The sequence below is a fragment of the Streptomyces anulatus genome, from assembly GCF_000721175.1.
GTDB classification, from domain to species: Bacteria; Actinomycetota; Actinomycetes; order Streptomycetales; family Streptomycetaceae; genus Streptomyces; species Streptomyces anulatus_C.
The window spans coordinates 1-96865 of sequence record NZ_JOEZ01000025.1; the positions used below are offsets into that span (position 1 = coordinate 1).

Annotated in this window: 79 protein-coding genes and 2 pseudogenes; 49 read left to right on the forward strand and 32 right to left on the reverse strand. The window is 71.3% G+C overall.

The window, feature by feature from the left end; all coding sequences use genetic code 11:
- Window positions 1-611 precede the first annotated feature (611 nt).
- Window positions 612-1067 carry an SRPBCC family protein gene (locus IG90_RS0126800; RefSeq protein ID WP_030589718.1) on the forward strand — a complete coding sequence of 152 codons (456 nt, stop codon included), beginning with the start codon at window positions 612-614 and terminating at the stop codon, window positions 1065-1067.
- 25 nt (window positions 1068-1092) lie between these two features.
- On the opposite strand, the gene IG90_RS0126805 is transcribed toward IG90_RS0126800, so the two are convergent.
- The 4 genes from IG90_RS0126805 to IG90_RS0126820 all read right to left on the reverse strand — a co-directional run bounded on the left by IG90_RS0126805 (window position 1093) and on the right by IG90_RS0126820 (window position 5043).
- Window positions 1093-2253, reverse strand: a complete 1161-nt coding sequence (locus IG90_RS0126805; protein WP_030589721.1) for a hypothetical protein — start codon at window positions 2251-2253, stop codon at window positions 1093-1095.
- Window positions 2235-2972 carry an ABC transporter ATP-binding protein gene (locus IG90_RS0126810; protein WP_030589724.1) on the reverse strand — a complete coding sequence of 246 codons (738 nt, stop codon included), beginning with the start codon at window positions 2970-2972 and terminating at the stop codon, window positions 2235-2237. The genes IG90_RS0126805 and IG90_RS0126810 overlap by 19 nt, the downstream gene beginning before the upstream one ends.
- Window positions 2973-3187: 215 nt before the next feature.
- The gene (locus IG90_RS0126815; RefSeq protein WP_033894678.1) at window positions 3188-4567 is read right to left on the reverse strand and encodes an aspartate aminotransferase family protein; all 1380 of its coding nucleotides are present in this window, start codon (window positions 4565-4567) and stop codon (window positions 3188-3190) included.
- A complete protein-coding gene (locus IG90_RS0126820; protein ID WP_030589729.1) occupies window positions 4552-5043 on the reverse strand; it encodes an Lrp/AsnC family transcriptional regulator in 492 nt (163 codons plus the stop codon). The genes IG90_RS0126815 and IG90_RS0126820 overlap by 16 nt, the downstream gene beginning before the upstream one ends.
- 177 nt (window positions 5044-5220) lie before the next feature.
- Here IG90_RS0126820 and IG90_RS0126825 point away from each other — a divergent pair, with 177 nt between their 5' ends.
- The 3 genes and pseudogenes from IG90_RS0126825 to IG90_RS46150 form a co-directional block, all read left to right on the forward strand.
- The gene (locus tag IG90_RS0126825) at window positions 5221-6660 is read left to right on the forward strand and encodes a gamma-aminobutyraldehyde dehydrogenase (protein ID WP_030589731.1); all 1440 of its coding nucleotides are present in this window, start codon (window positions 5221-5223) and stop codon (window positions 6658-6660) included.
- 173 nt (window positions 6661-6833) lie between these two features.
- Window positions 6834-7997 carry a polyamine ABC transporter substrate-binding protein gene (locus tag IG90_RS0126830; protein ID WP_030589733.1) on the forward strand — a complete coding sequence of 388 codons (1164 nt, stop codon included), beginning with the start codon at window positions 6834-6836 and terminating at the stop codon, window positions 7995-7997.
- 54 nt (window positions 7998-8051) lie between these two features.
- Window positions 8052-8572, forward strand: a pseudogene (locus IG90_RS46150) (hypothetical protein); the annotation flags it as partial.
- Between the two features lie 29 nt (window positions 8573-8601).
- Here the strand turns inward: IG90_RS46150 and IG90_RS0126845 are convergent.
- The 3 genes from IG90_RS0126845 to IG90_RS0126855 all read right to left on the reverse strand — a co-directional run bounded on the left by IG90_RS0126845 (window position 8602) and on the right by IG90_RS0126855 (window position 11243).
- A complete protein-coding gene (locus IG90_RS0126845) occupies window positions 8602-9399 on the reverse strand; it encodes an SAM-dependent methyltransferase (RefSeq protein ID WP_030589737.1) in 798 nt (265 codons plus the stop codon).
- Window positions 9400-9481: 82 nt separating this feature from the next.
- On the reverse strand, window positions 9482-10186 hold the full coding sequence (locus IG90_RS0126850; protein WP_030589739.1) for a glycerophosphodiester phosphodiesterase: 705 nt from the start codon (window positions 10184-10186) through the stop codon (window positions 9482-9484).
- A gap of 22 nt (window positions 10187-10208) precedes the next feature.
- Window positions 10209-11243, reverse strand: a complete 1035-nt coding sequence (locus tag IG90_RS0126855) for an adenosine deaminase (protein WP_030589741.1) — start codon at window positions 11241-11243, stop codon at window positions 10209-10211.
- A gap of 121 nt (window positions 11244-11364) precedes the next feature.
- Here IG90_RS0126855 and IG90_RS0126860 point away from each other — a divergent pair, with 121 nt between their 5' ends.
- Complete coding sequence (locus IG90_RS0126860; RefSeq protein ID WP_078585414.1) at window positions 11365-12084, forward strand: DUF4190 domain-containing protein; 720 nt, start codon at window positions 11365-11367, stop codon at window positions 12082-12084.
- 123 nt (window positions 12085-12207) lie between these two features.
- Here IG90_RS0126860 and IG90_RS0126865 read toward each other — a convergent pair whose 3' ends face one another.
- A complete protein-coding gene (locus IG90_RS0126865; RefSeq protein WP_030589745.1) occupies window positions 12208-12765 on the reverse strand; it encodes a riboflavin biosynthesis intermediates N-glycosidase in 558 nt (185 codons plus the stop codon).
- Window positions 12766-12972: 207 nt separating this feature from the next.
- Here IG90_RS0126865 and IG90_RS0126870 point away from each other — a divergent pair, with 207 nt between their 5' ends.
- From IG90_RS0126870 to IG90_RS0126905, 8 genes are all read left to right on the forward strand, one after another.
- On the forward strand, window positions 12973-14487 hold the full coding sequence (locus IG90_RS0126870; protein WP_030589747.1) for a gamma-aminobutyraldehyde dehydrogenase: 1515 nt from the start codon (window positions 12973-12975) through the stop codon (window positions 14485-14487).
- A 73-nt stretch (window positions 14488-14560) separates the two neighbouring features.
- A complete protein-coding gene (locus IG90_RS0126875) occupies window positions 14561-15808 on the forward strand; it encodes an ABC transporter substrate-binding protein (protein WP_030589749.1) in 1248 nt (415 codons plus the stop codon).
- A 97-nt stretch (window positions 15809-15905) separates the two neighbouring features.
- On the forward strand, window positions 15906-17060 hold the full coding sequence (locus tag IG90_RS0126880) for an ABC transporter ATP-binding protein (RefSeq protein WP_030589751.1): 1155 nt from the start codon (window positions 15906-15908) through the stop codon (window positions 17058-17060).
- Window positions 17057-17989: an ABC transporter permease gene (locus IG90_RS0126885; RefSeq protein ID WP_030589753.1), complete on the forward strand. Its 933-nt coding sequence runs from the start codon at window positions 17057-17059 to the stop codon at window positions 17987-17989. The genes IG90_RS0126880 and IG90_RS0126885 overlap by 4 nt, the downstream gene beginning before the upstream one ends.
- Entirely contained in the window at window positions 17989-18792 is an 804-nt protein-coding gene (locus IG90_RS0126890; RefSeq protein WP_030589755.1) for an ABC transporter permease, read from the forward strand. Before IG90_RS0126885 ends, IG90_RS0126890 begins: the two co-directional genes overlap by 1 nt.
- A 23-nt stretch (window positions 18793-18815) precedes the next feature.
- A complete protein-coding gene (locus IG90_RS0126895; protein ID WP_030589757.1) occupies window positions 18816-20231 on the forward strand; it encodes an NAD(P)/FAD-dependent oxidoreductase in 1416 nt (471 codons plus the stop codon).
- Between the two features lie 146 nt (window positions 20232-20377).
- The gene (locus IG90_RS0126900; RefSeq protein WP_030589760.1) at window positions 20378-20851 is read left to right on the forward strand and encodes a bifunctional DNA primase/polymerase; all 474 of its coding nucleotides are present in this window, start codon (window positions 20378-20380) and stop codon (window positions 20849-20851) included.
- A gap of 89 nt (window positions 20852-20940) precedes the next feature.
- The gene (locus IG90_RS0126905) at window positions 20941-22764 is read left to right on the forward strand and encodes a chitinase (RefSeq protein ID WP_030589763.1); all 1824 of its coding nucleotides are present in this window, start codon (window positions 20941-20943) and stop codon (window positions 22762-22764) included.
- Here the strand turns inward: IG90_RS0126905 and IG90_RS0126910 are convergent.
- Both IG90_RS0126910 and gabT read right to left on the reverse strand, forming a co-directional pair.
- Window positions 22715-23563: a phosphatase PAP2 family protein gene (locus tag IG90_RS0126910; RefSeq protein WP_030589766.1), complete on the reverse strand. Its 849-nt coding sequence runs from the start codon at window positions 23561-23563 to the stop codon at window positions 22715-22717. The genes IG90_RS0126905 and IG90_RS0126910 overlap by 50 nt on opposite strands.
- A 170-nt stretch (window positions 23564-23733) precedes the next feature.
- Window positions 23734-25074, reverse strand: coding sequence for a 4-aminobutyrate--2-oxoglutarate transaminase (gabT, locus tag IG90_RS0126915; RefSeq protein ID WP_030589769.1), 1341 nt, complete (start codon window positions 25072-25074; stop codon window positions 23734-23736).
- Between the two features lie 243 nt (window positions 25075-25317).
- On the opposite strand from gabT, the gene IG90_RS0126920 reads away from it, so the two are divergent.
- From IG90_RS0126920 to IG90_RS0126940, 5 genes are all read left to right on the forward strand, one after another.
- Entirely contained in the window at window positions 25318-27717 is a 2400-nt protein-coding gene (locus IG90_RS0126920) for a hypothetical protein (protein WP_030589773.1), read from the forward strand.
- Between the two features lie 185 nt (window positions 27718-27902).
- Entirely contained in the window at window positions 27903-29477 is a 1575-nt protein-coding gene (locus IG90_RS0126925; RefSeq protein ID WP_030589776.1) for a PucR family transcriptional regulator, read from the forward strand.
- A 58-nt stretch (window positions 29478-29535) separates the two neighbouring features.
- Window positions 29536-30132, forward strand: a complete 597-nt coding sequence (locus IG90_RS0126930) for a TetR/AcrR family transcriptional regulator (protein ID WP_030589778.1) — start codon at window positions 29536-29538, stop codon at window positions 30130-30132.
- 99 nt (window positions 30133-30231) lie between these two features.
- Window positions 30232-31467 carry an MFS transporter gene (locus IG90_RS0126935; protein ID WP_033894680.1) on the forward strand — a complete coding sequence of 412 codons (1236 nt, stop codon included), beginning with the start codon at window positions 30232-30234 and terminating at the stop codon, window positions 31465-31467.
- Between the two features lie 109 nt (window positions 31468-31576).
- Entirely contained in the window at window positions 31577-33022 is a 1446-nt protein-coding gene (locus IG90_RS0126940; RefSeq protein ID WP_030589784.1) for an aldehyde dehydrogenase family protein, read from the forward strand.
- A gap of 169 nt (window positions 33023-33191) precedes the next feature.
- On the opposite strand, the gene IG90_RS0126945 is transcribed toward IG90_RS0126940, so the two are convergent.
- Complete coding sequence (locus IG90_RS0126945; protein WP_063739502.1) at window positions 33192-33518, reverse strand: hypothetical protein; 327 nt, start codon at window positions 33516-33518, stop codon at window positions 33192-33194.
- A gap of 315 nt (window positions 33519-33833) precedes the next feature.
- On the opposite strand from IG90_RS0126945, the gene IG90_RS0126950 reads away from it, so the two are divergent.
- From IG90_RS0126950 to IG90_RS0126980, 7 genes are all read left to right on the forward strand, one after another.
- Complete coding sequence (locus IG90_RS0126950) at window positions 33834-35789, forward strand: acyl-CoA dehydrogenase family protein (protein ID WP_030589791.1); 1956 nt, start codon at window positions 33834-33836, stop codon at window positions 35787-35789.
- A gap of 157 nt (window positions 35790-35946) precedes the next feature.
- The gene (gene dxr / locus IG90_RS0126955) at window positions 35947-37200 is read left to right on the forward strand and encodes a 1-deoxy-D-xylulose-5-phosphate reductoisomerase (protein ID WP_030589794.1); all 1254 of its coding nucleotides are present in this window, start codon (window positions 35947-35949) and stop codon (window positions 37198-37200) included.
- Window positions 37197-38507, forward strand: a complete 1311-nt coding sequence (locus IG90_RS0126960; protein ID WP_030589796.1) for a M50 family metallopeptidase — start codon at window positions 37197-37199, stop codon at window positions 38505-38507. The genes dxr and IG90_RS0126960 overlap by 4 nt, the downstream gene beginning before the upstream one ends.
- Before the next feature lie 172 nt (window positions 38508-38679).
- Window positions 38680-39837, forward strand: a complete 1158-nt coding sequence (gene ispG, locus IG90_RS0126965; RefSeq protein ID WP_030589798.1) for a flavodoxin-dependent (E)-4-hydroxy-3-methylbut-2-enyl-diphosphate synthase — start codon at window positions 38680-38682, stop codon at window positions 39835-39837.
- A gap of 153 nt (window positions 39838-39990) precedes the next feature.
- Complete coding sequence (locus tag IG90_RS0126970) at window positions 39991-40836, forward strand: GNAT family N-acetyltransferase (RefSeq protein WP_030589801.1); 846 nt, start codon at window positions 39991-39993, stop codon at window positions 40834-40836.
- A gap of 68 nt (window positions 40837-40904) precedes the next feature.
- A complete protein-coding gene (locus IG90_RS0126975) occupies window positions 40905-41471 on the forward strand; it encodes a GNAT family N-acetyltransferase (RefSeq protein ID WP_030589815.1) in 567 nt (188 codons plus the stop codon).
- A gap of 74 nt (window positions 41472-41545) precedes the next feature.
- Window positions 41546-43249: a proline--tRNA ligase gene (locus tag IG90_RS0126980; RefSeq protein ID WP_030589818.1), complete on the forward strand. Its 1704-nt coding sequence runs from the start codon at window positions 41546-41548 to the stop codon at window positions 43247-43249.
- Between the two features lie 82 nt (window positions 43250-43331).
- Here the strand turns inward: IG90_RS0126980 and IG90_RS0126985 are convergent, their stop codons facing one another.
- The 3 genes from IG90_RS0126985 to IG90_RS0126995 are packed head-to-tail and all read right to left on the reverse strand — an operon-like array spanning window position 43332 to window position 45332.
- Entirely contained in the window at window positions 43332-44246 is a 915-nt protein-coding gene (locus IG90_RS0126985) for an aminoglycoside phosphotransferase family protein (protein ID WP_030589821.1), read from the reverse strand.
- A gap of 31 nt (window positions 44247-44277) precedes the next feature.
- A complete protein-coding gene (locus tag IG90_RS0126990) occupies window positions 44278-44796 on the reverse strand; it encodes a ferritin-like domain-containing protein (RefSeq protein WP_030589824.1) in 519 nt (172 codons plus the stop codon).
- A complete protein-coding gene (locus IG90_RS0126995; protein WP_030589828.1) occupies window positions 44793-45332 on the reverse strand; it encodes a hypothetical protein in 540 nt (179 codons plus the stop codon). The genes IG90_RS0126990 and IG90_RS0126995 overlap by 4 nt, the downstream gene beginning before the upstream one ends.
- Window positions 45333-45508: 176 nt before the next feature.
- Here IG90_RS0126995 and rimP point away from each other — a divergent pair, with 176 nt between their 5' ends.
- The 10 genes from rimP to IG90_RS0127045 all read left to right on the forward strand — a co-directional run bounded on the left by rimP (window position 45509) and on the right by IG90_RS0127045 (window position 58589).
- Window positions 45509-46012, forward strand: coding sequence for a ribosome maturation factor RimP (gene rimP / locus IG90_RS0127000; RefSeq protein ID WP_030589831.1), 504 nt, complete (start codon window positions 45509-45511; stop codon window positions 46010-46012).
- 2 nt (window positions 46013-46014) lie between these two features.
- Window positions 46015-47055, forward strand: a complete 1041-nt coding sequence (nusA, locus tag IG90_RS0127005) for a transcription termination factor NusA (RefSeq protein WP_030589834.1) — start codon at window positions 46015-46017, stop codon at window positions 47053-47055.
- A 113-nt stretch (window positions 47056-47168) separates the two neighbouring features.
- Complete coding sequence (locus tag IG90_RS0127010; RefSeq protein ID WP_167345010.1) at window positions 47169-47447, forward strand: YlxR family protein; 279 nt, start codon at window positions 47169-47171, stop codon at window positions 47445-47447.
- A gap of 149 nt (window positions 47448-47596) precedes the next feature.
- Window positions 47597-50731 carry a translation initiation factor IF-2 gene (infB, locus tag IG90_RS42480; RefSeq protein WP_078585415.1) on the forward strand — a complete coding sequence of 1045 codons (3135 nt, stop codon included), beginning with the start codon at window positions 47597-47599 and terminating at the stop codon, window positions 50729-50731.
- Between the two features lie 165 nt (window positions 50732-50896).
- Window positions 50897-51190, forward strand: a complete 294-nt coding sequence (locus IG90_RS0127020; RefSeq protein WP_018960670.1) for a DUF503 domain-containing protein — start codon at window positions 50897-50899, stop codon at window positions 51188-51190.
- 36 nt (window positions 51191-51226) lie between these two features.
- Window positions 51227-51709 carry a 30S ribosome-binding factor RbfA gene (gene rbfA / locus IG90_RS0127025; RefSeq protein ID WP_030589842.1) on the forward strand — a complete coding sequence of 161 codons (483 nt, stop codon included), beginning with the start codon at window positions 51227-51229 and terminating at the stop codon, window positions 51707-51709.
- On the forward strand, window positions 51706-52605 hold the full coding sequence (gene truB / locus IG90_RS0127030; RefSeq protein ID WP_030589845.1) for a tRNA pseudouridine(55) synthase TruB: 900 nt from the start codon (window positions 51706-51708) through the stop codon (window positions 52603-52605). The genes rbfA and truB overlap by 4 nt, the downstream gene beginning before the upstream one ends.
- Before the next feature lie 249 nt (window positions 52606-52854).
- Window positions 52855-56412, forward strand: coding sequence for a trypsin-like peptidase domain-containing protein (locus tag IG90_RS0127035; RefSeq protein WP_030589846.1), 3558 nt, complete (start codon window positions 52855-52857; stop codon window positions 56410-56412).
- Between the two features lie 43 nt (window positions 56413-56455).
- The gene (locus IG90_RS0127040) at window positions 56456-57412 is read left to right on the forward strand and encodes a bifunctional riboflavin kinase/FAD synthetase (protein WP_030589849.1); all 957 of its coding nucleotides are present in this window, start codon (window positions 56456-56458) and stop codon (window positions 57410-57412) included.
- Between the two features lie 49 nt (window positions 57413-57461).
- On the forward strand, window positions 57462-58589 hold the full coding sequence (locus tag IG90_RS0127045) for an XdhC family protein (RefSeq protein ID WP_030589851.1): 1128 nt from the start codon (window positions 57462-57464) through the stop codon (window positions 58587-58589).
- Window positions 58590-58940: 351 nt separating this feature from the next.
- On the opposite strand, the gene IG90_RS46155 is transcribed toward IG90_RS0127045, so the two are convergent.
- Window positions 58941-59270: a hypothetical protein gene (locus tag IG90_RS46155; protein ID WP_233436089.1), complete on the reverse strand. Its 330-nt coding sequence runs from the start codon at window positions 59268-59270 to the stop codon at window positions 58941-58943.
- Here IG90_RS46155 and IG90_RS44400 point away from each other — a divergent pair.
- A pseudogene (locus IG90_RS44400) lies at window positions 59154-59436 on the forward strand (VOC family protein). The gene IG90_RS46155 and the pseudogene IG90_RS44400 overlap by 117 nt on opposite strands.
- 58 nt (window positions 59437-59494) lie before the next feature.
- On the opposite strand, the gene IG90_RS0127055 reads toward IG90_RS44400, so the two are convergent.
- The 8 genes from IG90_RS0127055 to eccE form a co-directional block, all read right to left on the reverse strand.
- Window positions 59495-60505 carry an oligopeptide/dipeptide ABC transporter ATP-binding protein gene (locus IG90_RS0127055; protein ID WP_030589857.1) on the reverse strand — a complete coding sequence of 337 codons (1011 nt, stop codon included), beginning with the start codon at window positions 60503-60505 and terminating at the stop codon, window positions 59495-59497.
- Complete coding sequence (locus IG90_RS0127060) at window positions 60502-61581, reverse strand: ABC transporter ATP-binding protein (protein ID WP_030589860.1); 1080 nt, start codon at window positions 61579-61581, stop codon at window positions 60502-60504. Before IG90_RS0127060 ends, IG90_RS0127055 begins: the two co-directional genes overlap by 4 nt.
- Complete coding sequence (locus tag IG90_RS0127065; protein ID WP_030589864.1) at window positions 61578-62519, reverse strand: ABC transporter permease; 942 nt, start codon at window positions 62517-62519, stop codon at window positions 61578-61580. Before IG90_RS0127065 ends, IG90_RS0127060 begins: the two co-directional genes overlap by 4 nt.
- On the reverse strand, window positions 62516-63607 hold the full coding sequence (locus IG90_RS0127070; RefSeq protein WP_030589866.1) for an ABC transporter permease: 1092 nt from the start codon (window positions 63605-63607) through the stop codon (window positions 62516-62518). The genes IG90_RS0127065 and IG90_RS0127070 overlap by 4 nt, the downstream gene beginning before the upstream one ends.
- Before the next feature lie 3 nt (window positions 63608-63610).
- Entirely contained in the window at window positions 63611-65488 is a 1878-nt protein-coding gene (locus IG90_RS0127075; protein WP_030589869.1) for an ABC transporter substrate-binding protein, read from the reverse strand.
- 218 nt (window positions 65489-65706) lie between these two features.
- A complete protein-coding gene (locus IG90_RS0127080; RefSeq protein WP_030589872.1) occupies window positions 65707-68787 on the reverse strand; it encodes an SCO5717 family growth-regulating ATPase in 3081 nt (1026 codons plus the stop codon).
- Between the two features lie 341 nt (window positions 68788-69128).
- Complete coding sequence (locus IG90_RS0127085; RefSeq protein WP_030589874.1) at window positions 69129-69866, reverse strand: hypothetical protein; 738 nt, start codon at window positions 69864-69866, stop codon at window positions 69129-69131.
- Between the two features lie 67 nt (window positions 69867-69933).
- Entirely contained in the window at window positions 69934-71295 is a 1362-nt protein-coding gene (eccE, locus tag IG90_RS0127090; RefSeq protein ID WP_078585417.1) for a type VII secretion protein EccE, read from the reverse strand.
- A gap of 227 nt (window positions 71296-71522) precedes the next feature.
- Here eccE and eccB point away from each other — a divergent pair, with 227 nt between their 5' ends.
- The 4 genes from eccB (at window position 71523) to IG90_RS0127110 (ending at window position 75302) form a co-directional block, all read left to right on the forward strand.
- Window positions 71523-73070, forward strand: coding sequence for a type VII secretion protein EccB (eccB, locus tag IG90_RS0127095; protein ID WP_030589878.1), 1548 nt, complete (start codon window positions 71523-71525; stop codon window positions 73068-73070).
- A 52-nt stretch (window positions 73071-73122) separates the two neighbouring features.
- Window positions 73123-74352, forward strand: a complete 1230-nt coding sequence (gene mycP, locus IG90_RS0127100; protein ID WP_030589880.1) for a type VII secretion-associated serine protease mycosin — start codon at window positions 73123-73125, stop codon at window positions 74350-74352.
- Between the two features lie 257 nt (window positions 74353-74609).
- Window positions 74610-74948, forward strand: a complete 339-nt coding sequence (locus tag IG90_RS0127105; protein ID WP_030589882.1) for a hypothetical protein — start codon at window positions 74610-74612, stop codon at window positions 74946-74948.
- A 45-nt stretch (window positions 74949-74993) separates the two neighbouring features.
- A complete protein-coding gene (locus tag IG90_RS0127110; protein ID WP_030589884.1) occupies window positions 74994-75302 on the forward strand; it encodes a WXG100 family type VII secretion target in 309 nt (102 codons plus the stop codon).
- Between the two features lie 82 nt (window positions 75303-75384).
- On the opposite strand, the gene IG90_RS0127115 is transcribed toward IG90_RS0127110, so the two are convergent.
- The 7 genes from IG90_RS0127115 to IG90_RS0127140 form a co-directional block, all read right to left on the reverse strand.
- Window positions 75385-75618, reverse strand: a complete 234-nt coding sequence (locus IG90_RS0127115) for a DUF397 domain-containing protein (RefSeq protein WP_030085280.1) — start codon at window positions 75616-75618, stop codon at window positions 75385-75387.
- Between the two features lie 120 nt (window positions 75619-75738).
- A complete protein-coding gene (locus tag IG90_RS40830) occupies window positions 75739-76674 on the reverse strand; it encodes a hypothetical protein (RefSeq protein WP_157846350.1) in 936 nt (311 codons plus the stop codon).
- Between the two features lie 110 nt (window positions 76675-76784).
- The gene (locus IG90_RS46160) at window positions 76785-77582 is read right to left on the reverse strand and encodes a hypothetical protein (protein ID WP_233436087.1); all 798 of its coding nucleotides are present in this window, start codon (window positions 77580-77582) and stop codon (window positions 76785-76787) included.
- On the reverse strand, window positions 77579-79078 hold the full coding sequence (locus IG90_RS39795; protein WP_233436088.1) for a DUF6571 family protein: 1500 nt from the start codon (window positions 79076-79078) through the stop codon (window positions 77579-77581). The genes IG90_RS46160 and IG90_RS39795 overlap by 4 nt, the downstream gene beginning before the upstream one ends.
- 73 nt (window positions 79079-79151) lie before the next feature.
- On the reverse strand, window positions 79152-79823 hold the full coding sequence (locus tag IG90_RS0127130) for a hypothetical protein (protein ID WP_051860262.1): 672 nt from the start codon (window positions 79821-79823) through the stop codon (window positions 79152-79154).
- A gap of 74 nt (window positions 79824-79897) precedes the next feature.
- A complete protein-coding gene (locus IG90_RS0127135) occupies window positions 79898-80353 on the reverse strand; it encodes a hypothetical protein (protein WP_051860263.1) in 456 nt (151 codons plus the stop codon).
- 115 nt (window positions 80354-80468) lie between these two features.
- The gene (locus tag IG90_RS0127140; protein WP_030589893.1) at window positions 80469-84434 is read right to left on the reverse strand and encodes a type VII secretion protein EccC; all 3966 of its coding nucleotides are present in this window, start codon (window positions 84432-84434) and stop codon (window positions 80469-80471) included.
- A gap of 187 nt (window positions 84435-84621) precedes the next feature.
- Between IG90_RS0127140 and eccD the strand changes: the two genes are divergently transcribed.
- The 6 genes from eccD (at window position 84622) to IG90_RS0127170 (ending at window position 91777) form a co-directional block, all read left to right on the forward strand.
- Window positions 84622-86094, forward strand: a complete 1473-nt coding sequence (gene eccD, locus IG90_RS0127145) for a type VII secretion integral membrane protein EccD (RefSeq protein ID WP_030589895.1) — start codon at window positions 84622-84624, stop codon at window positions 86092-86094.
- 200 nt (window positions 86095-86294) lie between these two features.
- Window positions 86295-86585, forward strand: coding sequence for a 30S ribosomal protein S15 (gene rpsO / locus IG90_RS0127150; RefSeq protein WP_003965855.1), 291 nt, complete (start codon window positions 86295-86297; stop codon window positions 86583-86585).
- Between the two features lie 300 nt (window positions 86586-86885).
- Window positions 86886-89123 (forward strand): polyribonucleotide nucleotidyltransferase, encoded by a 2238-nt coding sequence (locus tag IG90_RS0127155; protein ID WP_030589898.1) that lies wholly within the window; start codon window positions 86886-86888, stop codon window positions 89121-89123.
- A complete protein-coding gene (locus IG90_RS0127160) occupies window positions 89120-90499 on the forward strand; it encodes a M16 family metallopeptidase (protein WP_030589901.1) in 1380 nt (459 codons plus the stop codon). The genes IG90_RS0127155 and IG90_RS0127160 overlap by 4 nt, the downstream gene beginning before the upstream one ends.
- A gap of 25 nt (window positions 90500-90524) precedes the next feature.
- Window positions 90525-91277, forward strand: a complete 753-nt coding sequence (gene dapB, locus IG90_RS0127165) for a 4-hydroxy-tetrahydrodipicolinate reductase (protein WP_030589903.1) — start codon at window positions 90525-90527, stop codon at window positions 91275-91277.
- Window positions 91278-91288: 11 nt separating this feature from the next.
- Window positions 91289-91777: a tetratricopeptide repeat protein gene (locus IG90_RS0127170; RefSeq protein WP_030589906.1), complete on the forward strand. Its 489-nt coding sequence runs from the start codon at window positions 91289-91291 to the stop codon at window positions 91775-91777.
- Between the two features lie 76 nt (window positions 91778-91853).
- Here the strand turns inward: IG90_RS0127170 and IG90_RS0127175 are convergent, their stop codons facing one another.
- Complete coding sequence (locus tag IG90_RS0127175; protein WP_030589907.1) at window positions 91854-92405, reverse strand: hypothetical protein; 552 nt, start codon at window positions 92403-92405, stop codon at window positions 91854-91856.
- Window positions 92406-92499: 94 nt separating this feature from the next.
- Window positions 92500-92739 (reverse strand): hypothetical protein, encoded by a 240-nt coding sequence (locus IG90_RS0127180; RefSeq protein WP_030589911.1) that lies wholly within the window; start codon window positions 92737-92739, stop codon window positions 92500-92502.
- A gap of 196 nt (window positions 92740-92935) precedes the next feature.
- On the opposite strand from IG90_RS0127180, the gene thyX reads away from it, so the two are divergent.
- The 3 genes from thyX to IG90_RS0127195 all read left to right on the forward strand — a co-directional run bounded on the left by thyX (window position 92936) and on the right by IG90_RS0127195 (window position 96556).
- The gene (gene thyX / locus IG90_RS0127185; protein ID WP_030589912.1) at window positions 92936-93673 is read left to right on the forward strand and encodes an FAD-dependent thymidylate synthase; all 738 of its coding nucleotides are present in this window, start codon (window positions 92936-92938) and stop codon (window positions 93671-93673) included.
- A gap of 151 nt (window positions 93674-93824) precedes the next feature.
- Complete coding sequence (gene dapA, locus IG90_RS0127190) at window positions 93825-94724, forward strand: 4-hydroxy-tetrahydrodipicolinate synthase (RefSeq protein WP_030589914.1); 900 nt, start codon at window positions 93825-93827, stop codon at window positions 94722-94724.
- Between the two features lie 146 nt (window positions 94725-94870).
- The gene (locus tag IG90_RS0127195) at window positions 94871-96556 is read left to right on the forward strand and encodes a ribonuclease J (RefSeq protein ID WP_030589916.1); all 1686 of its coding nucleotides are present in this window, start codon (window positions 94871-94873) and stop codon (window positions 96554-96556) included.
- Window positions 96557-96865 lie beyond the last annotated feature (309 nt).

Genomic DNA, 96865 nt, shown 5'->3' on the forward strand with positions numbered 1-96865 from the left:
TGGCTCCACACCTACAATCACCACCGCGGACACACCGCGCTCAAGGGCCAACCACCCGCCAGCCGCGTCCCCAACCTCACAGGGCAATACAGCTAGGGCCTGTCTGACAGTTCCCGTCTGCCTCACGGCGCCATGCACGCACTCTCGCCGCACCGGCCCCGGACCCGAGTACGTCCGGTACGAGGGCCTGGGGCCGGCACGTCGAGAGCACGCACCTGACGCCGCGCGGTCGCCCTGCGGGCGAGCGACGACGGGAATCGTCAGACAGGCCCTGGCGGGTTCCGGGCCGCCTTCAGGCGCCTGAGTTCCCCGCAGGCACGGTGGGGGCCGCCGCACCACTCGGGTACCTGGCGGGCCGGCTGCGCCGAGAGGCCGGGAGGCCTGGATACGACGGGCGGTCGCCGCGACCGCACGGGCACGAGGTGCGGTGACCCTCTGCGCACGGGGTCCGGGCCCTGTACCGCTCGCCGGCCTGACCGTCGCGAACGACCGGCCCGCCGACCCCCGACCGGCGTGGCACGGGGGCGGTGGGCCGGGCAAGCTGGAAGCGGACCATCCCGCGGTCGGCCGGCCGGCTCCGCGGGACGCCGGATCGGACAAGGACCGTGATCATGACCGGTGGCACCCGCGAGGGCATCGACCTCACCCGCGTCCTGCACGCCCCGCAGCAGCGGGTCTTCGCCGCCTGGACCTCACCGGAGGACTTCGCCGCCTGGTACGGGGGCGAGGCGGACGTCCCCCTGGACCGGGTGTCGATGGACGTGCGGCCGGGCGGCGCGTGGAGTCTGGTCATGGTGGTGCCGGGCGTGGAGATGCCCTTCCGCGGGGTCTACCGCGAGGTGAGCGAGCCCGACGGTCTCGTCTTCACACTGCTGGACGCCTCCGCACCCGAGGACGCCGAGGGCGAGACCATCACCGTGACCTTCAGCGACCTCGGTGACGGCACCACCGAGCTGGCCTTCCAGCAGCGCGGCGGCCATCTCACCGCCGAGCAGTACGCGGCGGCGGAGGACGGCTGGGAGGCCTTCTTCGACGCCCTGGCCGCCCGCCTCGCCACTCATCCGTGAGCCCGCCGCCGAGGATTCCGGCGGCTCAGTCCGCCAGCGGAAGCGCCGCCAGCTGCGCGATCACCCAGGTCAGCGGGGCGAACAGCGCCAGCAGCGCGCCCGCCCGCAGCGCCGTCGCCTTGCGCAGCGTGGCGGCCGGAGCGCCCATCCTGAGCAGCGCCTCGACCGTGTGGGCGCGGGCGTGCTTGGCCTCCAGCGACGAGGTCAGCAGCGTCGCCGTCGTACAGCCGAGGACCAGCACCGCGCCGAGTGCGGTGAGCGGGCCGTACGGGCGCTCGTCGCCCCCGTACAGCGCCGACGCGGCGATCACCGCGGACAGCACCGCGCAGACGACCCCGAGCGGGCGGCCGATCCGGTGCGCCTCGTTCATCAGGACCCGCCCGGCCAGCAGCCGTACGGCCCCGGGGCGCACGGCCTGCAGCGCCCGCCCGCACAGGTGGGTCAGGCTCGGGCCGGCCATCGCCAGGCCGACCGCGGTGAGCGTCCACCCGATCAGCACCGCCACCGGCGTGGCGTCGAACCGGCCGGGCAGCGGGAACGCGTTCCCCGCCGGCCCCCGTGACGCGTACGCCTCCACGGCGAGACCGGCGGCGGTCAGCGCCACGCCCCAGGGGAGCCCGGCCGGAGCCGGTGCGGGCTCCGGCAGCTCCTCGGAGCCGAACGTGTCCCGTGCCGGGTCGGGCCGCGACCGCAGCGCCAGCGCGCTCGCCGTCGACGCGGCCACCGGGACGAGCGCCAGCAGCATCAGCGCGGCGGCCGGCGGCAGCGGGGTGCCCGCGCCGAGGAACTCCGCCGCGCCCCCGTCGAACGGCATCCCGGTCAGATCACCACGCAGGTGCAGGAAGAACAGCAGGGCCACCATGGAGCCCAGCGTGGTGGAGACGGCCGTGGAGACCGCGGCCAGCGCGGAGAGCCGGACCGGGCCGAGGCCCATGGAGGAGAGGCCCGGCCGGGGCCGGGTGCTCGGGTCGGTCCGGGCCACCGCCACGGCGAACTGCACGGTGGCGGCCAGCGGGACGAAGCACCACAGCAGCCGCAGTACCGAACCGGCGGACGCGGGGTGCGCGGCGGCGTACCCGAGGGCGCACAGGAGGAGGAAGCCGACGCCGGCCGACGCGGCGGCCACCAGCAGCCGCCGGACCAGGACGAGGGGATGCGAACCGCGGGCTAGACGGAGAGCGAGCACGCCGCGCGGCCCTCCGCTTCCGGTTCCGCGGGCGGGGTGACCGTGGCGACGCGACGGCCGTCCAGCAGCGCCACCGCCCGGTCGGCGAGCGCGGCGACCTCGGCGTCGTGCGTGGCCAGCACCACGGTGATGCCGTGGGAGCGGGCCGCCGTGGTCAGGGTGCGCAGTACCTGGGTGCGGTCCGCGCGGTGCAGGGTCGCGGTCGGCTCGTCCGCGAAGATCACGGTCGGTTGTGCGGCCAGGGCCCGCGCCACGGAGATCCGCTGGCGCTGTGCCTGGAGCAGGGCGTGCGGCCGCTTCTTGGCGAAGGCGGCGATGTCCAGGCGCTCCAGCCACTCGGTGGCGGCCTTCCTGGCGGCCCGGTGCGAGACGCCGCGCAGCAGCAGGGGCAGCGCGGCGTTCTCCCAGACGGTCAGCTCCGGGACCAGCTCCGGATCCGATGCGATCCAGCCGAAGCGCTCCCGGCGCAGCTGTTCGCGGACCCGGGGGGCCATGGTGTGGACGGGGACGCTGTTGAACCAGACCTCGCCCTGCTGGGGCACCAGGCGGCCCGAGAGGCAGTGCAGCAGAGTGGTCTTCCCGCTGCCGCGCGGGCCGGTCACAGCGAGGATCTCGGCGTCCTGGACACCGATGGAGACACCGCCGAGACCGGGCGATCCGTTGTGGGAGTGGTGCAGGGAACGCGCCCAGATCACGTCGTTGTCCGGCGGGGCCACCATGGCGTACACCTCGGTTCAGGTCAGATTTCCCGTCCCCCGTACGGGGGAACGAAGACGCGGCCGATCGGTCACTCGGCACCGTAGATAGTCGGACCGGTGTGAGCGCACAGCACGCGGCCCGGATACCCCCCTTGTCACTCGAAGGGGCGTATCCGGGCCGGTGAACCGTATGAAATGACCGCTGGACGGCGATCAGCCGGGGGACCTGGTGACGGTCAGAGCTTCGTCCAGGCCTCCGTGAGCACGGCCCGCAGGATGCCCTCGATCTCGTCGAAGGTCGACTGGTCGGAGATCAGCGGCGGGGCGAGCTGGATGACCGGGTCGCCGCGGTCGTCGGCCCGGCAGTACAGGCCGTTGTCGTACAGCGCCTTGGAGAGGAAGCCGTACAGGACGCGCTCGGTCTCCTCGTCGGTGAACGTCTCCTTGGTGGCCTTGTCCTTCACGAGCTCGATGCCGTAGAAGAACCCGTTGCCCCGGACGTCGCCGACGATCGGCAGGTCGTGGAGCTTCTGCAGCGTCGTCAGGAAGGCGTTCTCGTTGTCGAGGACGTGCTGGGGGAGGTTCTCGCGCTCGAAGAGGTCGAGGTTGGCGATGCCCACCGCGGCGGAGACCGGGTGGCCACCGAAGGTGTAGCCGTGCAGGAAGGTGTTGCCGCCCTCGTAGAACGGCTCCGCGATCCGGTCCGAGACGATGCAGGCGCCGATCGGGGAGTAGCCCGAGGTCATGCCCTTCGCGCAGGTGATCATGTCCGGCACGTAGCCGAACTTGTCGCAGGCGAAGATCGTGCCGAGCCGGCCGAAGGCGCAGATGACCTCGTCGGAGACGAGCAGCACGTCGTACTTGTCGCAGATCTCGCGGACCCGCTGGAAGTAGCCGGGCGGCGGCGGGAAGCAGCCGCCCGCGTTCTGCACGGGCTCCAGGAAGACGGCCGCGACGGTCTCGGGGCCCTCGAAGAGGATCTCCTGCTCGATCTGGTCGGCGGCCCAGCGGCCGAAGGCCACCGGGTCGTCGCCGAACAGCGGGGCGCGGTAGATGTTGGTGTTCGGCACCTTGTGCGCGCCGGGGACCAGCGGCTCGAAGGGGGCCTTGAGGGCCGGGAGGCCGGTGATGGACAGCGCGCCCTGCGGGGTGCCGTGGTAGGCGACGGCACGCGAGATGACCTTGTACTTGGTCGGCTTGCCCTGGAGCTTGAAGTACTGCTTGGCCAGCTTCCAGGCGGTCTCGACGGCCTCGCCGCCACCGGTGGTGAAGAAGACCTTGTTCAGGTCGCCCGGGGCGTAGTCGGCGAGACGCTCGGCCAGCTCGACTGCCTTCGGGTGGGCGTAGGACCACACCGGGAAGAAGGCGAGCTCCTGGGCCTGCTTGTACGCCGTCTCGGCGAGCTCGTGACGACCGTGACCGGCGTTGACCACGAACAGGCCGGAGAGACCGTCCAGGTAGCGCTTGCCCTTGTCGTCGAAGATGTACGTTCCCTCGCCACGCACGATGGTGGGAACGGGCGCGTTCTCGTAGTCCGACATGCGGGTGAAGTGCATCCACAGGTGGTCGTACGCGGTTCGGCTGAGGTCCTTGCTCACGGCTATCGGGTTCCCCACATATAGGTCTGCTTCTTGAGCTTGAGGTAGACGAAGCTCTCGGTGGAGCGCACGCCGGGAAGGGTCCGGATGCGTTTGTTGATCATCTCCAGCAGGTGGTCGTCGTCCTCGCAGACGATCTCCACCATCAGGTCGAAGGAGCCCGCGGTCATGACCACGTACTCGCACTCGGCCATGGCCGACAGGGCTTCGGCCACCGGGTCGAGGTCACCCTCGACGTTGATGCCGACCATCGCCTGGCGCCGGAATCCCACGGTGAGCGGGTCCGTGACGGCGACGATCTGCATCACGCCCTGGTCGAGCAGCTTCTGGACGCGCTGGCGCACAGCCGCTTCGGAGAGGCCGACGGCCTTGCCGATCGCGGCGTACGGACGCCGTCCGTCCTCCTGGAGCTGCTCGATGATTGCGAGGGAGACGGCATCGACCGCCGACGGTGATCCGTTTCCGGTCCTGGAATCTGCGCTGCGACTGGCCACGGATCCACCATGCACCGCTCCTCGTCTGTCTCGCAACCCCAGATCGATGAAATTCGTTGTCTGGGTGCTTCGATCTGACTGAATCCGAAGTTGGGGACGGGTGGGTATGTCGAAAGCGTCACCGGAACGATTAGGGTGGACATCTCACCCATCGGACAGCCGACAGGAGGGGTGGTTGTGACCACCGAGGTGCGCCGTCTGCGCAACTACATCAACGGAGAGTTCCGGGACGCCGCGGACGGGCGGACCATCGATGTGGTCAGCCCGGTGACGGAAGAGGTCTACGCGACCTCGCCGCTCTCCGGCCAGGCCGACGTCGATGCCGCCATGGAGGCCGCGGCGGCGGCCTTCCCCGCCTGGCGCGACACCACGCCCGCCGAGCGCCAGAAGGCCCTGCTGAGGATCGCGGACGCCTTCGAGGAACGGGCCGAGGACCTGATCGCCGCCGAGTCGGAGAACACCGGCAAGCCGCTCGGCCTGACCCGCAGCGAAGAGATCCCGCCGATGGTGGACCAGATCCGCTTCTTCGCGGGGGCCGCCCGACTGCTGGAGGGCCGCTCGGCCGGCGAGTACATGGAGGGCCTGACCTCCATCGTCCGCCGCGAGCCGGTCGGCGTCTGCGCCCAGGTCGCGCCGTGGAACTACCCGATGATGATGGCCGTGTGGAAGTTCGCCCCGGCGCTCGCCGCGGGCAACACCGTCGTCATCAAGCCGTCCGACACCACCCCGGCGTCGACCGTGCTGATGGCCGAGATCATCGGCCAGATCCTGCCCAAGGGCGTCTTCAACGTCCTGTGCGGCGACCGGGACACCGGCCGCGCCATGGTCGAGCATCCGACCCCGGCGATGGCCTCGATCACCGGTTCGGTACGGGCCGGCATGCAGGTCGCCGAGTCCGCCGCCAAGGACGTCAAGCGCGTCCACCTGGAGCTGGGCGGCAAGGCGCCCGTCGTGGTCTTCGAGGACGCCGACATCGCCAAGACGGTCTCGGGCGTCTCCGAGGCCGGCTTCTTCAACGCGGGCCAGGACTGTACGGCCGCCACCCGCGTACTGGTCCACGAGTCGATCCACGACGAGTTCGTCTCGGCGCTCGCCAAGGCCGCCGCCGACACGAAGACCGGGCAGCCGGACGACGAGGACGTGGCGTACGGCCCGCTCAACAACGCCAACCAGCTGAAGCAGGTCACCGGCTTCATCGAGCGCCTCCCCGCGCACGCCAAGGTCGAGGCGGGCGGCCACCGGGTCGGCGACAAGGGCTACTTCTACGCCCCGACCGTCGTCTCCGGTCTGAAGCAGGACGACGAGATCATCCAGAACGAGGTCTTCGGACCCGTCATCACCGTCCAGTCCTTCACCGACGAGAAGCAGGCCGTCGCCTACGCCAACGGCGTCGAGTACGCGCTCGCCTCCTCGGTGTGGACGCAGAACCACTCCCGCGCCATGCGCATGTCCAAGAACCTCGACTTCGGCTGCGTGTGGATCAACACCCACATCCCGCTGGTCGCCGAGATGCCGCACGGCGGATTCAAGAAGTCCGGCTACGGCAAGGACCTCTCCGCGTACGGCTTCGAGGACTACACCCGCATCAAGCACGTCATGACGTCCATCGAGGACTGATCCACGCGTCGTCGCGGTTGTACGGCCCCGGGCTCCGGCCCGGGGCCGTTCGCGTTCACTCCTCGGCTGTACAAGGTGTGCGGGGCGGCCCCGTCCGGCTGGACGCTTGGTCCATTGTCCGCGCGCCCGCCGACCGGCATTCTGCGCGGGTGCGAGCGATCAGGAAGAACCCCATGTCCCGCCGTTCCCTGCTGCGCGCCCTCGGGGCGGGAGCGGCCGGCGCCACCCTGGCCGGCTGCGGAGTGCCCGCGGCCTTCGTCGAGCCGGGGGAGCGGGCCGGACACGACAGGTCCGCCACCGACCACACCCTGCACTTCGCCAACTGGCCGCTCTACATCGACACCGATGACGACGACGAGTCGAAGCGGCCCACCCTGGACGCCTTCTCGAAGCGGACCGGGATCTCCGTCACGTACACCGAGGAGATCAACGACAACGACGAGTTCTTCGGGAAGATCAGCCCCGCGCTGATGAACCACCAGCAGACCGGCCGGGACCTGATCGTCATCAGCGACTGGATGGCGGCCCGCTTCGTCCGGCTCGGCTGGGTCCAGGAGATGGACCGCGCGAAGCAGCCCAACGTGGCCAAGTACCTGGATCCGCAGTTGCGTTCGCCCGCCTTCGACGAGGGACGGCTCCACAGCGTCCCCTGGCAGTCCGGGATCACCGGCATCGCGTACAACCGCGCGAAGCTCGGCCGCGAGATCCGGTCCACCAACGACCTGTGGGCGGACGACCTGCGCGGCCGCGTGACCCTGCTCTCCGGGCTCGACGAGTCGTTCGCGCTGCTGATGCAGGGCAACGGCGTCGACATCACCCGCTGGAAGTCCGACGACTTCCACGAGATCTGCGAGCAGACACAGAAGCGGGTCCGCTCCAAGCACATCCGCCGGTTCACCGGCAACGACTACATCAAGGACCTCGCCACCGGCGACGTGCTCGCCTGCCAGGCCTACTCCGGCGACGTCATCCAGCTCCAGGCCGACAACCCCGACATCGAGTTCGTCGTCCCCGAGGAGGGCGCCGAACTGTGGGCGGAGTCCCTGATGATCCCCAACCTCGCCCGCCACAAGCGCAACGCCGAGCGGCTGATCGACCACTACTACGACCCCGAGGTCGCCGCCGAACTCGCCACCTGGGTCAACTACGTCTGCCCGGTCCCCGCCGCCCGTGACGTCCTGGCCTCCTCGAAGGACGAGGAGACGGCCGCGCTCGCCGAGGATCCGCTGATCTTCCCCGACGACGCGATGCGCGAACGGCTCGCCATCGCCCGCGACATCACCTCCGAGGAGCGGATGGACTTCGCCAAGAAGTGGAACTCCATCGTCGGCTTGTGAACCCGTGACAGGGGTGGCGTGAGGAGGGCGTAAAGGCGGGCGTACGCTGCGGATATGAGCGAGCGATACGCCCTCACGCGGCGGGTATACGCGGGTGGTTGGTCTTCTTCATCGTCTGTCTGGTGCTGAGCGGGCTCACGGCCTTCCCGCTCGTCACCGAACTCCGCTGGGCCGAGGACCTGCTGAGCGCCTCGGCCTCCCCGGTCCCCGAGCACCTTCCCGGTCTGATGGGGTGGATCACCCGGGTCCGCGAAGGGCTCGACACCGTCGACCGCGAGCAGCCCTTCATGCTGTACGGCACCGACTGGCTGGCCTTCGCCCACCTGGTCATCGCGGTCGCCTTCTACGGCCCCTACCGCGACCCGGTCCGCAACATCTGGGTCATCGAGTTCGGCATGATCGCCTGCGCCGGGATCATCCCGCTCGCCCTGATCTGCGGCCCGATCCGCGACATCCCGTTCTGGTGGAGCCTGATCGACATGTCCTTCGGGGTCTTCGGCGTCATTCCGCTGCTGATCGTCCGCCGCATGATCAAGCGCCTGGAGGTGCTGGAACAGGCGGCCACCGCGAGCCCTGAGCGCCTGAACCACGAGCGCGCGGGGTCTCAGCCCTTCCGGGCCACCACCCCGAACTGGGCGACCTCCGGCTCCCGCGGGTTCGTACGCCAGCGGGAGCAGGAGACGATCCCCGGCTCCAGGATCTCCAGACCGTCCAGGAACGAGGCGAACTCCTCGCGGCTGCGGGCGGTGATCGGCGGTGTGGCGTTCTCGTTCCAGAAGCGCATCGCCGCCTCGTTGCCCTCGCCGCCCAGCTCCAGCGTCGGGTGGGTCAGCACCAGGTGGCTGCCCGACGGCACGGCCGCCATCAGCGTCCGCACGACGGCCCGCGCCTCGTCCGTGTCCAGCACGAAGTTCAGGATGCCCAGCATCATCACCGCGACCGGCCGCCCCAGGTCCAGCGTGGGCTCGGCGGCCCGCAGGATCTGCTCCGGGCGGCGCGCGTCCGCGTCGACGTACTCGGTCGCGCCCTCCAGCGAACTGGTCAGCAGGGCGCGGGCGTGGGCCAGCACGATCGGATCGTTGTCCACGTACACGATGCGCGCGTGCGGCGCGGTGTGCTGGGCGATCTCGTGGGTGTTGTTCCCGGTCGGCAGCCCGGTGCCGATGTCGAGGAACTGTCCGATGCCCACGTCGCCCGCCAGATGACGCACCACCCGGCCGAGGAACGCCCGGTCCGCGCGCGCCACCTCACCGATGCTCGGGTACATCCCGGTGACCTGGTCGCCCACCGCCCGGTCCACCGGGTAGTTGTCCTTGCCGCCCAGCCAGTAGTTCCACACACGGGCGTTGTGCGCCACGTCGGAACGTATCCGGGCGGTGGCCGCCTGCGGTCGGGGGTCCATCACATCTGCTCCTCGATGCCCAAGGGCCCGTCGCCCCGGGGAGGCGGCGGGCGGTGCGGGGTTCCCCATCATGCCGGACCGATCAAGGACCTTCGCGACCGGGCGAGTTGGCCAGCAGCCGGTGAAGCGTGTCGATCCGGTTGGTGGTGATCGAGTCGACGCCCCGCTCGATCAGTCGGCGCATCGTGCGCTTCGTGTCGGCCGTCCACGCGGAGACGAGCAGCCCGTCCCGGTGCGCCCGGTCCGTCAGCTCCCGGCTCACCAGGCCGAAGCGGTAGTTCAGCCAGCGTGGCTTCACCGCCGCCAGCAGCTCCGGACGCGGCGGGGCCAGCGTGGTCCAGGTCAGGGCGATCTCGGCGGACGGGTCGGCGGCCCGCACCCGCAGCATCGCGTCCGCGCTCGCGCAGTAGTACGCCCGCTCGCCCGCCCCGCACTCCCGGACCGTGCCGACGATTCTCTTCACCGAGGCGTCCGTCGAGCCGGGCAGGTCCACCATCACCCGGTGCGCCCCGAGGGCGAGCAGCGCCTCGCGGAGCGTGGGCACCCCGCCGCCCGTCAACTCCTTCAGCTCCGCGTGGTCCAGCCGGTCCAGCCGCCGGTCGTGGCCCCACAGCCGCTCCAGCGTCGCGTCGTGCAGCAGGACGGGCACCCCGTCGCGGGTCACCCGCACATCGATCTCGACCGCGTCCGCCCCCCGTTCGAGGGCGGAGCGGATCGAGGGCAGGGTGTTCTCGCGCGCGAGATACGGATCGCCGCGATGCCCCACGGCGGTGACGGTGTTGGCCATGGGGCCATTGTCGACGACCGGGTCAGCGACCGGGAGCCCGGAGCCAGTTCGTCGTGTACGTGTCGATCTCCTCGGCCAGCCTCCGCTTGCCCGCCGGGTCGAGGAACGAGGCCTCCACGGCGTTCTTCGCGAGCTCCGCGATGCCGCGCTCGTCGAGTTCCAGCAGCCGGGCGGCCACCCCGTACTCGCTGTTGAGGTCGGTGCCGAACATCGGCGGGTCGTCGCTGTTGACGGTCACCAGCACGCCCGCCGCCACCATCTCCCGGATCGGGTGCAGCTCGATGTCCGTGACGGCACGGGTGGCGATGTTCGACGTCGGGCAGACCTCCAGCGCGATGCGGTGCTCGGCGAGGTGCTCCAGCAGCCTGGGGTCCTGGACGGAGCTGGTGCCGTGGCCGATGCGCTCGGCGCGCAGCGCGGTCAGCGCGTCCCAGATCGTCTGCGGTCCGGTGGTCTCCCCGGCGTGCGGCACCGAGTGCAGGCCCTCGGCGATGGCCCGGTCGAAGTAGGGCTTGAACTGGGGGCGGTCCACCCCGATCTCCGGTCCGCCGAGGCCGAAGGAGACGAGCCCCTCGGGCCGGTGCTCCACCGCGAGCCGGACGGTCTCCTCGGCCGACCGGAGCCCGGCCTCGCCCGGAATGTCGAAGCACCAGCGCAGGACGACGCCCAGCTCGGCCTCGGCCGCCTTGCGGGCGTCCTCTATGGCCTCCATGAACCCGACCTCGGGAATGCCCCGGCGGGTCGAGCTGTACGGGGTCACGGTCAGCTCCGCGTACCGGATGTTCTGCCGGGCCATGTCCCGCGCCACCTCGAAGGTGAGCAGCCGGACGTCCTCGGGGGTGCGGACCAGGTCCACCACCGAGAGGTAGACCTCGATGAAGTGCGCGAAGTCGGTGAAGGTGAAGTAGTCGGCCAGCGCCTCCGGGTCCGTGGGGACCTTGGAGTCCGGGTGGCGGGCGGCCAGCTCCGCGACGATCCGGGGCGAGGCCGACCCGACATGGTGGACGTGGAGCTCGGCCTTGGGCAGCCCCGCGATGAAGGGATGCGGATCAGTCATCGGAAATCTCCCGGTTCGGCGTGACATCGGCCGGGCGTACCGGCCGCACCGATCATCGCAGGCGGGGTCCGGGGCCGTCGGGCCTGGCCGTAGCATGACGTGACCACGATGGGGGAGGCCCATGTCAGACAACACAGAGCAGCCCGGGGGCCGGGCCGCGCCGCGCGATCCGTGGGCGCCGCCGGACAGCGGCAGGGTGGAACTGGGCAAGCCGGGTGCGCACACGCCGCCGCCCGCCGCGCACACCCCGCCCGCGGTCCACGACCAGCCGACCGTGACGTCGATGCCGAGCGCCGGACCGGCCGCGGGGGGCGGCACCGGGCCGATACCCCAGCCCGGCGGCTTCGGCCCCGCACCCTCGGACGTACCGCCGCCGCCGATCGGCCCGCACGGCCCCGGCCACGCGGCCCCACCGCCCGCCGCGCACTACGGCTACCCTGCCCCGCCCGCGCAGCCGTACGGCGGCTACCCGGGTTACGGCGCCTACGGCACGGGTCCGGCCGCCTGGGGTCCGGCGCCCAACAACGGTCTGGGCACGGCCGCGATGGTGATCGGCATCATCTCGGTGGTCGGCTTTTGCATGTACGGCGTCAACATCATCCTCGGCATCCTCGCGCTGATCTTCGGCATCATCGGCCTCGGCCGTGCCAAGCGCGGCGAGGCCACCAACCGGGGCATGGCGCTCGCCGGGGTCATCCTCGGCTCCGTCGGCATCGTCGTCGGCGCCGCGATCCTCGGCCTGATCATCTTTGCCGCCACGAGCTCCGACCGCGACAACGACTACGACGACCCCTACGACGACCCGTTCGCCACGTCGCTGGTCGTCGAGGACCGCCGCTAGCGGCGGACACGCCAGGGGCGTCTCGTTCGATCCCGGCCGGGCAGGGACCGCTCCCTGCCCGGCCGGGCGTCGAAGCGGCGGAGCCGCTCGGTCCACCGGGCCCTGCCCGTACCGGAAGACGCCTCAGCCCGCCGCGCCCGCCCGCAACCGCTCCCGTGCCTCCATCAGCGCGAAGCCCAGCAGATTCAGCCCCCGCCACTCCTGAGGCCGCTCCACCCGCTCGTCGTCCGCCGCGAGCCCGATGCCCCAGATCCGGTCCAGTGGCGAGGCCTCCACCAGCACCCGGTCCCCGGTGCCCAGGAGATAGCCGCCCAGCTCAGGGTCCTGCCCGAACTTGTGCACGCTGCCCGCCACGACGAGGGCGAACCGCTCCCGTATCCACACGTCCTCGTCGAAGCCGCGCACGAGGCGTCCCGCCTTCTTCGCCGCGGCCGGGCTCTTCGCCGACACCGCCGTCCGCTCCGCCTCCGGGTCACCGAAGAGCCGCGCCTTGCCCGCCATCATCCAGTGCTCCGCGCTCGCGTACGTGACCCCGTCCACCGTGAACGGCGAAGGCCACCACTGGCTCAGGCAACTGCCCCCCAGCCGCCCGTCCGGGCGCGGGCGGTGTCCCCAGAACGGCAGATACTTCACTCGCTTGCCCCGCGCCACGTCCGCCAGAAGCTCATCGACCGGTCCCATGGCATGTGAGTGTGGCATCCGCCACTGACACTCCGTACGGGGATTTCCGCACCGACACGACACATGGTCGACAGATTCCGTCGCGTAACCAAAAGGAAACAACGGAATCACTTGTTGGGCGTGAACCCCTCTGTCAGGATCGGCACTCAATTCACGAGGAAGCTACGCCGACCCCGCCCAGCGGGTACAGCGGCGGAGGAGAGCGTCATGAGCAACGGCTTCAAGGTTCAGGACCGCTTCGCGGAAGGTGCGCAGTACATCGGCGGCAAGCTGCTCCCCGGCACATCCGGCAACCACCACGAGGTGGTGAACCCCGCGACCGGCGAGACCGTGCTCCGCTACGAGCTGGCGGGCGCCGACGACGTGGACGCGGCTGTCGCCGCCGCCCGCGCCGCCTTCCCCGGCTGGTCCGGCGCCACCCCCGGCGAACGCTCCGAGGCGATGCACCGCTTCGCCGCCGTCCTCGCCGGACAGGCGGACGACTTCGCGTACGCCGAGTCCCTCCAGTGCGGCAAGCCGATCAAGCTCTCCACCGAGTTCGACGTCCCCGGCACCGTCGACAACGCCGCCTTCTTCGCGGGCGCGGCACGCCACCTGGAGGGCAAGGCCGCCGCCGAGTACGACGGTGACCACACCTCCTACGTACGCCGCGAGGCGATCGGCGTCGTCGGCTCCGTCGCCCCCTGGAACTACCCGCTCCAGATGGCCGCCTGGAAGGTCCTCCCGGCCGTCGCCGCGGGCAACACCATCGTCCTCAAGCCCGCCGAGCTGACCCCGCTCACCTCGCTGATGTTCGCGCAGGCCGCCACCGAGGCCGGCATCCCCGACGGCGTCATCAACATCGTCACCGGTGCGGGCAAGGACGCCGGCGAGCACCTCGTCGGCCACCCCGACGTCGTGATGACCTCCTTCACCGGCTCCACCGCCGTCGGCAAGCGCGTGGCCGAGATCGCCACCGCCACCGTCAAGCGCCTCCACCTGGAGCTCGGCGGCAAGGCCCCCTTCGTCGTCTTCGACGACGCCGACCTGGAGGCCGCCGTCCACGGCGCGGTCGCCGGCTCCCTCATCAACACCGGCCAGGACTGCACCGCCGCCACCCGCGCCTACGTCCAGCGCCCGCTCTACGACGCCTTCGTCCGGGACGTCGCCGCGCTCATGGAGACCGTCCGGCTCGGCGACCCCTTCGACGCCTCGACCGACCTCGGCCCGCTGATCAGCCACGCCCAGCGCGACCGTGTCGCCGCCTTCGTCGAGCGGGCCCGCGGCTACGCCCAGGTCGTCACCGGCGGCGAGGCCCCCGGCGGCGACCTCGCCGACGGCGCGTACTACCGGCCGACCCTCGTCGCGGGCGCCGCCCAGGACAGCGAGATCGTCCAGTCGGAGATCTTCGGCCCCGTCCTCGTGGTGCTGCCCTTCGACACCGACGACGAGGGCATCGCGCTCGCCAACGACACCCCGTACGGACTGGCCGCCTCCGCCTGGACCCGCGACCTGTACCGCGCGAACCGCGCCACCCGCGAGATCCAGGCGGGCTGTGTGTGGGTGAACGACCACATCCCGATCCTCTCCGAGATGCCGCACGGCGGATACAAGGCCAGCGGCTTCGGCAAGGACATGTCGGCGTACTCCTTCGAGGAGTACACGCAGGTCAAGCACGTCATGTACGACAACACCGCGGTCGCCCGCAAGGACTGGCACCGCACGATCTTCGGGGACCGATAGCAGCTGCCGCACGATCGGGGCCCGTCCACGAGGACAGGCCCCGGCGGCCTCCCACCCGAAAGGGCAAACGCGTATGGAGAGTTACGAGTCCGAGCGCCTCTCGTCCGCCCAACTGGCGGCCATGAGGCGATCCTTGAACAGCGGCAGGGGCGCCCTCACCCGCCGTTCCCTGCTGCGCGCCTCCGGCATGGGCGCGCTCGCACTGGGCGGAATGACCACCCTCGGCGCCTGCGGCATCCCGCCCGCCAAGCGCGCCGACGCCGGTGGCGCCTCCGACGACCACTCGGCCGAGGAGAAGGAAGTCACCTTCTCCAACTGGACCGAGTACATGGACGTCAGCGAGGACGAGAAGAGCCGGCCCACCCTCCAGGCGTTCACGAAGCGCACCGGGATCAGGGTCAAGTACACCGAGGACATCAACGACAACGTCGAGTTCTTCGGGAAGATCAAACCGCAGCTCGCGGCCGGCCAGAACACCGGACGCGACCTCATATGCGTCACCGACTGGCTCGCCGCCCGCATCATCCGGCTCGGCTGGGCGCAGAAGCTCGACCCCTCGAACCTCCCGCACGCCTTCGCGAACGTCTCCGCCCAGTTCCGCACCCCCGACTGGGACCCGGGCCGCGCCTACTCCTATCCCTGGACCGGCATCCCGACCGTCATCGCGTACAACGTGAAGGCGACCGGCGGCCGCAAGGTCGACTCCGTGACCCAGCTCCTCGACGACCCGAAGCTCAAGGGCCGCGTCTCCTTCCTCTCCGAGATGCGCGACTCCGTCGGCATGACCCTGCTCGACCAGGGCAAGGACCCGGGGAAGTTCACCGACGCCGACTTCGACGGCGCGATCGGCCGCCTCCAGAAGGCCGTCGACAAGAAACAGATCCGCCGCTTCACCGGCAACGACTACACCGCCGACCTCAGCAAGGGCGACATCGCCGCCTGCGTCGGCTGGGCCGGGGACATCATCCAGCTCCAGGCCGACAACCCGGACATCAAGTTCGCGATCCCGGCCGCCGGATACATCACCTCCAGCGACAACCTCCTGGTCCCCGCCCAGGCCCGGCACAAGACCAACGCCGAGAAGCTCATCGACCACTACTACGAGCCGCCGGTCGCCGCCCAGCTCGCCGCGTACATCAACTACGTCTGCCCGGTCGACGGGGTACGCGACGAACTCGCCAAGATCGACGAGTCGATGGCCTCCAACACGCTGATCCTCCCCGACAGGGAGATGGCGGCGAAGTCCCGCTCCTTCCGCTCCCTGAGCACCGAGGAAGAAACCGCCTACGAAGAGAAGTTCGCGAAACTCATCGGCGCCTGACCAGGCACGGTCCTCGGCCCCCTCCGGGGCGGCCCTCTCCCCGCCAGGTCACCCCTCCCCTTCCCCGAACCCCCCGAACACACTGGGACTGCGACCCATGACACAGCAGCAGCAGACCGCGGGCGGCGATGTCCGCCTCGCCGGGATCAGCAAGACCTACGGCTCCTTCACCGCCGTACAGCCGCTCGACCTGACCGTGCCCCAGGGCTCCTTCTTCGCCCTGCTCGGCGCGTCCGGCTGCGGCAAGACCACCACCCTGCGCATGATCGCGGGCCTGGAGGAGGCCACCACCGGCACGGTATCCCTCGGGGACGAGGACATCACCGACCTGCCCCCGTACAAGCGGCCCGTCAACACCGTCTTCCAGAGCTATGCGCTCTTCCCGCACCTGGACGTCGCCGAGAACGTCGCCTTCGGGCTCCGGCGGCGCGGCATCAAGTCGGTGAAGAAGCAGGTCGCGGACATGCTGGAGCTCGTCCAGCTCGGCGACTTCGCCCGGCGCAAACCCCACCAGCTCTCCGGCGGCCAGCAGCAGCGCGTCGCCGTCGCCCGCGCGCTCATCAACCACCCGCAGGTCCTGCTGCTCGACGAACCGCTCGGCGCCCTCGACCTCAAGCTCCGCCGCCAGATGCAGCTGGAGCTCAAGCGGATCCAGACCGAGGTCGGCATCACCTTCGTGCACGTCACCCACGACCAGGAGGAGGCCATGACCATGGCCGACACCGTCGCGGTGATGAACGGGGGCCGGGTCGAGCAACTCGGCGCGCCCGCCGACCTCTACGAGAACCCGCGCACCACGTTCGTCGCCAACTTCCTCGGCACCTCCAACCTCATCGAGGGCGAGGTCGTGTCCACGGGCGGTGATCTGGTGGTGGCCGCGGGCGGCGGAAAGCTCACGCTGCCCCGGGAGCGATGCTCGGCCCCCACCACCAGCGGCGGCCGGCTGCTCCTCGGCATCCGGCCCGAGAAGATATCCCTGGCCCACGTGGACGACGCGGACTGCATAGCCGCGGGCCGCAACCGCGTCACCGGCCGCATCACCGACTCCAGCTTCATCGGCGTCTCCACCCAGTACGTGGTCGAGAGCCCGGCCGGAGGGGCCCTCCAGGTCTACGAGCAGAACATCGAGAGGGACACGCGTCTGGTCCCCGGCGCCGAGGTCGTCCTGCACTGGAACGCGGCGCACACCTTCGGCCTCGACGCCGCCCAGGACATCGACGCGGGCGCTTCGAGCGTGGAGGACGCGGAGTGAGCCTCACCGAAGCGCCGCCCGCGCCCCCCTCGCAGCCCGAGGAGCTGAGGCTCCGCAAGCCCTCCACCCGCAAACGGCTCGTCCCCTACTGGCTGCTGCTCCCCGGCATCCTCTGGCTGCTCGTCTTCTTCGCCCTGCCGCTCGTCTACCAGGCCTCCACCTCCGTACAGACCGGCTCGCTGGAGCAGGGCTTCGAGGTCACCTGGCACTTCCAGACGTACGTGGACGCGCTGCGCGAGTACTACCCACAGTTCATCCGGTCCCTGCTGTACGCGGGCACCGCCACGGTCCTGTGCCTGGTGCTGGGCTACCCGCTCGCCTACCTCATCGCCTTCAAGGCGGGCCGCTGGCGCAACCTGGTCCTCGTGCTGGTCATCGCACCGTTCTTCACCAGCTTCCTCATCCGTACACTGGCGTGGAAGACGATCCTCGCCGACGGCGGCGCGGTCGTGGACGTGCTCAACACCCTCCACGTCCTGGACGTCACCAGCTGGCTCGGCTGGACCGAGTCCAACCGGGTCCTGGCCACGCCGATGGCCGTCGTCTGCGGCCTCACGTACAACTTCCTGCCGTTCATGATCCTGCCGCTCTACACCTCGCTGGAGCGGATCGACGGCCGGCTGCACGAGGCGGCGGGAGACCTCTACGCCACCCCCGCCACCACGTTCCGCAAGGTGACCTTCCCGCTCTCCATGCCCGGCGTCGTCTCCGGCACGCTGCTGACCTTCATCCCGGCCAGCGGCGACTACGTCAACGCGGAACTCCTCGGCTCCACCGACACCAAGATGGTCGGCAGCGTCATCCAGAGCCAGTTCCTGCGGGTCCTGGACTATCCGACGGCCGCCGCGCTCTCGTTCATCCTCATGGCGATCGTCCTGCTGGCGGTCACCTTCTACATCCGCCGCTCCGGGACGGAGGACCTGGTCTGATGCCCGTACTGCGCTGGATACGCCGGAACCTGATCGTCATCGCGGGTCTGCTGACCCTCGCGTACATGATCCTTCCGAACCTCGTCGTGATGGTGTTCTCGTTCAACAAGCCGAACGGGCGCTTCAACTACGCCTGGCAGCGGTTCTCGCTGGACGCCTGGAAGGACCCGTGCGGCGTCGCCGACCTCTGCGGCTCGCTCTCCCTCTCGCTCCAGATCGCCTTCTGGGCGACGCTCGGGGCGACCGCGCTCGGCACGATGGTCGCCTTCGCGCTGGTCCGCTACCGCTTCCGGGCGCGCGGCGCGATCAGCTCGCTGATCTTCCTGCCGATGGCGATGCCCGAGGTCGTCATGGCCGCGTCGCTGCTCACGCTGTTCCTGAACATGGGCGCCCAGCTCGGCTTCTGGACCGTGCTGATCGCGCACATCATGTTCTGCCTCAGCTTCGTGGTGACGGCCGTCAAGGCGCGCGTCATGTCGATGGACCCACGCCTGGAGGAAGCCGCCCGCGACCTGTACGCCGGTCCCGTGCAGACCTTCGTACGGGTGACCCTCCCGATCGCCGCACCGGGAATCGCGGCAGGAGCGCTACTGGCCTTCGCGCTCTCGTTCGACGATTTCATCATCACGAATTTCAACGCGGGCTCCACCGTCACGTTCCCCATGTTCGTCTGGGGTTCGGCACAGCGCGGCACGCCCGTGCAGATCAACGTCATCGGCACCGCCATGTTCGTCATTGCGGTAACGGTGGTTCTCGCCGGCCAGGTCATAGCGAGCCGGCGCAAGAACAACGCTCGACCCTGAAATTCCCGAAGGAGTTGGAAACCATGGCCCCAGCCGCCATGCGTACCGCTGCACAATCGATCGCCGGCGCCAAGCCGGTCTCCTACTGGCTCGACGACCCGGCCAGACCCGATGCGCTCCCCGCCCTCACCGGCGACGAGCACACCGACCTGCTGGTCATCGGCGGCGGCTACAGCGGACTGTGGACCGCGCTCATCGCCAAGGAGCGCGACCCCGACCGCGACGTCGTCCTCATCGAGGGGCACGAGGTGGGCTGGGCCGCCTCGGGCCGCAACGGCGGCTTCTGCGCCGCCTCCCTCACCCACGGCCTGGCCAACGGCATGGAGCGCTGGCCCGACGAGATCGCGAAACTGGAGGAACTGGGAGAGCGGAACCTCGACGCCATCGAGGCCGCCGTCGCCCGCTACAAGATCGACTGCGAGTTCGAGCGGACCGGCGAGATCGATGTCGCCACCGAGCCCCACCAGCTCGAAGAGCTGCGGGAATGGCACGAGGAGATCCAGCGGCTCGGCATCACCGGCGTGGACTTCCTGGACCGCGACGCCCTGCGCGCCGAGGTCGACTCGCCCACCTTCCTCGGCGGGCTCTGGGACCGGCGCGGCGTCGCGATGCTGCACCCGGCGAAGCTCGCCTGGGGCCTGAAGCGGGCCTGCCTGGAGCTCGGCGTCCGGATCCACGAGCACACGCGCGGGCTCGACCTGGTCCGCTCCGGCACCGGGATGGCGGTCCGCACCCCGTACGGCCGGGTCTTCGCCCGCCGCGTCGCGCTCGGCACCAACATCTTCCCGTCGCTCGTCAAGCGGGTCAGGCCGTACACCGTGCCGGTCTACGACTACGCGCTGATGACCGAACCGCTCACCCCCGAGCAGCTCGATTCCATCGGCTGGCAGGGGCGCCAGGGACTCGGCGACAGCGCCAATCAGTTCCACTACTTCCGGCTTTCCGCGGACAACCGGATCCTGTGGGGCGGATACGACGCGATCTATCCGTACGGGGGCCGGCTCAGCGCCGATCTCGATCAGCGCCCGGAGACGTTCCTGAAACTCGCGGAGCAGTTCTTCACGTGTTTTCCGCAGCTTTCCGGGCTGGGTTTCTCGCACGCCTGGGGCGGCGCGATCGACACCTGTTCCCGGTTCACGGCCTTTTTCGGCACGGCCCACCAGGGGCGGGTCGCGTACGCCGCCGGATTCACCGGACTCGGCGTCGGATCCACCCGCTTCGGGGCCGATGTGATGCTCGACCTGCTCCCCGGGGAGGAGACCGAACGGACCCGGCTGGAGATGGTCCGCTCCAGGCCGATGCCCTTCCCGCCGGAACCCTTCGCCTGGGCCGGGATCGAGATCACCAAGCGGTCCCTGGCCCGCGCCGACAGCAACGGCGGGCACCGCAATCTGTGGCTGAAGACCATGGACAAGCTGGGTCTCGGCTTCGACAGCTGAGCTGCGCCCGCAGCGGAGCGGATGCTGTGATCCACTTCACTACCCACTGGTAGCCCCAATCCGCGTCATGGTCGGGGCCGAACCTCCTCTCGTACGTGTACGCCCCGGCGGAACTCCGCCGGGGTCATGCCAACGGGAGGCTGGTCATGACCGGTTCGGGAACGAAAGCCGCGGTCGAATGGCTCACATCGGTGGCGCCGGACCCGGCGGCCTGCCGGTGGGAGTGGGAGCGCAACCCCCAGGGGATCGCGCTTCTTCCCGCCGGCAAGCGCTGGGACGTCCTGATCCTCCCGGGCGAGCTGGGCCGTCCGACGCTCGACGTCCTCACCCGCCTGATCGACCGCCCGGGCCCCGTACTCGCCGACTCCGGCCAGTCCCGCACGGGCTTCTTCGTCCCGCCGGGCACCGTCTCCCGCTGGATCGGCACCGGGATCAGGGGCTGTGGTCAGGGCACCTGGATCGTCGTCCCGTATCCGGGACGGGCCGCCGGGGGAGTGCGCTGGCTGGTCCGGCCGGACGGATGGGGGACCCTCACCGACGCCGGAATCCTCGAACTCGCCATGCACGAGGCGGCGGGCGCCGCGGCCTGGGACGCCCGCGAGAAGCGCCCGGAGGGCTGAGCCGGCGCCAGAGGTCTTGACAACCTGATTGGTCTGGACCATGTTGTGCGCACGCCACACCACCAATTTCCCCCCGCGCGGAGGCTGTTGTGGAACGCACCGGACCAACCGTCAGATCTTCCAGACTTCTGGCCGTCTGCTCGGCCACCCTGATCGCCGTCGGAGCCCTGGTCGTCTCGGCCCCGGCGGTGGGCGCCGCCGACGCGGACCTGGTGCGCAACGGGGGCTTCGAGGCCGGCCTGGACGGCTGGAGGTGCGCGAACTCCAGCGGGGCGGCCGTCACCGCGCCCAAGCGCAGCGGCACCTCCGCGCTCAAGGCGACCCCGGCCGGCAGCGACCACGCCAAGTGCTCCCAGACCATCACCGTCAGGCCCAACTCCTCGTACACACTGAGCGCCTGGGTGCAGGGCAGCTACGTCTACCTCGGCGCGTCCGGCACCGGGACCACCGACGTGTCCACCTGGACCCAGTCCCCCGGTACGTGGAAGCAGCTCACCACCACCTTCACGACCGGCCCCTCCACCACCTCCGTGAGCGTCCACACCCACGGCTGGTACGGCACCCCGGCCTACTACGCCGACGACCTCACCCTCGTCGGCCCCGGCGGCGAGCCCGTGGTGATCCCGGCCGCCCCCGCCGGCCTGAGGACCACCGCGCTCACCGACTCCTCCGTCGCGCTCTCCTGGAACGCCGTCTCCGGCGCGAGCGGCTACCACGTCTACCGCGGCGGTACGAAGGTCGCCACGGCCACCGGGCCGTCCGCCACCGTGACGGGCCTGACGCCCTCCACCGCGTACAGCTTCCAGGTCACCGCCACCAACGCGGCCGGCGAATCCGCGAAGTCGGCCGCCGTCACCGCGACCACCACGGAGGGCGGCGGAGGCGGCGGCCCGAAGCTCCCGGCCCGCGCGCTCGTCGGCTATCTGCACTCCAGCTTCGCCAACGGCTCCGGCTACACCCGGATGGCCGACGTGCCCGACTCCTGGGACGTCATCAACCTCGCCTTCGGCGAACCGACCTCCGTCACCTCCGGCGACATCCGCTTCGCGCTCTGCCCGGTCGCCGAGTGCCCGAACGTCGAGTCCGAGGCGGAGTTCACGGCCGCGATCAAGGCCAAGCAGGCGGCGGGCAAGAAGGTGCTGATCTCGATCGGCGGCCAGAACGGACAGGTGCAGCTCGGTTCCACCGCCGCCCGGGACGCCTTCGTCACCTCGGTCTCGAAGATCATCGACACCTACGGTCTCGACGGCCTCGACATCGACTTCGAGGGCCACTCGCTCTCCCTGAACACCGGCGACACCGACTTCCGCAGCCCCACCACACCGGTGATCGTCAACCTGATCTCCGCGGTGAAGACGCTCAAGGCGAAGTACGGCCCAAACTTCGTCCTCACGATGGCGCCCGAGACCTTCTTCGTGCAGCTCGGCTACCAGTTCTACGGCTCCGGCCCCTGGGGCGGCCAGGACCCGCGCGCCGGTTCCTATCTGCCGGTCATCCACGCCCTGCGCGACGACCTGACCCTGCTGCACGTCCAGGACTACAACTCGGGCCCGATCATGGGCCTGGACAACCAGTACCACTCGATGGGCGGCGCGGACTTCCACATCGCCATGACCGACATGCTGCTCGCGGGCTTCCCGGTGGCGGGCGACACGAGCAAGGTCTTCCCGGGACTGCGCCCCGACCAGGTCGCCATCGGCCTGCCGGCCTCCACCCAGGCGGGCAACGGCCACACCTCACCGGCCGAGGTCGACAAGGCGCTCGACTGTCTGATCAAGAAGACCGGCTGCGGCTCCTACCAGACCCACGGGACCTGGTCCGACCTGCGCGGCCTGATGACCTGGTCCATCAACTGGGACCGCTTCAACAACTGGGAGTTCTCGAGGAACTTCGACGCCTACTTCGGCAACTGACCCACCACAGGGGCGCCAGCACCATCGGCCCCAGGCACCAACTGGCCAGCACGTCCAGTGGCCAGTGGTAGCCGTGCAGCACCAGACCGATGCCCGTCGCCGTGGTCAGCAGGATCGCGGCGACGGGCATCATCCACGCCCCGGACCAGGACGCCTCCCGCAGCCACGCCGGCCGGGGAAGGGCCAGCAGCACCAGGGCCGAGGCCCCGTACGCCACGGCGGCCGTCGCCGTATGACCGGACGGGTAGTAGTTGACCGCCTCGGTCAGCGGGCCCTGCCGGGCGGTCGCCACCTTCAGCGGAATCACCAGCGCGGGCACCGCCGCCATGGTGAGGGCCGCGTACACGGCGAGCCGCAGGGCACGACACCACAGGGCGTACCCGATCACGACGGTCAGCACGGGAAGCGCCACCGGCATCCCGCCGAGGTCGGAGCAGAGCTGCGTCAGCGCGCCCGGCCCCCGCTCGAAGAGCTTCGCCCCCACGCGCTCGTCCAGCCGCAGGAGCGGACCGTCGACGGCGACCTGCCAGGTGATCAGCGCGAAGAGGAGTGCGAGCAGGCCGAGGACGCCGGAAACGAGAGGGGCCGGCCACCCGGGAACAGGGGGGGTTGTTCCGGGATGGCCGGCGAGATCGGTTCGCCGCGCGCCCCGGGGGGTGTGGGGCGGGCGGCCGTCCGATCGGTGAGGAGTCCCGGAGCCATCGGCTCCGGCATGCGCGAACGCACGCCCCGGGCGGTGCTGGGGAAGCCCCGGCCCGGAGTCGGCCGAGGTTTCCCGCGGTCGAGGTGTTTCTCTCATCTGCAGAAACCGTACGGCAGCGGAGGGGTGGCCGACAGCCGCCACCGCCTCCCGCCATCGCCCCCGCACACGTTCTTCACAGGCCCTCACCCGGATGCCGGACGGAAGCGGCGAAAGGCCGCTCCGTCCGCATTCCGGTTCGAGTAATCCTCGGTCGGGTCTTCGACGGGTCAGAGCTGACCGAAAGCCTGCTCGATCAGGTCGAGGCCCTCGTTGAGCAGGTCCTCGCCGATCACCAGCGGCGGCAGGAAGCGCAGGACGTTGCCGTACGTACCGCAGGTGAGGACGAGCAGCCCCTCGGCGTGGCAGGCCTTCGCGAGCGCGCCGGCCGCCTCCGGGTTCGGGTCCTTCGTGCCGGACTTCACCAGCTCGATCGCGATCATCGCGCCGCGCCCGCGGATGTCGCCGATGATGTCGCCGTTGGGCAGTTTCGCCCGCATCTCGGCGAGGCGGCCCTTCATGACCTCCTCGATCCGCTTGGCCTTCCCGTTCAGGTCCAGCTCACGCATCGTCTCGATGGCCCCGAGCGCACCGGCGCAGGCCACCGGGTTTCCGCCGTACGTACCGCCCAGGCCGCCCGCGTGCGCGGCGTCCATGATCTCGGCGCGGCCGGTCACGGCGGACAGCGGCAGGCCGCCCGCGATGCCCTTGGCGGTGGTGATCAGGTCCGGGACGATGCCCTCGTCCTCGCAGGCGAACCACTGGCCGGTGCGGCAGAAGCCGGACTGGATCTCGTCCGCGACGAACACGATGCCGTTGTCCTTGGCGAACTGCGCGATCGCCGGGAGGAAGCCCTTGGCGGGCTCGATGAAGCCGCCCTCGCCGAGCACCGGCTCGATGACGACCGCGGCGACGTTCTCCGCGCCGATCTGCTTGGTGATCTCGTCGATGGCCTGCGCGGACGCCTCGGCGCCGGCGTTCTCGGCACCGGTCGGCCAGCGGTAGCCGTAGGCGACCGGGACGCGGTAGACCTCGGGCGCGAACGGGCCGAAGCCCTGCTTGTACGGCATGTTCTTCGCCGTCATGCCCATGGTGAGGTTGGTGCGGCCGTGGTAGCCGTGGTCGAAGACGACGACGGCGGTGCGCTTGGTGTAGGCGCGGGCGATCTTCACCGCGTTCTCGACGGCCTCGGCGCCCGAGTTGAACAGCGCGGACTTCTTCGCGTGGTCGCCCGGCGTCAGCTCGGCGAGCTGCTCGCAGACCTCGACGTACCCCTCGTACGGCGTGACCATGAAACAGGTGTGGGTGAAGTCCGCGAGCTGCGCGGAGGCACGGCGTACGACGGCCTCCGCGGAGGCGCCCACCGAGGTCACGGCGATCCCGGACCCGAAGTCGATCAGCCGGTTGCCGTCCACGTCCTCGATGATCCCGCCGCCCGCACGGGCGGTGAACACCGGCAGGGTGGAGCCCACACCTGCGGCGACGGCCGCGACTCGGCGAGCCTGCAGCAGAGCCGACTTCGGGCCGGGGATGGCAGTGACGACGCGGCGCTCCTGCGGGATTGCGGTCATGAGGGGCTCCTGGGGGGTGTTTCGGACGCTCTTCTTTCTGCAGGCTAGGGGTGGGGGAGGGGTGCGGGCATGCTCCGATCGGGAGTGGTGGGGGCGTGTCCTTGTCCTTGGCGGACAGATGGCGGACAGATGGCGTCATGAGGCGGTCCGGGAACCGGGAATGACCATGAACCGCCGACCCCGGGTACTAGATTGAGCGTCTGCACCGAGATACCGCCTTGGCACGTCAGGGGAGCAGTGGCAATGGGCACCGAGGGCACGTACGACTCGCAGCGGGAGCAGGGCGGGCAGGGTGCGGATGATGCCGACGTGCGGTGGCTCGGCCGCCCCTACGGGAGCGATGCAGGCGCCGCCCGAGTACCCCGTCCCACGCCGCCTCCGCCTCCCATGCCCCCGCTCCCGCCCCGCTCGCCCGCAGAGGTCTTCGACGTCCGGCACTGGCTCCGGGCACATCGCGCAGACGCCGAGCCGGGCCTCTGGCGGTACGGGTACCGGCCGAGGCCGGCCGGAGCCTCCGCCGACGTGCCCACCCGTGCTCTGGTGGTGGGTGCGCTCATCTCGATCGCCTGTGGGGTGTTCGCGTGGGCGGTCTGGAGCACCGACTACATCGCGGTGCAGCGGCTCCCGCTGAAGCTGTTCACCCCCTCCGAGTGGTGGCGCGGTGAACCCGGACAGTCCGCGCGTACGGCCACCGCCGTCTACAACAGCCTCTTCGCAGCCCTCCTGATCTACTTCTGCGGTCGGCTCGGCAACTGGCCGGCGCTCTACCGCAGGCTCGTGCTGGACCGGCCGCAGCCCGGCCGGGCTCTGGCCGGGGCGCTGACCGGACTGCTGGCGGTGTGGATCGTCCTCGGGACGAACCTGCTCCCCTTCTTCTACGCGATCGTCCATCTGCTGATCCCGATGTCCGCGCTCCGTGGAGACCCGGAGACTGCCGCCGCGCTGGGGGTCGCCGTCAACGCCCTGGTCGCGGGCGCCGTGCTGTGGCCGTTCGCCCGGACGGGCGGGTGGCTGCAGGTCTTCCGAAAGCCCGGCCCCGCCGCCGTGGTCCCCCTTGAAGCGGAGCCGGAGACCGGGGAAGATCCCGCCGGGTGGCCGCAGCTGCGGGCGGCGGGACAGCCCGGTGCCGCCGACCGGCTGGCCGCCGAGGTCGCCGGCAGGCGCATGAACGATGTCGACTGCGCCAGGGTCGGTCATGCCTGGTCACGGGTGGAATCCGGCGCCCTCTCTCCGGAAGTCTTCGTCGACGGAGTGATGAAGCAGGGGGCGGCGGCCTGCCTGCATCCGTCCGGTGAGCGTGATCTTCCGGCCCGCGCCGCCACCCACGATCTGCTGACGGCGCAGGTGAAGCTGGGCGTCTACGCGGAACACCCGCGCAATCCTTCCGCGCGGCGAGGCGCGGGAGCGGCTCTCGATCCTTCGGTCCTCGGCACCTCGCTTCTGGCCGTCGGCCCCCACGGCCCCGACCGGACGCGACGCCTGGTGAGGCCAGTGGTGGAGTCGCTGTCCCTCCAGGCGCTGGCCGGGCGGGCGGCCGTGGTCGTCGTCTCCGCCGAAGGCGTCGAGCTGAGCCCCGACGACTCCTACGACGTCGTGGTGAAGATCGGCGATGCCTCCTCGGTGTACGACCTCGACCTGTACGGCGGGATCACCGACGCGGACGAGGCCGCGATGCTCCTGTCGGAGGCCTTCACGGGTGACCTGCCGGACGTGGACAGCCGTCGGGCCGCCGTCACGCTGGGCCAGCTGATCGGCCCCTTCGGCGCCGCCCACGGCCGCTTTCCGTCCCTGCCGGAACTCCGGGAACTCCTCGACGGCGGCCGCCAGGCGCTGGACCAGCTCCGTGGTCACCTCCACCCTGAGGAGCACCGTTCCTATCTGCGGGAAGTCGACGCACGCGAGCGTCAACTGGGTACGTCCGCAGACCTCAGCGGGGTGCTCGCGGATCGGATCGCCTTCCTGGACCGGCCCGCCTTCAGCGCGTTCTTCGACACCCGGGGCCGGTCACGGCCCTTCTCCCTGCGCGCCCTGGAGCATCCGGTCCGCGTCCGGATCGTGCTGCCGGAGCGAAGCCACCCCGAGGCCTCGCGCATCCTCACCCGGCTGGTCTTCGCGCAATTCGTCTCCAGCGTCGGTGCGCGTCTGGACGCGTCGCTCTTCGCGGCGCTCGTGCTCGACGACGCCGCGAGCGCGATGACCTCCGACTCCGTTCGGGCGGTGCAGCGTCTGCGGCAGCTGAACGCCGGAGCCGTTCTGGCCGTGCGGTCTCTGGACGACGTGGGCCCGCATCTGCATACCGCGCTGCTCGGTGCGGTCGGCTGCCTGATGACGTTCCCCGGCATCACCACCTGGGAAGGCAAGCGCTTCGCCGAGGCCTGGGGCAAGGAATGGGTCGAGACCCGCGAGGTCGCCCAGCACACCGTCTTCGCCGACCAGCCGTTCACCCGTGCCCTGCACGCCCTGCGCAAGCTCGTCACCGGCAAGGCCGTGACCACGGACGCGGTGACCGTACGACAGGTCGAGCGGGAGCGCTGGTCGGCCTCGGAGCTGGCGTACGCCGTCCCGGCCGGGCACGCGGTCCTCTCGCTCACAACCGTCCAGGGCGAGCACGCACCGCCCCTCCTCGTCCACCTCGACGGCTGAGCCGCCTACCGGGAAGTAATGCGACGGCCGCCCGCGAGCGGTTACCGGCACCCTGCCGCCCTGGCAGAATCGGAGGCAGCCGTTCATACGGGACGGCGCAATCGGTGCCATCGAGCCGGCCGGCGATCCGGCCCTCCTCACGGCGGCGCCGCGACCTCGTCCCCGATCTTGAGGGTTCCCGGCCCATGCCCCCCACGCTCGCCTCGCTCGTCCAGCACTCGGCGCTCAAGCTCACCGTGCGGGCGGGCGCGGACCGGCTCGGCACGCCCGTGCGCTGGGCGCACGCCAGCGAGCTCACCGACCCCGTCCCGTACATGGACGGCGGCGAACTCCTCCTCGTGACCGCCACCAACCTCGACGCCGAGAACGCCGAGGCCATGCGGCGGTACGTGCGGCGGCTGGCCGGAGCCGGGGTCGCCGGGGTCGGATTCGGGGTCGGGGTGAACTACGAGGACATCCCGGCCGCCCTCGTGGAGGCCGCCGAGGAAGCCGGGCTGCCGCTCCTCGAAGTCCCCCGCCGCACCCCGTTCCTCGCCATCAGCAAGGCCGTCTCCGCCGCCATCGCCGCCGACCAGTACCGCGCGGTCACCGCCGGCTTCGAGGCCCAGCGGGAGCTGACCAAGGCCGCGCTCGCCGGGGACGGGCCCGCCGACCTCCTGGCCCGGCTCGCCGCCCACGTCGACGGCTGGGCCGCGCTGTACGACACCTCCGGCGCGGTGCTCGCCGCCGCCCCCGACTGGGCCGCCCGCCGCGCCGCCCGCCTCACCCCCGACGTCGAACGCCTCCGGGACCGTCCCGCCCCCGCCAGCGTCGTCGTCGGCGACAGTGAGGACCGGGTCGAGCTCCAGTCGCTGGGTACCGGCCGCCGGGCCCGCGGCGCGCTGGCCGTCGGCACCGGAGCCGCGCTGGGCACCGCCGAGCGGTACGCCGTGCACTCCGCCGTCGCCCTGCTCACCCTGACCACCGCCCGCTCCCGCTCCCTCCAGGGCGCCGAACAGCGCCTGGGCGCCGCCGTCCTGCGCATGCTGCTCGCCGGGCAGCCCGACCACGCGCGGGCCGTCGCCGGGGACCTCTACGGCGGGCTGCTCGACGCCCCGTTCCGGCTGCTCATCGCGGAGACGGCCGTACCCGCCGGGTCCGAGCTGCTCACCGAGACCATGGAGGCCGCCGCCGCCCGCTCCGGCGAGGCGCTGCTCATGGTCCCCGAGGGCGAGCGCGTCGTCGTGCTCGCCGCGGACGGCGGCTCCGCCGTCGCCGCCTGCGCCTCCTACGCCGAGGCCCAGGACGACCGCGCCCCGCGCGATGGCGGGGCCGAGGACAGCGACGTCGTGGTGGGGCTCTCCGCCCCCTCCGGCCCGATCGCCGTCTCCGCCGCGTACAAGCAGGCCGAACAGGCCCTCTCCGTCGCCCGCCGCCGGGGCAGGGCGCTGGTCGAGCACGAGGAACTGGCCGCCGGATCCGTCCTGCCGCTGCTCGCCGACGACGCGGTACGGGCCTTCGCCGACGGCATGCTCCGCGCGTTGTACGAACACGACGCCAAGGGCCGGGGCGACCTCGTGGCCTCACTGCGCGCCTGGCTCTCCCGCCACGGCCAGTGGGACGCCGCCGCCGCCGACCTCGGCGTGCACCGGCACACCCTGCGCTACCGGATGCGCCGCGTGGAGGAGATCCTGGGCCGTTCCCTGGACGACCCGGACGTCCGTATGGAGCTGTGGCTCGCCCTCAAGGCGACCGAGGCGGCGGCTCCCGCCGAGGAGTGAGCGGCCGCCGACCCGGAACGGTATTGCAACGTTCGGTCCAAAATCGTAGAGTGCCGCCATGGCCCGACCGAGACAGTTCGACGAGGAACGGGCCCTGGACGCCGCGATGCGCGCCTTCTGGGAGTACGGCTACGAAGCCACCTCCACCCAGGACCTGTGCGCCGCCACCGGCCTGGGGCGCAGCAGCATCTACAACACCTTCAGCAGTAAGCGTGAGCTGTTCTCGCGCTCGCTCGCGCGCTACCTGGACACCATGGCCGACGCCCAGGCCGGTGTGCTCGAGGACGCCACCCGCCCGCCCGTCGAACGGGTCCGCGCCCTGTTCGACAAGATCGTGTCCGACGAGTTCGACCACCGCCCCGGCGGCCGCAGCCTAGGCTGCCTCGGGGTCAACAGCACGGTGGAGCTCGCCGCCCGCGACCCCGAGGCCGCCCGGCTCCTGGACCGCGACGCCGCCCGCAGGCTGCGGACCCTGTCCGCCGTCATCGCCGCCGGGCAACGCGACGGCTCCATCGCCTCCACGCGGGGCCCCGACGCCCTCGCCCGGTACGTCAACGCCGTCATCGGCGGCATGCGCGTCACCGCCCAGGGCGGAGCCGACCGCGCGGCCGTCGAGGCCGTCGCCGACACCGCGCTGGACGCCTTGATCCGCTGAACGTCGCCCCACCTGCCGCGCGACAGCCAGGCTGACCCGTACCCAAGTTTTGAACCGATCCATACAAAACGACATCCGCATACCTACCGGGGGAACTCCGTGCCTCGTGCCGTCCACGTACTGGCCTTCGGCATCTTCGCCATGGTCACCAGCGAATTCGTCGTCGCCGGGCTGATGCCGCAGATGGCCGAAGGGCTCGGCGTCACCGTCCCGCAGATCGGCTACCTGATCACCGTCTTCGCCCTCTCCATGGCGCTCGGCGGACCGCTGCTCTCCGTCGCCCTGCTGCGGCTCCCGCCCAAGACCGCGCTCATGGTCCTCTTCCCGCTCTTCCTGGCCGGCAACGTGCTCGCCGCCACCGCATCCGGCTACCCGGCGATGCTGGCCGCCCGGGTGATCACCGGGGTCGCGTCGCAGGCCTTCTTCGGCGTCGCGATCTCGCTCGGCGCTCAGCTCACCCGCCCCGAGATACGCGGCCGGGCCGTGGCGGTCATCCTCAACGGGCTGATGCTCGGCACCCTGCTCGGCCTGCCGCTGGCCACCCTGACCGGCGAACGGTACGGCTGGCGGGCCGCGTTCTGGGCCATCTCCGCGCTCACGGTCGCCGCCGCCCTGTGCACCGCGTCCGGCGTACGCCGGACGGGCCGGCCGGAGGGCAGCGGCACCTTCCGATCCGAGCTGACCGCCTTCCGCGCTCCCCGGCTCTGGCTGACCCTGCTGACCAGCACCATGGTCATCGGCGCGACCTTCTCCGCCTTCAGCTACCTCAACCCGATCCTCACCCGGGTGACCGGATTCTCCACGGGCACGGTCCCGCTGCTGCTCCTGGCGTACGGCGCCGCCACCGTCATCGGCAACACCGTCGTCGGCCGGCTCGCCGACCGGCACACCCTTCCCGTCCTGCTCGTCGGTCTGTCGCTCAACGCGGTGTTCCTGGCCGGATTCGCCCTGCTGGCCCGGTTCGACGTCTGGGCGGTGCTCTGCATGCTGGGCGTCGGCCTCGTCGGAGTCACCATGAATCCGGCCCTGGTCACGCGGGTGCAGCGGGCCGCCAACGCCCGCCCTCTCGTCAACACCGTGCACACCTCCTTCATCACCCTCGGCGTGGTCCTCGGCTCCGCGCTGGGCGGCCTGGGCCTCGACCGCTTCGGTCTCCGGGCCCCGCTCTGGCTCGGCACGGGCCTCGCGGTGACCGGCCTGCTCACCCTCGTACCGGATCTGCTCCGGCCCACGGGGAGCCCCGGGGCGTCCGGGCCGAAGCGATCCGGTGGCGCCACCTCCGCCAATTCGGAGCACCCGGCCCCCGCTCCGCTCCACGCCGGACAAACGTCCTGAGCGCCTCCCCGGCCTACCGTGGGACCACAGAGGGGGAGCCTCCGGGCGCCCGCCTCCGTGACGACCTCCGCAACGACCTCCTCACGACCTTCGAAGGGCCGGAACCTCCATGACTTCGCCCCACGCCTTCTGGGTGGCCGGCCGCCAGGCCACCGGTGCCGACAGCTTCGACGTCACCAACCCGTACGACGGACGTCTCGTCGGCACCGTCAGCGTGCCGACCGACGCCCAGGTCGAGGAGGCCGTCGCCGCCGCCCACGCCGTACGCGACGAGTTCGCCGCCACCCCGGCGCACGTACGGGCCGCGGCCCTCGATCACGTCGTACGGCGGCTGACGGAGCGCACCGAGGAGATCGCCCAGCTGATCTCGGCGGAGAACGGCAAGCCGATCAAGTGGGCGCGCGGCGAGGTCGGCCGGGCCGTGTCGGTGTTCCGGTTCGCCGCCGAGGAGGCCCGCCGTTTCAACGGCGGCGAGGCCCAGCGGCTCGACACGGACCTCGGCGGCACCGGCCGCCTCGGGTTGACCCGGCGCTTCCCGCGCGGGGCCGTCCTCGGCATCGCGCCCTTCAACTTCCCGCTGAACCTCAGCGCCCACAAGGTCGCCCCGGCCATCGCCGTCGGCGCCCCGATCATCCTCAAGCCGGCCCCCGCGACCCCCATCTCCTCCCTGATCCTGGGCGAGCTGCTGGCCGAGACCGACCTCCCGGCCGGCTCCTGGTCCGTCCTGACGGTTCCCAACGACAGGATGCCCGCCCTGGTCCAGGACGAGCGGCTGCCGGTCATCTCCTTCACCGGCTCCGGCCCGGTCGGCTACGCGATCATGGAGTCGGTGCCCCGCAAGCACTGCACCCTGGAGCTCGGCGGCAACGGCGCGGCGGTCGTCCTCGGCGACTACGCCTCGGACGCGGACCTCGACTGGGCCGCCACCCGGATCGCCACCTTCTCCAACTACCAGGGCGGCCAGTCCTGCATCTCGGTGCAGCGCGTCATCGCCGACGCCTCGGTCTACGACCGGCTCGTCCCGAAGATCGTCGCCGCCGTCGAGGCCCTGGTCACCGGTGACCCGGCCGACGCCACCACCGACGTCGGCCCCCTCGTCAGCGAGGACGCCGCCAAGCGCGTCGAGTCCTGGGTCGACGAGGCGGTCCAGGGCGGTGCCGAACTGCTCACCGGCGGCAAGCGCGACGGCGCCACCTACGCCCCGACCGTCCTCGCCGGCCTCCCCGACGACGTCAAGCTCTCCTGCGAAGAGGTCTTCGGCCCGGTCATGTCCCTCCAGAAGGCCGACGGCGAGGCGGAGGCGTTCGCCGCCGTCAACTCCTCCAAGTACGGCCTCCAGGCAGGCGTCTTCACCCACGACCTCCAGACCGCCTTCCGCGCCCACCGCGCCCTGGAGGTCGGCGGCGTGATCATCGGCGACGTCCCCTCGTACCGCGCCGACCAGATGCCGTACGGCGGCGCCAAGCAGTCCGGTGTCGGCCGCGAGGGCGTGCGCTACGCCATGGACGACTACACCTACGAGCGCGTCCTGGTCCTCACGGGCCTCGCCCTGTAACACCCCGGACGACCCCACCCGTGCCCCCGCCTGGACAGCGGGCGCGGGCGGGGCGCGCGACGGACGGCCCGAACCCACGGGGTTCGGGCCGTCCGTGTGTCCGTGCGCGGGGGCTGGTGCGGGTGCCGATCAGCGGGCGGCCCTCGGTCCGGGCCCCGCGTCGCCACTCTCAGCTGTGCGCCGCGACGTAGACCACGAATGCGCCGGGGACCGCGAGCATGGCGGTCAGGTGGACCATGGCGGTGCGCGGCATCCGGAGCCCGGCGGCGATCAGGAGGCCGGCGGCGAGCCACACGCCCCAGATCGTCTGTGCGGTGTCCTGAGCCCGCTGCGCATCCGCTTGCTCCGCGGCGTTCGGGGCCCCGAACGTGATCCCGGACACGATCGTCATCCACAGCAGGAGGCCGGACAGGATCAGGTCCCCGACGGCGACCAGGATCGCCACCGGCCCGTCGTACTCCTTCGTCCAGCCCCACAGGCCGGTGCTCGCGCTCATCGCCCCGAGGCTGCCGCGTGACACGGCCAGGCGCATGAGTATCCGTACTCAGCAGGAATGCCGGCCGGGGCGGCGGCGCCCCCGCTCCACGACCCGATGCCGCTTCACCCGGGCGGGACCGGCCGGCGGCGACCGGCTGAAGGGAACCGGCGCTCACTTCCCGTGCGCGGGGGCTGGTGCGGGTGCCGAACCCTTGCGGGTGCCGAACCCCGGGTACAGGGGTTACATACGGACCAGTAAGCAGCGACTAGCAGTCCGTGCGTCCAGGTCCAGGTCTCCCCCCGGCCGGCGACGCGCGGCGAGGTGAGGTCCCTCATGTCCGCACCACACAACGCCCCCCGGGTCCCCAACGCCCCCAAGGTCACCGAGCGCGAAGCGCGACGGGTCGCCGAGGCGGCCCGGGAGCAGGACTGGCGCAAGCCCAGCTTCGCCAGGGAGCTGTTCCTGGGGCGCTTCCGGCTCGACCTGATCCATCCGCACCCCCTGCCGCCGCCCGACGACATCCGGCGCGGCGAGGAGTTCCTGGCGCGGCTGCGGGCGTTCTGCGAGACGCGTGTCGACAGTGTGCGGATCGAGCGCGAGGCGAGGATCCCCGACGAGGTGATCGCCGGACTCAAGGAGCTCGGCGCCCTCGGGATGAAGATCGAGACGAAGTACGGCGGGCTCGGCCTCACCCAGGTGTACTACAACAAGGCGCTCGCTCTCGTCGGCTCCGCCAGCCCCGCGATCGGCGCGCTGCTCTCCGCGCATCAGTCGATCGGCGTACCGCAGCCCCTGAAGATCTTCGGCACCCAGGAGCAGAAGGACGTCTTCCTGCCCCGGCTGGCCACCACCGACATCTCCGCCTTCCTGCTGACCGAGCCCGACGTCGGCTCCGACCCGGCCCGCCTCGCCACCACCGCGGTGCCCGACGGGCCGGACTACGTCCTCGACGGCGTGAAGCTCTGGACCACCAACGGCGTCGTCGCCGACCTCCTGGTCGTCATGGCCCGGGTCCCCGCCTCCGAGGGCCATCCCGGCGGCATCTCCGCGTTCGTCGTCGAGGCCGACGCCCCCGGCGTCACCGTCGAGCACCGCAACGCCTTCATGGGCCTGCGAGGCATCGAGAACGGCGTCACCCGCTTCCACGGCGTCCGGGTCCCCGGCGCCTGCCGGATCGGGCCCGAGGGGGCCGGGCTGAAGATCGCCCTGACCACGCTCAACACCGGCCGCCTCTCGTTGCCCGCGATGTGCGTGGGCGTGGGCAAGTGGTCCTTGAAGATCGCCCGCGAGTGGTCCGCCGCACGGGAGCAGTGGGGCCGGCCCGTCGCCAAGCACGAAGCGGTCGGCGCGAAGATCTCCTTCATCGCGGCCACCACCTTCGCCCTGGAGGCCATCGTCGACCTCTCCTCCCAGATGGCCGACGAGGACCGCAACGACATCCGTATCGAGGCCGCCCTCGCCAAGCTGTACGGCTCCGAGACGGGCTGGCTGATCGCCGACGAACTGGTCCAGATCCGCGGCGGCCGCGGCTTCGAGACCGCCGAGTCGCTGGCCGCCCGCGGCGAACGCGCCGTGCCCGCCGAGCAGATGCTCCGGGACATGCGGATCAACCGGATCTTCGAGGGCTCCACCGAGATCATGCACCTGCTGATCGCCCGCGAGGCCGTCGACGCCCACCTCAAGGTCGCAGGTGACATCATCGACCCCGACAAGCCGCTCTCCGCCAAGGCGAAGGCGGGCGCGAACGCCGCCGGGTTCTACGCCCGCTGGCTGCCCCGACTGGTCACGGGCGCCGGACAGCTCCCGCGAACCTACGCCGAGTTCCATCCCGCCGGCCACCGCGACCTCTCCGGGCACCTCCGCTACGTCGAACGGTCGTCGCGCAGACTCGCCCGCTCGACCTTCTACGCCATGTCCCGCTGGCAGGGGCGGATGGAGACCAAGCAGGGCTTCCTCGGCCGGATCGTCGACATCGGCGCGGAACTCTTCGCGATGAGCGCCGCCTGTGTCCGCGCCGAGCACCTGCGCGGGACGGGGAAGCACGGCCGTGAGGCCTACCAGCTCGCGGACGCCTTCTGCCACCAGGCCCGCGTCCGGGTCGAGGCGCTGTTCACCCGCCTGTGGTCCAACACCGACGACCTCGACCGACGCGTCGTCGACGGCGTCCTGTCGGGGACGTACACCTGGCTGGAGGACGGCGTCATCGACCCCAGCGGTGAGGGCCCCTGGATCGCGGACGCCACCCCCGGACCCTCCGTCCGGGAGAACCAGCACCGACCGGTGCGCTAGAGGGTGTCCCGGCACAGAGCCGTACGGGGTACGTGACCGCCTCCACGCACCGGACGGGGCCGGGCCGCGGGGAATCCGCGGCCCGCGCGGGCGTTGAACGCGCGGCCCACCGGGACGCGCTGTCCTCGCCCACAGCCGGAGCGGCAACAATGGGGGCATGAGCGAAAGCCCCGCCCCCCTCGCCGATCCGCATCTCGTCTTCGACGCCGCGGACGGCCGCCGGGATCTCGTGATCCTCGGCTCCACCGGGTCCATCGGCACCCAGGCCATCGACCTGGTCCTGCGCAACCCCGACCGCTTTCGGGTCACCGCGCTCTCGGCCGCCGGCGGCCGGGTCGCGCTGCTGGCCGAGCAGGCCCGCCGGCTGCGGGCCGACACGGTCGCCGTCGCCGCCGAGGACGCGGTCCCCGCGCTGCGCGAGGCGCTGCGCGCGCAGTACGGCGCCGGCGAGCCGCTCCCGGAGATCCTGGCCGGACCCGACGCGGCCACCACCCTCGCCGCGAGCGCCTGCCACACCGTGCTCAACGGCATCACCGGCTCCATCGGGCTCGCCCCCACGCTGGCCGCGCTGAAGGCGGGCCGCACACTCGCCCTCGCCAACAAGGAGTCGCTGATCGTCGGCGGCCCGCTGGTGAAGGCGCTCGCCGCCCCCGGCCAGATCATCCCGGTCGACTCCGAGCACGCCGCGCTCTTCCAGGCGCTGGCCGCGGGCACCCGCGCGGACGTCCGCAAGCTGATCGTCACCGCCTCCGGCGGACCCTTCCGGGGCCGTACACGCGCCGAACTGGCCGACGTCACCCGGGAGCAGGCGCTCGCCCACCCGACCTGGGCGATGGGCCCGGTCATCACCATCAACTCCGCGACCCTGGTCAACAAGGGCCTGGAGGTCATCGAGGCGCACCTCCTCTACGACATTCCGTTCGACCGGATCGAAGTCGTGGTCCACCCGCAGTCCTACGTGCACTCCATGGTCGAGTTCAGCGACGGCTCCACGCTCGCCCAGGCCACCCCGCCGGACATGGGCGGGCCCATCGCCATCGGTCTCGGCTGGCCCGAGCGCGTCCCGGACGCCGCCCCCGCCTTCGACTGGACGAAGGCCTCCAGCTGGGAGTTCTTCCCGCTGGACACGGAGGCCTTCCCGTCGGTCGGTCTCGCCCGGCACGTCGGCGGGCTCGGCGGCACCGCGCCGGCCGTGTTCAACGCGGCGAACGAGGAATGCGTCGACGCTTTCCTCGCCGGACAGCTGCCCTTCAACGGAATCATGGATACGGTCACGGCTGTGGTGTCCGAACACGGCACCCCCGCCCCGGGAACCTCGCTCAGCGTCGCGGACGTCCTCGAAGCGGAAACCTGGGCCCGCGCACGGGCCCGGGAACTCTCGGCGAAAGCGACAGCGGAGGCGCGCGCATGAGTCTGACCTCGATCCTGCTGACGGTCCTGGGGATCGCCGTCTTCGTCGTGGGCCTGCTCTTCTCCATCGCCTGGCACGAGCTGGGTCACCTCTCCACGGCCAAGATGTTCGGCATCCGGGTGCCGCAGTACATGGTCGGCTTCGGTCCGACGCTCTGGTCGAGGAAGAAGGGCGACACGGAGTACGGCATCAAGGCCATCCCGGCCGGCGGCTACATCCGCATGATCGGGATGTTCCCGCCGGGACCCGACGGCCGCCTCGAAGCCCGCTCCACCTCCCCGTGGCGCGGCATGATCGAGGACGCCCGCTCCGCCGCCTTCGAGGAGCTGGAGCCGGGCGACGAGAAGCGGCTCTTCTACACGCGCAAGCCGTGGAAGCGCGTCATCGTGATGTTCGCGGGCCCCTTCATGAACCTGATCCTCGCGGTCGCCATCTTCATGGGCGTCGCGATGACCTTCGGCTTCCAGACCCAGACCACCGAGGTCGGCGGCGTCCAGCAGTGCGTGATCTCGCAGAGCGAGAAGCGCCAGACCTGCAAGCCCGGTGACGACGCCTCGCCCGCCAAGGCCGCCGGGCTCCGGGAGGGCGACAAGATCGTCGCCTTCGCCGGTACGAAGGTCGACGACTGGGCGACGCTCTCGGACCGCATCCGCGAGACCATCGGCCCCGCCACCATCGTCGTCGAACGCGACGGCAAGGAAGTCACGCTCAACGCGGTCCTGCGCGAGAACGAGGTCGCCAAGAAGGACAGCAAGGGCGAGGTCATCCCGAAGGAGTTCGTCAAGGCGGGCTACCTCGGCTTCGCCGCGCAGACCGAGATCGTGCCGCTCGGCTTCGGCGACTCCGTCGTCCGCATGGGTGACATGATCGAGAACGGCGTCGACTCGATCATCGCGCTGCCGTCCAAGATCCCGGCCCTCTGGGACGCCGCCTTCAGCGACGGCGAACGCGCCGACGACTCGCCGGTCGGCGTGGTGGGCGCGGCCCGGATCGGCGGCGAGGTGATGAACCTCGACATCCCGGCGCAGAACCAGGTCGCGATGATGCTGTTCCTGCTCGCGGGCTTCAACCTCTCGCTGTTCCTGTTCAACATGCTGCCGCTGCTCCCACTGGACGGCGGGCACATCGCGGGCGCGCTCTGGGAGTCCCTGCGGCGCAATCTGGCCAGGGTCTTCCGGCGCCCCGACCCGGGGCCGTTCGACGTGGCCCGGCTGATGCCGGTCGCCTATGTTGTCGCCGGACTCTTCATCTGCTTCACGCTGCTGGTCCTGGTGGCCGACATCGTGAACCCCGTCAAGATCACCTGATCGCCGCTCCCGTCCCACAGGTAGCGGCCGGGCACACGCGCTGTGTCCGGCCGCTCACCAACGGGCGGACTTGTCGACACGGTGCGTCCGTCCCGGTTCCGGTGCCGTAACCTCGAAGCCTGGAGCCCGCCGACATCGGGACCTTGATCCACACCTTGGGGATGCACAGCGCATGACTGCGATTTCTCTCGGAATGCCGGCCGTTCCGACCAAGCTCGCCGACCGACGGGTCAGCCGACAGATCCAGGTCGGCACGGTCGCGGTCGGCGGCGACGCGCCCGTTTCCGTGCAGTCGATGACGACGACGCGTACGTCGGACATCGGCGCCACGCTCCAGCAGATCGCCGAGCTGACGGCGTCCGGCTGCCAGATCGTCCGGGTCGCGTGCCCGACGCAGGACGACGCCGACGCGCTGGCCACGATCGCCCGGAAGTCGCAGATCCCGGTGATCGCCGACATCCACTTCCAGCCGAAGTACGTCTTCGCCGCGATCGACGCGGGCTGCGCGGCGGTCCGGGTGAACCCGGGAAACATCAAGCAGTTCGACGACAAGGTCAAGGAGATCGCGAAGGCGGCCTCCGAGACCCGCACGCCGATCCGGATCGGCGTCAACGCCGGCTCCCTGGACGCGCGGCTCCTGAAGAAGTACGGCAAGGCGACCCCCGAGGCCCTGGTCGAGTCGGCCCTCTGGGAGGCGTCCCTCTTCGAGGAGCACGGCTTCGGCGACATCAAGATCTCGGTCAAGCACAACGACCCGGTCGTCATGGTCAACGCCTACCGCCAGCTCGCCGCCCAGAGCGACTACCCGCTGCACCTCGGCGTCACCGAGGCCGGACCGGCGTTCCAGGGCACCATCAAGTCGGCCGTCGCGTTCGGCGCCCTGCTCTCCGAGGGCATCGGCGACACCATCCGCGTCTCCCTCTCGGCCCCGCCGGCCGAGGAGGTCAAGGTCGGCCTCCAGATCCTGGAGGCGCTGAACCTCAAGCAGCGCCGCCTGGAGATCGTCTCCTGCCCGTCCTGCGGCCGCGCCCAGGTCGACGTCTACAAGCTCGCCGACCAGGTCAGCGCCGGCCTGGAGGGCATGGAGGTCCCGCTCCGCGTGGCGGTCATGGGCTGCGTCGTCAACGGCCCGGGCGAGGCCCGCGAGGCCGACCTCGGCGTCGCCTCCGGCAACGGCAAGGGCCAGATCTTCGTGAAGGGCGAGGTCATCAAGACCGTCCCCGAGTCGAAGATCGTCGAGACCCTCATCGAAGAGGCCATGAAGATCGCCGAACAGATGGAGAAGGACGGCATCCCGTCCGGCGAGCCCGAGGTCTCCATCAGCGGCTGACCCGCGCCCTCCAACGCTTCTCGCCGCCCCGCCGGGCCCCGTGCCCGGCGGGGCGGCGGCATGTCCGGAGGCCGGCTCCCGGACTGGAGCGGCGTTCGAGGGCCGTGTTGGGTACAGTGCGGAAATCAGCAGACCGTATGGTGAGGCCCCCTCGTGTTGACGCAGACCACCACCCGGGTCCTCGAACCCAGCGACCTCGGCGCCGCACTCGCCATCCTGGAGAGCGAGCCCGTGGCCAACGCCTTTGTGACGTCCCGCGTGCAGATCGCGGGACTCGACCCCTGGCGCCTCGGCGGCGAGATGTGGGGCTGGTACGCCGACGGCAGGCTCCGCTCCCTGTGCTACTCCGGCGCCAACCTCGTCCCCATCTGCGCCGGACCCGAGGCCGTCCGCGCCTTCGCCGACCGGGCCCGCCGGGCCGGCCGCCGCTGCTCCTCCATCGTCGGCCCCGCCGAACCCACCACCCAGCTGTGGCGGCTCCTCGAACCCAGCTGGGGACCCGCCCGCGAGGTCCGCGGCAACCAGCCCCTCATGGTCACCGAGAGCCTCTCCGCCGACGTCACGCCCGACCCGCTCGTCCGCCGCATCCGCAAGGACGAGACCGAGATCCTGATGCCGGCCTGCGTGGCGATGTTCACCGAGGAGGTCGGCATCTCGCCGCTCGCCGGCGACGGCGGACTCCTCTACCAGGCCCGCGTCGCCGAACTCATCGGCACCGGCCGCTCCTTCGCCCGCATCGACGACGGCAAGGTCGTCTTCAAGGCGGAGATCGGCGCGGCCACCACCCAGGCCTGCCAGATCCAGGGCGTCTGGGTCGCCCCCGAACACCGCGGCAAGGGCCTCTCCGAAGCGGGCATGGCCGCCGTCCTGCGCTACGCCCTGGCCGACGTCGCCCCCGTCGTCAGCCTTTACGTGAACGACTACAACACCCCCGCCCGCAAGGCCTACCGCCGTGTCGGCTTCCGCGAGGTCGGCGCGTTCATGAGCGTCCTGTTCTGAGCCGTCTCCCGCACGGGCGCCCCGATCTCGCGGTTCTGACCGCCCGCCCCGGCCAGTAGGGTTCCCGCATGGCAGCAGTCCCCGGAGAAGGCCCCGCAGCACCCGACGTCGAGATCGGCCCCGTCGACCTGGCCGCCCGCGTCGACGAAGCCCTGCACGTCCAGGCGGCCGCCTTCGGACTGAGCCAGGACGAGATCGACGTACGCCGCCACATCGTCCTCAGGCACCTGGAACACCCCCACGCCCGCGCACTCGGCGCCCTCGCCCCCGACGGACGGCTCGTCGGCTTCGTCTACGGGCTGCCCAACGACCGCGCCCAGTGGTGGTCCACCGTCGTCGAGCCCTATCTGCGGGCCACCGGCTCCGACGGCTGGCTCGACGACTCCTTCGTCATCACCGAACTCCACGTCCACCCGGACCACCAGCAGCGCGGCATCGGCCGCACCCTGATCACCACCATCACCGACGCCGTCGGCCACCCCCGGTCGATCCTCTCGGCGATCGACGAGGACAGCCCGGCCCGCACCCTGTACCACTCGCTGGGCTACCGCGACCTGGCCCGCCAGGTCGTCTTCCCGAGCGCCCCGCAGCCGTACGCGGTCATGGGCGCGCCCCTGCCGCTGCTGCGCCCCTGAGCCGAATGGATTTCCGCCTGCCCGCACCGCCCGGCTAACCTCGGGCTCACCACCCTTGCGAGCAGGAGTTCATCATGGCCCAGGTCCAGCGCATGTCCCGATTGATGATCAAGACACTGCGCGACGACCCGGCGGACGCCGAGACGCTCAGCCACAAGCTGCTGGTCCGCGCCGGGTACGTGCGCCGCAACGCGGCCGGCATCTGGTCCTGGCTGCCGCTCGGCAAGAAGGTCCTGGACAACATCTCCGGCGTCGTCCGCGAGGAGATGGACGCCATCGGCGCCCAGGAGGTCCTGCTGCCCGCCCTGCTGCCCAAGGAGCCCTACGAGGCGTCCGGCCGCTGGGAGGAGTACGGCGACCTGCTCTTCCGCCTCAAGGACCGCAAGGGCGGCGACTACCTCCTCGGCCCGACCCACGAGGAGATCTTCACCCAGACCGTCAAGGACCAGTGCACGTCCTACAAGGACCTGCCGGTGATGCTCTACCAGATCCAGACGAAGTACCGCGACGAGGCCCGCCCCCGCTCCGGTGTGCTCCGCGGCCGCGAGTTCCAGATGAAGGACTCGTACAGCTTCGACACCACCGACGAGGGCCTCGCGCACTCCTACGCACTCCACCGGGCCGCCTACATCAAGATCTTCGAGCGCCTCGGCCTCGACCACCGCATCGTCTCCGCCGTCTCCGGCGCGATGGGCGGCTCCGCCTCCGAGGAGTTCCTCGCCCCCGCCGCCGCCGGTGAGGACACCTTCGCGGACTGTCCCAACTGCGACTACGCCGCCAACACCGAGGCCGTGACCTTCGCGCTCGCCCCGGTCGACGGCTCGGCGCACGGCGCGGTCGAGGAGCTGGACACCCCCGACACCCCGACCATCGAGACGCTCGCCGCGCACCTGGGCGTCCCCGCCTCGGCCACCCTGAAGAACCTGCTGGTCAAGGTGGACGGCGAGATCGTGGCCGTCGGCGTCCCCGGCCACCGCGAGGTCGACCTCGGCAAGCTCGGCGAGCACCTCGCGCCCGCCGTCGTCGAGCTGGTCACCGCCGAGGACTTCGTCGGCCGTGACGACCTCGTACGCGGCTACGTCGGCCCCCAGGGCCTGGAGAAGGTCCGCTACCTCGCCGACCCCCGCATCGCCCCCGGCACCTCCTGGACCACCGGCGCCAACAAGGAGGGCAAGCACGCGAAGAACGTCGTCGCGGGCCGCGACTTCGAGGTCGACAGTTACGTCGACGTCGTCGTCGTCGAGGAGGGCGACCCCTGCCCCGCCTGCGGCACCGGCCTCACGCTGGACCGCGCCATCGAGATCGGCCACATCTTCCAGCTCGGCCGCAAGTACGCCGACACCTTCCAGCTCGACGTGCTCGGCCAGCAGGGCAAGCCGGTCCGGGTCACGATGGGCTCGTACGGCATCGGCGTCTCCCGCGCCGTGGCCGCCCTCACCGAGCAGACCGCCGACGACAAGGGCCTGTGCTGGCCCCGCGAGATCGCCCCGGCCGACGTCCACGTCGTCGCCGCGGGCAAGGCCCTCCAGACGGAGCTGGCCCTCGACGTCTCGGAGAAGCTCAACGCGGCGGGCCTGCGGGTCCTGGTCGACGACCGCCCCGGCGTCTCGCCCGGCGTGAAGTTCACCGACTCCGAGCTGATCGGCGTGCCCAAGATCCTCGTCGCGGGCCGCCGCTCCGCCGACGGCGTCCTGGAGCTGAAGGACCGCCGCACCGGCGAGCGCGAGGAACTGACCGTCGACGAGGCGATCGCCCGCCTGACGGCCGACCTGGCCTGATCGGTACACCGCATACGAGGAGGGCCCACGCGCACCTGCGCGTGGGCCCCTCCTCGTCACGTACGCGCGAAGGTGTGCGCGGCTACAGCCAGCCCGCGAACTCCAGGTTGACCTCGCCCATCTGCCGCCGCCCCTCGGCCAGCGCGCGGGTGCCCGACTCGACCGCCCGGAACAGCGTCCAGCCGTGCAGCCGCGCCTGCTCCACCTCCAGCGACTCCGCCAGCTTCTTGACCCGCCGCCGGGCCGTCACCGGGCCGCCGGGGGAGGCGATCAGATCCTCCACCCGGTCCCGCACCAGCCGCGCCAGGTCGTAGGCGCGCTCGCCCACCAGCGGCTCCGGACCCACCGTCAGCCACGGCGCCCGCTCCCCGGACAGCACCTTGCTCTGCCGGAAGTTGCCGTGCAGCAGCAGGAGTTCGGATGATCCCTCGACCAGCTCCGCCCGCGCGGCGAGCGCCGCGTCCACCAGCGGGGCCAGCTCCGGGTCGGCCTCGGCGGCCGCCCGCATCCCGGCGCTCTGCCGTTCGGTCCGCCCGGCCACCCCCTCGAAGGCGTGCCCGGCAGGCGGCTCCACCCACAGCCGCCGCAGTGTGCCCGCCGCCTCCAGCAGGGCCTTCGCCTCCGGCAGCGAGCGCAACGACACCTCGTGGTGCAGTCGCTCCAGCAGCAGCGCACCGGACGCGTCCAGCCCCGGGGCGTCCAGCGGCTTCACCGCGCCCCAGCCGTTCCAGTGCGCCAGCGCCGCCCGCTCCAGCTCGGGCGCGGCGACCGGCGGGGCGATCTTCAGCGCGGCCGGGGTCCCGTCGGCCCGCCGCACCAGAACCACCAGGGAGCTGCGCCCGCCGGGGGCGGCCACCCGCTCCACGGTGAGGTCGTCCCCGGCGGTGAGCGCCCGTTCGGTCAGCGCGGGGAGAGCGTCCAGCCAGTCGGCCGCCGCTCCATCCCCGTACATCTCACCGAGCGCGCGCACCAGGCGCGGCGGCGGTTCGAAACCCATACGTCGTGTGTTCCCTTTCCGGTCCTTCGAATCAGCGCGCGCCGTCCGCGCCGGCGGCCTCCACCGGGCCCGTCGCGGCCGGATCCGCACCGGCGGCCCGCTCGGCGAGCCCCGGAAAGGCTACGTTGCCGCCCCGCCAGCGGGCCGACCGCACCGCGGCCTCCCGCAGCGCGCCCGCGGCCTCCTCGCGGCGCGGACCCTCGGTGGCCCGTACGAGATCGGCGTACGCGCCCGCGATCCGGTCCTCCAGCACCGCGGCCAGCCGCACCGCCGACAGGGAGCCGGCGACGGCGAACGGCAGAGCGTACGCGGCGTCCGAGGCCACCGGCCGCCCGCCCAGGTCCCGGGCGGTGCGCGCCAGCGCGTCCCGGCGGGCCCGGTGCCCGTCGTACGCGGCGCGGGCCTCGGCGCCCCGCTTCCCGTCAAGGCGGCCGCCCAGTACCCCGTACCCGTACACGGCGGCGTGCTCGGCGGCCAGGGCAGCCTGGACGGCGGTCAGCTCGGGGGAGTCGGCATCGCCCTCGGAGGGCCGGACGGAACGGGTGCTCATGCGGCTCTCTCCTCGGCCAGTTCGGTCAGCAGATAGGCGTGCGCGGCCGCGGCCGCCGCCACCGAGGCCAGCAGCCGGGCCAGCTCCGGCTCGGCGTTCAGCAGCGCCTCGGCGTACGCGTCGGCCCGGCGGCGCTCGGCCGTCGCCAGCTCCTTCACCGCGGTCTTCGGGTCGGCGGACACCGGGCCGGGGGCGGCGGGAGCGGGGCCGGTCTTCCGGCCGTCCTTCGCGCGCGGCGGTGCCAGTGCCTTCCCGTGCTCCACCGCGGCCGCCCGCAGGGGCGCCAGGCCCGCCGCGGTCGCCGGATGCGCCTCGGCCACCAGGTCGTACCGGGCGAGCAGGAGGGCGCCGTCGCGCACCGCCTTCTCGCGCAGGGTCCTCTCGGTCTTCGCGGCGGCGGCCCGCGCGCCGGAGTGCGCGCGCTTCCCGCCGTCCGCCGTCTCGTCGCCGCCCCCGCAGCCGGTCAGCACCGCACCCAGGGCGAGGGCTCCCGTCGCGGTGAGCGCCCCCCTGCGCGTCGTCCCCGTGCGCCGCACGTTTCTCCTTCGGGCCTGGACCGATCCTGACAGGATCTGTCCTGATGTGATCACCGCAGGCGAGCGTACCCGCGGCCGAGCGGCAGGCGGACGGCAACACCCCTGGCGACCGGATACCCTTTGACCTGACGCACGACGATCCCCACAACAGCACACGCGGCCGAGGAGTCACCCGGATGAGCACCACCCAGAAGGAGAGGCTGCGCGGGTTGCTGGAACCGCTCGTCAGCGCGCAGCAGCTGGACCTCGAGGAGATCGAGGTGTCCCGGGCCGGCCGCCGTGGAGTGCTGCGGGTCATCGTGGACTCCGAGGAGGGCGTGGAGCTGGACGCCTGCGCGGAGCTGAGCCGCGCGATCTCCGAGAAGCTGGACGAGACCGACGCGATGGGCGAGGGCGAGTACGTCCTCGAAGTCAGCTCCCCCGGCGCGGACCGCCCGCTGACCGAGCACCGCCACTACGTACGCGCCATCGGCCGGCTGGCCAGGTTCCACCTGGCCGGCGACGGATCCGGTGAACTGGTCGCCCGCATCCTCGCCGTCGACGAGGACGGGCTGGACCTCGAAGTGCCCGGCGTCAAGGGCCGCAAGCCCACCGCCCGCCGCCTGGTCTTCGCCGAGATCGCCAAGGCGCGCGTGGAGATCGAATTCAACCGCAAGGACAAGAAGGAAGAGGAGGCGTAGCCGTGGACATCGATGTGAAGCTTCTGAAGGGCTTGGCGCAGGACAAGGAGATCCCCTTCGACGTGCTCGTCGGGGCGATCGAGTCGGCCCTCCTCATCGCGTACCACCGCACCGACGGCAGCCGCCGCCGGGCGCGTGTGAAGCTCGACGAGAACGGCCACGTCACGGTGTGGGCCAAGGAGGACCCGGCCGACCTCGAGGAGGGCCAGGAGCCCAAGGAGTTCGACGACACCCCGTCCGGGTTCGGCCGGATCGCCGCGACCACCGCCAAGCAGGTCATCCTGCAGCGGCTGCGCGACGCCGAGGACGACCGCACCTTCGGGGAGTACGCGGGCCACGAGGGCGATGTAGTCACGGGCGTCGTCCAGCAGGGCAAGGACCCCAAGAACGTCCTGGTCGACATCGGCAAGATGGAAGCCATGCTGCCGGTCCAGGAGCAGGTCCCGGGCGAGGAGTACGTGCACGGCCTGCGCCTTCGTACGTATGTGGTACGGGTCGCCAAGGGCGTCCGCGGTCCTTCGGTGACGCTCTCGCGCACCCACCCCAACCTGGTGAAGAAGCTCTTCGCGCTGGAGGTTCCGGAGATCGCCGACGGCTCGGTGGTCATCGAGGCCATCGCCCGCGAGGCCGGTCACCGCACCAAGATCGCCGTGCGCTCCACCCGCGCCGGCCTGAACCCCAAGGGCGCCTGCATCGGCCCGATGGGCAGCCGTGTGCGCAACGTCATGGCGGAGCTCCACGGTGAGAAGATCGACATCGTGGACTGGTCCGACGACCCGGCCGAGATGGTCGCCAACGCCCTCTCGCCCGCCCGGGTGAGCGAGGTCGAGGTCGTCGACCTCGGCGCCCGCTCCGCCCGCGTCACCGTGCCGGACTACCAGCTGTCGTTGGCGATCGGCAAGGAGGGCCAGAACGCCCGCCTCGCCGCCCGTCTCACCGGCTGGCGCATCGACATCCGCCCCGACACCGAGACGGACGAAGAGCGCGAGAGTGCCGACCGCGAGCGGGCCGAGCGGGCCCGCGAGCGCTCGGAAAGGCGTTGACCCGGAGCGGGTCCAGGGAATAGATCTGGGCGGTACGCCGCTGAGATCACGACAACATCCGTTCGATTTTTGCCCCGGAGGGGTGAGGTCGGTACGGGGAGGTAGACTTAACCGTGTCTGGCCGGATGCAAGCCCGCGCTTGCCCCGAGCGAACCTGTGTGGGATGCCGGGAGCGAGTGGCCAAGAGCGAGCTGCTGCGCATCGTCGTGGACGAGGGTGCCTGCGCCCCTGATCCACGCGGTACGCTGCCCGGCCGGGGTGCTTACGTGCACCCTGTCTCTGTCTGTCTCGACCTGGCGGTTCGCCGCCGGGCGTTCCCCCGGGCCTTCAAGGCCAAGGGGCCGTTCGACACCGCGGCACTGACGCGGTTCGTCGAGCGGGTGACACCGTAAGAAAAGTGAACGGCACGGGTCCCCGTGCGGTCAGGTACCTCGCGAGTTGGAAGTAGGTCGAGATTGCGATGAGCACTCGATGAGTACGCGATGAGTACGCCCATGAAGTAGCGACGGTCCGGCGGTAACCCGGACCTAAAAGGAGCGAAGTGGCTAAGGTCCGGGTATACGAACTCGCCAAGGAGTTCGGCGTCGAGAGCAAGGTCGTCATGGCCAAGCTCCAAGAACTCGGTGAATTCGTCCGTTCGGCGTCCTCGACGATCGAGGCGCCGGTTGTACGTAAGTTGACCGACGCACTGCAGGGGCCCGGCGGCAACGCTGGCAAGTCCGCTGCCAAGCCTGGTGCGCCCCGCAAGGCGGCGCCCGTGAAGCCCGCAGCGCCCTCCCCGGCCGCTGCGGCACGTCCCGCTGCCCCGAAGCCCGGCGCACCGGCTCCCAAGCCGGCCGAGGCCCCGAGCAGCACCCCGGCGGCGCCCTCCGCGCCGTCGGCGGGCCCCCGTCCGGGCCCGAAGCCCGCGCCGAAGGCGGCCCCGGTGACCCCGGTCCCGGCCGCCGAGTTCTCGGCTCCGGCTCCGGCCCAGCCGGCTGCCCCCCAGCAGCCCCAGGCCCCGCGTCCCGCGGGTGCCACCCCGGGCCCCCGTCCCGCCCCCGCCCGTCCGGCTCCGGCCGGCGGACAGCGCGAGGGCGGCCGTGACGGTGGCCAGCGTGACGGCGGCCGTGGTGGCGAGCGTGGCGGCGACCGCCCCGCACGTCCCGCGGGTCAGGGCGCCCCGCGCCCCGGCGGCGCCCGTCCGGCCGGTCCCCGTCCGGGCAACAACCCCTTCACCTCCGGCGGTTCCACCGGCATGGCGCGCCCCTCGGCGCCCCGTCCCGGCGGTGCCCCGCGCCCCGGTGGCGGCTCGGAGCGCCCCGGCGCCCCGCGTCCCCAGGGCAGTGGCCCCGGCGGCGCCCCGCGTCCGCAGGGTGGTCAGGGTCAGGGCGGTGCCCGTCCCACTCCGGGCGGCATGCCCCGCCCGCAGGCTCCGCGTCCCGGCGGCGGTCCCGCCGGTAACCGTCCGAACCCGGGCATGATGCCGCAGCGTCCCGCCGCGGGCCCGCGTCCCGGCGGTGGCCCCGGCGGTGGCCGCGGTCCCGGCGGTGGCGGTGGCGGTCGTCCCGGCGGTGCCGGTGGCGGCGGCGGTCGTCCCGGTGGCGGCGGCTTCGCCGGTCGTCCCGGTGGCGGCGGCGGTGGCGGCTTCGCCGGCCGTCCGGCCGGTCCCGGTGGCGGCGGCGGTGCCGGTCGTCCCGGTGGCGGCGGCGGCTTCGGCGGTCGTCCCGGCTTCGGTGGCCGTCCCGGCGGCCCCGGTGGCCGAGGTGGCACACAGGGTGCGTTCGGCCGTCCCGGCGGTCCGGCGCGTCGTGGCCGTAAGTCGAAGCGGCAGAGGCGCCAGGAGTACGAGTCCATGCAGGCCCCGTCGGTGGGCGGCGTCATGCTGCCCCGCGGCAACGGGCAGGCAGTGCGGCTGTCCCGCGGTGCTTCCCTCACGGACTTCGCGGAGAAGATCAACGCGAACCCGGCGTCGCTCGTCGGCGTGATGATGAACCTCGGCGAGATGGTCACTGCGACGCAGTCCGTCCCCGACGAGACGCTGCGGTTGCTCGCGGACGAGATGAACTTCGTCCTCGAGATCGTCAGCCCCGAGGAGGAGGACCGCGAGCTGCTCGAGTCCTTCGACATCGAGTTCGGCGAGGACGAGGGCGGCGAAGAGGCCCTGGTCTCCCGTCCGCCGGTCGTGACCGTCATGGGTCACGTCGACCACGGTAAGACCCGACTGCTGGACGCGATCCGCAAGACGAACGTCATCGCGGGCGAGGCCGGCGGCATCACGCAGCACATCGGTGCCTACCAGGTCGGCGCCGAGGTCAACGGCGAGGACCGCCGTATCACCTTCATCGACACCCCGGGTCACGAGGCGTTCACCGCCATGCGTGCACGTGGTGCGAAGTCGACCGACATCGCGATCCTCGTGGTGGCGGCCAACGACGGTGTGATGCCCCAGACGATCGAGGCGCTGAACCACGCCAAGGCGGCCGATGTGCCGATCGTGGTCGCGGTCAACAAGATCGACGTCGAGGGCGCCGACCCGACCAAGGTGCGCGGCCAGCTCACCGAGTTCGGTCTGGTGGCCGAGGAGTACGGCGGCGACACGATGTTCGTCGACATCTCCGCCAAGCAGGGCCTCAACATCGAGGCTCTTCTGGAGGCCGTCGTCCTCACCGCCGACGCCTCGCTCGACCTGCGGGCCAACCCGGAGCAGGACGCGCAGGGTATTGCGATCGAGTCCCACCTCGACCGCGGCCGCGGTGCCGTCTCGACCGTCCTCGTCCAGCGCGGAACGCTGCGCATCGGTGACACGGTGGTCGTCGGCGACGCGTACGGCCGTGTCCGGGCGATGCTCGACGACAACGGTCAGAACGTCCAGGAAGCGGGTCCGTCGACCCCGGTCCTGGTCCTGGGTCTCACCAACGTCCCGGGTGCCGGCGACAACCTCCTGGTCGTCGACGAGGACCGTACGGCCCGTCAGATCGCCGAGAAGCGTGCGGCCCGTGAGCGCAACGCCAACTTCGCCCGCAAGGGCGTCCGGTTCTCCCTGGAGAACCTGGACGAGGCGCTCAAGGCCGGTCTGGTCCAGGAGCTCAACCTCATCATCAAGGGCGACGCGTCCGGTTCGGTGGAGGCTCTCGAGTCCTCGCTGCTCCAGCTCGACGTCGGTGAAGAGGTCGACATCCGGATCCTGCACCGCGGTGTGGGTGCGGTGACCGAGTCGGACATCAACCTGGCGACCGGCTCCGACGCCATCGTGATCGGCTTCAACGTGCGCGCCGCAGGGCGTGCCGAGCAGATGGCCGAGCGCGAGGGTGTGGACGTCCGGTACTACTCGGTCATCTACCAGGCGATCGAAGAGATCGAAGCGGCCCTCAAGGGCATGCTCAAGCCGGAGTACGAAGAGGTCGAGCTCGGCACGGCGGAGATCCGCGAGATCTTCCGCTCGTCCAAGCTGGGCAACATCGCCGGTGTGCTGGTCCGCTCCGGCGAGGTCAAGCGCAACACCAAGGCGCGCCTGCTGCGTGATGGCAAGGTCATCGCGGAGAACCTCAACATCTCCGGCCTGCGCCGCTTCAAGGACGACGTCACCGAGATCCGCGAAGGCTACGAGGGCGGTATCAACCTCGGAAACTTCAACGACATCAAGATCGACGACGTCATCGCGACGTACGAGATGCGCGAGAAGCCGCGAGGCTGATCAAGGAAGGGGTCCGGGAGTTCGCTCCCGGCCCCCCACTACGGTCGGGGCCGGTCGACGGGTCGTATTTCCGTCGATCGGCTCCGGCCGTTCCGGTACGGTTCTGGTGTCCCCGGCAAGTTCTGGCGGGGCACGAACCCGAACCGGCGGGACATCCGGACACACATGTATGTGGGGACCCTGTCCTTCGATCTGCTCCTCGGCGACGTACGGTCGTTGAAGGAGAAGCGTTCCGTCGTCCGCCCGATCGTCGCCGAGCTGCAGCGCAAGTACGCGGTGAGCGCGGCCGAGACCGGCGGACAGAATCTCCACCGCAGGGCCGAGATCGGCCTTGCCGTGGTCTCCGGTGACACCGGACACCTCACGGACGTGCTGGACCGCTGCGAGCGGCTGGTCGCGGGGCGTCCCGAGGTGGAGCTGCTGTCGGTGAGACGGCGGCTGCACAGTGACGAAGACTGACAGTCAAGCGAAATCAGAAGGAAGAGTGACGGACCGGTGACCGACAACGCGCGGGCCCGCAAGCTGGCCGATCGCATCCAGGTCGTGGTCGCGGAGACCCTGGACCGGCGAATCAAGGATCCGCGGCTGGGATTCGTGACGATCACGGACGCCCGGGTCACCGGCGACCTGCGGGAGGCCACGGTCTTCTACACGGTCTACGGCGACGACGAGGAGCGCGCGGCCTCCGCCGCCGCGCTGGAGAGCGCCAAGGGCGTCCTCCGCACGGAGGTCGGGCGGCAGACCGGGGTCCGGTTCACGCCGAGCCTGGCCTTCGTCCCGGACGCCCTCCCGGACAACGCCCGCACCATCGAGGACCTCCTCGACAAGGCGCGGGCCAAGGACGCGGAGGTGCGCCAGGTGTCCACGGGCGCCCAGTACGCCGGCGACGCCGACCCGTACCGCAAGCCCGAGGACGAGGACGACGAGCCCGGGACCGACGGATCCTCCGAGAAGAACGAGGGCCCGGCCTCCGCATGACCGAGCAGACCACCACGCCGGACGGCCTTGTCATCGTCGACAAGCCGTCCGGCTTCACTTCGCACGACGTCGTCGCCAAGATGCGCGGCATCGCCCGCACCCGCCGCGTCGGCCACGCCGGCACCCTGGACCCGATGGCGACCGGAGTCCTCGTGCTCGGCGTCCAGCGGGCCACCAAGCTGCTGGGCCACCTCGCCCTGACCGAGAAGGAGTATCTCGGCACGATCCGGCTCGGCCAGGACACCGTCACCGACGACGCCGAGGGCGAGATCACCTCGTCCACCGACGCCTCCGGTGTGACCCGCGAGGGCATCGACGCCGGGGTGGCCGCGCTGACCGGCCGGATCATGCAGGTCCCGTCCAAGGTCAGCGCCATCAAGATCGGCGGCAAGCGGTCCTACGCGCGGGTGCGCGGCGGCGAGGAGTTCGAGATCCCGGCCCGCCCGGTGACCGTCTCCTCCTTCCGTGTCTACGACGTTCGCGAGGCGGTCGCCGAGGACGGTACCCCCGTCGTGGACCTGGTCGTCTCCGTCGTCTGCTCCTCGGGGACGTACATCCGGGCCCTCGCCCGCGACCTCGGTGCCGGGCTCGGCGTCGGCGGCCACCTGACGGCGCTGCGCCGCACCCGGGTCGGCCCCTACGGACTGGACGCGGCCCGGACGCTCGACCAGCACCAGGAGGCGCTGACCGTGATGCCGGTAGCCGAGGCGGCCGCCTCCGCCTTCCCCCGCTGGGACGTGGACGAGAAGCGCGCCAAGCTGCTCCTCAACGGCGTACGCCTGGACATGCCCGCCCATCCGGAGGGGCCGGTCGCGGTCTTCGGGCCCGACGGTACGTTCCTCGTGCTCGTAGAGGAGGAGAAGGGCAAGGCCAAGAGCCTCGCCGTCTTCGCCTGAGCCGCATCCCGCGCCGCGCCCCGCCGGACCTTTCGCGCGGCAGGTCGTGTGTGGCAGGCCCTGCGTGGAGCGGGCACCCCCCCAACCCGGTGCCCGCTCCACGTTCCCCTCCCCAGCACCATTACTGCTCCCCGGGGGACACGCTCATTCACCCCATCGGACGGGCGCTCGGAGTGAACACCGGGGGCGTGGGGGGCGCTTTCACCGTCCGCGCGCTCCCGGAGACCACCGACGGCCTAACGTCGGACCATGGGCAGTGGGGACCGGTCGAAGCTGGTAAGAATCTGTGATCAGGCCGGCCGGCCGCGAGGGACGGGATTCGTCGCGGACGACCGCGGCACGGTCGTCACCGCCCACCAGGCCGTCGCCTCCCCGGGCCCGCTCCTCCTCCACGGCAGCGACGGCCGCACCTGCTCCGTCGCCCCCGACGACATCACCGCGCTGCCCGCCCTCGGCCTCGCCCTCCTGCGCACCGGCGGCCCCGACGCCCTCGACGCGGAACCCCTGCCCATCGCCGGACGCGACCGCGCGGAGCCCGGCGGCTACGTGGACATCGCCGCCCACGGCCGGCGCGAGGCCCGGGTCCTCGGCACCACCCCCGCCACCTGCACCGCACCCGACGGCGTCGGTCACCCGGTCCCCGCCGCCCTGGAGCTGGCCCTGGGCACCGACGGGCGCGATGCCCTGCGCTCCGGGGGCGCGGCCATCGGCGGACCCGTCACCGACCCGGCCACCGGCGCGGTCGTCGGCATCCTCTGCACCGCCCTCACCGCCCCGCACGAGGCGGCCGGCCTCGCCCTGCCGATCGTCCGAGGCATGGACGACACGCTGGACGCGCTGCTGCGGCGCAACGCCACCGCCGCCCCCGCCTACGGCCCCGACCTCAACCTCGCCGGGGCCCTCCAGCTCACGGCCACCTCCGTCGGCTCGGCGGACGGCCCGAAGGCCCGCACCGCCCCGGTCGAGCGCGAGGACGTCCACGCCGAGCTCACCGCCTTCGCCACCGGTACGGGCCTGGTCCTCGGACTCGTCGGAGCACCCGGCACCGGCCGCACCACCGAGCTGGCCGCCCTCGCCGCCCGCCGCGCCGACGGCGGCGCGCCCGCCCCCACCCTCTGGCTGCGCGGCGCGGACCTGCTGGCCGACGACACCTCCGTCGCGGACGCCGCGAGCCGTACGCTCACCCGCTCCGCCCGGATCGTCACCGCGGCGGGAGCAGCCCGAGGCGACATGAGCACGGCCACCCCGGAGCGGGTCGCCCGGCTCGCCGCCGACGCCGGACACCCGCTGCTGGTGGTGCTCGACGGCCCCGAGGAGATGCCGCCGCTGCTGGCCCACCGGCTCGCCGACTGGACGGCCGGCACCGCCGTCTGGCTGCGCGAGCACGGCGTCCGGCTCGTCGTCGCCTGCCGCCCCGAGCACTGGGAGACCGCGGGCGCCCTCTACCCGCCGGGCGCCCTGCACCGCCCACACCGCCCGGCCCGCCGGCTGCCGCCCGCCCTGCGCCTGGGCGACCTCACCCCCGAGCAGGCCGAGCGGGCCAAGGAGGCGTACGGCATCCCGCCCACCGCCCTGGCCCCCGGCCACGACCGGCACCCGCTCACCCTGCGGCTCCTCGCCGAGGTCCGCGCGGCGCTGCCCCCGGGCGTGCCGGGCCGCCCCGACACCGAGGACGTCTTCGGCGCCCACCTCGACCTGCTGTGCGTGCGCGTCGCGGTCCGGATCGCGGCCGCCGCCGACGAACAGCCACGCGGCGTCGCCGTGCGCCGGCTCGCCGCCCGGGTCGCGGGCCAGGTCCACGAGGCGGCCCGCCGCTGCCTGGGCCCCGGGCAGGGCGAGCTGGACCGGGCGACGTTCGAGGAGATCTTCCCCTGGCGCACCGGCTGGGCCTCCGCCGTGCTCACCGAGGGCCTCCTCGTCCCCGCCGGGGCGGGCTACCGCTTCGCCCACGAGGAGCTCGGCGACTGGGTGCAGGGCGCCCACCTCGACCTGGACGCCGCCCTGCGCTCCCTGGTGCACCGCTGGCACCGGGGGAGTGCGGGGCCGCCCGACCGGGTGCCGCACCCCCGCACCGCCGGTGAACCCCGCAGCCTGCCCGTGCCCCGGCACCGCATCGGACCGGTGATCCAGGCGATGGTGCTCCTCGGCCGCCGCCAGGGCACGGCGGCGCTCGCGCACCGGATGGCCGACCTGATCGAGGCGCTGGACCGGCTGTGGACCGACGAGGGCCCGCGTGACGAGGACGCCGCCTGGTGGGCCGCCCATCTGCTGAACGGCAGCCTGCTGCGGGTGCCCGACGCCCGCCCGTATCTCGGGGTCCTGCGGGTCCTCGCCGGGCGCATCACCCGCCGCTCCGCCGCCCCCGACGGACCCGGCGACCTCGGGGCGTACGGGGAGTTCGGGCCCTGGTTCTGGCGGCGGCTGCGGCTGCCCGAGGAGGACCGGATCGACCTGCTCCGCCGCCTCGTGCCCGCCGACGGGCTGCCCCACACCGACGGCGACGAACGGTATCTGGACGCGGTCGCCCGCCGGCTCGCCCTCGACCCGCCCGCCGTGCAGCCGCTGCTGTGCCGCTGGTTCACCGACGAGCGCCCGCTGCTGGTGGGCCCCGACGCGCCGGACGTCCCGCTGCGCCCGACCGTCGCCGCCGCCGCGCAGGCCCTGCTGTACGCCCGCCGCGACCTCGCCCTCGACGACCTGACCGACGCGCTGATCGCCACCCCGCACCAGCGGGCCGGCGAACTGCTCGCCGCCCTCGCGGAGGACGAGCCCACCGCGCTCTGCCGGGCCGTCGGGCGCTGGGCCCGTGACGAGGACCGCCCGGCCCGCCGCTCCGCCGCCGCCCGGTACGCCGGACTCCTGCAGCAGCGGGTCACCGCCGAGGGCGACCGGGCCCTGCTGTGCTCCGCCGCCCTGGTGCTGCTGGACCGGCCCGAGGACGCCGAGCTGCACGCCGCCGCCCTCACCCTCCTCGTCCGCGACCCGGTGGCCGGGAAACGCCACCTCCCGGCGGCCCTGCGCGCGTTCGCCGCCGGAGACCCCCGGCTGCCGGTCGAGCTGCTCGCCGAGGTGTTCCCGGCGCACCCGGAGCCGGTCCTCGCCGCCCTGCGCGCCCGCCTCGCCCGCCCCGGCGACGGCGGGGGAGCGGTGCTGCGGGCGCTCGCCGGGCTCGACACTCCCGCGCTCGCGCTGCACGTGGCCGGACTCGTACGGGAGTACATCGACGCCCACCCCGAGGACGGCACGCACGCCGCCGAGTACGTCGACCTCCGCCTGGAGCACGGCCCCGCCGCCCGGGCACTTCTCCTGCCCCTGGTGACCGGACTGTTGCGGGACCGCCCCGCACCGCCGCCGGTGCGCGCCGCGCTCGCCCGGGTCCTCGCCGGGGCCGGGAGTGCCGCGTCCCGGCCGCTGCGGGCCGAGCTGCTGGAGGTCCTGCTGGAGTTCGAGCAGGTCACCGGCCGGGACCCGGACGTGCTGGAGGCCCTTCTCCGGGCCGCCGCCGAGGGCTCGGGGCGCCGCCCGGAGATCCGTACCCGCGCACTCGTGCACCGCACCGGGATGCTGCTGGTCCGCACCCCCGAGGGCGCCGCCCGCTTCGACCGGGGCCTGGTCGAACTCGCCCGTGACGTGACCGGATTCGCCGCCCTCGTCACCCGCTGGCTGGCCGACGCCCCGCAGGAGTGGGCGGCGGTCGTGGGCCCGAGCGCCCAGCGCACGGTCGAGGCGTTGGAGACATCACGTCCGCCGATGCCGATGCCGATGCAGGCGGCGGGACGTGAGCATGGCAGTCTTAGGCCTGCGTAATCGACATACACACGTACACAGGTTCGGGCGAGGAGCGGTCACAGTGCAGCGCTGGCGTGGCTTGGAGGACATCCCCCAGGACTGGGGACGCAGCGTCGTCACCATCGGCTCCTACGACGGCGTGCACCGCGGACACCAGCTGATTATCGGCCGGGCCGTCGAACTCGCCCGTGAGCTGGGCGTTCCGTCCGTCGTCGTCACCTTCGACCCGCACCCCAGCGAGGTCGTCCGCCCCGGCAGCCACCCGCCGCTGCTCGCCCCGCACCACCGTCGCGCCGAGCTGATGGCGGAGCTGGGCGTGGACGCCCTGCTGATCCTGCCGTTCACCACCGAGTTCTCGAAGCTGTCGCCCGCCGACTTCATCGCGAAGGTCCTCGTCGACCGGCTGCACGCCAAGGCCGTCATCGAGGGCCCCAACTTCCGCTTCGGCCACCGGGCCGCGGGGAACGTCGCGCTTCTGACCGAGCTGGGCACCACCTACGACTACACCGTCGAGGTCATCGACCTGTACGTCACCGGCGAGGCGGGCGGCGGACAGCCGTTCTCCTCCACGCTCACCCGCCGGCTGATCGCCGAGGGCGACGTCGCCGGGGCCGCCGAGATCCTCGGCCGCCCGCACCGGGTCGAGGGCATCGTGGTGCGCGGCGCGCAGCGCGGCCGGGAGCTGGGCTTCCCGACGGCCAACGTCGAGACCCTGCCGCACACCGCGATCCCCGCCGACGGCGTCTACGCCGGCTGGCTGGAGGTGGACGGCGAGTCGATGCCCGCCGCGATCTCGGTCGGCACGAACCCGCAGTTCGACGGCACCGAGCGGACCGTCGAGGCGTACGCCATCGACCGGGTCGACCTGGACCTGTACGGACTGCACGTGGCCGTCGAGTTCCTCGCGTACGTCCGCGGCATGCTGAAGTTCGACTCGATCGACGACCTCCTGGTCGCCATGGCCGCCGATGTGAAGCGCTCCAGCGAGCTGACCGCCGCGTACGACCGCGCCCACTGACGCACCCGTCGGCCGTGCGTTCCGCCCGGGCAGGGCGGATGCTGACAGGGTGCGCGACATCCTGCCCGCCCTCCGCGCCCGGTGCGCCGACGGCATCCCCTTCGCCCTGGCGACCGTCGTCGCCGTGCACGGCAGCGCGCCCCGCGACCCCGGCGCCGTGCTGGCCGTCGACGCGGCGGGCACGGTCGTCGGCAGCGTCTCCGGGGGCTGTGTCGAGGGCGATGTGTACGAGGTCGCCCGCGAGGTGCTCGCCGGGGCGGGGCCGCGCGTGGTGTCGTACGGGATCAGCGACGACGAGGCGTTCGGTGTCGGGCTGACCTGCGGCGGCACCATCGAGGTCCTGGTGCGCGCGTACGCCTCGGAGGGCGAGCGGGCGGAGCTCGCGGCCCTGCTGGACCTGATCGCCGCCGACCGGCCGGTGGCCGAGGCCACCGTTCTGTCCGGCGAGGCGGAGACCGGAGCCCGTCTGGTGGTCCGCCCCGCCGACGCAGGGCCCACCACCGGCACTCTCGGTACCGAAGGGCTGGACGCAGCCGTGACCGACGACGCCCGAGGCCTGCTGGCTCAGGGGCTCACCGGCATCCAGCGGTACGGAGCGCACGGCCAGCGCCGGATGCAGGAGGTCGCCGTCTTCGTGCGGACGTACGCCCCGCCGCCGCGCATGCTCGTCTTCGGGGCGATCGACCACGCGGCGGCCACCGCCCGCATCGGCTCGTTCCTCGGCTACCACGTCACCGTCTGCGACGCCCGCCCCGCCTTCGCCACCCGGGAACGCTTCCCCACCGCCGACGAGGTGGTCCGCGCCTGGCCGCACACCTACCTGGAGTCCACCGAGGTCGACGCCCGCACCACGATCTGCGTGCTGACCCACGACCCCAGGTTCGACGTGCCCCTGCTCGTCGCGGCCCTGCGCACGCCCGCCGCGTACATCGGGGTGATGGGCAGCCGCCGCACCCACCACGACCGGCTGGCCCGGCTGCGCGCGGCCGGGGTGGCCGAGGCGAACCTCGCACGCCTCGCCTCACCCGTGGGCCTCGACCTCGGAGCCCGTACGCCGGAGGAGACGGCGGTCTCCATAGCCGCCGAGATCATCCAGCACCGCTGGGGCGGCACGGGCCGCCCGCTCGGCGAACTGACGGGGGCGATCCATCACGGCGGACAGGCCCCCGCAAGCTAGTGCCGTGGCCGGAGACGTTCGCCCCGTCGCGACGCCCGGCACGCACTCACGCCGCACCGGCCGAAACCCTGAGTACGTCCGGTACGAGGGCTTCCGGCCGGCACACCGGGAGCACGCACCGGACGCCACTCCTTGACGGGCAAACGCTGCCTGCCACGGCACTGGTCGGGGCACGGGCGGCGGACACGCGCCCCTGTCCGAAGGAGACGCCGGGGCCGAGCTCATCCACGCCACGGCCACCTCGCTCGACGGCTACGCGGAGGCGGCGGAGGGCGGCATCGGCGCCGGTGCCGACGACCCGCAGGTGCACACCTTCGTCGGCGATCTCCTCCGCCCCGTCGGCAGGTACCTCTACGGCCGGCGAACAGGGTCGCACGCCTTGAGGAGCCCGGGGCGACGACCACCGACGCGGGCCGGGGCGACATGGACCGGCCGGCCGACCCGGAAGGCGACGTCTTCCGCGTCCTGGAACCGCGAGAGCTCTACCGGGACACCGGGCCGACAGCCGCCGTGGTCGTCGACTGCTCCGACCCGCGGGCGATGGCCCGGCTCTGGGGCGAGGCGATCGACCGGACCGTCCACGAGCTGGCCGACGACCGCGCTCTGCCGCGCTCCGTCCAGGGCGTCGGGCCGTATCTGGAGTTCCGCCGTACGCCGGACGACGAGATCGCATGGAGCCACGTCCACCACGATGTGAGGCCCGGCCCGGACGAGGATCAGGCAACGGAGGTTGCCGGGCTCGAAGGTCTCGGCGCGACACGGGCCGACCTGGGGCCAGGGGGACGTCCCCTGGGTCGTCCTGGCCGATCCGGAGGGCAACGAGTTCTGCGTCCTCGGCCGGGGCTGACGCGGAACTCCGTCCGCTCCGGCCAAGGTCGGCGGAACTCGCCCCCTCCCCTTGGCCCTCAGTCCTCCCCGCCGCACGCCGCCGCCCAGTGGCACGCCACCTGGGTGTCCCCGCTCCCGTTCAGCACCGGCAGATCCACCGTGCGGCAGGCCTCCGCCACCCCCGCCCGCTCCGCCTCGCCCGAGGCCAGCACCTGGCAGCGGACGTGGAACCGGCAGCCGGAAGGCACCTTCGAGGGGTCCGGCGGTTCGCCCGCCAGCACCACCGGTTCGCCCTCCGCCTCCGGCAGTACGGACAACAGAGCCCGGGTGTACGGGTGCTGAGGGGCCGTGAGCAACTGCTCGACCGGGCCCGTCTCGACGATCCGGCCCAGATACATCACCGCCACCCGGTCCGCGATGTTCCAGGCGAGCCCCAGATCGTGGGTGACCACCAGCGCCGAGAGCCCCAGCTCGTCCCTCAGGCGCAGGAGCAGCGCCAGGATCTCGCCCCGTACCGACGCGTCCAGCGAGGCCACCGGCTCGTCGGCCACGATCAGCTCCGGCTCCAGCACCAGGGCCCCGGCGATCACGACGCGCTGGCGCTGACCGCCCGACAGCTCGTGCGGGAAGCGCAGGAAGAACCGCTCGGGCGGACGCAGCCCGGCCCGGGACAGGGCCCCGGAGACGGCAGCCCGCTCGTCCCCGGCGTACCCGTGGATGCGCAGCCCCTCGGCCACCGCGTCGTACACCGTGTGCCGCGGGTTGAGCGAGCCGCTCGGGTCCTGGAGGACCAGCTGCACGCGTTTGCGGTACGCCTTCAGCGCCCGGCCCGAGTAGTCGAGCGGGGCGCCGCCGAAGGTGACCCGCCCCGAGGTGGGCGGGACCAGGCCGAGCAGCGACCGGGCGAGCGTCGTCTTGCCGCAGCCGGACTCACCGACCAGCGCGACGATCTCGCCGGGCCGGATGTCGAGGTCGACGCCGTCGACGGCACGGGCGGTGGCGGCCCCGCGCCGGCCGGGGAAGGCCACCTTCAGCGTCTCGGCGCTGAGGAGGGGAGCGGTGCCGACAGGAGGAGTGGTGGTGCTCATGGGGTGCTCCTTGCTTCTTCGTCCCCGGGCTGGGCGCGGTCCGCGTCCACCAGCACGCAGGCCGCCCGGCGCTCACCCCCGGCTTCCCGCAGCTCCTGGTCCCCGGTGGCGCAGGAGTCGAGCGCCACCGGGCAGCGCGGATGGAACGTACAGCCGCCCGGCAGCGCAGCCGGGTCCGGCGGATCGCCCGGCAGGCCGCGCGGGGCGTGCCGGGACGAGAGGTCCCCGATCTTCGGGAAGGCGGCGGACAGCGCCTTGCCGTACGGGTGGCGGGCGTCCGTGTACACCTGCCGGGCGGGGCCCTCCTCGACGACCCGGCCCGCGTACATCACCGAGAGCCGGTCGCAGGTGTCGGCGAGCACCGCGAGGTCGTGGCTGATCATGATCAGTCCGACGTCCTGGTCGGCCACCAGCTGCTCGATCAGGCGCAGGATCTGGGCCTGGATCATCACATCGAGAGCGGTGGTCGGCTCGTCCGCGACGATGAGGCGCGGATCGCAGGCCAGCGCCATGGCGATCATCACGCGCTGGCGCTGCCCGCCGGACAGCTCGTGCGGATAGGCCTGGGCGCGGGCGGCGGGCAGCCCCACCTGCTCCAGCAGCTCACCGGCCCGCTTGCGGGCGGCGGCGGGGGTGGCCCTGCTGTGCAGCAGGATCGGCTCGGCGATCTGGTCGCCGACCCGGTGCACGGCGTTCAGCGAGTGCATCGCGCCCTGGAAGACGATCGACGCGCCCGCCCAGCGGACCGCCCGCAGCCGCCCCCATTTCATGGTCAGGACGTCCTCGCCGTCGAGGAGGATCTCGCCGGACAGCGTGGCCGTCGCGGGCAGCAGCCGCAGCAGCGCGAGGGCCAGCGTCGACTTGCCGCAGCCGGACTCCCCGGCGATGCCGAGCTTCTGTCCGGCCTCGACCCGCAGATCGACCCCTCGTACGGCGGGGACGGCGTCGCTCCCGATGCCGTAGGTGACGGTCAGATCCCGCACCTCCAGGAGCGGCGGATCGCCGACCGGCTTCGTCGCGTCGGGCGGGCCGGACGGGTCCGGGTTCGGCGTGGTGGTCGTGGTGGTGGCGGTCAACGGGACACCCCCAGCTTGGGGTTGAGCACGGACTCGATCGTGCGGCCGCACAGCGTGAAGGCGAGGGCGACGACGGCGATGGCGAGTCCGGGCGGAGCGAGGTACGACCAGTTGCCGGAGCTGACCGCGCCGGCCTCGCGGGCGTCCTGGAGCAGACCGCCCCAGGAGACGATCGTGGGATCGCTGAGCCCGAGGAACGCGAGGGTCGCCTCGGTGAGGATGGCGGTGGAGATCACGAGCGTGGTCTGGGCCAGCACCAGCGGCATCACATTGGGCAGGACGTGGCGCGACATGATGTGGCCGTGTCCGCCGCCGAGTGCCCGGGAGCGTTCGATGTACGGGCGGGACTCGACGGACAGTGTCTGGGCCCGGACCAGCCGGGCGGTCGTCGGCCAGGTCGTCACGCCGATCGCCAGGATCGTCGTCCAGACCGACCGGGACAGGACCGTGGCCAGGGCGATGGCCAGCACCAGCGTCGGCATCACCAGGAACCAGTCCGTCACCCGCATGACGACGGTGGCGTACCAGCCCTTGAAGTGACCCGCGGTGATCCCGACCAGGGTGCCGATGGCCACCGACAGGAACGCCGCGAGCAGCCCGACGGTCAGCGACACCCGCGTTCCCCACAGCATCAGGGCGAGCAGGCTGCGCCCGAACTGGTCGGTGCCGAGGGGGAACTCACCGCTGGGGGCCTCCATCGGGCGGCCCGGAGCATGGGTCACGCTCTGCGAGTCGGCACCCACCAGCAGGGGGGCGGTCAGCGCGAGCAGGGCGATCACCGCCAGCACGGCGAGGCCGACGAGACCGGCGCGGTGCGTGCGGTACTGCCCCCAGAAGCGGGCCACGGCCTGGCGCCGCCGGGCCCGGGTGAGGGCGCGCGGGCTCTGTCCCCGGACATCCCCGGGGGGCTGTGAGGGCTTCTCCATCGACGTCGTCATCGGCCCACCCGGGGATCGAGCAGCGGATAGATCACATCGGCGAGTGTGTTCATCAGGATCACCGCGGCGGCGAACACGAAGAACAGCGCCTGCACCAACGGCAGGTCGGGCACGCTCAGTGCCTGGTAGAAGAGGCCGCCGAGGCCCGGCCAGGAGAACACCGTCTCCACCAGGATCGCCCCGGCCACCGTCGTACCGAGGTTCACGAAGAGCAGCGTCACCGTCGGCAGCATCGCGTTCGGCACGGCGTGCTTCCGGCGTACGAGGTCGTCCCGCAGCCCCTTGGCGCGGGCGGTCGTCAGATAGTCGCTGCCCATCTCGTCCAGCAGTGAGGAGCGCATCACCAGCAGGGTGCGCGCGTACTCCACGGCGACGAGCGTGATGACGGGCAGCACCATGTGGTGGGCGATGTCCAGCACCCGGTCGAAGCCCTCGGTGTCGCCTGACTCCATGCCTCCGGTCGGGAAGAGCCCCGGGATCGGGCCGATGCCCACCGACAGGGTGATGATGAGGAGCAGACCGAGCCAGAACGACGGCACCGAGTACAGCGTCAGCGCGAACGCGGTGTTGGTCCGGTCCCCGGCACTGCCGTTGCGCCAGGCGGAGCGGGCGCCCAGCCAGATGCCGAGCAGCGTGTAGATCACGAAGGCGGTGCCGGTCAGCAGCAGGGTGGCCGGCAGCGCCTCGGCGATCTTGTCGACGACCGGGGCGCGGAACTGGTACGACGTACCGAAGTCGCCGGTCAGCGCCTTGCCGCAGTACTGCGTGAACTGCTGCCACAGCGGCAGGTCGAGCCCGAACTCGCGGCGCATCGCCGCGATCTGTTCGGTCGACACCTGCCGGCCGCCGGTCATCTGCTTGACCGGGTCGCCGGGGATCAGCCGGAAGAGGAAGAAGCTGGTGACGAGGACGGCGAAGAGGGAGACGGCCGCCCCGCCGAGCTTGCCCGCCGCGTAGCGGGCGTAGGCGGCCGTACCGCGGGAGCGCGGGGAGCGGGCCGACGGCCCGGCCGGAGCCGGGCCGCCGGATTCCGTGCTCTCCACGCCTGCCGCGCCCTTCACCAGCGCGGGAGTGCTTTCTGAGCTCATGGACTATTCACGGTCTTCCGCGGTGGAGCGGCGACGCATGGCGAACAGGAGTCCGCCACCGGCGAGGACGACGACGGCGATCCCGACCCCGACGAGCACCCCGGTGGAGCTGCCACCGGAGTCGGAGGAACCGGACGAGGAGGCCCCGGCGGCCGGGACCGCCGACCACCAGCTCCAGTAGCCGTCCTGGCCGTAGATGTTGCCCGCGGCCGACGGCATGGTGGTGATGGACTCGATGTGGTCGGTGCGGTAGGCCTCGACGGCATTCGGGTACGCCATGACGTTCATGTACCCGGTGTCGTACAGCCGCGACTCCAGTTGCTTGACCAGATCCGCCCGCTTGGCGGGGTCGTACTCCGCCAGTTGCTTCTTGTAGAGCTCGTCGTACTGCTCGTCGCAGATGAAGTTGTCGGTCGCGGCCGATTCCTTCGCCCTGGACGGCAGGGCGGCGCAGGTGTGGATGGAGAGGACGAAGTCGGGGTCGGGGTTGACGGACCAGCCGTCGAAGGCGAGGTCGTACTCACCGGCGTACCAGGGGTCCGAGACGTTGTCGAGGCAGTCGACCTTCAGTCCGATGCCCTGCTCGCCCCACCACTCCTGGAGGTACTTGCCGATGGCCTTGTCGTTGGGGTCGGTGGCGTGGCAGAGGATACGGAAGTCGAGCGGCCTGCCGTCCTTGCCGACGCGCTTGCCCTGGCCGTTCTTCTCGTACCCGGCCTCGTCCAGCAGTTCTCCGGCCTTCGCCGGGTCGTAGGAGAGCTTCTGGTCCGCCGACGGCTTCCAGAAGTAGTCGCCGAAGCGCGGCGGGATGTAGCCCTCGCCCTCGACGGCGTGGCCCTGGAAGACCTTGTCGATGATGGTCTTGCGGTCGACCGCCATGAACAGCGCGTGCCGCACCTTCCGGTCCAGCAGCGCCGGGTGGCCGTCGCCGAACTTCTTCCCGTCCTTGGTACGGGCTCCGGGGTTGACGGCGAGCGCGAAGAAGCGCCGGCCCGGTGCGTCGTTCACCTTGATGTCCGGGGCGTTCTCCAGCGAGGCGGACTGGGCCGGGGTCAGGCTGGGGCTGCCCGCGACGAAGGAGACCTCACCCTTGCGCAGGGCGGCCACGGCCGCGTCCTGGTCCTTGTAGTAGCGGAAGACCAGCTCGTCGAACTTGGGCGAACCGCGCCAGAAGTCCTTGTTGGCCTTGAGCTTCACATAGCTGTCGACCTTGTAGTCCGTCAGGATGAACGGACCGTTCCCCACGATGGGGAACTCCTTGTCGTTGTTGAACTTCGAGAAGTCGTCGACCTTCTCCCAGAGGTGCTTCGGGACGATCGGCACATCGAGCGCGGCCATCGTGGCCTGCGGCTCCTTGAGCTTGATGACCAGCTTGTCCTTGCTGGGCGCGGTCACCGTCTCGAAGTTGCCGACGAAGCTGCCGTTGGAGGTCGCGGCGCCCTCGTCGGTCATCATCTTGTTGAACGTCCAGGCCGCGTCCTCGGCGGTGGCCTGCTGCCCGTCGGACCACTTCGAGTCCGTGCGGATCGTGTACGTCCACGTCAGCTTGTCCGCGGAGGGCTCCCACGCGGTGGCGAGGCCCGGGATCGCCTTGTTGTCCTTGGCGTCGTAGTTGGTGAGGTAGTCGTACATCAGCCGGTGGATGCTCGTGCTGACCAGCCGCTGCGCGAGGAACGGGCTGAGCGAGTCGACGCTCTGCGCGACGGCGACCGTGAGCGTCGTCCTGGCGTCGTCGGCGCGGGCCTCGGAGGGCGCGGGCGCGAGCAGGCTGCCGGGCACGACGGACCCGGCCGTGAGCGCCAGGGCGGCCGCGCCGGAGGCCAGCAGGAGGCGCAGACGTCGGCGTGGCCGGGAGGAGCTGGTGGGGACTCTTGTGACCATGGACGGGGACCTCGCGTCATCACTCGCTGGGAGAAGGCGGGCAGATCTCTGGTTCGCCAGTTGGTGAAGCGAAGGTCTATCAGCGGCGGTCGAGGCTCGTCAACGGTGTGTCAAACCGTGTGTGGGCTGCGGGAATACGGAAGGGCTCGCACCGCGTGAACGGTGCGAGCCCTCATTGGTCTCAACCACTTCGGCCTGCTGTCGGCCTTGCCGCCGGCCTACTGCTGAGGTGCCGGCGGCGGCTGCGGAGGCGTCTGCTGCCAGCCGTCCGGGGGCACCGGACCGTGCAGATCGGGCTGGCCTGCCGGGTTGCCCTGTCCGCCCTGCTGCTCCGGCTGCCCCTGGTGCGGCGCGCCGGCTCCGGGCGCACCCGGGCCGGCCTGCGGGGGAGGCGACTGGGGCCACCCGTACTGCGGTCCGCCCGGTGCCGCCTGCGGGGGGTAGGGGGCCTGTGGAGCACCCGGCTGACCCGCCGCCTGATGTCCCCCGTACGGCGGCTGTCCCCCGTACGGCGGCTGTCCCCCGTACGGCGGCTGCCCACCGGGGGGCTGCTGGGCGTACGGCTGCTGCCCCGGCTGCGGCTGTCCGGGGTGCTGCTGCGGCGGATAGGGCTGGCCGGGGCCGGGCTGCTGCGGTGCGTACGGCTGCTGACCGGGCATCGGCTGACCGGGAACCTGCTGGCCCGCTCCGGGCCGGCCGTGGCCGCCCGGCTGCCCCGGCATCGGCTGGCCCGGTGCCTGCTGGCCCGGTCCCGGGTAGCCCTGCTGTCCGGGCATCGGCGGGGCGTACTGCGGCGGCGGGTTCTGGCCGTCCGCCGTCCACAGTCCCTGCTGCTGCTGGGCCCGCGCGAAGTCCTCGGCCACCAGCGCCGAGAGGTGGAAGTACGCCTCACGGGTCTTGGGCCGCATCATGTCGAGGTCGACCTCGGCGCCCGCCGCCAGGTGCTCGTCGAACGGCACGACGACGACGCCGCGGCAGCGCGTCTCGAAGTGCTGGACGATGTCGTCCACCTTGATCATCTTGCCGGTCTCGCGGACGCCCGAGATGACGGTGAGTGACCGCTGCACCAGATCGGCGTAGCCGTGCGCCGAGAGCCAGTCAAGCGTCGTGGAGGCGCTGGACGCGCCGTCGACCGAGGGCGTCGAGATGATGATCAGCTGGTCGGCGAGGTCCAGGACCCCGCGCATCGCGCTGTAGAGCAGCCCGGTGCCCGAGTCGGTGAGGATGATCGGGTACTGCTTCCCGAGCACCTCGATCGCGCGCCGGTAGTCCTCGTCGTTGAACGTCGTGGAGACCGCCGGGTCCACGTCGTTGGCGATGATCTCCAGACCGGAGGACGCCTGCGAGGTGAACCGCCGGATGTCCATGTACGAGTTGAGGTACGGGATCGCCTGGACCAGGTCGCGGATGGTCGCCCCGGTCTCGCGGCGCACCCGCCGGCCCAGCGTGCCCGCGTCCGGGTTGGCGTCGATCGCGAGGATCTTGTCCTGCCGCTCGGTGGCCAGCGTCGAACCCAGCGCGGTCGTCGTGGTGGTCTTGCCGACACCGCCCTTGAGGCTGATGACGGCGATCCGGTAGCAGGACAGCACCGGGGTGCGGATCAGCTCCAGCTTGCGCAGCCGCTCGGCCTCCTCCTTCTTGCCGCCCAGCTTGAACCGGGAGGCGGCGGAGGGGTTACGGCTGCTCTTGGCCTTCTGCTTGCCGCGCACGAGCCGGTCGGAGGACAGCTCGACGGCTGCGGTGTACCCGAGCGGGGCGCCGGGCACCGACCGCTCGCGCTGGTCGTGCGCGACCGGGGTGGGCCAGGCTCCGCCCGTACGCGGGTCGACAGGGTGCTGCTGCTGGTGCGGCGGCTGGGCCTGGGCCGGGGGCTGCTGCCCGTACGCACCCGGCTGTTGCGGGGCGACGGGCGCGGGGAGGTTCGGGGTGCCCGGGGCCGGGAAGGGCGCGTTGGGCTGGGGTGCGTCGGCCTGGGGTGCGTTGGGCGTCTGCCCCGGCTGGTGGGGGACCTGCCCGGGCTGGCCCTGCTGGTTCGGCTGGCCCTGCGGTCCGGGCTGGCCGGTCTGCGGGAAGCCGTAGCCGCCCTGCGGCGGGAAGCCGTAACCGCCCGCGCCCTGGGGGGCCTGGGGGTGGGCCTGCGGCGGCAGCGGCTGACCGGGGCCCGGCTGACCGGGGTACGGCAGCTGCTGGTGCGGCGGCTGGGGTGCCTGAGGTGCCTGGGCCGCCTGCGGGAATCCGTAGCCGCCGGGTGCCTCGGCGGCCGGGACGGAACCGGGCCACTGCGCCGCGGGCTGCGGCGCGGAGGGCGCCTGAGCGGCCGGCTGGAAGGCGGGCGGCAGCGGCGGCAGCGCGCCGCCCTGCGCGGGCTGCGACCACGGCACCGGTGCGGCGGCGGCCTGCGGGGCGTCGGCGGCGGGCGGCGGCACATCCTGCGGCGCGGCGTCCTGCGCGCCGGCGTCCGGAACGGCGTCGGGAGCGGTCGCGTCGACGGGGCCCGGGACCTCGTCGGTGCTCGTGCCGGCAGCGCCGGTCGCCCCGCCGCCCTCGGAATCCGCGGCGCCCCCGTCCGTACGGGAAGCGGCTGCGGAGTCCGTGTCGCTGAGCGAGGGAAGGGAGACGGACGGCTCGGAGGGCGCACCGGACGTACCGGACGGCGACGCGTCCTCGGAGGACGTGACGGAGGCGTCGGCCTTCTGGTCGTTCTTGTCCTTCGCCCCGGCCGACGCGCCTTCCGCGTCAGCCCCGGAACCGGACTCGGAACCGGGCTGGGCGGTGGCCCCGGACCGGGCTGCGGCTTCCGCCTCGCGCTCCGCGATCTCCCGCTTGAGCGCGGCGGGCGAGAACCGCATCGTCGCGCCGCTCTCCACATCGCCGCCACCGAACGGACCGGAATCCCCGGTCCCGGCGGCCGGGGCAGCCGGCGTCTGCGCGGCCGGCGTCCGGTCGGCCGGGGTCCGGGTGTGCGGCGTCTCCGGTACGGCGGGGGAGGCCGGGGCCTGCGGAGCCGCGGGGACGGCGGGCTCGGCCGGTGCCGGCGGTGCGGGCGCCCAGTTGGGGTCGAAGCCGCCGGGCGCCGCCGACGGGTCCGGCGCGGACACGGGCGTCCCGACCGGCGGCGGAGGGGGCGCGAGGTGCGAGCCCGCTCCCCCCGACGAGTCCCCCGCCGCGTTCTGCGTGTACCAGGCGGGAGGGGTGTAGTCGATGGTGAACTCACCCGTCATCTCGGCGGGATCCGCGTCGGACGACTCGTCGACGGGCATGTCCCATCCGCCGCGGATCTCGTCCCGATCGCCGTTCACTTTGCCTCCTGGTGTGGTCGAGCACCCTTGTGCCGTGGTGGGTGGGGGCGACCGCTCCCGATGTCCGGTCCGCCCGGCTCTCCCCCTTGCGACGCGCATCGCCTGCTCGCAGGTTCCTGTGCCGCGCCCCACCCACCCTAATCGCCATCCGGGTAACTCAGGCAGGGCGTTCGGCATCGCTCAACCTGTCCGTTACGTCACCGGCCGACCAGGAGCGAACAGGGAGCGGTACGAGATGGGGCCAAGAGCGGCACGAGCGCGCGAAGTTCCCCACAGGACCCGCACAAGTCGATCGGGACGGGGACGAGCGCCACCGGGCCGGAGCGGAGGCCCACGCCCGCTCAGTCCATCCGGCGCGCGGTGCCCAGCAGCCCTGATTCGGCGTCCGTGGCCTGGGTCATCACGAACTGGCGGTCCCGGTCCGTGCACCACAGGGTGACGCCGTCGGCCAAGGTGGACAGCGCCTGGGCCTCGGCGGGGGAGAGGTTCATGATGCGGCCGATCTGCGCCGCCTCGTCCGGAGAGACCCGCTGGACGCCGACCAGCGCCGACTTCTTCATCAGCCGCGGAGCCACCGGGCTGAGATAGGGGAGCAGCGTCACCACGGACTGCCACGGCCCCGACACCACCCGGCCGCGCGGCGGCCGCATCCCGCAGTCGCGGACGACGACCACCGGCGAACCGGCGGAAGCACCCTGCGGCGGCACCCGGCCGACGTCGTGCAGCGAGATGCACGGCTGCCCGCCGCCCGCCGCCTGCGCGAGCGGGGTCCAGGCCTGGGCCCGGCCGGTCTCCACCGCGATCCGGGCCCCGGTCGCGGCGGCGCGCAACGCCAGGACCTGCGCGGTCCAGATGCCGCCGATCAGGGTCACCTCGTACGGGGTGGGCCGGTTGATGCCGAGGACCGCGGGGCGGCCCTCGGCATCGACCCCGATCACCGTGCCGTCGTCGCCGACCGGCAGTCCCAGCGAGGCCAGCTCGTCGAGGGAGACCGCGTGGCGGCCGCGGCGGGGACCGATCAGCCCGAAACCGCGCCGGGCGCGGCTGACCGTCTGGGTGGGCCTCGTCGGAGTGGACATCAGTACCTGCTCCCGTACGTCCCGGTGACCATGACTGCGTGCTTCTCCGCCTTCTTCGCCGCCGGCATCAGCGGGTTCCGCCCAGCGGCAGCGTGGCGAGGACGCCGGGCAGCTGTTCGCGGTCCAGACGCACCAGGGCGGTCTTCACGCCGCGTGCGGTGCGCTCCAACTCATGCCGTGCGGTGACGAGTTCCTCGTCGCTGCGGCCGGTGATCCGGACGTGGCCGGTGACCGAGACCTCGGAGCGGGCGCCCTGCGCGAGCGTCAGGCTGAAGGTGGTGGCCAGCGCCGGGAGCGAGGTGAGCAGCGCCACGAGCTGCGGCATCGACGCACCGCCGCCGCCCAACTGCGGCCAGCGCGCCACCCAGTAGGTGGTGTGCCGCCGGTCGTCGCAGCGCCACGTGCGCGCCGTCTCCTGGGTCCGCCGGCCGGGCGTCTCGGCGCGGCTGGCGTGCGTCATCGCCATCGGGCTGACGCAGGCCGACGTGGCGATGGCGGACGTCAGCTCCTGCTCGGTGAGCACCGTCGCCCGGAAACCCGCGCCGGTGAGCCGGCTCGCCAGCTGGTCCGCCACCCGTACCGCGCACTTCTGGGCGCCGACGATGCCGCCCCCGCGTGCTGCCACGGCCTCCGGGCACAGCTCCGGGTCGACCTTCAGGGCGATCCAGGTGATCCGCAGCGCCGGGGAACCGGTCTGGGCCTGCAAGGGCGCGTAGTTGCGCGCCGCGACGGACTGCGGCGGGAGGTGCGGTGCGGGAGCGGGCTGGGTGTGCTGGACGACCTGCGCGGACTCCAGCCGGATGCCGTCGACCTCCAGCACGTCCCGGATCAGTGTCAACGGCAGCGGATGCGCCGAGCGGTCGGGCCGCAGAGCGGTGGCGTCCGACTCGACCTGCACGACCGTGGTGACGAACGTGCCGTCACCGATGATCCCCACCGGCCGCCGGTCGCCGTCGTTGAAGGAACGCGTACGCAGCGCCGGATCGCACTCGACGGCCGGCGCGAGCCCCGGCTCGGTGTCCGGAGGCAGCGTCGACGCGGCCGCCCGGCGGGTACGGGCCCGCAGCGCGATGACCGTGCTCAGCCACTCCGGCAGCGACCGGCGGTGCCTGCGGACCACGGCCAGCAGCACCAGCACCGCCGCGATCACCCCGGCCGGGGCGAGCAGCAGCGGATCGATCACCCAGGAGGTGAGCAGCAGACCGGCGGCGATTTCGATGAGTACGAGCTGTTGCAATCGGAACGAACCGAACTGTCCGGCACGCCCGTTCAGTCGTGGTGCGGCCGGTCCGCCGGCCCCGCCGGGGGCATTCGACGCCCCCCGGGCGGCCGAGCGCCCGCCACGGCGCCGCTCCGGTGGCGCCCCGGTCCGCCGGGCCCTCGCGGAGGCCCCGCGCCCGGCCTGACGTGTCCGCGTTGCGGAAGCCATCATTCCGGCATTCCCCCGTTCGTAAGGCCCCAAGTCAACCCGACCGCCCCTGCCCCGCATGGGGCTTGGCGGCTGGATCACCCTACCCGGCCCACCGGGGCCCGGCGTCAGCAGGCATAGTAGGGGGCCGGTCCGGCAGCAGGGTCCGGCATCCGGGGTCCGGCACGGGAGCGAGGGCATCGCCCGCTCCCGGGCCGCGCGGGGAGACACGGGAGACAGACAGACTCATGGCATCACGGCGGGATGAGCTCAACGCGTACACCTTTGCGAAGAAGCGCACGGTCGCCGCATTCCTCCAACCGTCGGCCACCGGCACCGAGGAGGGCGCTCCCCGGCCGCTGCGGGCCGTCATGCCGAGCCTGATCGTCGGTGCGCTGGTCCTGGCGGGATTCGGCGCCTGGGGCATGTTCAAGCCGACCGCCCCCAAGGGCTGGGACGAGCCCGGATCCAAGGTGATCGTGGGCAAGGAGTCCACCACCCGTTACGTGGTGCTCCCCACCGGCAAGGGCAAGGAGCGCAAGAAACTCCTCCACCCCGTGCTCAACCTCGCCTCGGCCCGGCTGCTGCTCACCCCGCAGGAGTTCGGCGTCGTCCAGGTCGCCGACAACATCCTGGACGCGGGCAAGCCGCCGCGTGGCCCGATCCTCGGCATTCCGTACGCGCCGGACCGGCTGCCGGAGTCGACCGACGCCGGCACCGCCAAGCGCTGGGCCGTGTGCGTACAGCCAGGCGGCAAGGGCAACACCGTGCAGAAGGCGGCCTTCGTCTTCGCGGGCCGCGACAACAAGCTCACCGAGGGCACGAAGCGGCTCAGCGGCGGTCAGGTGCTGTACGTACAGGGGCAGAAGGGCAAGGCCCGTTATCTCGTCGACGCGACCGGCACCAAGTACCTGGTGGACGAGACCGCCGCCGACAACGGCATGCTCACCAACGCGCTGGTCGGCAGCCGCACGCCGCAGCCCGTCACCGACGACTGGCTCGCGACCCTCCACCAGGGCAGCCCCGTCGCCTTCCCGCAGATCCCCGGCACGGTCGGCGCGCCCGCGGGCGTCCAGGGGCAACTCTCCGCCGAGGAGAACAAGGTCGGCATGGTGCTGAAGACCCGTACCGGAGAGGGCACCCAGCACTACGTGGTCCTGGAGCGCAAGGCCCAGCCCATCTCCGAGTTCACCGCCTGGCTGCTCATCAACTCGCCGCAGACCGCCGAGCTGAACCTGAACAGCGAGGCCCGCGCCGTGGGACTCCAGGACTTCGTCCCCGACGGGCAGCCGTTCGCAGGGCAGGGCGAGCGCTGGCCCGAACGGAAGGCGACCCAGGTCAACTCGACCGGTGGCAGCGGCGGTCGGGACACCGTGTGCAACGTGCTCACCAAGGTCGACGAGCGCGGACGCACCACGCTGACCACCTGGGCCGGCACCGCCTACCCGGCCGACATCAACGCCGGGGGCACCAGCACCTACGTCACCCCCGGCAGCGGACTCCTCTACACCCAGATGCGGACCGGTCAGACCCGCCCGGACGGCTCGCTGTTCCTGGTCACCGACACCGGACTGCGGTACGCCGTACAGGCCAACGGCGACAGCGACGCCGAGCGCTCCGACATCGGCACCGGGGGCCAGAAGTCCCAGGACGGACGGCCCGAGCCCAGCCAGGCCCAGATCCGCCTCGGCTACGAGAAGGTGACGCCCTCGCTCGTCCCGATCGAGTGGTCGGACTGGCTGTCCAAGGGGCCACGGCTCGACACCAACAGCGCCCGCCAGCCGCAGGGCTCCTGACCGGCCGACGAGCCGGACGCGTGAGAACGTACAACTCGGGGGAGAGGAAAAGATGTTGGACCGGATGACCGCACGGCTGCCGGTGGTGACGGCCGCCGCACTGGCGGTCCTGGCCGTGCCGCACGCCGCCTACGCCGTCGAAGGACCCGGCGCCGTGGACCTCGGGATCGACGGCAGTGGCGAGTGCTCCTTTCCGATGAAGAAGCAGTTCGAGGGACGGCCCTGGTCGCTCCAGCGCGTCCTGCTCGACGAGTTGTGGCAGGACACCAAGGGCAAGGGCGTCCGGGTCGCCGTCATCGACACCGGCGTGGACAACGCCAATCCACAGCTCAAGCCCGCCGTCGACACGAGTGCCGGACGCAACCTCCTCAAGGGCGGCAAGGCGGACGGCACCGGCGACAGGATCGGCCACGGCACTAAGGTCGCCGGCATCATCGCCGCGCGCCCCGCCAAGGGCACCGGATTCGTGGGCCTGGCCCCCGAGGCCACCATCATCCCGATCCGGCAGAACGACGAGAAGAACAGCGGCAAGGACACCACCATGGCCACGGCGATCGACCACGCGATCGCCGAGAAGGCCGATGTCATCAACATCTCGCAGGACACCACCAAACCGCTGACCGCCGACTCGGCGCTCGGCAGGGCCGTGGCACGGGCGATCCAGGCGGACATCGTGGTCGTCGCGTCGGCGGGCAACGACGGCATGGACGGCAAGCAGAAGAACACCTATCCGGCGGCCTTCGACGGAGTCCTCGCCGTCGCCTCCTCCGACCGCAACAACGAGCGGGCGGCCTTCTCGCAGGCCGGCGAGTTCGTCGGGGTCGCCGCCCCGGGCGTCGACATCATCTCCACCGTCCCCGGATTCGGGCAGTGCAGCGACAACGGCACCAGCTTCTCCGCCCCGTACGTCGCCGGGGTGGCCGCCCTCCTCGTCGCCAAGTACCCGACCTGGAAGCCCGCCGAGATCATCGCGCGGATCGAGCAGACCGCCGAACGTTCCATCACCGGCCATGACGCGTTCGTCGGATGGGGCGTCGTCGACCCGGTCCGCGCCCTCGCGGGTGACAAGGACGACATCCCGATCCCGTCCCCGCGCCCCGACCCGCCCCTGCCGAAGGCCCCCGCGCCCGAGCCCGCCCACCTGGCCATGTCCGAGACGTCGCAGGAGCGCAGCGAGCGCTACGCCACCTACGCGCTCGTCCTCGCGGCCGTCCTGGTCTCCGTCGTGGCGGGCACCGCGACCGTCGTCCGCGATGTCCGGCGACGGCGTGCTTTGCGTTGAGAAGGGCGACGGGTGAGGTAGCTCTCTCCCGACAAAGCGCAGTTGGGGTGAGATGACGAAGTGGCTAGGGTGGTAGCAGACTTCACGTGTGTGATGGGGGAACGAGAAGTGGCCGAGTCCGATGTCCAGGGCGTGGGAACACCGCCACGCACCTCAGGGACCTGCCTGAACCCCACTCCTTATCCGGATCACACGGGGGACAGAGAACCTGCCCGCGTCGCGCGGGCAGGTCCGGAAAGCGAGAGAGAGGACCTCGGATGAGCACGCCCAACCCCTCGGCCAACTTCGGACTGGCCGATGATCCGGTCATCAAGGCACAGAACCGGATCATCGAGACGGCCAACGCCGTGTCCCGGCAGTCCCGGGAACTCGCCGACATCCTCGCCACCGCCGGCGCGGGCTGGACGGGTGTCGGAGCCGCGGGATTCGCGTCCGCGCAGATCAAGGTCAACGAGGACCACGACGTCATCCGGCGCCTTCTCCAGGTGCTCCTGGACGCCGTGGGCCAGACCAAGAACCTCAGCAACGCCAATGACGACGAGGTCTACGCGGCGTTCAACAAGGCCAAGAACAGCTCCGCGCTCAACGGCATCTGAGCCGTCCCACCACATCCACACCACCGCACACACGGGAGAACACTGATGGCAGGGGACCCGAGCAACACCAAGGTCAGGTACGACAGCGTCCAGGAGATGGCGAACCGCATCCGCGCGGTCTCGAAGAACATCACCGACGACCTGCGCGAGATGGACGCCGCCCTCAAGGTCGTCACCGGCACCTGGGACGGCGAGGCGCACGCCGAATACGTCATCCTCCAGGGCAAGTACAAGAAGCGTGCCGACGACATGCACGAGCGCCTGAAGCTGGTCGCCCAGATCATCGAGAACGGCAAGGACAGCTACCGCTCCACGGACGTCAAGTCCTCGCGCCTGTTCACCGAGGCGTACTGAACCACCCTTCGCACCACCGCGTGCGGACGGCCGAGAGGGGCACGCTCCACCGTGAGCGTGCCCCTCCCGCGTGCCCTGCCGGCTACTTCAGGTCGAACTCCCCGTCCCGCGCCCCCAGCACGAAGGCGGTCCACTCGGCCTCCGTGTAGCGCAGCACGGTGTCCGGATCCAGCGAGGACCGCATCGCCACGGCTCCACCCGGCAGATGAGCGATCTCCACCCGCTCCTCCGCCTCTTCCGTCCCGGGGGCGCTCAGCCACTCCACCCCCGAGATGTCGAGTGCGTACAGCTCGTCCTTCTCCTGCTGGGTGCCCATCAGTTGCCTCTCTCTCGCGCTGCGGGAACGTGCTCATCGCCCCGTCGCAGATTATCTCCGTCACCCGCCGCGGGGGCGGGGACCGGCCATCGACCGGTCGGCCGGGCCCCGTACGGCAGGTCAAACCGCGCGCAGCACTCTCAGCGCACGTGAGGCGGTTCCGGACGCGTTGCTGAGGCACTGGTCCGTGGCCGCGGCGAGACCGGCCGCGTCGAGCATCACCGCGCACTGGCGCTCCACGACCGTGTCCCACTCCGACTCCGGTGCCCGGGCGAGCGCGCGCTGCCAGGCCCGCTCGATCCGCTCGGCGGCAGGCGCTGCCTCCGCACCCTTCCGCGGGGGTGTCCGGGTGCTCAACTCCCTTTGTACGGCGGCGTTCCACTCCCGGGCCTCCTCCTGAGCGAGCCCGTCCCGCACATGGGCGGCCACGCCGTCGAGCTTCCCCAGCGCACGGGCGCCGACGCTCCACCGCAGCGCCTCGGAACCGGCCGGGGACTCGGCCAGCCGCCGTGCCTCCCAGGAGGTCTGCGCCTTGCGGACCACCGCGTACGCCGCCGGGTCCACGGACACGGCCCTGATCACCCGTACGAGCGTGTCGTCGTTCACCGCCATGTGAAAGCCGTCGTCCGCTTCCCACGGTCCGCGTGAGAAGAGACTCTCCCGCACGTAGACGGAGTCCGTCGGATCGGTGAGCAGGACGTTGACGTCCCTGTAGGCGGCGAGCGACTCCGCCAAGGGCTGTCGCAGGGCAGCGTCGACGTCCAGCTGCCCCCTGCGCCGAATGTCGTCGTCCACGGCCAGCAGGATGTTCTTCATCGCAGCGGCGGCTTCCCGGGTGTGCCCGTCCTCAGAAGAGGCAGGGGTGCCAGAAGGCGCGGGGACGGCCGCCTCCTTCATGGCCCGGCCCAACTCCTCGCATGTCATGTCCGGCCGGTGAGCGTCGCCCAGAGCCGTCCGCACACGTGCATCACGGCTCAGCTCCTCGCAGCCGGCCTGGCCACCGTCCGACCCCGAGCCGAGGACGAACCAGCCACCTGCCGCTGCGGCGACCACCAAGCCACTGACGAGAAGAGCTCTGATCGGCCACGGCCCCCTAGTGCTTCCCGGAACCTCCGGTCGGTCGCCCATCCCGCTCCGTTCCCTTCCTGCCGGTTCGCTGGCGCTGCTCAATTCGTTGTGTCCGTCAGGTACTTGCCGGCGAGGTTGCTGCCCCGGTCCAAGCCGTTGTAAACGGTGTCCTTCAGGTCCTCGGTCTTGACCGACCCGCCGTCCGGGCGGGCTGTCGCCCAGCCGTCGATGGTGTCGCTCGTCTGCACCGTGGCCTTGAGATACTCCTCCGCGATCTTGCCGTTGGCCTCGGTGTCCGCCTCGCCCTTCATCTGATTGCCCCACTCCCACGCCCACGTGTCCACGCCGCGCTGGAGCATGTCTCCGATGGGCAGGACCTTCCCGCCCAGGGTGAGTGTGGCGGGAGTGACCGCGCCGCCCACCACGTGATAGGCGACCTTCGCCTTCCAGTCCGCTTCGCTGTAGGCGTCCATCCGGGTGTCGTTGATGACGTCCTCACGGATCGCCGTGTAGGCCCCCAGAACCGACCCGGCCTTGCCCCACTTGCCGTCCTTCTCGAAATCCGCTGCATCTGCGGGAACCTCGTCGAGAAGGTTGTTGAAGTGCCTGGCCTCGGCCTTGTGGAGTGCGGCGTAGGCGTTCGGATCCTCGGAAAGTCCTCGCATCACCTGGATCAGTGATTCCTGGGAGGCGGCGAGGTGAGCACCCTTGCCGTCCACGAAGTAGCCGTTCCGGTCGGGGTGGATGTACTGCCTGTCCATGGTCCCGATGATCTCGTGCGTGTCGGAGGCGTACTCCGCCAGCGCGTTGGCCACGGGACGGCGGACGTTGGCGTGGACGCTCGCCTCGGTCCCGTCCTTCTCGCCCGGGGCCATCTGCTCGATGATCGCGTTCATGACCCGGGCCTGCTCTTCGGTGTGCCTGGCATCGGGCCAGGGGTCCTGCCCCGGCAGGAGCGGTTCGCGCCCCGTCGCAGCGGCCTCCAGCGCCAGCCCCAGCCCCATCCTGGGTCGGGTCGTCGTACTTCATCACCGCAGTGAGGCCCGGTACCTCGACCTTCGGCCATTTTCCGGGCGTCCTCGCCGTGCCCGACCAGATACTCCATGTGCGAGTTGTCGACATGGTTCTTGCCCGAACCGACACCGTCCGGGTCGAAGAACGCGGTGGCCGCGTCCGGGTTCTTGCTCATCACCCCCAGGAGCCCGTCCAGGGGGTCGGACTCGATGCCGTCGTGCGCGGCGCCCCACTGCCGGAAGTACTGCGGGTCTTCCTTGTCCAGGGCGATGAGGTCATGCCCCAGCTCGTAGAGGAACTGGTCGTCGAACTTGGTGTCCGCGTGCTGCATCAAGCTGACGAACGACTGGTAGCCGTAGACCGGATGCGTGTTCTTGCCGAAGTTCTCCGTACCGGACTTGTCGAGCTTGTCCGTCCACTCCCGGTAGAACTTGCCTTCGTCGGACGCCACCCAGTCCTTGAACTTCTGCGATCCGGGTGGCGCGTCCTTGACGCTGCCCGGTACCCGGGTGGCCGTGGCGACGGTGTTGGCCAGCCCTTTCTGGATCTCCAGGTACCGGTCCTTGTTCTTCTTGTCCGAGTCGTAGGCGCGGTCGTTGAGCTTGTTGGTGGTCTTGATCAGCCCGTCCGGGCCGAGGCTGTTGAGCAGTGTCTCGGAGAAGCGCTTGTCGTGGCTGTTGTCCCGCACCGAGCGCTGGAACTCCGCGATCTCGGCCGCGGAGACCTTGTCGCCGTTGTTGAGGCGTGTGGCGGTGTCAGCGGTGTTCGCCGCCTCGTACTCCTCGACGTCACCCTTCGCGTCCGCGTTGAAACCGATGCCGAGCGTGTTGTCGTTCCTGCCGCCGTAGCCGTCCTTGGTGACGGCCTCCAGCGCGATCTTCACGCCCTGGTCCGCGTCGTCGACCGCCTTGACGCAGTCGTCGAGCGCCTTCGACCAGGACGCCTCGGACTTGCGGATGCTCTCCATGTAGTCCGGGTCGTGCCGGGCGGCGGACCGCTCGCCCTCCGTGAGGCGCTGGTAGTCGAACGAGACGACACCGCCCTCGGAGACGTTCATGCCCGCTTTGACCGCAGCAGCGCGCTGGTTCTCCAGATTCCGCTTCAGCCGTACGAAGTCGTTGTGCGCGTCGCGCAGCAGCGACGCGATGGCCTTGGCCTGGGTCTGCGCGGCGGCGTACTCGTATCGGGTGGCGGCGAAGTTGAGCCCCGCGTCGCTCGCGCTCGCACCCAACCAGGCCGGGCCGATCGTGATGCGCTGGACGCTGTCCTTGTACCGGGTCTCGACCTTCTTGATCTCCGCGGCCATGTCGTCCCACTTGTCCGCGGCCGTCGTCAGCTTGCCCAGGTCTGTCGTCATGACGTCGCTGTAGGTGAGCATCTGTCCCCCTTGATGCGGTGTTCGTCGAAGCGGACGGGCGGCGGGAACCGGGCCGTCCGGTGGCGGCGGCCGTTCAGCCGAGCTGTGCGTGCAGAGCCAGCGCCAGGCCGGTGAGCTTCTCGCGGCCGGGACCCGCGCTGTCGCCTTGGCCGGCCGTCACCACCAGCGAGGCGTCGCCGTCGTCGGCCGGCTTCACGCGTACGGTCACGCAGCCGCCGCTCTCGGTGGCCACCGCCTCACCCGGCGCACCCGCGTTCGTCCGTTGCAGATACGACGTCAGATCGTCGAGCGAGAGCCTGCCCGCGTTCATGATCACCGGTGCCAGCAGGTTCTCGGCCGACTTCGACTCCGTCGCGATCGTGTGGATGTCGAGGGTCCGGCCGCCGACGTGGAACAGACAGCTGACCAGCGCCCCGGGATTGGCCGCGAAGCCTCCCGGCCCCTCTGCGTCCCTCCCGTTCTCGGCGGTGACGGCGGGGTCGTCCGAGTCGTCGCCCGGTGCGGGACCCGCACCGGCCTCTCCGGACAGTCCGGCCTTCTTCGCCGCGCCGGCGATGTCGTACGGCAGAGGACACTCGTCCGCTCCGTCCGGCCCGACCTCGTCGGCCGCCGCTCGCAGCGCGGACACGCTCACGGTCCCGTCCGCCGCCGCACCTTCGCCGCCGTCCTGCTGGCAACCGGTCAGCAGAGCCGCCGCGAGCAGCACACTCAGTGCGCCGCCGTGCCGCAGCCGTGTTCGTTCCATGGAAGGGTGGGGCCTTTCGTCTTGCGCGTACGGGGAGGAGGAGGCGAAGGGGCGCCGGTATCGGGCCCTGGGACCTACGGTTTTCCGTCGCCGACCGAAGTTCCCGGCCCGTACGGGGATATGAGGAGCGGCTTGAACTGGGATCTGACGTCCAGTTCGAGCCCGGCGAAGTTCTTCGCCGTCCCGCTCAGACCGTCCCTCTCGGTCTGGAGCCGGCTCATCAAGGTCTTCACCTGCTTGTCCCAGGTCTCGTCCAGCTTCTTGACGGCCGGCCCCGTGACCCAGTCGGCGAACTCTCTGGCCGCCGCCTTCGACGACTCGTCCGCCGTGTTCATGGCCTTGGTGGTGCTGCCCAACAGCTCATCCTGGATCGTTCTGGACGCCGCCGCCTTCTCCTGCGGTGTCGAAGCCAGGACGCTGTTCCCGGGTCCGGGACCAGGCTCGTCGGGAACCCCGTTGAGCTGCATGCTCGTCGCCTGCCGCTGCGTGGCCTCGGCCCGCAGCTGCGCCCACTCCTCGTCGAAACCCATCACATTCCCCGTATCCGCCGATCATGGCCGGTGCGGCCCTTCGTGCGCACCGATGGATCATCCTTCGGGCACCAGTACAGCGTTTCGATGCACGGCCCGAGGTCTCGGTGTTGTATCAGTGCTGTTCCGGGAGCCGCCCGATCTGCACCATCGGCGCCCCGCGCCGCCGCGAGGCGAAGTAGCCGCGGCCCGGCGGCATCGCGTGACCGCGCACCGAGCCGATCAGATCGCCCTCGCCCGGATCGCCGGAGAGCACCACACCTTGCGCGCCGAGCTCCTTGATGCGCTGCATGAACCCTTCGTACATCGCTCGCGACGCACCCGCGGAGCTGCGCGCGATGATGAACCGCACCCCGGTGTCCCGGGCGAACGGCAGGTACTCCGCGAGCGCCGCCAGCGGGTTGCCCGCGTTCGTCGCCACCAGGTCGTAGTCGTCCACGATGATGAAGATCTGCGGACCCGTCCACCAGCTGCGGTCGCGCAGCTGCTGCGGCGTCACGTCCGTGGGCGGCTGCCGCCGGGAGAACACCCCCGCCAGCGCCTCCATGTGCATCTGCATCGAGCTCGCCATCGGCGCGTACTCCAGCAGATGCTGCTCCGGCAGTGCGCCCAGCAACGCCCGGCGGTAGTCGCCGACGACCAGCTTCGCCTCGTCGGGGGAGTAGCGCTCCGCGATCTGCTTGGCGATCAGCCGCAGCAGGTTCGTCTTCCCCGACTCGCTGTCGCCGAAGATCAGGAAGAACGGATCCGTCTCGAAGTCGACGAACACCGGCTCCAGCGCCGTCTCGTCGATGCCGATCGCGATGCCCCGCTCCGGGAACTCGAACCCCTTCGGCAACCGGTCCGCGTCCAGCCTGCGCGGCAGCAGCCGTACGGCGGGCGCCGACGGGCCCGACCAGTTGGCCTGCACCGTGGAGACGAACGCCTCCGTGCCCTCCGACAGGTCCGCCCCGTCGCTGACCGAGTCGATACGCGGCAGCGCACCCATGAAGTGCAGCTTCTCCGGCACCTGACCGCGGCCCGGCACCCCCGCGGGGACGTTCGCCGCGACCTTGCGGTCGAACTCGGAGTCCATGGTGTCACCGAGACGCAGTTCGAGCCGGCCCAGCATCTGGTCCTTCAGCGCCGCGCGCATCTCCATGTACCGGGCCACCGTGGCGACCAGGTGGATGCCGTACCCGAGGCCGCGCGAGGCGAGATCGGTGACGACCTCCTCCAGCATCTCGTACTCGGTCCGGAACGCGCTCCAGCCGTCGATGACCAGGAACACGTCGCCCCACGCCTCGCCGGGCAGCTCACCACGGGCACGCCTGCGCCGATAGGTGTTCATGGAGTCGATGGAGTTGGCGCGGAAGAACTCCTCGCGCCGGTTCAGGATCCCCGCGACCTCGGCGACCGTACGGCGCACCCGCTCGGGATCCAGCCGCGAGGCCATCCCGCCGACATGCGGCAGCCCTTCCAGCGAGACCATGCCGCCACCACCGAAGTCCAGCCCGTAGAACTGCACCTCGTCCGGGGTGTGCGTGAGCGCGAACGACGAGATCAGCGCACGCGCCAGCGTCGACTTGCCGGACTGCGGGCCACCCACGATCAGCAGATGACCGGCCGCACCGGAGAAGTCCCGGTACAGCACCTCACGCCGCTGCTCGAACGGCTTGTCGATCAGCCCCAGCGGCACGACCAGCCCGCCCGGACGCGCGTACTCGGTCGAGGTGAACCCGCGGTCCGCCGTCGGCGCGAGCCCCGGCAGCAGCTGGTCCAGGGTCGGCGCCCGGTCCAGCGGCGGCAGCCACACCTGATGCGCCGGCACCCCCTGGCCCTCCAGCCGCCGCACGATCACATCGAGCACCGTGTCCGCCAGCGCGTCGTCCTCCGCCTGCGCCCGCGCCGCCTCCGCGGCCAGCAGCTCGGGATCCGGCGCCCGGTAGACCACCGGCACCGGCGCGGCCGAGAACACCGCCGGCCGCCGGTCGACCGACAGCTGCCCCACCGACAGATCCGCACCGCCCGTGCGGTACGTCCCCGACACGTACGCCGCCTTGAAGCGCGTCATCTCGTCCGTACCGAACTTGAGATAGCCGGAACCCGGCACCGACGGCAGGTGGTACGCGTCCGGCACACCCAGCGCCGTACGCGACTCCGACGCCGAGAAGGTCCGCAGACCGATCCGGTACGACAGATAGGTGTCCAGACCGCGCAGCTTGCCCTCCTCCAGACGCTGCGAGGCCAGCAGCAGATGCACACCCAGCGAACGGCCGATCCGACCGATCTGGATGAACATGTCGATGAAGTCCGGCTTGGCGGTGAGGAGTTCGGAGAACTCGTCGATCACCAGCACCAGCGAGGCCAACGGCTCCAGCGCCGCGCCCGCGGCCCGCGCCTTCTCGTAGTCGTGGATGTTGGCGTAGTTGCCCGCCGACCGCAGCAGCTCCTGCCGCCGCTGGAGCTCACCGCGGATCGCGTCGCCCATCCGGTCCACCAGCGTCAGGTCGTCCGCCAGGTTCGTGATGACCGCCGCCACGTGCGGCATCTGCGACATCCCGGCGAACGTCGCGCCGCCCTTGAAGTCCGCGAGCACGAAGTTCAGCGTCTCGGACGAGTGCGTCACCGCGAGACCCAGCACCAGCGTCCGCAGCAGCTCCGACTTTCCGGAACCCGTCGCGCCGACACACAGCCCGTGCGGCCCCATGCCCTCCTGCGCGGCCTCCTTGAGGTCCAGCATCACCGGCGCACCGCCCTCGCCGATCCCGATCGGCACCCGCAGCCGCTCCGACACCGACCGGGGCCGCCAGGTACGCGCCACATCGACCGAACCGGCGTCACCCAGATTCAGCAGATCCGTGAAGTCCAGGTTCGCCAGCAGCGGTTCGTCGTCGTCGCCCCCGCCCGTCCGCAGCGGCGCCAACTGCCTGGCCAGCGCCTCGGCGGCCGGCAACGACATCGTGTCCGGCACTCCCTCGTACGCCAGACCCGCGCCCGACTCCAGTCGCAGCAGCCCCGGCCGCACCACCACCGACAGACCGCCGCGCTGCTCGTCCAGATCCCCGGAGACCACCTCGACGATGGTCACGCCCTGCAGCCCCTCGGCCGCCGCGAACAGCGAGTCAGGCGGCACCATCCCGCCGTCCAGGACCACCACGACGTGCGGCTGGTCCAGCACCGGCTGACTCTCCCGCCCGAACCGCGGCCGGCCCTCCAGACGGCCCGCCAGCAGCTGCTCCAGCTCACCGAGGTCGTCGCCGAACAGCCGCTTCGTACCGGCTCCGTCGATCTCGCCCGGCACCTGCGCGTGCGGCAGCCACTTCGTCCAGTCCCAGCGCTCCACCGCACCCGGGGCCGCCACCACCGCGACCATCAGGTCCTCGGGGGAGTGCAGCGTCACCAGCTGCGCCACCATCGAACGCGCCGTGGACTGCGCCGCCTCCGGATGGCCGGAGACCGTCACGTGGTAGAAGGCCCGCATCGAGACCGCCATCGGCAGCCCGTCCAGCGAACCGTGCACCGCCAGGAACTTCTGCATCGCACCGGCGCACATCGGCTCCAGCTCGTCCACCGGCGCGGTGTCCGGAGCGATCAGCGGCGTCGACAGCTGCTGCGCGCCGAGGCCGATCCGCACCTGCGCGAAGTCCTTGTCGCCCACACGCCGCTCCCACAGCCGGGAGCCCTCCGCCACCACCGACCACAACTGCTCCGGGGACGGGTGCAGATACAGCTGCACATCGCGCTGCTTGCGCGCCGTCCGCCGGACCGTGCGCCGCGTCTGCGCCAGGTACTTGAGGTAGTCACGGCGGACATCTGCCATTTGCCCCTGCGTACCACGGCGATACCGGACAAGCTGGGCGACCACCATGCCGACCGTCGAGACGAGCATCAGAACGCCCATGATCCGCATGAACGGAGGGGCCTGCGGCGAGAAGAAGAAGACCACCGACGAGCCCATGCCGAGCACCGGCAGGATCTGCATCAGCATGCCCTCCTGCTGCCCGCGCGGCAGCTCCGGAGGGGCCTCCAACGTCAATTCGTCCGCCGGTACTTCCGGCGGCAGGGACCGCGGAGGTCGTTTCACGACGATCTGGCTCACCGGAACATCAATCCCTCGAAACGGACGGGCGGAAGGCCGGTCTTGATCCGCACCGACGCCCCCGTGGCTGCGTGCGCGCACAACTTCCGTCCGCGCGACGGCGATCCTACTTGCAGGCCGCCCGGTCCCCTCCCGGTAGGGTGGCGCGCGCACCGTGCGCAACCGCGAATCAGGGGGATCCAGACACGTGAGTACGACCGCAGCGACGGGCTTCTGCCGCGTCACCGTCGTGGCACCCGACAGCCGGATCGACGTCGCCCTGCCCGAGGACATCGCCGTCGCCGACGTCTACCCCGAGATCCTGCGTCTCACGGGACAGACCCAGGCCGCCGGAACACCCACCGGCTACCACCTCGTCCGCCGCGACGGAACGGTTCTGGACGGCGCCCGCACCCTCGGCGCCCAGCAGGTCCTCGACGGCGAGATCCTCAGCCTGCGCCCCTTCGCCCAGTCGCTGCCGCCCGCGGTCTTCGACGACGTCTCCGACGCCGTCGCCTCCGCCGTCACCCGCGACCGCCACCTGTGGAGCGACGAACTCCTGCGCGGTGCGGGCCTGGTCGGCGGCGTCCTGCTGCTCGTCCTGATGGCCTTCGTGATCTGGTTCGCCGACCCGGTGCGCCACGACATGCACAGCCTGCCCGGCATCATCGCCGGCTCCGCCGGACTGCTCCTCACCGCCTTCGCCGGAGTACGCGCCCGGGTCTACGGCGATCGCTCCACCGCCGTCGCCCTCGGCCTCGGCGCCCTCCCGCTCGTCCTCATCGCCGGCTCCGGAATCATCGGCCCGGACGCCGGCCAGGGGCCCGGCCGCCTGCAGTTCCTGCTCGGCTGCGTCGCCGTGCTGGTCGCCTCGGTGGTCCTGGTCGCCCTGACCCCCAGCGGCGACGCGCCCTTCGTCGCGACCACCTTCCTGGCCACCGTCGGCACGCTGGCCACCTTCGTCGCGATCCTCACCGAGGCCTCCGCCACCGAGACCGCCGCCGTCTGCGCTCCGGTCGCTCTCGGCCTGGTCGCCTTCCTGCCCGGCCTCTCCGCACGCTTCGCGCGCCTGCCCATCGGCTACGCCTCGCCGCGCACCGCTCCCGTCGGCTACGACGACACCGACCCGGACACCCCCGAAGGCGACCCGGAGCCCGTCGACGCCGACCGCATCGCCGCCCAGGCCCGCCGCGGCCACGAGATGCTCCTCGGCCTCGTCGGCGGCTGCGCGGCCGTGGTCGTCGGCTCGGCCGCCGTCCTCGGCTTCTCCGACGACATCTGGGGCCAGGTCCTCGCCCTGACCGCCGGCCTCGCCATGCTGCTGCGCGCCCGCCTCTTCCGCTACACGTCCCAGGTCGCCTGCGTCCTGGTGGCCGGCATCGGGGCCATCGGGCTCCTCGTCCTCGGCCTCTCCCTGAACCCGCCGGCCGACCTCCTGTACGAGCTGACCCGCTACGGCGACCGCGGCGCCCTGGACATCCGTACGATCTGGCTCTCCGCCGCCGTCGCCGCCGGAGCCGCCCTGTTCACCGCGATCGGCCTGGTCATCCCGCGCAAGGGGCTCTCGCCGTTCTGGGGCCGCCTCCTCGACCTGACCGAGAGCCTGGTGCTGCTCTCGCTGGTCCCGCTCTGCCTGGCGGTCCTCGACGTCTTCGTCCGGGCCCGCGCCCTCACCAGCTGATCACCACCGGGTCACCGCCCGATCACCGGCGGGGCGTGACCCGAACGGCTGGTACTCTGTCCAGTGGCCGTTTGTGTACGCGTCCTCGGATCATCCTGGGGGCTGCGCTCATCGGACCTTCGCCTCCGAGTCACGGAAGCTCCCCTGAGATCAAGACCAGGGGCACTCGTGGGCGCTTCGAACATCAATGAGGAGTACGCGTGCCGCTCGACGCCGCTACGAAGAAGCAGATCATGTCCGAGTTCGCCCAGAAGGAGGGTGACACCGGATCCCCCGAGGTCCAGGTCGCCATGCTCTCCCGCCGGATCTCGGACCTGACGGAGCACCTCAAGACGCACAAGCACGACCACCACTCCCGTCGTGGTCTGCTGATCCTGGTCGGCCAGCGTCGCCGCCTCCTGCAGTACCTGGCCAAGAAGGACATCCAGCGCTTCCGTGCGCTGGTCGACCGCCTCGGCATCCGCCGCGGTGCGGCCGGCGGCGCCAAGTAAGTACGCCGTGGAGAGGGAGCGGTTCCCGCGTCTGAGGGGACCGCTCCCTTTGCCGTACGTGCACGACCGGTGTCAAGCTCAGTAACCTGGGCGTAGCGACACCCGCACGACCAGCGTGACAAGAACGCAGGACGAGGGAGAGGCGCGACGACGCCGCCGCCGGTCCTCGGTAGTGGCCCCCGGGAACATGCCCGGGAGCTTCGATCGAAGACCGGCCCGCATCCACGGTGCGCCTCTCCCGCACCGTCCCCCGCCACACGGGCGTGAGGACGAAAGACGACGAGTATGGAGAAATCACTAGTGGAGAACGAGACCCACTACGCCGAGGCCGTTATCGACAACGGAACCTTCGGCACCCGCACCATCCGCTTCGAGACGGGCCGCCTGGCCAAGCAGGCCGCCGGCTCCGCCGTCGCGTACCTGGACGACGACACCATGGTGCTGTCGGCCACCACCGCTTCCAAGCGGCCCAAGGACAACCTCGACTTCTTCCCCCTCACGGTGGACGTCGAGGAGCGGCAGTACGCGGCCGGCAAGATCCCCGGCTCCTTCTTCCGTCGTGAGGGCCGGCCCTCCGAGGACGCGATCCTCACCTGCCGCCTGATCGACCGGCCGCTGCGCCCCTCCTTCAAGAAGGGCCTGCGCAACGAGATCCAGATCGTCGAGACGATCATGGCGCTCAACCCCGACCACCTGTACGACGTGGTCGCGATCAACGCCGCCTCCTGCTCCACGATCCTGGCGGGCCTGCCCTTCTCCGGCCCGATCGGCGCCACCCGCGTCGCCCTGATCAAGGGCCAGTGGGTCGCGTTCCCGACGCACACCGAGCTCGAGGACGCCGTCTTCGACATGGTCGTCGCCGGTCGCGTCCTGGAGGACGGCGACGTCGCGATCATGATGGTCGAGGCCGAGGCCACCGAGAAGACCATCCAGCTCGTCAAGGACGGCGCCGAGGCTCCCACCGAGGAGATCGTCGCCGCCGGTCTGGACGCCGCGAAGCCCTTCATCAAGGCGCTCTGCAAGGCCCAGTCCGACCTGGCCTCCAAGGCCGCCAAGCCGGTCGGCGAGTTCCCGGTCTTCCTGGACTACCAGGACGACGTCTTCGAGGCGCTCTCCAAGGCCGTCACCTCCGAGCTGACCCAGGCGCTCACCATCGCCGGCAAGCAGGACCGCGAGGCCGAGCTGGACCGCGTCAAGGAGATCGCCGCCGAGAAGCTCCTCCCGGCCTTCGAGGGCCGCGAGAAGGAGATCTCCGCCGCGTACCGCGCGCTGACCAAGAAGCTGGTCCGCGAGCGCGTCATCAAGGACAAGGTCCGCATCGACGGCCGTGGCGTCACGGACATCCGTACGCTCGCCGCCGAGGTCGAGGCCATCCCGCGCGTGCACGGCTCGGCGCTGTTCGAGCGTGGCGAGACCCAGATCCTGGGTGTCACCACCCTCAACATGCTCCGGATGGAGCAGCAGCTGGACACCCTCTCGCCGGTGACCCGCAAGCGCTACATGCACAACTACAACTTCCCGCCGTACTCCGTCGGCGAGACCGGCCGCGTGGGCTCGCCCAAGCGACGCGAGATCGGCCACGGAGCGCTCGCCGAGCGCGCCATCGTGCCGGTGCTGCCGTCGCGCGAGGAGTTCCCCTACGCGATCCGCCAGGTCTCCGAGGCGCTGGGCTCCAACGGCTCGACGTCCATGGGCTCGGTCTGCGCCTCCACCATGTCGCTGCTGAACGCCGGTGTGCCCCTCAAGGCCGCCGTCGCCGGTATCGCCATGGGCCTGATCTCGCAGGAGATCGACGGCAAGACCCACTACGTCGCCCTCACCGACATCCTCGGTGCGGAGGACGCCTTCGGCGACATGGACTTCAAGGTCGCCGGCACGAAGCAGTTCGTGACCGCGCTCCAGCTCGACACCAAGCTCGACGGCATCCCCGCCTCGGTCCTGGCCGCCGCGCTGAAGCAGGCCCGTGACGCGCGTCTGCACATCCTGGACGTCATGAACGAGGCCATCGACGTCCCGGACGAGATGTCCCCGAACGCCCCGCGGATCATCACCGTCAAGATCCCGGTGGACAAGATCGGTGAGGTCATCGGCCCCAAGGGCAAGATGATCAACCAGATCCAGGAGGACACCGGCGCCGACATCACGATCGAGGACGACGGCACCATCTACATCGGTGCCCAGCAGGGTTCGCAGGCCGAGGCCGCCCGCGCCACGATCAACGCGATCGCCAACCCGACCATGCCGGAGGTCGGCGAGCGCTACCTGGGTACGGTCGTCAAGACCACCACCTTCGGTGCGTTCGTCTCGCTCATGCCGGGCAAGGACGGTCTGCTGCACATCTCGCAGATCCGCAAGCTCGCCGGTGGCAAGCGCGTGGAGAACGTCGAGGACGTGCTCGCCATCGGCGCCAAGGTCCAGGTCGAGATCGCCGAGATCGACTCCCGCGGCAAGCTCTCCCTGATCCCGGTCGTCGAGGGTGCTGAGTCCGATGGCGGCTCCGCCGAGGGGTCCGAGACGAAGGACGACACCGACAAGTGACGTCCCGTAGTTCCGCGACGACGGCCCGCCCCTCTTCTGAGGGGCGGGCCGTCGCCCGTACCCAAACGCTTCTCAAGGGCAAGGACGGCATCGGCACCGTCCGCCGGACCGTCCTCCCCGGCGGTCTGCGGATCGTCACCGAGACCCTGCCCTCCGTCCGGTCCGCCACCTTCGGCATCTGGGCCAACGTCGGTTCCCGCGACGAGACGCCCACCCTGAACGGCGCGACCCACTACCTCGAACACCTCCTCTTCAAGGGCACCGCCAAGCGCACCGCCCTCGACATCTCCTCCGCGATCGACGCGGTCGGCGGCGAGATGAACGCCTTCACGGCGAAGGAGTACACCTGCTACTACGCGCGGGTCCTGGACACCGACCTGCCACTGGCCATCGACGTGGTCTGCGACATGCTGACCGGCTCGCTGATCACCCCCGAGGACGTCGACGCCGAGCGCGGCGTCATCCTCGAAGAGATCGCCATGACCGAGGACGACCCGGGCGACTGCGTGCACGACCTGTTCGCGCACACCATGCTCGGCGACACCCCCCTCGGCCGCCCGGTCCTCGGTACCGTCGACACGATCAACGCGCTGAACCGTGGCCAGATCGCCCGCTTCTACAAGAAGCACTACGACCCCACGCGCCTCGTCGTCGCCGCCGCCGGCAACGTCGACCACGCCACGGTCGTACGCCAGGTCCGCCGCGCCTTCGAACGCGCCGGAGCCCTCTCCCGTCACGACGCCGTCCCGATGGCGCCCCGCGAGGGCTCCCGCACCCTGCACACCGCCGGCAAGGTCGAGCTGCTGAACCGCAGGACCGAGCAGGCCCACGTGGTCCTCGGTATGCCGGGCCTCGCCCGTACCGACGAGCGCCGCTGGGCCCTGGGCGTCCTCAACACGGCCCTCGGCGGCGGCATGAGCTCCCGCCTCTTCCAGGAGGTCCGGGAGAAGCGTGGCCTGGCCTACAGCGTGTACTCGTACACCTCGGGCTTCGCCGACTGCGGCCTCTTCGGGGTGTACGCGGGCTGCCGGCCCAGCCAGGTCCACGACGTCCTGAAGATCTGCCGCGACGAACTGGACCGGGTGGCCACGCACGGGCTGGACGACGACGAGGTCGCCCGCGCCATCGGACAGCTCTCCGGGTCCACCGTCCTCGGTCTGGAGGACACCGGCGCCCTCATGAACCGCATCGGCAAGAGCGAGCTGTGCTGGGGCGAGCAGATGTCGGTCGACGACATGCTCGGGCGCATCGCGGAGGTCACCCCCGACGACGTACGGGAGGTGGCGGGCGAACTCCTCACCCGGCGCCCCTCGCTCTCGGTCATCGGCCCGCTCAAGGACAAGCAGGCGGACCGCCTCGACGAAGCGGTCTCCTAATCCCTTAATCCCTTAAGGAACCAAGATGAGCAAGCTGCGCGTAGCCGTTCTCGGTGCGAAGGGCCGCATCGGCTCCGAGGCCGTACGGGCGATCGAGGCCGCCGACGACCTGGAGCTGGTGGCGTCCCTGGGCCGGGGCGACAAGCTGGAGACCCTCGCCGACACGGGCGCCCAGGCCGTCGTCGAGCTCACCACCCCCGCCTCGGTGATGGGCAACCTCGACTTCTGCGTCCGGCACGGCATCCACGCCGTCGTCGGCACCACGGGCTGGACCGACGAACGGCTCGCGCAGCTGACCACCTGGCTGGACAACTCCCCGGGGACGGGCGTCCTGATCGCCCCGAACTTCTCCATCGGCGCCGTCCTGACCATGAAGTTCGCGGAGCAGGCCGCCCGCTACTTCGAGTCCGTCGAGGTCGTCGAACTGCACCACCCGAACAAGGTCGACGCCCCCTCCGGCACCGCCACCCGCACCGCCCAGCTCATCGCGGCGGCCCGCGCCCAGGCGGGCAGCGCACCCCAGCCGGACGCCACCACCACCGCCCTGGACGGCGCGCGCGGCGCGGACGTCGACGGCGTCCCGGTCCACGCGATCCGGCTGCGCGGCCTGTTGGCCCACCAGGAAGTGCTCCTCGGCGGCGAGGGCGAGACCCTCACCATCCGCCACGACTCCCTCCACCACAGCAGCTTCATGCCGGGCATCCTGCTCGGCGTCCGCCGCGTGGTGACCACTCCCGGCCTCACGTTCGGCCTGGAAAACTTCCTCGACCTGAACTGACTGAGCCCACCATGCGCGCAAAGATCACCTACCTCGTCACGGCCGCCGTCCTGGTCTTCTACTTCGTCCTGGTCGGCAGCCGCGGCCTGATGCTCATCCGGCACGGCACGCTGGTCACGGTCACGTTCGGCGTCGCCGTGCTGATCCTTCCGGTGATCGGCGTCTGGTTCCTCTGGAAGAACACCCAGTTCGTCCGCCGCGCCAACGCCCTGGCCGCCGTGCTCGACGCCGAGGGCGGCCTGCCGGTCGACGACCTGGTCCGCACGCCGTCCGGCCGCATCGACCGGGACTCCGCGGACGCGGTCTTCACCAAGCGCCGCGAGGAGACCGAGGACGCCCCGGACGACTGGCGGACCTGGTTCAGGCTGGCGGTCGCCTACCAGGACGCGAGGGACACGCCGAGGGCCCGCAAGGCGATGCAGAGAGCCATCGCCCTGCACAGATCCACCCCGTCCGCACCCTCCAGCCTATCCGCACTTCCCGGCCCGTCCGGCGATTGAGGGCATCTTCTCCGCCGTACGCAGATGAGCCCGGGACCCACAAGGGCCCCGGGCTCATCTGCGTACGGGCGACGGCTCACACCTGGCGGTACTCGTCCGCCCAGGCCTCCACCGCATCCGTGGCCCGCTCGAACGCCTCCTCACGCCCGAGGAAGTCCGCGTTGTGGTCGGTGGCCAGCGGCGGCAGCGTCTCCCCGCTGCGCCGGACCACGACGAGCGCCTGGCCCTGGACCGTACGGGGAAGACCCATCCACTTGACGGGCTGCTGAACCGTACGCACCGCCGACGTGCCGCTCCAGGCCACCGTGGTGGTCCGGAAGAAGGCGACGCGCCGCACACCGTGACGGCTGACCCACGCGCCGACCCGCAGCAGCCGCAGGGCGGCGGCGATCAACGCACCGGCCAGGGTGAGACACACGGTGGCGCCCGAAGGCGCTCCGGCCACACCGATGATCATGGCCGCGAGCAGAACGAACGAGGCCAGCAACAACAGGGTGGCCGCCGCCGCGACCCGCCACGGGCCGGGGCGGTAGGGCCGCCGCCAGCTGTCGTGGTCGTCGAACGGCAGCGCAACGTCCTCCGCGCTCGCATCGAATGCGCGGTCGGCCGTCAGAAAGGGCAGGGGCACGACTCATCCTCACTCACAAGCACGCTCGATTGCTGTGCCCGGTGAGGCTACCGAGGGTGCCACCGGCCCGACCACCCCAGGGGGTCCGTACGAGTCAGCGGCCCTGTGACGCTTCGGACTGCTTGCCATGCGCGGGGGACTGCTCGGCGTCGAGAGCCGGGAGCCCCAGCAGCAGTGAGCCCACGAGACCGGCGACCACGGTCAGCCCGACGAGGGACCGCCCCAGCAGCTCGGGAACGGTGACGCGGGCGGCGGGAGGGGGAGTGACATTACTGCGGAATCGGTCGGACTCCGCGACGAACGAGAACGGGACGGCTTCACGCCGGCGGAACATGAGGAAACTCTCCTTGATCTCAGTGACGGGTGCTGCTAATGAGTCAGACGTACGACGGACCGGATCGGTGCCCGAATCGCCGTACTTGTTGGGGGAACTCCACGAACGGCTGCCCGAGGTCGGCGGGTGCATGCGTCGCCGGCCCGGCCCGTAAAGTGGTCGCCGCCCAGCGACACCATTGGAAGGACCCTTGTCGGTGACCGACACCCCCGAACCCGCAAAGCCCCACTTCCGCAGCGACGTCACCGTCGAGCTGGTGAAGAGCGACGCGCGCGACGCGGACGTGCTGTTCGCCGCCCGGGTCTCCACCGCCGGCGAGCAGTCGCTCGAAGAGGTCACCAAGGACCCCGAGCGCTCCAAAGGGCTCATCAATTACCTCATGCGGGACCGGCACGGCAGCCCGTTCGAGCACAACTCGATGACGTTCTTCATCAGCGCCCCGATCTTCGTCTTCCGCGAGTTCATGCGGCACCGCGTCGGCTGGTCGTACAACGAGGAATCGGGCCGCTACAGGGAGCTGGAGCCGGTCTTCTACGTCCCCGGTACCTCCCGGAAGCTGGTCCAGCAGGGCCGCCCCGGGAAGTACGTGTTCGTCGAGGGCACCGAGGAGCAGTACGACCTCACCAACCGCGCCATGGAGGAGTCCTACCGGGCCTCCTACGCGGCGTACCAGGAGATGCTGGCGGAGGGTGTGGCCCGCGAGGTCGCCCGGGCGGTCCTGCCGGTCGGCCTGTTCTCCTCCATGTACGCCACCTGCAACGCACGCTCCCTGATGCACTTCCTGGGCCTGCGCACCCAGCACGAGCTCGCGAAGGTCCCGTCCTTCCCGCAGCGCGAGATCGAGATGGTCGGCGAGCAGATGGAAGCCCACTGGGAGCAGCTCATGCCGCTCACTCATGCGGCCTTCAACAAGAATGGACGGGTAGCCCCGTAGGCGGTGTCCGTATTGCGGCGTTTCGAGAAGTTCATCTAGGCTGATCAAACGGACCCGGCACTGCTTGAACCCCCGAGCAGGCAGTGCCGGGCTCCTCTTCCCCGTCCCCCGAGGGGACCCCGCGCGCTGAGCAGCGAGTAGCGTGTTACCCATGGCTCCGATCTCCACTCCGCAGACCCCCTTCGGGCGGGTCCTCACCGCTATGGTCACGCCCTTCACGGCGGACGGCGCTCTCGACCTCGACGGCGCCCAGCGGCTCGCCGCCCACCTGGTGGACGCAGGAAATGACGGCCTGATCGTCAACGGCACCACCGGTGAGTCCCCGACCACCAGTGACACGGAGAAGGACCAGCTCGTACGGGCGGTGCTCGAGGCGGTCGGCGACCGGGCGCATGTCGTCGCCGGCATCGGCACCAACGACACCCGCCACAGCGTCGAGCTCGCCCGGACGGCCGAGCGCACCGGCGCCCACGGCCTGCTCGCCGTCACGCCGTACTACAACAAGCCGCCGCAGGAGGGCCTGCTCCGGCACTTCACGGCCATCGCCGACTCCACCGGCCTGCCCGTGATGCTGTACGACATCCCCGGCCGCAGCGGGGTGCCGATCGACACGGAGACCCTCGTCCGGCTGGCCGATCACCCGCGGATCGTCGCGAACAAGGACGCCAAGGGCGACCTGGGCCGCGCCAGCTGGGCCATCGCCGAATCGGGCCTCGCCTGGTACTCCGGCGACGACATGCTCAACCTGCCGCTCCTCTCGGTCGGCGCGGTCGGCTTCGTCTCGGTGGTCGGCCACATGGTCACCCCCGACCTGCGGGCCCTGATCGAGGCGCACCTGAGCGGCGACGTCCAGAAGGCCACCGAGATCCACCAGAAGCTGCTCCCGGTCTTCACCGGCATGTTCCGCACCCAGGGCGTCATCACCACGAAGGCCGCTCTGACCCTCCAGGGCCTCCCGGCCGGACCGCTGCGCCTGCCCCTGGTGGAGCTCAGCGCCCAGGAGACGGCCCAGCTCAAGATCGATCTCGCCGCCGGCGGGGTACAGCTCTGATCACGGACTTCTTTGATCACGGACTTCACAACTGAACACGCGAGGCGACTCGCAGCGAGCACCACACCAAGACAACAGCAAGTGCACGAATGACACGCACGCCACGTGCCTCAGCGGTACGTGGCGTGCGTGGTAAGGAGAGTCTTTTGAGTCATCCGCATCCTGAACTCGGTACCCCGCCGAAGCTCCCGAAGGGCGCCCTGCGGGTCACCCCGCTCGGCGGCCTGGGCGAGATCGGCCGCAACATGACGGTTTTCGAGTACGGCGGCCGCCTGCTCATCGTCGACTGCGGCGTCCTCTTCCCCGAGGAGGAGCAGCCGGGCATCGACCTGATCCTGCCGGACTTCACCACGATCCGGGACCGCCTGGACGACATCGAGGGCATCGTCCTCACGCACGGCCACGAGGACCACATCGGTGGTGTCCCGTACCTGCTGCGCCTGAAGCCGGACATCCCCCTCATCGGCTCCAAGCTGACCCTCGCGCTCATCGAGGCGAAGCTCCAGGAGCACCGGATCCGTCCGTACACCCTTGAGGTGACCGAGGGCCAGCGCGAGCGCATCGGTGTCTTCGACTGCGAGTTCATCGCGGTCAACCACTCGATCCCGGACGCCCTCGCCGTCGCCATCCGCACCCCCGCGGGCCTGGCCGTGGCCACCGGTGACTTCAAGATGGACCAGCTGCCGCTGGACGGCCGTCTCACCGACCTGCACGCGTTCGCCCGGCTGAGCGAGGAGGGCATCGACCTTCTCCTCTCCGACTCCACGAACGCCGAGGTTCCCGGCTTCGTACCGCCGGAGCGGGACATCTCCAACGTCCTGCGCACGGTCTTCGCCAACGCCCAGAAGCGCATCATCGTGGCGAGCTTCGCCAGCCATGTGCACCGCATCCAGCAGATCCTCGACGCCGCCCACGAGTACGGACGCCGGGTCGCCTTCGTCGGCCGCTCGATGGTCCGCAACATGGGCATCGCCCGCGACCTGGGCTACCTGAAGGTCCCCGCCGGTCTGGTCGTCGACGTCAAGACCCTCGACGACCTTCCGGACGACGAGGTCGTGCTGGTCTGCACGGGCTCGCAGGGCGAGCCGATGGCCGCCCTCTCCCGGATGGCCAACCGCGACCACCAGATCCGGATCGTTCCCGGCGACACGGTGATCCTGGCGTCGTCCCTGATCCCAGGCAACGAGAACGCGGTCTACCGCGTGATCAACGGTCTGACCCGCTGGGGCGCCAACGTCGTCCACAAGGGCAACGCCAAGGTCCACGTCTCGGGCCACGCCTCGGCCGGCGAGCTCCTGTACTTCTACAACATCTGCAAGCCGAAGAACCTGATGCCGGTCCACGGCGAATGGCGCCATCTGCGGGCCAACGCCGAACTGGGCGCCCTCACCGGAGTGCCGAAGGACCACATCGTCATCGCCGAGGACGGCGTGGTCGTCGACCTCATCGACGGCAAGGCCAAGATCGTCGGCAAGGTCCAGGCCGGTTACGTGTACGTCGACGGTCTCTCCGTCGGCGACGTCACCGAGACCTCCCTCAAGGACCGCCGCATCCTCGGCGACGAGGGCATCATCTCGGTCTTCATCGTGGTCGACAGCTCCTCCGGCAAGATCGTGGGCGGCCCCCACATCCAGGCCCGGGGCTCCGGCATCGACGACGGCGCCTTCGTGGGCGTCACCCCGAAGATCCAGGAAGCCCTGGACAAGTCGGCGCAGGACGGCGTGATGGAGCCCCACCAGCTTCAGCAGCTGATCCGCCGGACCGTCGGGAAGTGGGTGTCCGACACCTACCGCCGGCGCCCGATGATCCTGCCGGTCGTCGTCGAGGTCTGACCCCTCACGACCGCCTGACCTGGAGCGGGGCCCCCGATTTGCATCGGGGAGCTCCGCTCCAGTACGTTTACGTCTCCGCCTGAACGGGAAGCACCGCGCGCACTCGTGCGCCTGGAGAACTCCCGAACAGGGCGGGAATTCCGACTCAGAATCTCTGATAAAGTCGGATCCGCCGAAAGGCAAGGCTGCTCCACAGGCCACCGGAAATCGAATTCGGACCGGAAACGGAACGAAAAAGAGTCTGGTAAAGTTGGAACCGCCGGAAAGGGAAAACGCGAAAGCGAAGAACCTGGAAAGCGAAAACTGCTT

Excerpts from the sequence above, each read along its gene's own strand:
- IG90_RS0126800 (WP_030589718.1), top strand. The coding sequence starts at position 612 with ATGACCGGTGGCACCCGCGAGGGCATCGACCTCACCCGCGTCCTGCAC.
- IG90_RS0126810 (WP_030589724.1), bottom strand. The coding sequence starts at position 2,972 with ATGGTGGCCCCGCCGGACAACGACGTGATCTGGGCGCGTTCCCTGCAC.
- IG90_RS0126830 (WP_030589733.1), top strand. The coding sequence starts at position 6,834 with ATGTCCCGCCGTTCCCTGCTGCGCGCCCTCGGGGCGGGAGCGGCCGGC.
- IG90_RS0126845 (WP_030589737.1), bottom strand. The coding sequence starts at position 9,399 with ATGGACCCCCGACCGCAGGCGGCCACCGCCCGGATACGTTCCGACGTG.
- IG90_RS0126850 (WP_030589739.1), bottom strand. The coding sequence starts at position 10,186 with ATGGCCAACACCGTCACCGCCGTGGGGCATCGCGGCGATCCGTATCTC.
- IG90_RS0126855 (WP_030589741.1), bottom strand. The coding sequence starts at position 11,243 with ATGACTGATCCGCATCCCTTCATCGCGGGGCTGCCCAAGGCCGAGCTC.
- IG90_RS0126860 (WP_078585414.1), top strand. The coding sequence starts at position 11,365 with ATGTCAGACAACACAGAGCAGCCCGGGGGCCGGGCCGCGCCGCGCGAT.
- IG90_RS0126865 (WP_030589745.1), bottom strand. The coding sequence starts at position 12,765 with ATGGGACCGGTCGATGAGCTTCTGGCGGACGTGGCGCGGGGCAAGCGA.
- IG90_RS0126870 (WP_030589747.1), top strand. The coding sequence starts at position 12,973 with ATGAGCAACGGCTTCAAGGTTCAGGACCGCTTCGCGGAAGGTGCGCAG.
- IG90_RS0126875 (WP_030589749.1), top strand. The coding sequence starts at position 14,561 with ATGGAGAGTTACGAGTCCGAGCGCCTCTCGTCCGCCCAACTGGCGGCC.
- IG90_RS0126880 (WP_030589751.1), top strand. The coding sequence starts at position 15,906 with ATGACACAGCAGCAGCAGACCGCGGGCGGCGATGTCCGCCTCGCCGGG.
- IG90_RS0126890 (WP_030589755.1), top strand. The coding sequence starts at position 17,989 with ATGCCCGTACTGCGCTGGATACGCCGGAACCTGATCGTCATCGCGGGT.
- IG90_RS0126895 (WP_030589757.1), top strand. The coding sequence starts at position 18,816 with ATGGCCCCAGCCGCCATGCGTACCGCTGCACAATCGATCGCCGGCGCC.
- IG90_RS0126900 (WP_030589760.1), top strand. The coding sequence starts at position 20,378 with ATGACCGGTTCGGGAACGAAAGCCGCGGTCGAATGGCTCACATCGGTG.
- IG90_RS0126910 (WP_030589766.1), bottom strand. The coding sequence starts at position 23,563 with ATGAGAGAAACACCTCGACCGCGGGAAACCTCGGCCGACTCCGGGCCG.
- gabT (WP_030589769.1), bottom strand. The coding sequence starts at position 25,074 with ATGACCGCAATCCCGCAGGAGCGCCGCGTCGTCACTGCCATCCCCGGC.
- IG90_RS0126920 (WP_030589773.1), top strand. The coding sequence starts at position 25,318 with ATGGGCACCGAGGGCACGTACGACTCGCAGCGGGAGCAGGGCGGGCAG.
- IG90_RS0126925 (WP_030589776.1), top strand. The coding sequence starts at position 27,903 with ATGCCCCCCACGCTCGCCTCGCTCGTCCAGCACTCGGCGCTCAAGCTC.
- IG90_RS0126930 (WP_030589778.1), top strand. The coding sequence starts at position 29,536 with ATGGCCCGACCGAGACAGTTCGACGAGGAACGGGCCCTGGACGCCGCG.
- IG90_RS0126940 (WP_030589784.1), top strand. The coding sequence starts at position 31,577 with ATGACTTCGCCCCACGCCTTCTGGGTGGCCGGCCGCCAGGCCACCGGT.
- IG90_RS0126945 (WP_063739502.1), bottom strand. The coding sequence starts at position 33,518 with ATGAGCGCGAGCACCGGCCTGTGGGGCTGGACGAAGGAGTACGACGGG.
- IG90_RS0126950 (WP_030589791.1), top strand. The coding sequence starts at position 33,834 with ATGTCCGCACCACACAACGCCCCCCGGGTCCCCAACGCCCCCAAGGTC.
- dxr (WP_030589794.1), top strand. The coding sequence starts at position 35,947 with ATGAGCGAAAGCCCCGCCCCCCTCGCCGATCCGCATCTCGTCTTCGAC.
- IG90_RS0126960 (WP_030589796.1), top strand. The coding sequence starts at position 37,197 with ATGAGTCTGACCTCGATCCTGCTGACGGTCCTGGGGATCGCCGTCTTC.
- ispG (WP_030589798.1), top strand. The coding sequence starts at position 38,680 with ATGACTGCGATTTCTCTCGGAATGCCGGCCGTTCCGACCAAGCTCGCC.
- IG90_RS0126975 (WP_030589815.1), top strand. The coding sequence starts at position 40,905 with ATGGCAGCAGTCCCCGGAGAAGGCCCCGCAGCACCCGACGTCGAGATC.
- IG90_RS0126980 (WP_030589818.1), top strand. The coding sequence starts at position 41,546 with ATGGCCCAGGTCCAGCGCATGTCCCGATTGATGATCAAGACACTGCGC.
- IG90_RS0126985 (WP_030589821.1), bottom strand. The coding sequence starts at position 44,246 with ATGGGTTTCGAACCGCCGCCGCGCCTGGTGCGCGCGCTCGGTGAGATG.
- IG90_RS0126990 (WP_030589824.1), bottom strand. The coding sequence starts at position 44,796 with ATGAGCACCCGTTCCGTCCGGCCCTCCGAGGGCGATGCCGACTCCCCC.
- rimP (WP_030589831.1), top strand. The coding sequence starts at position 45,509 with ATGAGCACCACCCAGAAGGAGAGGCTGCGCGGGTTGCTGGAACCGCTC.
- IG90_RS0127020 (WP_018960670.1), top strand. The coding sequence starts at position 50,897 with ATGTATGTGGGGACCCTGTCCTTCGATCTGCTCCTCGGCGACGTACGG.
- truB (WP_030589845.1), top strand. The coding sequence starts at position 51,706 with ATGACCGAGCAGACCACCACGCCGGACGGCCTTGTCATCGTCGACAAG.
- IG90_RS0127035 (WP_030589846.1), top strand. The coding sequence starts at position 52,855 with ATGGGCAGTGGGGACCGGTCGAAGCTGGTAAGAATCTGTGATCAGGCC.
- IG90_RS0127055 (WP_030589857.1), bottom strand. The coding sequence starts at position 60,505 with ATGAGCACCACCACTCCTCCTGTCGGCACCGCTCCCCTCCTCAGCGCC.
- IG90_RS0127065 (WP_030589864.1), bottom strand. The coding sequence starts at position 62,519 with ATGACGACGTCGATGGAGAAGCCCTCACAGCCCCCCGGGGATGTCCGG.
- IG90_RS0127070 (WP_030589866.1), bottom strand. The coding sequence starts at position 63,607 with ATGAGCTCAGAAAGCACTCCCGCGCTGGTGAAGGGCGCGGCAGGCGTG.
- IG90_RS0127075 (WP_030589869.1), bottom strand. The coding sequence starts at position 65,488 with ATGGTCACAAGAGTCCCCACCAGCTCCTCCCGGCCACGCCGACGTCTG.
- IG90_RS0127085 (WP_030589874.1), bottom strand. The coding sequence starts at position 69,866 with ATGTCCACTCCGACGAGGCCCACCCAGACGGTCAGCCGCGCCCGGCGC.
- eccE (WP_078585417.1), bottom strand. The coding sequence starts at position 71,295 with ATGGCTTCCGCAACGCGGACACGTCAGGCCGGGCGCGGGGCCTCCGCG.
- eccB (WP_030589878.1), top strand. The coding sequence starts at position 71,523 with ATGGCATCACGGCGGGATGAGCTCAACGCGTACACCTTTGCGAAGAAG.
- mycP (WP_030589880.1), top strand. The coding sequence starts at position 73,123 with ATGTTGGACCGGATGACCGCACGGCTGCCGGTGGTGACGGCCGCCGCA.
- IG90_RS0127105 (WP_030589882.1), top strand. The coding sequence starts at position 74,610 with ATGAGCACGCCCAACCCCTCGGCCAACTTCGGACTGGCCGATGATCCG.
- IG90_RS0127110 (WP_030589884.1), top strand. The coding sequence starts at position 74,994 with ATGGCAGGGGACCCGAGCAACACCAAGGTCAGGTACGACAGCGTCCAG.
- IG90_RS0127115 (WP_030085280.1), bottom strand. The coding sequence starts at position 75,618 with ATGGGCACCCAGCAGGAGAAGGACGAGCTGTACGCACTCGACATCTCG.
- IG90_RS46160 (WP_233436087.1), bottom strand. The coding sequence starts at position 77,582 with ATGAACGCGATCATCGAGCAGATGGCCCCGGGCGAGAAGGACGGGACC.
- IG90_RS39795 (WP_233436088.1), bottom strand. The coding sequence starts at position 79,078 with ATGCTCACCTACAGCGACGTCATGACGACAGACCTGGGCAAGCTGACG.
- IG90_RS0127130 (WP_051860262.1), bottom strand. The coding sequence starts at position 79,823 with ATGGAACGAACACGGCTGCGGCACGGCGGCGCACTGAGTGTGCTGCTC.
- IG90_RS0127135 (WP_051860263.1), bottom strand. The coding sequence starts at position 80,353 with ATGGGTTTCGACGAGGAGTGGGCGCAGCTGCGGGCCGAGGCCACGCAG.
- dapB (WP_030589903.1), top strand. The coding sequence starts at position 90,525 with ATGAGCAAGCTGCGCGTAGCCGTTCTCGGTGCGAAGGGCCGCATCGGC.
- IG90_RS0127170 (WP_030589906.1), top strand. The coding sequence starts at position 91,289 with ATGCGCGCAAAGATCACCTACCTCGTCACGGCCGCCGTCCTGGTCTTC.
- IG90_RS0127180 (WP_030589911.1), bottom strand. The coding sequence starts at position 92,739 with ATGTTCCGCCGGCGTGAAGCCGTCCCGTTCTCGTTCGTCGCGGAGTCC.
- dapA (WP_030589914.1), top strand. The coding sequence starts at position 93,825 with ATGGCTCCGATCTCCACTCCGCAGACCCCCTTCGGGCGGGTCCTCACC.